General features: G+C 64.9%; 80 protein-coding genes and 4 pseudogenes. 56 read left to right on the top strand and 28 right to left on the bottom strand.

From position 1 onward, the window contains the following. Positions 1–341, bottom strand: a pseudogene (locus tag AC1DNE_RS29345) (hypothetical protein); the annotation flags it as partial. Positions 342–664: 323 nt separating this feature from the next. On the opposite strand from AC1DNE_RS29345, the gene AC1DNE_RS29340 reads away from it, so the two are divergent. From AC1DNE_RS29340 to AC1DNE_RS29320, 5 genes and pseudogenes are all read left to right on the top strand, one after another. Further along, positions 665–853 (top strand): hypothetical protein, encoded by a 189-nt coding sequence (locus AC1DNE_RS29340; RefSeq protein ID WP_441473902.1) that lies wholly within the window; start codon positions 665–667, stop codon positions 851–853. A gap of 342 nt (positions 854–1,195) precedes the next feature. Further along, entirely contained in the window at positions 1,196–1,411 is a 216-nt protein-coding gene (locus AC1DNE_RS29335; protein WP_476841349.1) for a GNAT family N-acetyltransferase, read from the top strand. Further along, the gene (locus tag AC1DNE_RS29330) at positions 1,408–1,785 is read left to right on the top strand and encodes a VOC family protein (protein ID WP_441473903.1); all 378 of its coding nucleotides are present in this window, start codon (positions 1,408–1,410) and stop codon (positions 1,783–1,785) included. Before AC1DNE_RS29335 ends, AC1DNE_RS29330 begins: the two co-directional genes overlap by 4 nt. 11 nt (positions 1,786–1,796) lie before the next feature. Then, positions 1,797–1,985 carry a DUF3008 family protein gene (locus AC1DNE_RS29325; protein WP_113584337.1) on the top strand — a complete coding sequence of 63 codons (189 nt, stop codon included), beginning with the start codon at positions 1,797–1,799 and terminating at the stop codon, positions 1,983–1,985. Positions 1,986–2,034: 49 nt separating this feature from the next. Continuing rightward, positions 2,035–2,892 (top strand): annotated as a pseudogene (locus tag AC1DNE_RS29320) (SDR family oxidoreductase). An 11-nt stretch (positions 2,893–2,903) separates the two neighbouring features. Here AC1DNE_RS29320 and AC1DNE_RS29315 read toward each other — a convergent pair. The 3 genes from AC1DNE_RS29315 to AC1DNE_RS29305 all read right to left on the bottom strand — a co-directional run bounded on the left by AC1DNE_RS29315 (position 2,904) and on the right by AC1DNE_RS29305 (position 4,044). Further along, the gene (locus tag AC1DNE_RS29315; RefSeq protein WP_441473905.1) at positions 2,904–3,191 is read right to left on the bottom strand and encodes a hypothetical protein; all 288 of its coding nucleotides are present in this window, start codon (positions 3,189–3,191) and stop codon (positions 2,904–2,906) included. Positions 3,192–3,249: 58 nt separating this feature from the next. Beyond that, a complete protein-coding gene (locus AC1DNE_RS29310) occupies positions 3,250–3,429 on the bottom strand; it encodes a hypothetical protein (RefSeq protein ID WP_441473906.1) in 180 nt (59 codons plus the stop codon). Between the two features lie 153 nt (positions 3,430–3,582). Beyond that, the gene (locus tag AC1DNE_RS29305) at positions 3,583–4,044 is read right to left on the bottom strand and encodes a low affinity iron permease family protein (protein ID WP_441473907.1); all 462 of its coding nucleotides are present in this window, start codon (positions 4,042–4,044) and stop codon (positions 3,583–3,585) included. Between the two features lie 140 nt (positions 4,045–4,184). Here AC1DNE_RS29305 and AC1DNE_RS29300 point away from each other — a divergent pair, with 140 nt between their 5' ends. Both AC1DNE_RS29300 and AC1DNE_RS29295 read left to right on the top strand, forming a co-directional pair. Continuing rightward, positions 4,185–4,739, top strand: coding sequence for a phosphatase PAP2 family protein (locus AC1DNE_RS29300; RefSeq protein WP_441473908.1), 555 nt, complete (start codon positions 4,185–4,187; stop codon positions 4,737–4,739). 9 nt (positions 4,740–4,748) lie between these two features. Then, positions 4,749–5,645, top strand: a complete 897-nt coding sequence (locus tag AC1DNE_RS29295; protein ID WP_441473909.1) for a DUF6328 family protein — start codon at positions 4,749–4,751, stop codon at positions 5,643–5,645. Positions 5,646–5,719: 74 nt separating this feature from the next. Here the strand turns inward: AC1DNE_RS29295 and AC1DNE_RS29290 are convergent, their stop codons facing one another. The 5 genes from AC1DNE_RS29290 to AC1DNE_RS29270 all read right to left on the bottom strand — a co-directional run bounded on the left by AC1DNE_RS29290 (position 5,720) and on the right by AC1DNE_RS29270 (position 11,820). Further along, positions 5,720–7,039, bottom strand: a complete 1,320-nt coding sequence (locus AC1DNE_RS29290; protein WP_441473929.1) for an NRAMP family divalent metal transporter — start codon at positions 7,037–7,039, stop codon at positions 5,720–5,722. A 127-nt stretch (positions 7,040–7,166) separates the two neighbouring features. Further along, on the bottom strand, positions 7,167–8,288 hold the full coding sequence (locus tag AC1DNE_RS29285) for an amylo-alpha-1,6-glucosidase (protein ID WP_441473910.1): 1,122 nt from the start codon (positions 8,286–8,288) through the stop codon (positions 7,167–7,169). Positions 8,289–8,350: 62 nt separating this feature from the next. Next, a complete protein-coding gene (locus tag AC1DNE_RS29280) occupies positions 8,351–9,301 on the bottom strand; it encodes a glycogen debranching N-terminal domain-containing protein (protein ID WP_441473911.1) in 951 nt (316 codons plus the stop codon). Between the two features lie 176 nt (positions 9,302–9,477). After that, positions 9,478–10,530, bottom strand: a complete 1,053-nt coding sequence (locus AC1DNE_RS29275) for a glycosyltransferase family 4 protein (RefSeq protein WP_441473912.1) — start codon at positions 10,528–10,530, stop codon at positions 9,478–9,480. 75 nt (positions 10,531–10,605) lie between these two features. After that, entirely contained in the window at positions 10,606–11,820 is a 1,215-nt protein-coding gene (locus AC1DNE_RS29270; RefSeq protein WP_441473913.1) for an MFS transporter, read from the bottom strand. A gap of 356 nt (positions 11,821–12,176) precedes the next feature. Here AC1DNE_RS29270 and AC1DNE_RS29265 point away from each other — a divergent pair, with 356 nt between their 5' ends. The 3 genes from AC1DNE_RS29265 to AC1DNE_RS29255 all read left to right on the top strand — a co-directional run bounded on the left by AC1DNE_RS29265 (position 12,177) and on the right by AC1DNE_RS29255 (position 13,696). Then, complete coding sequence (locus tag AC1DNE_RS29265) at positions 12,177–12,671, top strand: YciE/YciF ferroxidase family protein (protein WP_476841348.1); 495 nt, start codon at positions 12,177–12,179, stop codon at positions 12,669–12,671. Positions 12,672–12,760: 89 nt separating this feature from the next. Next, positions 12,761–13,057 (top strand): hypothetical protein, encoded by a 297-nt coding sequence (locus tag AC1DNE_RS29260; RefSeq protein ID WP_441473915.1) that lies wholly within the window; start codon positions 12,761–12,763, stop codon positions 13,055–13,057. 30 nt (positions 13,058–13,087) lie between these two features. Further along, positions 13,088–13,696 (top strand): cysteine hydrolase family protein, encoded by a 609-nt coding sequence (locus tag AC1DNE_RS29255; RefSeq protein WP_476841347.1) that lies wholly within the window; start codon positions 13,088–13,090, stop codon positions 13,694–13,696. A gap of 269 nt (positions 13,697–13,965) precedes the next feature. Here the strand turns inward: AC1DNE_RS29255 and AC1DNE_RS29250 are convergent, their stop codons facing one another. The 3 genes from AC1DNE_RS29250 to AC1DNE_RS29240 form a co-directional block, all read right to left on the bottom strand. Continuing rightward, entirely contained in the window at positions 13,966–14,205 is a 240-nt protein-coding gene (locus AC1DNE_RS29250; protein ID WP_441473917.1) for a hypothetical protein, read from the bottom strand. A gap of 72 nt (positions 14,206–14,277) precedes the next feature. Then, the gene (locus AC1DNE_RS29245; protein WP_441473918.1) at positions 14,278–14,814 is read right to left on the bottom strand and encodes a hypothetical protein; all 537 of its coding nucleotides are present in this window, start codon (positions 14,812–14,814) and stop codon (positions 14,278–14,280) included. A gap of 14 nt (positions 14,815–14,828) precedes the next feature. Next, complete coding sequence (locus AC1DNE_RS29240; RefSeq protein ID WP_441473919.1) at positions 14,829–15,128, bottom strand: PepSY domain-containing protein; 300 nt, start codon at positions 15,126–15,128, stop codon at positions 14,829–14,831. Between the two features lie 157 nt (positions 15,129–15,285). Between AC1DNE_RS29240 and AC1DNE_RS29235 the strand changes: the two genes are divergently transcribed. From AC1DNE_RS29235 to AC1DNE_RS29215, 5 genes are all read left to right on the top strand, one after another. Continuing rightward, a complete protein-coding gene (locus AC1DNE_RS29235) occupies positions 15,286–15,507 on the top strand; it encodes a hypothetical protein (protein WP_441473920.1) in 222 nt (73 codons plus the stop codon). Positions 15,508–15,627: 120 nt separating this feature from the next. Continuing rightward, positions 15,628–16,641, top strand: a complete 1,014-nt coding sequence (locus AC1DNE_RS29230) for a L,D-transpeptidase (RefSeq protein ID WP_441473921.1) — start codon at positions 15,628–15,630, stop codon at positions 16,639–16,641. A gap of 76 nt (positions 16,642–16,717) precedes the next feature. Continuing rightward, entirely contained in the window at positions 16,718–17,623 is a 906-nt protein-coding gene (locus tag AC1DNE_RS29225) for a hypothetical protein (RefSeq protein ID WP_441473922.1), read from the top strand. Between the two features lie 93 nt (positions 17,624–17,716). Continuing rightward, positions 17,717–17,950, top strand: a complete 234-nt coding sequence (locus AC1DNE_RS29220) for a hypothetical protein (RefSeq protein WP_441473923.1) — start codon at positions 17,717–17,719, stop codon at positions 17,948–17,950. Positions 17,951–18,330: 380 nt separating this feature from the next. Beyond that, on the top strand, positions 18,331–20,403 hold the full coding sequence (locus AC1DNE_RS29215; protein ID WP_441473924.1) for an ATP-dependent helicase: 2,073 nt from the start codon (positions 18,331–18,333) through the stop codon (positions 20,401–20,403). Positions 20,404–20,487: 84 nt separating this feature from the next. On the opposite strand, the gene AC1DNE_RS29210 is transcribed toward AC1DNE_RS29215, so the two are convergent. Next, positions 20,488–20,739: a PilZ domain-containing protein gene (locus AC1DNE_RS29210; protein ID WP_476767100.1), complete on the bottom strand. Its 252-nt coding sequence runs from the start codon at positions 20,737–20,739 to the stop codon at positions 20,488–20,490. A 107-nt stretch (positions 20,740–20,846) separates the two neighbouring features. Beyond that, positions 20,847–21,224, bottom strand: coding sequence for a response regulator (locus tag AC1DNE_RS29205; RefSeq protein ID WP_441473925.1), 378 nt, complete (start codon positions 21,222–21,224; stop codon positions 20,847–20,849). Between the two features lie 350 nt (positions 21,225–21,574). Between AC1DNE_RS29205 and AC1DNE_RS29200 the strand changes: the two genes are divergently transcribed. Beyond that, the gene (locus AC1DNE_RS29200) at positions 21,575–23,086 is read left to right on the top strand and encodes a PAS domain S-box protein (protein ID WP_441473926.1); all 1,512 of its coding nucleotides are present in this window, start codon (positions 21,575–21,577) and stop codon (positions 23,084–23,086) included. A 261-nt stretch (positions 23,087–23,347) separates the two neighbouring features. Here the strand turns inward: AC1DNE_RS29200 and AC1DNE_RS29195 are convergent, their stop codons facing one another. Further along, positions 23,348–24,646: a DUF1254 domain-containing protein gene (locus AC1DNE_RS29195; protein ID WP_476767103.1), complete on the bottom strand. Its 1,299-nt coding sequence runs from the start codon at positions 24,644–24,646 to the stop codon at positions 23,348–23,350. Positions 24,647–24,731: 85 nt separating this feature from the next. After that, positions 24,732–29,336 (bottom strand): autotransporter-associated beta strand repeat-containing protein, encoded by a 4,605-nt coding sequence (locus tag AC1DNE_RS29190; RefSeq protein ID WP_441470799.1) that lies wholly within the window; start codon positions 29,334–29,336, stop codon positions 24,732–24,734. Positions 29,337–29,894: 558 nt separating this feature from the next. On the opposite strand from AC1DNE_RS29190, the gene AC1DNE_RS29185 reads away from it, so the two are divergent. From AC1DNE_RS29185 to AC1DNE_RS29170, 4 genes and pseudogenes are all read left to right on the top strand, one after another. Further along, positions 29,895–30,365 (top strand): hypothetical protein, encoded by a 471-nt coding sequence (locus AC1DNE_RS29185; protein WP_441470798.1) that lies wholly within the window; start codon positions 29,895–29,897, stop codon positions 30,363–30,365. Between the two features lie 264 nt (positions 30,366–30,629). Beyond that, positions 30,630–30,880: pseudogene (locus AC1DNE_RS29180) on the top strand (IS21 family transposase); the annotation flags it as partial. Positions 30,881–30,888: 8 nt separating this feature from the next. After that, positions 30,889–31,323: a VOC family protein gene (locus AC1DNE_RS29175; RefSeq protein ID WP_441470797.1), complete on the top strand. Its 435-nt coding sequence runs from the start codon at positions 30,889–30,891 to the stop codon at positions 31,321–31,323. Positions 31,324–31,987: 664 nt separating this feature from the next. After that, positions 31,988–32,134, top strand: coding sequence for a hypothetical protein (locus tag AC1DNE_RS29170; protein WP_441470796.1), 147 nt, complete (start codon positions 31,988–31,990; stop codon positions 32,132–32,134). Between the two features lie 320 nt (positions 32,135–32,454). Here the strand turns inward: AC1DNE_RS29170 and AC1DNE_RS29165 are convergent, their stop codons facing one another. After that, positions 32,455–32,844 (bottom strand): DUF5615 family PIN-like protein, encoded by a 390-nt coding sequence (locus tag AC1DNE_RS29165; RefSeq protein WP_441470795.1) that lies wholly within the window; start codon positions 32,842–32,844, stop codon positions 32,455–32,457. Further along, positions 32,826–33,407: a DUF433 domain-containing protein gene (locus tag AC1DNE_RS29160; protein ID WP_441470794.1), complete on the bottom strand. Its 582-nt coding sequence runs from the start codon at positions 33,405–33,407 to the stop codon at positions 32,826–32,828. The genes AC1DNE_RS29165 and AC1DNE_RS29160 overlap by 19 nt, the downstream gene beginning before the upstream one ends. Before the next feature lie 167 nt (positions 33,408–33,574). Here AC1DNE_RS29160 and AC1DNE_RS29155 point away from each other — a divergent pair, with 167 nt between their 5' ends. Both AC1DNE_RS29155 and AC1DNE_RS29150 read left to right on the top strand, forming a co-directional pair. Continuing rightward, positions 33,575–33,787, top strand: a complete 213-nt coding sequence (locus tag AC1DNE_RS29155) for an alpha/beta hydrolase family protein (protein WP_441470793.1) — start codon at positions 33,575–33,577, stop codon at positions 33,785–33,787. Continuing rightward, the gene (locus AC1DNE_RS29150) at positions 33,747–34,112 is read left to right on the top strand and encodes an alpha/beta hydrolase family protein (RefSeq protein ID WP_441470792.1); all 366 of its coding nucleotides are present in this window, start codon (positions 33,747–33,749) and stop codon (positions 34,110–34,112) included. The genes AC1DNE_RS29155 and AC1DNE_RS29150 overlap by 41 nt, the downstream gene beginning before the upstream one ends. A gap of 97 nt (positions 34,113–34,209) precedes the next feature. On the opposite strand, the gene AC1DNE_RS29145 is transcribed toward AC1DNE_RS29150, so the two are convergent. After that, on the bottom strand, positions 34,210–35,115 hold the full coding sequence (locus tag AC1DNE_RS29145) for a MarR family transcriptional regulator (protein WP_476767098.1): 906 nt from the start codon (positions 35,113–35,115) through the stop codon (positions 34,210–34,212). 156 nt (positions 35,116–35,271) lie between these two features. Here AC1DNE_RS29145 and AC1DNE_RS29140 point away from each other — a divergent pair, with 156 nt between their 5' ends. Then, positions 35,272–35,985, top strand: a complete 714-nt coding sequence (locus AC1DNE_RS29140; protein WP_441470790.1) for a carbonic anhydrase — start codon at positions 35,272–35,274, stop codon at positions 35,983–35,985. A gap of 899 nt (positions 35,986–36,884) precedes the next feature. Here AC1DNE_RS29140 and AC1DNE_RS29135 read toward each other — a convergent pair. Together AC1DNE_RS29135 and AC1DNE_RS29130 are read right to left on the bottom strand one after the other, a co-directional pair. Continuing rightward, positions 36,885–37,064 (bottom strand): hypothetical protein, encoded by a 180-nt coding sequence (locus tag AC1DNE_RS29135; RefSeq protein ID WP_133565138.1) that lies wholly within the window; start codon positions 37,062–37,064, stop codon positions 36,885–36,887. Positions 37,065–37,232: 168 nt separating this feature from the next. Then, a pseudogene (locus AC1DNE_RS29130) lies at positions 37,233–37,646 on the bottom strand (LysR substrate-binding domain-containing protein); the annotation flags it as partial. A gap of 54 nt (positions 37,647–37,700) precedes the next feature. Here AC1DNE_RS29130 and AC1DNE_RS29125 point away from each other — a divergent pair. After that, the gene (locus AC1DNE_RS29125) at positions 37,701–38,450 is read left to right on the top strand and encodes an ABC transporter substrate-binding protein (RefSeq protein WP_441470789.1); all 750 of its coding nucleotides are present in this window, start codon (positions 37,701–37,703) and stop codon (positions 38,448–38,450) included. A 58-nt stretch (positions 38,451–38,508) separates the two neighbouring features. On the opposite strand, the gene AC1DNE_RS29120 is transcribed toward AC1DNE_RS29125, so the two are convergent. From AC1DNE_RS29120 to AC1DNE_RS29105, 4 genes are all read right to left on the bottom strand, one after another. Further along, positions 38,509–39,738 (bottom strand): ABC transporter substrate-binding protein, encoded by a 1,230-nt coding sequence (locus AC1DNE_RS29120; RefSeq protein ID WP_441470788.1) that lies wholly within the window; start codon positions 39,736–39,738, stop codon positions 38,509–38,511. A 138-nt stretch (positions 39,739–39,876) separates the two neighbouring features. Then, complete coding sequence (locus AC1DNE_RS29115; protein ID WP_441470787.1) at positions 39,877–40,632, bottom strand: enoyl-CoA hydratase/isomerase family protein; 756 nt, start codon at positions 40,630–40,632, stop codon at positions 39,877–39,879. Between the two features lies 1 nt (position 40,633). Further along, the gene (locus AC1DNE_RS29110) at positions 40,634–41,842 is read right to left on the bottom strand and encodes a CaiB/BaiF CoA transferase family protein (RefSeq protein ID WP_441470786.1); all 1,209 of its coding nucleotides are present in this window, start codon (positions 41,840–41,842) and stop codon (positions 40,634–40,636) included. Positions 41,843–41,897: 55 nt separating this feature from the next. Next, a complete protein-coding gene (locus AC1DNE_RS29105; protein ID WP_441470785.1) occupies positions 41,898–42,797 on the bottom strand; it encodes a hydroxymethylglutaryl-CoA lyase in 900 nt (299 codons plus the stop codon). Between the two features lie 168 nt (positions 42,798–42,965). On the opposite strand from AC1DNE_RS29105, the gene AC1DNE_RS29100 reads away from it, so the two are divergent. The 3 genes from AC1DNE_RS29100 (at position 42,966) to AC1DNE_RS29090 (ending at position 47,211) form a co-directional block, all read left to right on the top strand. Beyond that, entirely contained in the window at positions 42,966–44,912 is a 1,947-nt protein-coding gene (locus AC1DNE_RS29100; RefSeq protein WP_441470784.1) for a helix-turn-helix domain-containing protein, read from the top strand. Positions 44,913–45,027: 115 nt separating this feature from the next. Further along, positions 45,028–46,302 (top strand): hydroxymethylglutaryl-CoA reductase, degradative, encoded by a 1,275-nt coding sequence (locus AC1DNE_RS29095; protein ID WP_441470783.1) that lies wholly within the window; start codon positions 45,028–45,030, stop codon positions 46,300–46,302. Between the two features lie 66 nt (positions 46,303–46,368). Further along, entirely contained in the window at positions 46,369–47,211 is an 843-nt protein-coding gene (locus tag AC1DNE_RS29090) for an AraC family transcriptional regulator (protein WP_476767097.1), read from the top strand. Between the two features lie 15 nt (positions 47,212–47,226). On the opposite strand, the gene AC1DNE_RS29085 is transcribed toward AC1DNE_RS29090, so the two are convergent. Beyond that, entirely contained in the window at positions 47,227–49,200 is a 1,974-nt protein-coding gene (locus AC1DNE_RS29085; protein WP_476767096.1) for a pyridoxamine 5'-phosphate oxidase family protein, read from the bottom strand. Between the two features lie 194 nt (positions 49,201–49,394). Between AC1DNE_RS29085 and AC1DNE_RS29080 the strand changes: the two genes are divergently transcribed. The 19 genes from AC1DNE_RS29080 (at position 49,395) to AC1DNE_RS28990 (ending at position 71,306) form a co-directional block, all read left to right on the top strand. Further along, positions 49,395–50,990 carry an ABC transporter substrate-binding protein gene (locus AC1DNE_RS29080; protein WP_476767095.1) on the top strand — a complete coding sequence of 532 codons (1,596 nt, stop codon included), beginning with the start codon at positions 49,395–49,397 and terminating at the stop codon, positions 50,988–50,990. Position 50,991: 1 nt separating this feature from the next. Continuing rightward, entirely contained in the window at positions 50,992–51,966 is a 975-nt protein-coding gene (locus tag AC1DNE_RS29075; RefSeq protein WP_476767094.1) for an ABC transporter permease, read from the top strand. A 4-nt stretch (positions 51,967–51,970) separates the two neighbouring features. Continuing rightward, entirely contained in the window at positions 51,971–52,801 is an 831-nt protein-coding gene (locus AC1DNE_RS29070; protein ID WP_441470778.1) for an ABC transporter permease, read from the top strand. Then, complete coding sequence (locus AC1DNE_RS29065) at positions 52,798–54,426, top strand: ABC transporter ATP-binding protein (RefSeq protein WP_441470777.1); 1,629 nt, start codon at positions 52,798–52,800, stop codon at positions 54,424–54,426. Before AC1DNE_RS29070 ends, AC1DNE_RS29065 begins: the two co-directional genes overlap by 4 nt. A gap of 55 nt (positions 54,427–54,481) precedes the next feature. Next, complete coding sequence (locus AC1DNE_RS29060) at positions 54,482–55,897, top strand: amidase (protein WP_441470776.1); 1,416 nt, start codon at positions 54,482–54,484, stop codon at positions 55,895–55,897. Between the two features lie 195 nt (positions 55,898–56,092). Continuing rightward, complete coding sequence (locus tag AC1DNE_RS29055; RefSeq protein WP_476841346.1) at positions 56,093–57,187, top strand: LacI family DNA-binding transcriptional regulator; 1,095 nt, start codon at positions 56,093–56,095, stop codon at positions 57,185–57,187. A gap of 79 nt (positions 57,188–57,266) precedes the next feature. Continuing rightward, positions 57,267–58,142 (top strand): carbohydrate ABC transporter permease, encoded by an 876-nt coding sequence (locus AC1DNE_RS29050; RefSeq protein WP_441470774.1) that lies wholly within the window; start codon positions 57,267–57,269, stop codon positions 58,140–58,142. Then, positions 58,132–58,965 carry a carbohydrate ABC transporter permease gene (locus AC1DNE_RS29045; protein ID WP_441470773.1) on the top strand — a complete coding sequence of 278 codons (834 nt, stop codon included), beginning with the start codon at positions 58,132–58,134 and terminating at the stop codon, positions 58,963–58,965. Before AC1DNE_RS29050 ends, AC1DNE_RS29045 begins: the two co-directional genes overlap by 11 nt. A 24-nt stretch (positions 58,966–58,989) precedes the next feature. Continuing rightward, positions 58,990–60,285, top strand: coding sequence for an ABC transporter substrate-binding protein (locus AC1DNE_RS29040; RefSeq protein ID WP_441470772.1), 1,296 nt, complete (start codon positions 58,990–58,992; stop codon positions 60,283–60,285). 74 nt (positions 60,286–60,359) lie between these two features. Continuing rightward, positions 60,360–61,799 carry an FAD-dependent oxidoreductase gene (locus AC1DNE_RS29035; RefSeq protein ID WP_441470771.1) on the top strand — a complete coding sequence of 480 codons (1,440 nt, stop codon included), beginning with the start codon at positions 60,360–60,362 and terminating at the stop codon, positions 61,797–61,799. Between the two features lies 1 nt (position 61,800). Further along, a complete protein-coding gene (locus tag AC1DNE_RS29030; protein WP_441470770.1) occupies positions 61,801–63,456 on the top strand; it encodes an FGGY-family carbohydrate kinase in 1,656 nt (551 codons plus the stop codon). Next, complete coding sequence (locus tag AC1DNE_RS29025; RefSeq protein ID WP_441470769.1) at positions 63,453–64,181, top strand: SDR family oxidoreductase; 729 nt, start codon at positions 63,453–63,455, stop codon at positions 64,179–64,181. The genes AC1DNE_RS29030 and AC1DNE_RS29025 overlap by 4 nt, the downstream gene beginning before the upstream one ends. 156 nt (positions 64,182–64,337) lie before the next feature. Further along, complete coding sequence (locus AC1DNE_RS29020) at positions 64,338–65,159, top strand: metallophosphoesterase family protein (protein WP_441470768.1); 822 nt, start codon at positions 64,338–64,340, stop codon at positions 65,157–65,159. Positions 65,160–65,238: 79 nt separating this feature from the next. Further along, positions 65,239–66,432, top strand: a complete 1,194-nt coding sequence (locus tag AC1DNE_RS29015) for an ABC transporter ATP-binding protein (protein WP_441470767.1) — start codon at positions 65,239–65,241, stop codon at positions 66,430–66,432. Further along, positions 66,429–67,352, top strand: coding sequence for a carbohydrate ABC transporter permease (locus AC1DNE_RS29010; RefSeq protein ID WP_441470766.1), 924 nt, complete (start codon positions 66,429–66,431; stop codon positions 67,350–67,352). Before AC1DNE_RS29015 ends, AC1DNE_RS29010 begins: the two co-directional genes overlap by 4 nt. A 68-nt stretch (positions 67,353–67,420) precedes the next feature. Then, positions 67,421–68,227 carry a carbohydrate ABC transporter permease gene (locus tag AC1DNE_RS29005; RefSeq protein ID WP_441471079.1) on the top strand — a complete coding sequence of 269 codons (807 nt, stop codon included), beginning with the start codon at positions 67,421–67,423 and terminating at the stop codon, positions 68,225–68,227. A 91-nt stretch (positions 68,228–68,318) separates the two neighbouring features. After that, the gene (locus tag AC1DNE_RS29000) at positions 68,319–69,587 is read left to right on the top strand and encodes an ABC transporter substrate-binding protein (RefSeq protein ID WP_441470765.1); all 1,269 of its coding nucleotides are present in this window, start codon (positions 68,319–68,321) and stop codon (positions 69,585–69,587) included. Positions 69,588–69,675: 88 nt separating this feature from the next. After that, the gene (locus tag AC1DNE_RS28995) at positions 69,676–70,518 is read left to right on the top strand and encodes a phosphodiesterase (protein WP_441470764.1); all 843 of its coding nucleotides are present in this window, start codon (positions 69,676–69,678) and stop codon (positions 70,516–70,518) included. Continuing rightward, positions 70,515–71,306 carry an inositol monophosphatase family protein gene (locus AC1DNE_RS28990; protein ID WP_441470763.1) on the top strand — a complete coding sequence of 264 codons (792 nt, stop codon included), beginning with the start codon at positions 70,515–70,517 and terminating at the stop codon, positions 71,304–71,306. Before AC1DNE_RS28995 ends, AC1DNE_RS28990 begins: the two co-directional genes overlap by 4 nt. 12 nt (positions 71,307–71,318) lie before the next feature. On the opposite strand, the gene AC1DNE_RS28985 is transcribed toward AC1DNE_RS28990, so the two are convergent. Then, the gene (locus tag AC1DNE_RS28985) at positions 71,319–72,269 is read right to left on the bottom strand and encodes a sugar-binding transcriptional regulator (protein WP_476841345.1); all 951 of its coding nucleotides are present in this window, start codon (positions 72,267–72,269) and stop codon (positions 71,319–71,321) included. Between the two features lie 185 nt (positions 72,270–72,454). Between AC1DNE_RS28985 and AC1DNE_RS28980 the strand changes: the two genes are divergently transcribed. From AC1DNE_RS28980 to AC1DNE_RS28935, 10 genes are all read left to right on the top strand, one after another. Then, on the top strand, positions 72,455–73,495 hold the full coding sequence (locus AC1DNE_RS28980) for a zinc-dependent alcohol dehydrogenase (RefSeq protein ID WP_441470761.1): 1,041 nt from the start codon (positions 72,455–72,457) through the stop codon (positions 73,493–73,495). Positions 73,496–73,532: 37 nt separating this feature from the next. Beyond that, the gene (gene xylB / locus AC1DNE_RS28975) at positions 73,533–74,993 is read left to right on the top strand and encodes a xylulokinase (protein WP_441470760.1); all 1,461 of its coding nucleotides are present in this window, start codon (positions 73,533–73,535) and stop codon (positions 74,991–74,993) included. A gap of 73 nt (positions 74,994–75,066) precedes the next feature. After that, positions 75,067–75,744 (top strand): HAD family hydrolase, encoded by a 678-nt coding sequence (locus AC1DNE_RS28970; RefSeq protein WP_441470759.1) that lies wholly within the window; start codon positions 75,067–75,069, stop codon positions 75,742–75,744. A 7-nt stretch (positions 75,745–75,751) separates the two neighbouring features. Then, positions 75,752–76,699 carry a sugar-binding transcriptional regulator gene (locus AC1DNE_RS28965; RefSeq protein ID WP_441470758.1) on the top strand — a complete coding sequence of 316 codons (948 nt, stop codon included), beginning with the start codon at positions 75,752–75,754 and terminating at the stop codon, positions 76,697–76,699. Between the two features lie 157 nt (positions 76,700–76,856). After that, positions 76,857–78,170 carry an extracellular solute-binding protein gene (locus AC1DNE_RS28960; protein ID WP_377845256.1) on the top strand — a complete coding sequence of 438 codons (1,314 nt, stop codon included), beginning with the start codon at positions 76,857–76,859 and terminating at the stop codon, positions 78,168–78,170. Beyond that, positions 78,154–79,161, top strand: coding sequence for an ABC transporter permease subunit (locus AC1DNE_RS28955; RefSeq protein ID WP_476767091.1), 1,008 nt, complete (start codon positions 78,154–78,156; stop codon positions 79,159–79,161). Before AC1DNE_RS28960 ends, AC1DNE_RS28955 begins: the two co-directional genes overlap by 17 nt. 7 nt (positions 79,162–79,168) lie before the next feature. Beyond that, positions 79,169–80,059, top strand: coding sequence for a sn-glycerol-3-phosphate ABC transporter permease UgpE (gene ugpE, locus AC1DNE_RS28950; protein ID WP_441470756.1), 891 nt, complete (start codon positions 79,169–79,171; stop codon positions 80,057–80,059). Positions 80,060–80,089: 30 nt separating this feature from the next. Next, entirely contained in the window at positions 80,090–80,830 is a 741-nt protein-coding gene (locus tag AC1DNE_RS28945) for a glycerophosphodiester phosphodiesterase family protein (protein WP_441470755.1), read from the top strand. A 3-nt stretch (positions 80,831–80,833) separates the two neighbouring features. Beyond that, positions 80,834–82,333 carry a mannitol dehydrogenase family protein gene (locus AC1DNE_RS28940; protein ID WP_441470754.1) on the top strand — a complete coding sequence of 500 codons (1,500 nt, stop codon included), beginning with the start codon at positions 80,834–80,836 and terminating at the stop codon, positions 82,331–82,333. Positions 82,334–82,491: 158 nt separating this feature from the next. Next, positions 82,492–82,701, top strand: a complete 210-nt coding sequence (locus tag AC1DNE_RS28935; protein WP_441470753.1) for a cold-shock protein — start codon at positions 82,492–82,494, stop codon at positions 82,699–82,701. Positions 82,702–82,715: 14 nt separating this feature from the next. Here AC1DNE_RS28935 and scpB read toward each other — a convergent pair. Beyond that, on the bottom strand, positions 82,716–83,212 hold a 497-nt coding region (gene scpB / locus AC1DNE_RS28930; RefSeq protein WP_476841344.1), incomplete at its 5' end, for an SMC-Scp complex subunit ScpB.

Raw genomic sequence — 83,212 nt, 5'->3', positions numbered from 1 at the left:
AGCGCGTTGACGAAAATCCGCGAGGCTTCGTCGCGTTCCTGGGCCGTCGGCGGCTGGCCGTTAGCGCGCATCACGTTGTCGAGTGCCATCGCGAGCGGATCGACATTCTGAGAAATCAGCGACGCCACGCCCGAGCTAGCGCTTCCGACACCGCTCGCCGCTGTCTTGGCGGCACCGAAAAGCGACGAGGTCGCGACGACGGTGATCAGGAGCGCCCCGGTCGCCCAGACGAGGAGACCATGGGTCGCATCGCGCACCTTGCGCTCCTCGCCATTGGCATCAAAGCTCGGCTGCCGCATGCGGCCTGCGAGATAGCCGCCGGCCATCGTGGCGGAGGCCATGACCCAGAGCGCCCAGAGCGCTCCGGCAACCGCCAGAGCGTGCGACGACGACGTCCGTTCCAGACATGGACATGGCGATCTCCTATCGAAGACCGAGGAACGACAGGATGGCCATGATGACCACCACGAGACCGACGAGGTAGATAATACTGTCCATGAGCCCCTCCTGCTGATGAGCGAAAGTGACACGCAAACAGCCGTGAGAGCGGATTGGTTCCTGACCGCGGCAGGCGCAAAAGGCCCGCGCCGAGTAGCGGGCGACACCGGAACCGCTGGGAAGGAGGCCAGTTCTCCTCTGGGGGCATTCCAGATAGGAGGCACCCATGCGAGACGGCCAGGGCAACAAGCTCAGTCCGGAAGAGCAGCAGCGCGTGAGATCGATCCAGGGCGATCCGGACAAGGATGCCACCACAAAGGTCTCGATCAATCCCGACCCCCAAAAGGATACAGGAGACTCTGACAAGCCGAAGGTGAAGCCCGGCGATAAGCCCGCAGCCGGCGTCGGCGAATAGGCGCCGAAGTGGGGCACCTGGTTCCGGCTGCTTTGCCGATGACCGCGAGCGCCAAGCCGAAACTGGCCGCGAGGGCGGCAAGCAAAGTTTTCCGCCATTGCGCGGATTGGTGGCGAGTCCTTTGGGCTCGCCCTTCTTCTGCCGGGACGTCAGTCGGCATGAGCGTCAAGGAACGGTCATCTCCAGGGAACTTGCGGCTTGTCGATGTGTTCGTCTCGGTATCCGCTCCATCAGGTGGGAAAGCCATGCAGGTACCTGATCAAACTAAATGGGTGATCGCCGACCATCCGACCGAGAATCGCTTCGTCATGAGCTCTCCGGGCGGCGAGGCGTTCGCCGTGTATCGCAGGCTCGACGAATATCTCGTTCTCCCACACCGAAGTGCCTGCCGCCTTTCGCGGACGCGGCATCGGCGAGCGCCTTGTCGAAGGGATCTTTCGTCTGGCCCGAGAACGCGGCCAGCGCATTGTGCCCGCCTGCGGCTTCGTGGCCGATTGGGCGCATCGTCATCCCGGGTATCACGATGTGCTGGCGGCACCCGAGGGAGCGCGGCGATGATCGACCATATCTCCGTCGGGACGAACAACATCGCCCGCGCCCGCGAACTCTATGACAGTGTCCTTGGCTGCCTCGGCCTGCGGTTGCTCCAAAGCAGCGAGCACTCGGCCGATTACGGCGTGGCCAGCATCCTGTTCAGCGTCGAAACACCGCTCGACGGTCACCCGGCGACGCGCGGAAACGGCATGCACGTCGCATTCGCGGTTGGTCGGCGCGAACTTGTCGAGACATTCCACCGGATAGCCCTTGCCCATGGCGGCCGCGATGCCGGAGCGCCGGGGCTACGCCCCGAATACGACGCGCATTACTTCGGAGCGTTCGTGTTCGATCCCGACGGCAACAAGATCGAAGCCGTCACCCGTTCTTTTCAGTGAAGGAGATCACGATGCCTGCGAAATCGGCTGCACAGCAGAAAGCCGCCGGAGCTGCTTTGGCAGCCAAGCGCGGCGACATGAAGAAGAGCGAGCTCAAGGGCGCCTCGAAATCGATGGAGAAATCGATGAGCGAGACCGAACTGGAGAAGATGGCTTCGACCAAGCGCAAGGGAAAGCCGGAGCACGCTTCCAAGCACTGACCCGTCGAGCGTGGAGGCCGTGCGGCTTCCGCCTAGCAGGAGAGTCGCGATGACCGCGCGTTTCGAGCCCCCCTTCCCTGAACAGAAGCAACCGATGCCGGGAAAGACCGCCGCGATGACGCCGCGGCCGGATCATGGCGAGACGAGCTATGTCGGCTCGGGCCGCCTCAAGGGCAAGCGCGCCATCATCACCGGCGGTGACAGCGGCATCGGCAGAGCTGTTGCCATCGCTTTCGCGCGGGAAGGCGCTGACCTCCTGATTTCCTATCTCAGCGAAGATGAGGATGCAGCCGAGACCGCCGAATGGATCGCGAAGGCCGGGCAGAAGGCAGTGCTGATGCCCGGCGACATCCAGCACCCCGCCCATTGCCGGGCCATCGTCAAGCGGGCCCTGGAGGAGTTCGGCGGCATCGATATCCTCGTCAACAACGCCGCGCATCAGGCGAGCTTCGACACCATCGACGAGATCTCGGACGAGGAATGGCAACTGACCTTCGCGGTGAACATTCACGCGATGTTCTACCTGACCAAGGCCGCTGTTCCTCACATGAAGCCGGGCTCCTGCATCATCAACACGGCTTCCGTGAATGCTGACAAGCCGAACCCCACCCTGCTCGCCTATGCGGCGACGAAGGGCGCGATCCAGAATTTCACCGGTGGGCTCGCGCAACTGCTCGCCGACAAGGACATCCGTGCCAATGCGGTGGCGCCCGGGCCGATCTGGACGCCGCTCATTCCTTCAACCCTGCCCGCGGAGAGCGTGAGCCAATTCGGTAAGTAAGTGCCGATGCAGCGCCCCGGCCAGCCAGCGGAGCTCGCGACGGCCTATGTGATGCTGGCGGATCCGCTCTCGAGCTACGTCTCAGGAGCTACCATCGCCGTCACCGGCGGGCATCCGATCCTGTAGTCGCACGCGGCTTAATTGTCTTTGAGCTTCCCGAGATTGCCCGGCAGTCCCGAGAAGGGAAGATCATCCGGCTTGAGCAAACTGTCGGACGATTCCGGGCCTTGGCTGTTCTCGCCCTTGTGCGCCTCATCCCAGCCCCGGATCTCGTCTGCAAGCTGTTGAAACTCGGTCGCCTGCGGAGACCCTTCGGGCGCGTCGCTCAGCGCTGCGGCGCGCTGGATTCTCCGTCTGGTGCAAATCCCCCAGTCCGTAAAACCCGAACGAGTCGTCCCGAGGGTTGTTCCCGCGAAATGAGCCACCGCCTGGTCCCGGGGCGTACGTGCCGATCCAAGCTCCATAATGAGCGGCGCCCTATCCTCAATGCGAGGAGGGCGATCCTCCGTCCGGGTTTCCCGCAAAGTCCTCGGCCGATCTCTTCTCCTCAACCCAGTGGCTCTGAACTCTCGCCTCTGTCAGCGCCATATCGAGAAAATAGGACACGCTGCCGAGTTCCAGGATGGAGGCCAAGTGTCGCACTTCCATGATCTGCGCGATCACGTCGTCGATTTGCCCCGACGTCAGACTCCGATGCTTCACTACGGTTCTGCCCCTTGTCGTAAGGGCAGGTTATGCGGTTACCCGGCATGGTTGCAAGGCAGGCAGCCCGCGCTCCCAAAGCGAGTCGCTGAGCCGACTCGGGACGGTATCCAATTACTGGATGCGCGGGTCCGAGGAAGAGTCGGATGCGGTCGATGATGCTTCATCGGTTGCGACACCCCGCTTGTGCGCCCGGCGGGCGCGGCGGCAAAAGTCCTTTTGCATCTCTTCCAGTCGAGCCCGATCGAGTTCCTCCAGATCGAGCATTTCTTCGCGGGCGCCCTCCAGCTTCACGATCAATTCGTCCAGCTTGATCTGCATCGCGGCGGTATCGCGGTTCTGACTGTTCTGGATCACGAAGACCATCAGGAAGGTCACGATCGTCGTCGAGGTGTTGATGACCAACTGCCAAGTGTCGCTGTAGCCGAAAAAGGGCCCCGATAGCGCCCAGAGAACGACCAGCGCCAACGCAATGAATAACGTCTCCGGTCTGCCCGTCCATGCCGCGGCCTTGTGGGCGAACCTGGTGAAGATCGAGGTCTTCCTGGAGGAAGAGCCGTTATCGTAACGGGGCATGTCGAGCCTCCATGAAGAGCATCACAGAAATGAATTCTCCATCCGATGTTCCGGCAGACGGTCAGGGTTCCAGCCCTGCACGGACACCGGCGAACAATCTCCGCTCAGCGTCGTTCCTGCTGCGTGGATGAGGTGGCGTCATGAAACGTTTGCGTCTTTCGGCTTTTGCCCTCGATCGGCCCATCGCCAAAGTCATTGCCAGGGGCAGTTCCCCGGGGCTCGAGCGATCGCTAAAGTTGCTGACCCGAATCGCGGATGAGCACTTTCTGCTTCCGGCAATCTCGCTTTACTGGCTTGCTTCGCGCGGGGGGCAGCCATCCCGTCGCCGTACCGCGAACCATCTACTCCTGACGATGGCCACGACGACGGTGCTGCCTCATCTTCTCAAGAAGGTCATTGCCCAGGAAAGGCCGGATCGACTGGAAATCCATGGCGATCGCCATGGCGTGCCCCGCTCCGGGAAAGCCTTCGACGCATTTCCCTCAGGACATGCCGTTCACATGGGAGCGCTCGCTGCCGCGCTATCGAGGATGGTTCCCTCTCATCGCATGCTCCTCTGGAGCGTCGCTTCGTTCCTCGCGCTGACTCGCGTGGGATTGCTGGCGCACTGGCTCAGCGATGTCCTGGCCGGAGAGGCCTTGGGCGTCGTGACCGAGAGCCTGGTGCACGCTGTCGATCGGAACCCGAAGACTTGAAGTGCGCAAATGGCTCTCGCCGACCGAACCAAGACCGCCCTGGATGAATCCCGGATGATGATGCTGGGTGCCCAAATCCTTTTGGGCTTTCAACTCCAGGCGCCGTTCCAGGACGGGTTCTCGAAGGTATCGAGCAATGAGAAGGCGGTCGAGCTCGTCGTCCTGGGCTTGATCATCGTCGTCGTCGGGTTGCTGATAACCCCGAGCGCCCATCATCGGATCACGGAGGACGGCGAGGCTAGTTCCGGCTTCATCGAGTTTCTAACACGAATATCGGCGGCAACCCTGCCCGCCTTCGCGATCGCGATCGGCCTTGATCTCGGGCTTGCCGGAACGCGGATCGCCGGTCTCAGTGCGGGGATTGCTGGCGCCGTGCTGGGCGCAGCGCTGCCGCTGGCGATCTGGTTCGGGCCATTACTCTTTCATCATCCGAGCGAGGACGAGACGATGCCGACCTCCGATAAGAAAACCCCTCTCGACGCCAAGATCGACTACGTGCTGACCGAGGCGCGTGTCGTTCTCCCAGGAGCTCAGGCCCTGCTCGGGTTCCAGCTTGCCATCGTACTGACCAATAGCTTCGAGCAGCTATCGCCCAGCCTGAAGGTGATCCATGGCCTCGCCTTGGGGTTGATCGCGCTCGCGACCGCGCTCCTGATCGCCCCGGCAGCTTACCATCGCCTCGTCTACGCTGGCCGGAACGAACCCGAATTCCATCGCTTGGCGAGCCGTCTCCTGCTCCTCGCTACCGTGTTCCTTGCCCTGGGGCTTGCGACCGATACCTATGTCGTGGTTTCGAAGATCATCCACGACGCTTGGATGGCAGCCTCAAGCGCAATCACTGTCGCCGTCGTGCTCCTTGGGCTCTGGCACATATGGCCTTGGTGGCGTCGATCAGCCGTAGAGTAAGAAGCCCGTGAGGTCCTGCGAGGTAGCCGAGACCCTTTGGCGGTTTCGAAACGTCCGGCCCCGCGGGCTCTCCCTCAAATCGCGGTAATCGCCATGCCGACGACGGCCGCGGCCATTGCCGCAGTGGCAAGCCAGCCGAGCACCTTCAGCGCGTGCCCGATGACGAACTGCTTCATGATCTTCGGATCCGATGCCAGGAGCATCAGGATCACCATGATTGGCACGGCGACAACGCCGTTGATGATGGCGCTCCAGACCAACGCCTTGATCGGGTCGACCGACGTGAAGTTCAGGACGACGCCTATAGCCGTCGCTATCGAGACGGCAAGGTAAAAGGCCTTCGCCTCGCGCGGCTCCCGGGAAAGCCCCACCGGCCATTTGGCCGCCTCTCCGATCGCATAGGCTGCCGATCCGGCCAGTACCGGAACTGCAAGGATTCCCGTCCCGAGGATGCCGAGCGCGAAGATCACCTTCGCGAAGGAGCCGGCGATCGGCTCCAGAGCCTTGGCGGCATCGACCGAACTCTGGATATCGGTCAATCCTGCCGGGTTCAGAGTCGAGGCCGTCGTCGTCACGATCGCGAGCGCGATCACATTGGAAATCGCCATGCCGATCACGGTGTCGAGCTGAATTCGTTCGCGCGCGGGTTCCGCCTGTTCGGGATGGTCGACGAGGGGCTCTTCCCTCGGCTTCTCCTTGAGGTCCTCCGCCTCTTGCGAAGCCTGCCAGAAAAACAAGTACGGGCTGATGGTGGTTCCGAAGATCGCGACGATGATCGACAAGTAGTCGGCACTGAAGGAAAGTCTGGGAAGCACGATGCTGGTCGCAACTGCCAGCCAGTCGACCTTTACGACGAACAATGTCGCGACATAGGCCAAGAGGACCAGCGATAGCCATTTCAGCACCGCGACGTAGCGTTTGTATTCGAGCAGAACCTGCAAGCCGATGCAGATCGCACCGAAGACGACGACGTAGATATGGGCGGGGCCTCCGACCAACATCTTCAGGGCATCGCCCATCGCGCCGAGATCGGCCCCGATATTGATCACGTTGGCGACGAGCAGCGGAACGGTCACGGCAAAGGCCACCCATCTCGGATAGCTGCGCGCGATGTTCCCCGCGATACCGTGGCCCGTTGTCCGGCCGACTCGGGCGCTGATGATCTGGATCGCCACCATCAAGGGGTAGGTCAGGACAAGCGACCAGCTCGCGGCATGGCCGAACTGGGCTCCAGCCTGGGAATATGTAGCGATGCCGCTGGGATCGTCATCGGACGCGCCCGTAACCAAGCCCGGCCCCAACAGCTTCAGCAGCCGCGGCTTGCTGGGTTCGACGACCGGATCGCGCGCGGACCCGGGCCCGGATCGAGAGGAGGACTCGGCAGCCAAGCTCAGCGTTCCCCACGGCAGCTCCCGCCAGGCGAAGGTTGCTCCGCATTTGAACGGACTATGCCCTGGCAACCTGATCAACGAGGTTGCCGAGCTGCGGGTTCCTCCGAGCGGTTTGTGCCGCTGACTGCGTCTATCTCGTCTTGATCATCGTGACCCGTGCGTTGCTTTCGTCCCAGCGCTTCAGGACGTTGAGCGTGACGTCGCTTTGGTGGCGGTGCACGCGCAGGTCGAATTGAGAACCGCCCAGGGTCAGCTCGTGAATGATCACGTCGTCGAGGAAAGACGGCAGGACAGGGTCGACCAGCTTGACCGCGTTTGCCGCCGCAGGAAGCTCCAGACCAAGGCAAGCCGAGAGCATCGCGAAGGGAGCTGCCGCGGCCCAGGCCTGTGGTGAGCACGCCACGGGATAGGCCGTCGGCCCACGGCGGGCCTTTCGAAGAAACCCGCAGAACAGCTCCGGCAGGCGCTGTTGGTCCTGGTGGGTCGCAACGTTGAAGATGGCTTCGAACAGGCGCGAGGCCTCGAACTTGAAGCCATAGGCGCCGAAGCCGATGGCGATCAAGGCATTGTCGTGCGGCCAGACCGAGCCATTGTGATAGGACATCGGATTGTAGCGGACTTCTCCGGCATTCAACGTTCGGATGCCCCAGCCGCTGAAGCTGCCTTCGCTCATGAGGGATCGAACAATCCGCTCGGCGCGCTCCGGATAGGCGATGCCTCCGAAAAGGGCATGTCCCGCATTCGAGGAACGAACTCGGCAGGGACGCTTGTCGCCATCGAGCGCCAGTACGTAGGAGCCGATTTCCTCGCACCAAAAGGCCTGGTCGAAGCGCTCCCGCAACACCGATGCCTGCTGCGTCAGCTCGTCGGCGCGCAAGTCCAAGCCTTGGGCCCGGGCCATAACGGCGGCCGCCCGTTTGGCGGCATAGACATAGGCCTGGACCTCGACAAGCGCGATCGGGCCGCTGGCCAGCGATCCATCCGTGTGGGAAATCGAATCGTGGCTGTCCTTCCAGCCCTGGTTGGCGAGCCCGTTTTCGGTCTCACGGAAGTATTCAACGAAGCCGTCTCGGTCGCGATCTCCATATGTATCGCACGACAAGAGCGCGGCTTCGATGTTCTCCCAGAGCTGCTGGATCGTCGCCAGATCGCCGGTACGGTTGAAATACTGGCCTGCCAGCATGACGAAGAGCGGCGTGGCGTCTACGGAGCCGTAGTAGAATCCAAACGGCACCTCCCCCAGGGTGGCCATCTCCCCGCTTCGCCGTTCATGGAGAATTTTGCCGGGCTGCGCATCGGCGACTGGGTCGCTGGTTACGGCCTGTGCTCGCGCCAAATGAAGCAGGACCCGCGCGCCACGGACGGATCGGCCCATAGCAACATCATCGCCGTGATGATCCCGTCCCGGCCGAACATGGTCGAGAACCATGGAATTCCGGCATAGAGGTAGAGCCCGTCAGCCCCGCGGGTCATGAGTGTGTAAAGATCCGAGGTCGATCGACTCATCAGGTCGGTGAAGAGGGCGTTCGACGATCTAACCTTGGACATGTTGGCCGTCAGCGCGCGAAGGCCCCGGCGGCCATTCTGGTAGGCCTTGGCAAAATCCAGCGGCGGCACGCCGGGCGCGGTGCCGACGGGCCGGAGATCCCCTCTCGAAGCATCGACCAGATCACAGGCGACGGTCAGAAGAAGCGAGGTCCGTTCGCCGGGTTCGAGGCGGAAGCGGAACGAAGCCAGGCCGTTCGTCAACCGGCACGGCTCCGGCTTGAAGCGCAGGACCGTTCTTCTGACCCTGTCGTCGAGGCCGCGATAGGCGAAGCGGGCCGTCCCCGAAGCGATCTGCGTCTCCGTCTCGCCGTGCCGGGCGCGCTTCATTCCGCGGACTTCGAAGAGATCCCGAAAATCCGCACCGAAAGACAAGGACAGCGTGAACTCATGCGGGATCCGGTCGAAGTTGCGCAGATCCACCCGCTCGTAACAGAGCGCGTTCCAAAGGAACTTCGTCCGCTCAATCGCGATCGCGTCGCGCGGGATGATGGTCGACCCGTCTCCCCGGGTGATCTCCGGATTGGCGAGATCCACCGTCAATGCGGTGTTGTCGTCCTGGATCACCGAGCCGAGGAGCAAGGGGCGCTTGTCCTCGAAGAACAATTCCAACCGCGAAAGATGCCTGGTGTCGTTGCAGAAGAGTCCCTCGGAGGTGTCAGGCGTGATGCCGATGTCGCCATGACTGTCGAGAACGGCGAAGGCGTCGCCGGATTTCAAGGTTCGAAGCGGACGCTCGACGAGCGAGGGATGCGCATCAAGGGCGTGATCGGACGAAGGCTCAGATCGTCCGGCAATTTCCGGCTGCCTTGAGGCAACGTTCTGCTCATGCATTCGAAGCTCCTCCTCGTCGGAGGCCAGGTGGTTTGCTCCGCCGATTGGCTCTGTCTCTGCGTCTATTCTGCGGCCCTGGCGCAATCCTGTGACGAGGCCAGCAGTCGGTCGAACGCCGCGAGATAATCGCGGGCCATCCGCTCGGCGGTGAAATGCCGCTCGAAATGGGCCCGCACCTTTGATCGATCCATGGCGGTGCTGCGCACGCAGGCTGAAACGGCCTCGGCGATCGAGTCGACGATGATCCCAGACACTCCGTCTCCGACGATCTCCGGGACGGAGCCGTTGCGCCACGCAATCACGGGAGTTCCCGCCGACATCGCTTCAATCATGACGAGGCCGAACGGCTCCGGCCAGTCGATCGGAAACAGGAGTGCCCGGGCGCCTCCGAGAAACCCGGCCTTCTGCGCCTCGTCGATTTCTCCGATGAAGTCGATCAAGGGATGATGCAGAAGCGGTGCGATTTGGTTTCGGAAATATTCCTCGTCGACGGGGTCGACCTTCGCCGCGATCCTCAGGCGCATCCCGGCACGCTTGGCGATCTCGATGGCGCGTTCAGGTCGCTTCTCGGGCGTGATCCGTCCCAGGAAGGCGAGGTAATCCCCTCCCCGCGCATCGAACGGACATAGGCCCGGTCCCAGGCCGTGGTGGACGGTCGCCAGCCAGTTTGCGGTGGCAGGCATCGGCTTTCGCTGCCCCTCGGAGATCGAGATCAGCGGCATCCGCGGGAAGGCCTGATAGACCGGCAGGAAATCGGGCAGGTCAAGGCGCCCGTGCAAGGTCGTTACGCATTTGTGGGTCAGGTCCGAGAACATCGCGTGTTGGAGCAGATCGAGGTGGAAATGGATGACGTCGAATGACTCCTGCCGTTCCCGGACCTTCGCGAGCATGGCGAGGTGGCTGGCCGTGTGATCTCGGATGCCTGCCAGCCGCAAACCCTGCGGTGCGCAGGCGACCAACTCGGCCGAGGTCTGGGAATCGCCGGAGGCGAACAAGGTGACCCGATGTCCTTGCCGCACGAGTTCCTCGGTAAGCCACGACGCTACCCGTTCCGTGCCGCCATACAGTCGCGGAGGAACCGACTCCGCCAGCGGCGCAACTTGCGCGATCCGCATCCCCTTGCTCTCCGGCCAATCCAACCCGCGAACGCGGGCGAGTTTTCAACGCCGGTCCGGGACGAAAGTTCGGGATCAAAGCTCTTCGATGCGGGCTTCCGTCCGGATCCGCGAGACGGTCTCCGGCATGGCCATCAGAATGAGAAGGAGAGCGATCACGCCCACCCCAGCGAGCACGGCAAAGGCGACGCTGTATCCGCCCCAAACGACCAGGCTGCCAGCGAATGCATAGCTCGACGCTCCTCCAATTCCTTGAATGGTACCGAGCATTCCCCGCGCCATGTTGTAGCGCCCGCTGCCCAGCACCGCGCCGTACAGAACGAGCGGCAGGAGCACATCGAACAGCCCGGCCCCAACTCCGTCGAGAAGTTGGAAGGCGATCATCCAGTAGGGGTCGTCGACCGTGGCGAACAGGATGCCGCGCAGCGGCAGGGCCGCGAACGCCAGGATGAGCAGCGGCTCGCCGCCGATCCGGTTGGCGCGCATCACGAGGAACGCCATCGGGATAGTCGCGAGCTGGGCGACGATGATCGCCGCCGACGTCACGGCGGACTCGAAGCCTTTTGCTTCCAGCGCCAGCTTTTGGCTGGCGAGGGCCAGCATCGGCGCATTGGCGAAATGGAACAGCGCCGTGCCGATCGCCAGCACGGCAAAGGGGCGTTCGGCGAACAACTGCCGCCACGGATACGGCCGACCGTCCTCGGGGATGACGTCATCGAGGCCGCGAGCGCGCCGATGATCGATGGCGCCGGCCGGAATTGAAAGAACAGCGATCATCGACAGCCCGGCGAACAGCGGAAGCATGTAGAAGACGCCGCGTTGCCCGAAATGCGTGCCGACTACCGCCGCCAAGGCGGCAATGAACAGGTTGCCGAGCCGGTCGAACGCGGCGTTGCGCCCGAGCTGCGCAGCAGCGTCGCGCGCGCCGTAAAGCCCAAGCGTGATCGCCGCGATCGTGGGCGCAAAGACGGCCCCCAAGAGCGCCATGCTGACATCCGCGACGAACACGACCGGTATCGTCGGATAAGTCGCAATGCCTGCGCCCAGAACCGCGAGGAGCCAGGCCCCACCGATCATGAGACCGCGCTTGGGGCGCGTGGCGTCGATCAAGGCGCCGATCGGCGCGTGAAAGGCAATGCCGATGAGACCGCTGGCGGTGAGCAAGGCACCAATTTTCGACTGGTCCCAGCCGACCTCCGTGAGCAGGAAGACATTGACGTAAGGACCCATCCCGCCGCGCAGGTCCGCCAGCAGGAAGTTCAGCCAATCGAGGCTTGCCCGATGCGGCATTTGCTCCTCGCTTCACCGATTTTCACCGATCCAGGGCAACCGATCAGCATGACCCGAGCGAGATAGAGGCGCTCCGCTGAATCCTTTTCCTTGGCCACCGCAGCCAGTTAATCGTTGTCAACCGGTCGCTGTTCCGCGCGCCGGAGCTTTGATCCGCTGCCCCCAATCGACATTCGCCAATCGCAATCGTCCGGGACTGGTCGTGCCTCGGGAAGTTGTTCGCCAGCACGGCGAGAGAGCCCATGACGCAGCACTCCGATCTCCATCTTTCGGCCGCGAAAGGCGCGCCGCCGACGACCGGAACCGAAGTCGACCGGTGCGGTTAAGGGGTTTTCACATCCAGCCAGGAGGCTCCCATGGCGACTGAACCCAAGAAGCTCGACGACCTCTTTCTCGATACGCTCAAGGACATCTACTATGCCGAGAAGCAGATCCTGAAGGCCTTGCCCAAGATGGCGCGCGCGGCCAGCTCGCCGGAGGTCAGGAAGGCCTTCGAAACCCATCGAGACGAAACCGAAACCCATGTCGAGCGGCTCGCGGAGGTCTTCGAGCTTCTCGGCAAGGCGCCTCGCGGCAAGACCTGCGACGCCATCCTCGGCATCATCGACGAGGGCAAGAGCATCATCGAGGAATTCGAGGGCAGCCCGGCGATCGATACGGGTCTGGTCGCCGCCGCGCAGGCCGTCGAGCATTACGAAATTGCCCGCTACGGCACTCTCAAGACCTGGGCCAAGGAGTTGGGCCTGAAGCAGGCCGTAGCCCTCCTCGACCAGACGTTGAGCGAGGAAACCAAGACCGACCAGCTTCTCTCCAAGATCGGGATCTCGTCGGCGAATAAGAAGGCGGCTTGATGCCGTTTTGAAGCATCGCCACTGAAGGCGCCCGCTCCCGGAGCAGACGAGCCTCAGCGATCTCGCAATCTCCGGGAGCCTGGGAACTGATGACGAAATCATTCGAAATCCGCCGCTCCGGCAACGATTGGACCCTGACGTGCGGGGCGGCAGTGACCCACCTTCTCGAACCGGCGCGCGGGGTGGTCGAAGACGCCGTCACCAAGTGGCAGAGTGCGGAAGGAAACCCGAGGTCTCTCAACCCGACGGGACCGCACCCCCCGTTCGAACGGGGCAATACCGAGGGTCTCACGGAGAAGCATGAAGCGGGCGGATTAGAATCCGGCAGCGATGGCGTGGCGGCCGAGAGACCCAGCAAAACGATCAGACTGATCGACGGCACCTGATCGCCGGAGATCGTGTTGAAGGGATGAGCAATGGCTGCCCACGGGCTGGTGCATGGTGAGCTCGGGCGCAACTGCGTCCACCTTTGCGTCGACATGCAGCGTCTTTTCGGTCCGGGCTACCCTTGGTCGTTCCCATGGCTTCAGAAGGTCCTGCCGGGGGTCGAGGAGCTTTGCGGATCCAATCCAGAACGGACTCTATTCACCCGATTCATACCTGCCGACCGGCAGGGTGAAGGGCGTGGCACATGGCAGCGCTATTATCGAAGATGGCCCGAGGTAACCCTGGAAAAGGTCGGTGTTGAAGCCGTCCGCCTCTTGCCTTCTCTCGAACGATTTGTCCCGGCCGCCCATGTGCTCGACAAGAGGGTTTACTCACCCTGGACCGAAGGCCGCCTGGATCACTTCGTCGGGGAACGCCAGATCGACACGGTCATCATCACCGGCGGCGAGACCGATGTCTGCGTACTCGCGACGGTGCTTGGAGCCGTCGATCGAGGCCTGCGGGTCGTGCTGGTCACGGACGCCCTGTGCAGTTCATCCGACGCAACGCACGACGCGCTGATGGAGCTGTACCTCTCTCGCTTCAGCCAGCAAATCGAGGCCGCCACCACGGACGAGGTTCTGGCACAGTGGCGATAGCGGACGGTCAGCCCGCGAGCGGATCGGCGATCGGCCCGCCGCTCGACCGATACTCGGACCACGTCGCCAACGATCTGGAGCACCCGCTACAGCAGACCTCGCTGTCGGGCGTCAGATTCAGCGGAATCCGCACGCTTGCCGATCCGCAGGCATCACATTGGAAACCGTCCTGGCGCATCTTCCCGCTTCCAGAATCCTGACCCGCTACTCCCGGAAAGAGCATCCGCGCACGTCCGCGAAAGCGACCAGACGTGCGGCGGAACATCGGCTCAATTTCGCGCGGCCATCACGCCGAGAATGAAACCCGCGGCAGCAGCCCATCCCAAAGCCCGAAGCAGACGTTGCCGGATTTCGTCCTCGAGCAATTCCTGGAATTCGCTCACGCGGTTCTGGACTGCGTCAGCCATTTCGTCGGTGGGGATACCAATGCTCTCGAGATCGGATGCGACGGAGAACCCACTTTCGGAGTCGCGTCCTTCCGGCGCGGGCGACCGTGTTTTCCTGGCCATGGTAAGCCCCTCCATTCGTGGATAACCTCCAGCAGAGGAGTCGCGCGGCTGCGCGCCACTCCTCCGACGTCGTCAGATCACCGGCGGGCGATACGGTGCGGCCGTTTCATCGAAACGACTCCAGCCCCCCGCACGATACTCAGCCAGCCGCGCATCGCGATCGATCGGGGTGGCGCCTTTCAGGATCGCCTCGACCGCCGGAACTTGCTCGTCGGCCACCTGAACCGAAACCACCGAGCCGCCGCGGCGTACCGTTTCAGCATAGTAGTTCGCGTCTTCCTCGCTGTGCCCGGCGCTCGTCAGGGCACCAACGATGCCGCCGGCGACACCACCTGCGGCCGCCCCTGCCGCCGTCGATGCGAGCCAGCCTGCGGCGACGACGGGGCCGACCCCGGGGATGGCGATCAGCCCGATACCGGCAAGCAATCCTGCGGCTCCGCCGAGAGCCGCACCGATTCCGGCGCCTTCGCCCGCGTTGCTGTCCTCAGCCTTCGCGTGACGGCCAATCAGGCTGATGTCAGCGGAGGAGATGCCTTCCGCTTCGAGCGCTTCGACGACCGAGCGCGCGGATTCGTAGCTGTCATAGGAACGGGTGAGGGTCTGAGTCATCTGCTGTCTCCCGACTACTGGCGGGTGATGTTGCCGCGATAGTCGACCGTGACGTTCACCTTCGCTCCGCCATGCGTCGCGCTGCCCTTCCAGACGCCATTCGCGTCCTTGGTCAGCGGGCCGACCTGCGAATAGCCGTTGGCCTCAAGACGGCTTTTGACCTGTCCCTCGGTGAAGCTGTTGGCTCCCGGCAACGGAGCGTTCTTGTCGGCGTCGCCCTTCGGTGCAGGCATGGGCGAAGTCGTCGATGTCTGCGCCTGCGCAGGGAATGCGGTCGCCATCGCGACGAAAGAAAGTGCAATGAGCTTTCTCATGGGGAATGGTCCTCGATGAGGCGGCAAGCGCCGCGAAGTACCATTCGAACGATACAAGGACGGATTCTGTTCCCAGGCGACCGGCGACTGAACCAGTCTGCACGCTGGCTTCGTTGACCTAAGTTTTCCTCGCCAAGTTCATTTTCGGGAGAGAAACATGCCGTTCTCGTCCTTGAGTGATCCCGCAGATCTCGCTCGGGCGCATGCAGCTTTGGAAGCCGTTTGGAACGAGGTGAGGGACACAATTCCTGAAGCGGAAATCGAGAAGGAGCGAACCCGAATTGCCTATCTGGTGACGGCCTCTGTGCCGATGGCGCTCGACGAGGACGACCTAACTCAGAACGTCCTGCTCCAATATCGTCAATCGGCTTCCGCCTAAACACGGCTGGATGCATCGAGGTCGAGCGACAGCCCTCGTTGATCGGCCAGTGTTCACCTCGGCAACGCCGTCGCGGAACCAGGGGATGAAACATCGCGTTGGCCGTGCGTGGGACCAGCGATGGTGATTTCCGTGCCAAGACCTGTTGTCGCGCTGCTGAAGAAGTTCCAGGCAGCCCTGGTGTGCGGGTGCGTCTTGCTGGCTCCGGCTGCCGCCAGAGCTCTTACCCCGGATGAGGTGAATCGAGCAGGCCCTCCTGCTGTCACGAAGACCAAGGTGACGCGGCCCAGCGCATCGATCATCAAGGCTCAGGTCCTATTGGCGCGTCAGGGGGTCTCTCCCGGGGAGATCGACGGGCTGGACGGCGACAATTACCGGAAGGCCATCGACCAGTTCCGCCGCCGCGAAAATCTCGAAACCGGCGAGATCATCGACGCCGCGACCTGGCAGGCGCTCAAAGGGGACGTCAACGCGGACATCGTCGCGGATTACGTCGTGACGAAGGAGGACGTCAAAACCCGGTTCGTCAGGCGCATTCCTCACGATTACGCCCGTCAGGCCCGAATGAAGCGGCTCGGCTACAGGAACGCTCACGAGATGTTCGCCGAACGCTTTCACATGAGCGAGGGTCTTCTCAGGGTATTCAACCCGCAAAAGCAGTATCGGACGCGCGAGGAAGCACTGCACGTCGTCTCGGTCGGACGAGCCCTCCCTCCCGACGAGGCCCGGACGGTGGAGGCCGACAAGGCGAACGGCATCGTTCGCGCGCTGGATGCGACCGGAAAGGTGATCGCGATTTATCCGGCCACTATCGGTAGCGAGGACACTCCCTCACCTGAGGGCGAATACCAAGTGGTGCGGGTCGTGAAGAACCCGACGTACCACTACGACCCGGTCAAGAATTTCCAGCAGGGCAAGAACAAACGTCGCCTGGTGCTCCCTCGTGGCCCCAACAATCCCGTCGGCACGGTCTGGATCGAGCTGTCGAAGCCGACCTTCGGCATCCATGGTACGCCGGAGCCTTCGAAGATCAGCAAGGCATCATCGCATGGCTGTGTCCGGCTTACGAATTGGGATGCCGAGGAACTGGCCCAGCTCGTCAGGCCGGGCACGACGGTACGCTTCGTCGACTAGCGGATATCACCCGGGCTGCCGGGCTGAAGCACTTCCCAAGCCGGGTCATCGCTTTGGACCGCAGGATCGTAGGACGATGGCCGGGCGCAAAAGCAACGACTTTGAAATCCGCGCTGATGAAGAAAGCTCGGGTGCAATCGTCTCCTTCCCGTTCGACGCGGCACTCGCAGTGCGCTTTCGGGAAGCTTTTCCGAGAGCGCGCTGGAACGACGACTTGGCTGCTTGGCGGATACCGGGCACGACGGCGATGCTTCGCGCGGCGCGATGGCTCGATCGTGAGTTGCCGAGAGCGTTCACCCTCGCGGATGAGCGCGGTCGCGATTCCTTCTCGTTCGAACCGATCGTCAGCCCTTACCTGGAGGTCGCCGATGAGATCGTCGTGCGCACCCCGTATTCTCGATCCATCGTCGAGGAATTGCGTGCGGTGCCCTGGGCGTGGTGGAACGGCGAAGACAAAGCCTGGCACGTTCCGTTCCGATCGATCGATGAACTTCGCAGAAGGTGGCCAACCATCGAAGCCGCCGCGCAGCGCAGTGAGCCGGAAGCTCGAAGGCAGCGGCGCGAGGCGGCGAAATCCGCGCCGGAGTACGAAGGCGCGAAAGCAACGGCGGCCGAGCGCCGACGTCGACGCTATCCCGTGCCTGCAAGCGAATTGCCGCCGACCGACCGGGTGCTGATGTCACATGAGGGGCCGCTCGTCGTCCTTGAGGTAACCGGCGAGATCGTGCCCATGGAAACCGCCGCCCGGCATTATCCTTGGAGCTCTGGACAGTCAGACGATCTGGTCTGGGCTTTGTGGCGGCGTGCGACCCATGAGGAACTGGTCAAGACCTGGCCTGCGCGACGCCCGACCACGCCGGACGCCTTCCTTCGCGGATGGTGGCAGCCCACGCTCCAGGAACTGCGTGCCGCCCGGCGAGCCGCGAGGTCCTTGGACCGTGCGCAGGAAACGCGCCGAACGAGCCGCTCTGCCCAGGAATGATTTCGCACAACGAAGGAGACGCTGTCGGCGAGGCATGCTTGACTCGCCATTCCGTTTGTTCTCTTTATGTTCCCTCAATTGAGGACATGACCGATGGCAGCAGTCGAGGCTTCCCGCCCGCCTGAACCAGACCCGTTTGCCGTTTCCGATGAGGAGGTCGATGCGGTCATGGAGGAAGCCAACGGAGATTCCCGGGAGGCGATCCGGATGGTCCTCCGAGACCTTGCCGTCATGGCAGCCGACGCCGATGCCGCTTCGTCGCGCGGCTTCTTGCGCGGTCGCTTTTCGGAAGGAAGACGCCGCCCTCGCCTCGTCGATGAACCATGAGACGCAAGGGCGAGCTGTCGCCCGCGGAGGTCGACCGTCGCTGGCCTCACCAAGTCGCAGTCGAGATCCCACCGGGGCATGGACTCGGCATCGTGCCAGCGACCGGACCGCTCTCGTCGCTTGCTCCTCGAGGCCATGAGGTTGCCTACGACGGAAAGCGCTTCCGAGTTTTCTGCTTCTCCGATCCGGATCAGGCCGCGCGCTTCAGGGACATAATGGGCGGGTTCGAATTCGATCCCCGAGATCGCGGCCGCGGAGCCTATTGGGGAACATGGTACCGAGGTCCTGGAGCCGCGCGCGATGCCAAGCGTCGGCAATCCTGACGCACCCCTATCATCCGACATGGTAGGGTCGAGCGAATCACTTTTCAGCAGACTCTTATGAACGCCGTTGCCCCGATCAACTATCTCGACACGCTCAACCCGGCCCAGCGGCGAGCCGTCGTCCACGGCGTCGGCTCGGAGGCCGCGTCTCCCCTGCTCGTGATCGCGGGCGCCGGATCGGGCAAAACCAACACCTTGGCGCATCGTGTCGCGCACCTTCTGGTCACCGGCGCCGATCCACGGCGGATCCTGCTGATGACATTCTCCCGCCGCGCGGCCTCGGAGATGTCGAAGCGCGTCGAGCGGATCGCCCGCAAGGTGCTGGGCGATGGCGCGGGGGTCCTGAGCGATGCCCTGACCTGGGCAGGGACGTTTCACGGCATCGGCGCCCGGCTCCTGCGCGATTGCGCCGACCAACTCGGCCTCGACCCGGCCTTCACCATCCATGATCGCGAGGATTCCGCCGATCAGATGAACCTCGTCCGGCACGAGCTCGGTTTCTCGAAGACGGAAGCGCGCTTCCCGACGAAGGGCACTTGCCTGGCGATCTATTCGCGCTGCGTGAATTCGGAGTTGCCGATCGAGGACGTGCTCGGCCGGTCTCATCCGTGGTGCGTTGCCTGGGCAGCCGAGCTCAAGGACCTGTTCGCCGCCTATGTCGAGGCCAAGCAGCAGCAGAACGTCCTCGATTACGACGACCTGCTGCTCTACTGGGCGCAGGCGATGACTGACCCGGACATCGCGGCGGCTGTTGGCTCGCGCTTCGACCATGTCATGGTCGACGAGTACCAGGACACCAACCGCCTCCAGTCCTCGATTCTCCTCGCCCTCAAGCCCGACGGCCGAGGACTGACGGTCGTTGGCGACGACGCGCAGTCGATCTATTCGTTCCGCGCCGCGACGGTGCGCAACATCCTCGACTTTCCCGCCGCGTTCTCGCCTCCCGCGGAGGTCGTCACGCTCGACCAGAACTATCGTTCCACCGAGGCCATCCTCTCGGCCGCCAATGCGGTCATCGATCTGGCCACGGAACGTTTCACCAAGAACCTCTGGACGGCCCGCTCCAATGGGTCCCCGCCGCAGCTAGTCCATGTCCACGACGAGGCCGATCAGGCGCGCTTCGTCGCCGACAAGGTCCTCGAGAACCGCGAGGGCGGCTCGACTCTGAAGCAGCAGGCGGTCCTGTTTCGGGCTTCGCACCATAGCGGTCCGCTGGAAATCGAACTCACGCGCCGCAACATCCCCTTCGTGAAGTTCGGCGGGCTCAAATTCCTCGACAGCTCCCATATCAAGGATCTGCTGGCGCTGTTGCGGTTCGTCGAGAACCCGCGGGACAAGGTCGCCGGGTTCCGCGTGCTGCAACTTCTCCCGGGAGTGGGACCGACGTCAGCGCAACGCGTCCTGGAGCATATCGGCCAGGCGACCGCTCCGGTCGAGGCTCTCGCCGACGCTCCCGCTCCGCCGCGTGCCGGAGCAGATTGGGACGAATTCTGCACCGCGGTCCGCGAAATTCGATACCGTGGCGCTGGCTGGCCCGGTGAGATTGAGCGGGCGCGGCGCTGGTACGAGCCGCATCTCGAACGGATCCACGAGGATGCATCCACCCGGCAGGCTGACCTCGTCCAGTTGGAGCAGATCGCCAGCGGGTATCCCTCCCGGGAGCGCTTCCTGACCGAGCTGACGCTCGATCCCCCCGATGCGACGAGCGACCAGGCCGGGGTACCCCACCTCGACGAAGACTACCTGATCCTGTCGACGATCCATTCGGCCAAGGGCCAGGAATGGAAATCGGTCTTCGTCCTGAACACCGTCGACGGCTGCCTTCCGATCGACCTCGGGACCGGAACCAGAGACGAGATCGAAGAGGAACGACGCCTGCTCTATGTCGCGATGACGCGAGCGAAGGACGACCTTCACCTGATCGTGCCGCAGCGCTTTTTCACGTCCGGCCAATCCGGAACCGGTGACCGCCACGTCTACGCCAACCGCACGAGGTTCATCCCGAACGCCTTGCTAGGTCATTTCGAGCGGGTCGCCTGGCCGCACGCTCCCGCGATGGAACCCGGCCGAACGCCGAGCGGTGCCCCAAAGGTCGATGTCCGAGCCAAGATGCGCGGGATGTGGCGATGATTGGTCAGGACGCTATCGTCCTCAGCGGGGGGACATGCAGGTCCATCGACTTCGGTAGGCTGGAAAGCGTGTCCACCCTCGGAATTACTCGAACGCTACGCCTATCGATGTAGCATTCCGCCAGACAACGCGGGCCGACCGGTCGGTGCCGATCGTCGCGGCGGTGATGAGAACCTTCCCCTCGGGTTCAAAACCAAGGGGGAGCCGCATTCGAGCGCCATTGGATGAAATATCGCGGATCATGCAGGTCCATGCCTCCCCTCTGCCCGGAAGGCGCAACTTCGCCGCCTGAACCAAGCGGGACCTTTCCTCACGACGTGGCTGCGGATCTTCCATGACAACTGCCATATAGCCCGTGCCGGGTTGAGGAACGACCTGTTCCACAGCTCAAAGTTTATGGATTGTCCGCCGATCAGCTCCATGAGCGATCACGTGATCGTTCCTCAGGACACGAAACTTCGCATTGCCGCGGTGATGGCATGACGGCTGTAGGGCTTGGAGAAGAACAGGCCGCGATCCGGCATCTCCTCGGCGGCCACGGTACGATGACCAGAGACGATGATGATCTCGATCGGAGGCCAGCGGTCGCGGACGAAGTGGGCGAGCTTCACGCCGTCCATGGAGCCCGGCATATCGACATCGGTGAGCACGATGCGGATGTCGGACCGGGAGGTCAGTATTTCGATTGCCCGGTCAGCATCGGATGCCTCCACGGCTTCGAACCCCGCCTCCTCGACCATATCTACCGCATCCATCAGCAGAAGCGGTTCGTCTTCGACGATCAGGATGGTAGGCCGGACGTGCAGGCTCTCGTTGACCATTCCAGCCTCGACACTTCGGAGTGCAGCCGCTGCGGCGGCAGACCCCAGAACCCACCCCGTTTGGTCGAAACGGAGTTTGGTCTCACCAGTTCCCGCAACGAGGTAAAGGAGGCGCGAACGTTATCGCCGATCGAGAGCTAGGTCGGGCGGCTTGCTGCCAGCCCGAACGCGCAGTCTTGGTCTCAGTTGAAAGCGGTGCATTCAATGACAGGGCGACCGGGCAAATGATATGTTATTGCGCGAAATGACATGGCATTTTTCGATGCGCCAAGGTCTGGTTCGGCGGGGGATAACAATTGAACGCGGATCATGCCCGGAGAACCGGTGCTCGTTCCAATGAGATCGAGCGCATGCGGATGTTCAGCCGCATCGCCCGCGCCGTTGCGGGTGAATTCGATCTTGCCGAGCTTGTAAGCCTCGTGACAGACGCGGCCACCGAATGGTCGGGAGGAAAGTTCGGCGCCTTCTTCTACAATCAAGTCGACGAGAAGGGGGGAATCTACGGCCTCTACACCCTGTCCGGTGTTCCCAGATCGGCCTTCGAGAACTTCGAGATGCCGCGCAAGACAGCGGTTTTCGCACCCACCTTCGATGGCACCGGAGTGGTTCGGTCGGACGATATCCGTAAGGATCCCAGATACGGATTGAGCGCTCCGCATTTTGGCATGCCGCCAGGCCATCTGCCGGTCGTGAGTTATCTGGCGGTTCCGGTCATCTCGCGCACGGGCAGCGTCCACGGCGGCATTTTCATTGCTCACGATGAGCCGGGACAGTTCGACGAAGAAGCGGAGTCGATCGTCATGGCGATCGCCGCCCACGCCGCCATCGCCATCGACAATGCCAAACTTCTCGTCGAGGCCCGACAGGAGGCAGAGGCACGGCGGATCGCGCATGAGGCTAGCGCGAAGCTCGCCGCGATCGTGGCCTATTCCGACGATGCGATCGTAAGCAAATCGCTCGACGGCACGATCACGAGCTGGAATGCCAGCGCAGAGCGCTTGTTCGGTTACACCGCGGAGGAAGCGATCGGGCGGCCGATCACGATGCTCATCCCCGAGGAACGTCTGCATGAAGAGGACATGATCATCGGCGGGGTTCGCGAGGGACGTCGAACCGACCATTTCGAAACTCTGCGGCGGCGCAAGGATGGCACGCTCATTCATGTGGCGCTGACCGTCTCACCGATCCGCGACGAGAGCGGCGTGATCGTCGGCGCCTCCAAAATCGCGCGCGATATCAGCGAACGTGTCCAGGCACGCGAGCGTCAAGAGCTGCTGATGCGCGAGATGAACCACCGCATCAAGAATCTCTTCGCCCTGACAGGCGGGTTGATTTCGCTGAGTGCCCGATCGGCCACCTCGGTCGAAGAGCTGACCAAGAAGCTTCGCGAACGACTAACGGCATTGGCTCGCGCCCACGATTTGACAATCTCAGGCGAAGCCGAAGGCAATCGCGCCTCCACCGACCTCCTCAGCCTGGTGCGTGCACTCTTATCGCCTTACGAGGCGGAGCATCGGGAGGCGCTGGAGATTTCTGGGCCAGAGGTTTCCGTTGGAGGGTCTGCTTTGACGGCCCTTGCCCTGGTGCTGCACGAGCTTGCGACAAACGCGGCGAAGTATGGCGCTCTCTCCTGTCCGCAAGGTCGGCTCAACGTCAAGCTCGTGCGCGAAGGCGAGACGGTGAAACTCCACTGGACGGAGCGCGGCGGCCCAACGATTGCGGGATCTCCCGCGCAGGCGGGCTTCGGCAGCAAGCTCGAAAAGGCGACGCTGAGTGGGCTCGGCGCGACAATCGAGCGGAAATGGGATCCAGAAGGTCTGTCGCTTTCGCTCGATCTCCGGATGGATCGACTGAACAGCTAGGCCGACGATGTCTGTGTGAAGGCGCCTATCGCTTTGCAGGTTTTAGGGCGCGAGATGCCGGGCGCCGGCGGACTGCGCCAGCGCAGTGGTCGAAGCCGGAGCCCTTGAGCTGGAACGGCAAACTGATTGTGTCGACTGCTGGGTCTGAGCCTCTTGGCGCGCTCGCTGCATCATCTGCCCGCGCTACGTGCGGACAGCACGAGAACCGGCCGCGTTTCTTCAACGAGTTTGCGATGGAGAGGCGTGCGAAGTTTTTGTCTTCTATGAGACCCGCTTTACCCCGGGTGGCCGCCATGTACCTTCACCCGCCGGCAGGATCGACGGCGCTTCCGTCTTCGGCCAGTAGAGCCGCATGACCAGGTAGATCGGCCCGTTCGGAGCAGGCAGCCAGTTCGCTTCCTTGTCGGCGCCCGGCGATTTGGCCTGGATGTAGAGCGTCAGCGACCCATCCGCGTTGGTCTTCATCGCCGGCAGCATCGGCGAGTTGATAAGGTAGCGGTTGATCGGGTTTTCGATCAGAAGTTGGCTCTTGCCGTCATACATCGTGAGTGACCAGAAGGAATTCACCGGTGGCAGTTGCCCCGCCGGGAAGGTCAGCGTGTAATTGTGCTTGCTGCCGTCGAGCGCCTGGCCGTCGCTGTCGACGCGCGTGAACGGATAGGTCGCTTCCTCCGGGTCGTTCCCATAGATGCCGGCCTGAGCGGCGACGGCACGCTTCATCCAGTCGCCATTATAGTGGGCGCTATCGCCGGGAAGACCGCTAAGCCGCCAGCCGTTGATCGCCTTGCCGACACTGGCGACGGCCTCGTCGACCTTCCGCTGGCCTTCCTTCATGCCAAGGCCGATCTCCAGCTTATGCTCCAGAGAGAGGTCCTTGAAGTTGAAGGTCTTGCCAGGGCCGATGCCGATGCGTGCCAGCTTGGCGCGCATCTCCTTCTCGTTCTCCTGCGCCGGCGCGAATTGCAAAGCGAAGTCGAGATACTCGAAGAAGTTGGTCTTCACGAGTTCCTTGTCGATCTTGGGGAAATCGACGGTTGGCACGGCCGGCGGCGGCGTCCGCTTCAGATGGGCCGAGAGCATCTGCACCTTGTAGCCAGCCTGCACCTTCTTGACGTTGTCGAGATCATCCGCGCCGAAAAGCTGGGTGCGATAGCCCGCTAGGGCAAACTGTGTGCTCGAACGAAACACCTGCTTGATGCCCGCCGGGGTGTCGCCTTTCCAGTCGGGCCCGACGACCATGTAGTCGCCGGCCTCGCTTCCTGTGGCACGGGTTCCGATATAGCCGAAATTGTAGGTATTGCCGTCGCAGAGCATGACCGAGTAGTAGCGCTTCGGGTCGATCGCCGGCACCGAGAGCACCACCGGCTCCGCCCGCAAATCCATCCACACGAAGGAATAGGGCGTGTCGCTGTTTGGCGTGACGATTGCCGTATCCTTGTAGGTGAAGACGTTCGGTTCGTTCTTGATCTGATTGAACGGAGCCTTGAACTGGCCAGAATTGCGATCGATCGCATATTCATGCATGACGGCATAGTTCATTACGATAGGCAGTCCGTAGATGCGTGCGCGGCGAAGCGATCATCTGGAAAACATCGCGCGGCCGCGTCTCGGCCGCTCGATCGGCGCTGGCGCCGTCGCGGGTTTCTTAGAAATTCACCCTGAGCTGCGCAGTGCCGCCGACACGTTGCGTGTTCCCGGACAGCTCCGAGTCGACGCGCATGCCGAGGCTGACGGTTTGGCTAAGCTTGATATCGGCTCCTGCCGCGAGCAGCGCCGCATTGCGGTCGGGCCTGGCACCGCTCACAGCGAAGCTCGCGCCGGGCAGGCCGTTGAGCGCGGCGGTGAGGTCGACGTCGCGCTGGTAGTAATGCGCCCATGCGGCGCGGACGAAGCCGGTGACGGGCGATGCGCCCGCGATCAGGTTGGCATCGAGCTGCAGGCCGAGCTCGCTGCGGCTGGTGATGCCGGTGCGCCGCGGCAGCGTCAGCATGCCGACGGTCGCGCCCATCGCGTCGCGCTCGACCGCAGCCGGGCTGTTCGCCCGCACCGCCTGGAAGGCGGCGAGCGGGGAGAGCGTCAGGCCACCCCAGCCTGCCACTGGTAGGCTCGCCTCGATTCGACCGGACCAGGCCTGCGTCGCATAGGAGGCGGCCACGCCGGTGCGGCCCAGCGCCGGGATGGCGCGGCTGGTGTCGGTGTCGAGCCGGGCATAGCCGAGCGCGCCGGCGAGGTTGACCGAGCCAAGCGTGGTGCGGCCATAGAGACCAGCCTGGAAGACATCGGCCTCCGCCTTGCCGAGCCCGCCCGAGAGCGAGTCTCGCGCCTGGCCACCCGCGACTGCGGCGCCGATGACGGTGCTGGAGCCCAACCGGATGTCGGCGCCGAACGCGACATGCGCATCGGAGAGGTTTCGGTTGGCCGAACCCACGACGCGGTCGCCGTCGGTTCGTCCGGTCGAGCCGAAAGTCGCGCCCCAGAGCGCGAAGCGCGCCGGATCGAAGGTCGGGCGTCCCGACCCATCCTGCCTCGATGGCAGGTCGGCTGTGAAGCCGGCCACGCCGGCAGGGCCGCCGGGCGCTCCTGAGAGCCGGCCGCTACCCGAGCCGTCCAGCATCGTGCGCAGGAATTGGTCTGAAGCGACATGCGCCATCGCGGGCGCCGCCGTATGGACCTCGCCCGAGAGCGAGTTCACAGCCGCTGGGATCGCCGCCGCCGGCAGGTTGTAGATCCCAAATAGGGCGGACGGGTCGACGCGATTGGCCACCGCACTGTCGATGGCCGAAGCGACCGAGGCGGCGTTGCGCGGCGCTGTGACGCCGAGCGTCGGTGTCACGATTGGCGCCAGCGGCTTCGGTGTCAACCTCAGCAGCACGTCGTTGACGGTGTAGCTCACCGCAGTGGTGACACCGTCGCCGAAGGAGCCGGTCGTGTCGACCGGGCCGAAGCGCGTGCCGCCGAGCCCGCCCGCTGCCGACAGCAGCGTGTAGGGGGCGGAGAAGCTGTAGGCGCCGCCGAGCGGCACGATCCGCAGCGTACCCGCCAGCGAGGCCGTGCCGGTGACGTTGACCCGGTCCGCGACAGTGCCTTGGACCTCGGCGATATAGGTCGATGCGACGCCCATCACGAGGCTGCCGTTGACGGTCAGCGTCCCCGGTGAATTGCCCGGCGAAAGCGTGCCGCCGATCGTGGTCGCGCCGACCGAGCCGGAGCCAGCCAGCGTCGCACCCGCATGTACGATCACCGGCGTCGCGACCGAGCCGTCGACGACGAGCCTGCCACCAAACACCTGGGTCACGCTCGTGTAGGTGTTCGTTCCGTTCAGCGTCAGCGTGCCGGTACCGGTCTTGAGCAGCGAGCCCGCGCCCGAGATCGTGCCGGAGAAGGTCGTGCTGCTGTTGTTAACTCCGGCATTCAGCGTCGTGCCGCCCAGGAGCACGTCGCCCGAGCCGGACAGCGAGCCGACCGTCTGGGCGATGCCGTTGAGATCGAAGACCGCCCCGGCCGAAATCTGAACCGCCGTCTGGTTCGGCAGGACGCCCAACCCGCCCATCCGTAGCGTGCCTTGCTGGATCCAGGTGGCGCCTGAGTAGGTGTTGATCCCCGACAGCGTCAGGACCCCGGCGCCCGTCTTGGAGAGCGTGCCCCCGCCGCTGATGACGCCGGCCAGGCCAAAATCCAACGAACCGGTATCGACGAAGGCGGTGCCGCTCGACAACGCCACAGCGTTGGCCAGCGTGAGAGAAGGGGCGTTGGCACGAAGCGTCGTCCCACTCGCCATCTGCAGCGTGCCTGTGCCGAGCGCGCTCGCCGATCCGACGGCGAGGGTGCCTGCGTTGAGCAGCGTGCCGCCGGAATAGCTATTGGCGCCGGACAGCGCCAGCGTGCCGGCGCCGACCTTGGTCAGGCTGGTCCCGACGCCATCGATGATGGCCGAGCCGATTGAAGCGGCGACGCCGGCTGCCGTGTTGATAATGCCGCCCCCGGCGACGCCGAGGCCGAGAGCGCCTCCGGTCAGCAGAAAGCCGTCGCTGGTGAACTGCAGCGTGTCGAAGTTTTGCGTGCCGGACACCGTCACCGTGCCGGCTATGCCCTGGAACACGCCGACAGAGCTCAGCCACGGGGCATTGAAGCCCGCCTCGCCCGGCGCCACCGCCCAGTTGGTGTTGCCGCCATTCCAGGTGCCCGTGCCGCCATCGACGGCACCGTTCCCGGTCTGGTCAGCGCCGTCCCAGAACTGCAGGATCTGGCCGGCCCCGAGCACGGCAAGATTGACCTGCGGCGGCAGGCCGGCAGGCATGCTGTAGACCGTCCCGGTCGCGCCTGCGACGCTGGGCGCGGACAGTGCAAGCGACGAGAAGCTGCCGCTGATCGTGCCGCCGCCGGTGACGTCGAACAGGCGATAATAGCCGGCCGAAGCGACATTGGCCGCGAGCGTGCCGCCGAGCGTCAGGTTTCCGGTCGCCCCGCTGCCGTTGATGATGATGTGGTCGTTGGTCGCGCCGCCCGCGACTCCAGGGGTGCCGAGTTCGAACACGGTGTTCGAGCCGGCATTGATCGCCAGCGATCCTACCGTGAGCGTGCCCGGGCTGTTACCGGCCGACAGCGTTCCGCCGGAGGCGACCGTCACCGCTCCCGCGATCGAACCCGAGCCGGCAAGCGTCGTGCCGCTGCCGACGCTCACGCTGGACGAAGCCAGCGAGCCGTTCACGATCAGCGTGCCGCCGTTGATGGTGGTTGCGCCAGTATAGGTGTTGGCGCCCGTGAGCGTCCAGGTGCCTGTGTTTATCTTCGTCAGCCCGCCTGTCCCCGTGGCGATCACCCCGGATACGGTCCCTGTCCCGGGGCCGGCTAGGGTCAGATTTTGGCCAGAGCCGGTAATGCCGCCGGTGACGGTCAAGGTACTTGGAAAGGTCAAAAGGCCGGCGTTGATCTGGCTGTCCGCGGCGAGAGTGATGTCTCCGCCATAGGTGCTCGTGCCGCCGCCCGCTTGCAGGGCGCCGAATCCACCTGTGCCGCTGCCCGAGAGCGTGAGCGCCTCCCCGACAATGTTGACGCTGCCGCCGAGTACAAGGGACGCGCCCGATGCCACCACCGTTCCGTTCGCTGTCGAGCCGAGACCGAGACTGTTTGTCACAAACAGGGGGCCCGAATTTACGATGGTGAGGCCGGAATAGGTATTGGCGCCTGCCAGGGTCCATTGGCTGCCGGACTTCGTGATTGAGCCGGAGCCCGTGGCAATCACCCCACTGATGGTGCCGCCGTTGTTGCTGGAGCCGCCAAGCGTCAGATCCGTGTTGGATCCAGTGATGCCGCCCGAAAGATACAGCGAGCTCGTGTTATTAACATTGATACTACTGGCTGCCGCCAGAGTGATCGCGCCCTGGAAGGTGTTCACGCCGGAATTCAAACTGGTGAGAGCGCCGCCCCCTGACACGCCAGTCCCCGAAAGCGTCAGAGCTTCGGCGCCGACGTTGATACCGCCCGTCAAGGCGAGCGTCGCACCCGAGGCGACCGTCGTGCCGCTGGAAACCGCACCGAGGCCACTGGCGTTGGAGACCGTGAGGGTGCCGGCCGAAACCGTCGTCAAACCCGAATAGATGTTCGCTCCGGACAGGGTCAGGCCGCCGGTACCGACCTTGGTGAGGGCGACCATATCCTGAATTGTACCAGCATAGGTGGTGCTTGAATTCAGTCCGCCAACCGACAGAGTTTGTCCCGCCCCAAGGGCTCTTATGATGCCGGTGCCTTCGATCGAACCGATCGACAGCGTATCACCGGCGCCCATAATTAAATTCAGTAATCCGCCCTGGCCGATAAATCGCGAGCCCGCCGCCGAACTCCCGGCACCGAATTGCATCACGCCGGAGGCTGGTCCCGCAATAAGCGCCATCGGGCCGGTAACCGTGCCAGAGATAATGAACCCGCCCGCCGCTCCAGCAAACAGTGTCTGCTCGAAGGTCGAATTATTGGTGATGTTGGTGATAGCCAGAGCCGAGCTGGGGGCAGTCGACAACGTGTAGGCGAGCGCGTTGTTGTTGTATTCGAGCAGCGTGAGCGAACCGCCGGACGCGGTGACATTTCGCTCCGCCGTGGGGCTGTTCGTGAAGGTCGCCGTTGTCGGCACCGCTCCGCCAGCCCAGTTCGAACCGAGGTTGAAATCCCCGGTGGCGCCCAGCCAGTCCGCCGCATGCGCCGTGCCGGAGGCCATCACAGCCGTGGCAGCGACGGCGAGTGCCAGACCGCTCACCATCGTTTTGTCCACCAGCGCACCCCGCAAACGCGATAGCGTATTGGCGGCGACGTCACGGCTCCTCGAAGGCATCATTTATGCAACAGCCCCGCGGCGATGACGCCGGTTGCGGGCACGGATTGGGCGGTGAAGGATGTCGTCTCGCGCAGGGCGCGGCGTCGGCAGGAGATCATAGGCTCTCACGGTAGGCATAGTCCGTCGCCATTAGCCCGCGACGCAATTTGCGCAGTTTAGCGATTTTAGATCGTGATGCACCTGCTTTCCGATATTGCGGCATTGTCGCGGCACGATCGGCAGCTGCGTCTTCCGCTCACTTGTCACAGCTCAGGCCGCATAGGTCGTAGGCGCAGACGGCGTTCCGTTGGCGGTAGACCCAGGCGCTGAAGGCGAAGGTTCTGACCCTTTTGAGCATGGGGTTGCGGCTCGCCGAACCGCGAATGTTATTTTGCGCTGGATCAAACACCTTGGCTGGTTCTCGTGATTTGATCGTGACTTCGAATGGGAGCCCTGACGGTTCGCTTACACGCGGGTCCGATCAGCTTGCCGACGGAGGGACTCATGAGGGCAACTGCCTTGAGCGCAGCACTCATTCTCGTCTCAACGGCGATGGCATTGAGTGACGATGTTCCTTTCGCTGCACTGCCACCGAAAGGAGAGCAAGAAATCTCGAATCTGGTCAGTCTGGGCGACATCATGAGCGTAACTCAGTTGCGTCATATCAAGCTCTGGTATGCGGGCAACTCCAAGAACTGGGATCTAGTTAACTATCAACTTGATCGCATTAGCGAGAGTCTGAGACGAGCCGCAGTTCTGTACGTCAATATTCCGGTCGACGAGGTCAACGCTGCAGCTGAGCATGTGACCGCCCTGCGCCAGGCCGCCGCTGCCAAGGATAGCGGCAAATTCGTGCGCGCTTATTCCGCGCTGACAATGGCCTGCAATAGCTGCCATTCGCACGGCGGGGTCGGCTTCATCAAAATCCAGACCCCCACCTCATCGCCGTTTTCTGATGAGAATTATGGTAAGTGAGGTCGATCCGGGTTGGACTGGGTGCTGCAAGCAGCGGTTATCTGAGTTCCTCAGCGCGCCGGGTCGGACTGCGTTTTTGACCGTGAGCCGGGCGTGTTTGTCAGTAGGCGTTGAGTTCTCCCTGACGGTGGGCGCCGAAAATTCCCTGCCTAGCGTCCTTGCCTGAAGCAGCCGGGTCCACCCGCTGCTTCAGGCGTTCCACCCGTCGCCGATGATGCCCGCCAAGGGGGCGGCGGCGGTGGTCCGGCTTAGGTTGGAGAACGGATGATGATCCCGGATCTTCACCGCCAAAGGCCGTCCGCGACGGCGATCACGCGTCGCACGGGGCGTTATCGCAAGGCGATCCGCAAAAATATCGAGCGGGGCCTGGAGCTGCCGGCCTATGGGCCGCGCCAGGTTGGCCGGCCGAATAAGATCACGCGCTACTCGATTATGTGCGTGAGCGAGTTGTGGCCTTTCCTGAACTGACGGCGACGCGCCGGACGCGGGAGTTGCGCGAGCACGGCATAGAAGGAATCCAACCATGACCAATGCGTCCGACTGGCTGGTCGATCACACGGGCATCGGCGTATCGGACATCGCCCGCTCCGCGCACTTCTACGAGATGGCCCTGAAGCCTCTCGGAGCGCATGTCGTCTCCTGCATCTCGGGCACCATGAAGCCCGCGGATCGAAACGACGTGGATCTCGCTGGTGTCGCGTTCGGCATCGACTACCCGGTGTTCTGGATCGATACGTTCCATCCGAGCGGGGTGCGACAGCATACGGCATTCCGGGCGAGCAGCCGCGAGCAGGCGGACGCCTTCCATCGCGCGGCCGTGGCCGCCGGAGGCACCGACAACGGAGTACCAGGCATCCGCTCGGGCGGATATCCTCCAGGGTACTATGCCGCTTTCGTCCATGACCCCGATGGGAACAACATCGAGGCCGTCTTCCGAGGCGATATGCGCTCAGATTGAGGAAAATGAGGGATTCCCGGCTGCCTTTTCGGCGCGAGAGGTCGTTGAGCTTCACCAGTTCGAGGACTTCGATCCGATTCCCGAACGGATCGTCGACATAGGGTCGTTTGATGCCCGGCAGATCCATACAGAGCCAAATTCGAGGCCGCGGGATTGAAGCGGACCCATTGCACGTTCTGAACGTCCGGGCTTGCTTTGCAGGGGCAAACGGCGTCTCCTCGCCGAGATGAGGCTGGATGCTTCCGCTCTCAAACCACATTCCGCCACGTGAGCGCTGTTCTTCGGGCTTGTCGACCTCGCTGAGGCCGAGAACGTTTCCGGTAGAATTCCCGTGCGTCCCGTTCACAGCCTGCGGGCATCGCCAGTTGAATGTGGTGCAATAGCGAGGCGGGACGTGTGCGTGCCTATCCATATCGTCGCCCATCAGCTGCATGATCTCTCGGCCGAGTTGGCCAGCGTTGGATCACGCGATGCCAGCTTCCCGCTTCCCCACGGACGCGGCGACGAATTCCATCATGGATCGCCGACGGCAGATCGGCGTGCAATGCCAAAGGGGAGGAATCTCGTCGATCCTTACGGGCATATCGATGAGATTAGGGTCAAGACGCGGGATTTCAGGTAAGATTGGGATTCTTCGATCGTCGTGAGACCTAACGGGGTCGTCATGGAAATTGCCGATGCTCAAGACTTCGAGCTAGCTTGGGATAAGGTCCAGGATCTCACGGGCGCGATCGAAGACAGCCCGGAAGAGAAGGAATTGGTGGAGCTCATCAACGCCATGGAAGAGTATGAGCGGGAGCACGCTTTCTGAGCCGGATGCTCAAGCTCCAGCCCCGAAACCAAGGCGATTATGCAGGCCAGGTAGGGGCGAGTTGGCGAATTATCCACTGGCGACCGAAAGCGTCGCCCTCGTCGAAAATGGACCACGTTGAGCAGTTCACGGACATCTGTCCCAGGCCGGGTTTCGGTGGCAGCTGCTGGCCGCCTTCAATCTGGGTGTCTGGCATCATGCAACTCCCTGGGCGCCCCAAATGCCGAAAGTCATGTTCCCTTTATGTTCCTTTGCCGTGACAAGTGCAACCCTGCGGGCCTCAAACCCGAGGTCGCAGATTATCGCGCGCGGGAAGCTCGTCAGGGCAGCGGAGAAAGCGTTAAGCCTCCATCCTTTCCGATTTCCAGAACGTGATTGACGATCACGTCCGATGGCTCGCCTAGCGAAGCTAGATGGGCAATTCCTTCAACCAAGAAGCGGAACGACTGATCGCGGTTGACGCTTGGTAGGATAACCAATCCGGGATGTAGATCCTGGCGCGCGACCAGCTTGCGAAAGTCGACCGCATTCTCCGTTACAATCGCTCTATCTTCGTCCAGGCAACGCGCGAGCACGACATGGTCCGGCTCGCCCAGTCGGCCCATGTCGCGCGGATGGATTGCATTATGTGCACCGTCTTCATTGAGCCGGCGAGCTAGCTGCGGCGACAAGCACTCGTCGATGAATAGCCTCACGCGGCTTTCGCCCACGGACGGCCACCTGGTCTGCCGACGATAGGATGCGTGCGGGCATAGAGCGCGGCGGTTTCTACCGCTTCCCGCGTCAGATCCGGGTTATCTTCGAGTACGTCGTCAACACTGTCTCCGCCCTCAAGACGTCCGAGCACCGAGTAAACGGTGATCCGTGTCCCACGCAGAACGGGCGTTCCGCCCATGATGTCGGGGTTGATTTCGACGAAATCCTCCCGCGCCTTACCGTAGCGCTCGGCGCGCTCGGCTAGGTCAGAGCCGACCAATGCAGACACATCGACGGTGACGGCAGGGGCGATCTCCAGCGGCTCCGTTGTCATTCGCGCCGACGAACGATTACCCAGTGCGCGCGCGAGATAGCGCTTGGTCTCGAGTGAGAGCGTCAATGGCAACCGCGCGACGATCGCTGCATATGGTACGGCATGAAGCGGCAGCATTCGACGGCGGCCGCGGGCACCAGCACGGATACCGGCAAGCACATTTTCCTCAATGGCCTTGTCCACGGCGCGGATCGGAACATTGGCCAGTTCGGCCACTTCGCGAGCAGAAAACTCGTTGGGCATGATAATTACTCCCTTGGAAGGGAATATATAGCCAGGGAACCCCCATAACAAGTCAGAACGCCGATGGCCTAGGTGGTCGTCACGTCACGGATCCTCATGATCGTCTGCCGGTTGACATCGAAGCGCTTGGCCAACGGAGCGATCTTCTGGCCGTCCTCCAGCACAGCTTGAATTTCCGCTCGCTGCGAGAAGGTTATGCGACCCTCGTCGGCCTGACCCGCAATCCCGACACCTATGCCTGCGGAATCGATATCGTCGGTCCCTCCAACCTCGAAACGCTACTGCGCACCGTGCCGCCCTATTGGGAAGCCATTCGCGTCCGATACCATCAGGCGATCGGTGACCTCGACACGGAGGAGGGGACTACGGCTCGCTCATGAGCGCTCGCCGCTCTTCCAGGCCGACAGGATCTCCAAGCCGCTGCTCATCGGGCACGGCGCCAACGACCCACGGGTGAAGCAGGCTGAATCCGATCAAATGGTCGCGGCGCTCAAGGCGAAGGGCATCCCCGTCGGCTATCTTCTCTACCCTGATGAAGGCCATGGCTTCCTGCGGCCCGAGAACAAGACCGCCTTCTACGCCGTGGCCGAGGCTTTCCTCGCACATCATCTCGGCGGCCGATCCGAGCCGATTCATCCAGGGGAACTGGAGAGCAGCTCGATGCAGATCAAGCAGGGCCTGGAGGGGCTGTCCCTGCCTACGTGAAAGTTGCGCCAACTCCGGACCTTCGGCAACCGCCAATAAGCGGACGTTAAGCGAGGCGAGCCGGCTTTGCGAGCCGCGCACTCTTCATGTCGTGGAATCACAAAACCTGCTCCTCGGCGAGCAGGCGATAATGCGCCATCTGACCTGCCGCCCAGGTCTCGAATTCTCGCGCGAAGGCGGGCGAGATGGAGATGTCCCGACCACCATGGCTGACCGTGAAGCAGCCGTGCCGCTCAGCCTCGACGAAGATATTTCCGATATGCTGGCGCGAGACACGAAAGCGCTCGGCCAGCGCGCCATAGGATAGCCGGATTGGTGGTGTCCTGCCGAGCAACGCCGCATAATGAGCTGCGAATGCCGCTGACAGCACCGGATAGCCGCAATCATGCTCCGTGAATCGGACGATGCCCGGGAAGGGGGCGAAGAGGATATCTTCGGCATGGAACCGGTCGTGCGAGCGGCCAAGCCAGTCGGAGAGAGGGTCGGCCTCGGCACGCAAGCGATCGGCGAGCGGGCGCGACGGTGGCGCCAGCCGTTCCGAGGCCTCGAGAAAGGCGAGCGGCGAACGGGCGATCTCCTGGAGCAGCCCCATCGAGGGGCGCAAATGCAGCGCCCGCCGATCGCCGCTACCCCGGGTGGCGATCACATAGCCGCCATGGCGCAATGCGCTGATGAAGCCGGCGATCTGCCTGGCGCTCGCCGGCGCGGCGCGCTGCAGGGCCGCGAGTGTTGGCGCCTCTCCGCGGCTGTGGCGCCAGCGCGCATCATTCCCAATCAATACGAAGGCCACGAGGTAACGCAGCTTCTGTGCGAACACCTTATCGGTCGGCCAGGCCACTTCTGGCGGCTGGACCATGGCGCCGCAGTAGGTTTCGAGCGCATGGGCAAAATCTGGCGACCGCATCAAGGTTGCGGCAAAGGTCCAGGTTTTCCGCTCGGCAAAGCCTTGAACGGAAGAGTGGAGGACTGTCGCAACCGGCTCGGACTCAAGCACATCGCTCATGGGGAATCCCTGCAAAGTTTGGACTTCGCAGCCTCCATTGCCTGTAGCAGTAATGCGGTGCCTGCTGTGAGGGTGAGTGCGGCGACAAGGTTGATAAAGCGTCGCATTAGCAGCTCGGATCGCTCGCAGCGCAGGCTGATCTGGGAGGCTTAAGCTATGTGTGACCTATGCGCCCGGCCCATATCCGGAATGTCCCGCCGCGGCCTTTTTGCCGGCATGGCAGCCTTCAGCGCCACCGCTGCGCTCTCCCCGCGGGCCTTCGCCCAGGCTGCGCCACAGAATGCGATCACGCCGGACGAGGCGCTGAAGCGGCTGATGGATGGCAATGCGCGCTACGCGGCCAATACGTCGGGCAATCTGGATTATTCGGCCGGCCGGGCCGCGCGGGTCACGGTCCAGCACCCGATCGCTGCGATTCTAAGTTGCGCGGATTCGCGCGTTGCACCAGAGCTCGCCTTTGATCAGGGACCCGGCGATCTGTTCGTGGTTCGCCTCGCCGGCAATTTCGTCAATGACGACGGGCTGGCGAGCCTCGAATATGCGGTGAAGTTCCTCAACACACCGCTCGTCATGGTCCTTGGCCATTCGCGCTGCGGGGCCATCGATGCCGCGATCAAGGTCGCGCGGGACGGGGCGAGCCTGCCGGGCCACCTCCAGGAGATGGTTCGCGAAATCAGGCCCGCCGTCAAAGCAGCCAAGGCCGACAAGCCGGACGATGTGCTCGCTGCGGCGGTTGCAGAGAATATCCGTCGGGGCGTGCGGCGCCTCGAAACGGCCAAGCCGATCCTCGCGGATTTCGTGAGGAGCGGAAAGGTCAAGGTGGTCGGTGCCCATTACGAATTGGCGAACGGGAAAATCACTCTGCTCTGACCGCTCCGCGGGAAATTATTCCGCTCGCCCAGGCCGATCAGCCTTTACCCACGCGTCTTGTCACGAGGCGGCTCAGCCTGTCGGCAAAGGCGCTCGCATCAGCCGGGCGCCCACCGTCCAGGACGCGGGCGGCGTCGAGGAGAAGATGGGCGACCTCACCACGCAATGTCCCATCTTCCACTCCGGTCAGAGCCATGACCCTCGCATGCCGCGAGTTGACTTCGAGGATCGGTTTCGCGGCGCTGTCGATACGACCGGCGGCGCCGAGCAGGTGCTCAGCCTAATGGTTCCGGCGAGCACGACGTCGGCCACACGAAGCCGGACGAGATCGCAGCCACGTAGCTTGTTGTCGATTGCGAGATCCGTTGGCCGAAGTGTGTGAGTAAGCACCGAAGTCTGACCCCTCAGAAACCTCCCTTAACTCACTGACTTAAATGACATATCTTCATTTCGCGAGGGGTCACGATCGGCGCCGATCGTGACCCCTCGCGAAATGAAGATATGTCATTTAAGTCAGTGAGTTAAGGGAGGTTTCTGAGGGGTCAGACTTCGGTGCTTACTCACACACTTCGGCCAACGGAGCCCGTATATCGACGTGAAGTCACGAACTATCGCCCTCGCGTTCGTACTGGGCTAGCTCGGCGTTAGGCTCTTCGAAGAGTTCATCCGAAATGCTCGGTGTCCGCGAAACCGGCAGCAGGCCAATCGCGCGGATCTGCAAGGGGAGAAGGATGAGGGCCCACGTGCTGTTGGATTGCGGCCAGATTGTTTCAGATGTTTCGGACTTGGGGCGGCTTCAGAGCTGGGCATCACCGTCACTGCACATGTCCAACAGCAGCCATCGTGCCGTTGGCAGAAAACGATAGCTATGAACGCTGAGGTCGTGCCTCGAGCCTGGCCTAACGCAGCTTCGCGATCTTGATCCCATCGAGTTTCGCGCGGTCTTTGATGGATTCCTCGCTGCGCGTCATGGCTTTTGAGATTGCTTTGAGCGCCATGCCCTTCCCAGCAAGTAGCTTGAGCTTCTGGAGCTCCTCTGATGTCCAGGGTTGGCGGTGCCGTTCGAAACGCTCGGTCACGATATGCTCCTATTTTGACGAGACATCGGCGGCATTCCGCACTCGTAGCAGAAGTGGGCGGAGCTTGGTCAAACATTCGCGCCACGCAACCCGTTGTTTGCGCCATGAGCAGACTCTCGGCACTTGCCCACAAGCGGACTTTCATCGCGACGCGATCCGGCAGGTGCGTCACCTCCGATCGGCATACAAAGCCGAGGTGAACTCGCGGGCGAGGTTGATAAATGCCTTGAACGCGGCGGACGGGTTCTTCCGTCCAGGGTAGTAGAGGCACAGCGGTGCCACCGGCTTCATCCAGTCCTCAAGGACGCGGATCAGGCGGCCGGCCGCGATGTCCTCACGGACGTCCGATTCCATGAACAGACCCAAACCGATCCCGCGCAGGACGGCTGTCCGCGACAGGCTTGCCTCGTCGAGGGTGATAGGCCCCTTGACGTCGATTTGAACCGGCTGCCCATCTTTCTCGAAGTGCCATTTGTAGATGCCGCCATTGGGAAGCCGGATGCGGATGCAGGTGTGATTGAGCAGATCGAGCGGCGCCTGTGGTCTGCCGTTCGCTTCGAGATACGTCGGTGAAGCCACAACGACGTAGGATCGTGCCTGGCCTTCATCGTCTGCGGCGCCGGCTCGTCGGGATCGGTGGCTGCGCACCGCCTAGCCAAGAACCCGGCTTGTACCGTCTATGTCGATTTCCGTCACGCACCGCTTCGCAACACGGAGCCGTCCTTACGCTCGCTGGGGCGCCTGTTCGGAAACGAGCTGGTCGCGGACGCGTTGATCGCCTTCCGCAAGGATCAGATCGCACGTGTGACCGGCCCGATAGCAGGGCACCCGGACCTCAAGCGGCCGCTCGTCATGCTGGATCGCATCCCGGGATTTTCGGACGCCTGCTGCGTGACTTTCGGGAACGAAAATTTCGGCCTGATGGTCGAGATGGCCGGCGGTCGTAATCTCGGATCCGAACTCCTTCCGGGAACGTTCGGCACGATCAACCCCGAGACGATCATCACCCGGGAACCGGACGTCGTCATCGCGACGGGCGGAAACTGGGACATGCTGGCTCCCGGCGGCGGCTGGGTCGGTCTCGGTCCGGGAGCCGACCTGTCGGCAGCACGCAGCAGGCTTGAGGCGCTGGCGAAGCGCCCGGCCTTCGCGCATGGCAAAGCCGTCGCCGAGCGCCGCGTCTTTGCGATCTGGCACCAGTTCTACAACAGCCCTACCAGTTCGTGGCACTGCAGCGCATCGCAAGCTGGCTTCATCCGGAGCTTTTCGGCGACATCGACGCAGAGGCGACGCTGCGGGAGCTGCACGAGCGCTTTCTGCCGATCCCGTATCGGCCTGGGTCGGACCGGTCGGCGGGCGCAGCCTCCGCTAGCCGCGAAAGCTTGACCGCGAACACCTGCGCTCGATCTTGCCACGTGGCCTTGAGGCGCGGCCGGGCGCCCGGCTACCGCTTCACCAATGAGCAGGTCGAGGCCGCGAGCGGCTGGAAGGCTTGCTCGCCAGGAATTGTCGCGAGCAGCTTGTAGTAGTCCCATGGCGCCTTCGACTCCGAAGGCTTCTTGACCTCGTAGAGGTTCATGTCGTGGACCATGCGGCCATCCGGCCGGATCTTGCCGTTCTTGTAGAAGAGGTCGTTGACCGGCATCTCGCGCATCGCCTTCATCACCGCCGCCGTCTCGTCGGTCTTGGCCACCTCGACCGCCTTCAGGTAATGCACGACAGAGGAGTAGGTGCCGGTCTGCAGCATGTTCGGCATCGACTTGACCTTGTCGAAGAACTTCTTCGACCAGGCGCGCGTCTCGTCGTTGGTGCCCCAATAGGACGCTTCGGTGATCGTCAGCCCCTGGGCCTCCTGGAGGCCGAGGCCATGCACATCATGGATGAAGCCGCCCAACGTCGCCAGCTTCTGGCCGGACTGCGTCAGCCCGAACTGCGCCGCCTGCTTGATGGAGTTGATGGTATCGCTGCCGGCATTCGCGAGAGCGACGACCTTGGCGCGCGAGGATTGAGCGGTCAGCAGCGGCGAGGCGAAATCGGTGGTCCCGACCGGGACCTTGACGCTGCCCAGGACCCTGCCCTTGTTCTCGGTGACGATGCGGGTCGCCTGCTCCTGCAGGCCATGGCCGAAGGCGTAATCGGCGGTGACGAAATACCAGGTGTCGAAGCCCTGCTTGGCCAGCGCCTGGCCCGTGCTCTGCGCGATGGCGTAGGTGTCATAGGCCCAGTGCACGACATAGGGGCCGCAATTCTCGTTGGTGATGCGGGTCGAGCCTGGCGAGGACAGGGTGATGATCTTGCCCTTGTCCTTGGCGATCTCGATCACCGCCAGCGCCGGAGACGAGGAGGCGACGTCGAGGATCGCATCCACCTTGCCCTCGTCGAACCATTTGCGTGCGATCGAGGCGGCGATGTCGGGCTTGTTCTGATGGTCGGCATAGACCAGCTCGACCGACCTTCCGAGCACCTTGCCGCCGACCTCGTCGATCGCCATCTGGGCGGCGGTCACCGCGCCGATGCCGGTAATATCGGCATAAACACCGGACATGTCCTCGATCACGCCGATGCGGATCACATCGTCCGAGATGGCTGGCGCCTGCGCGGAGGCCGCCGTCGAGACGGCCGTCAGCGCGGTTGCGGCAAGCAAGCCGAGCGTGCGGTTGTTGAAGCCCTTCATCGTTCCTCCGGATATTTTTATTGGTTGATCGCGTTCGATCCCGGCGGTCATTCTCCGGCCGGGCGCGCGCCGCACTCAACGTCCGTCGCCGACATTCCGGAGCTGCAGATATGTGGCTTTCTGACAGCCGGCAGCGCCTCAGCGCTTGGCGCGCGTGGCGAAGGCGGCCAGTCCGCGTCGCGCATCCTCGCTGATGAAGGTGCGCTGGCCGAGTTTCGCCTCTGCCGCGAAAGCCTCCCGATAAGGCAGGTCCTGCAGCGTGAGCGCAGCCTGCTTGATCGTCTGGACCGCGCTCGGGCTGAGCGCAGCCATGCGCTCGGCCAGTTCCCTGGCGGCAGGCTCCACCTCGGCTGCCGGCAGAACGCGATTGACCACGCCCTTCGCCAGCATCTCGGAACTGGAGAAGCGCTGCGCCGTGAGCAGGATCTCCATGGCATGGGCATGCCCGATCTGGCGGATGAGGCGCACCAGCGTTCCACCCGCCGGCACGAAGCCGTGGACGGCCTCCGGGAGCTGGAAGACGGCATCCTCGGCCGCGATGCGGATATCCGTCGCCAGCATGATCTCGAAGCCGCCACCGATGCACAGGCCGCGAATGGCGCAGACGATCGGCTTGTAGAGCGGCACATTCTTGAGATGGGCGGGGTCCCATTCGCTGATGTCGAACCGATCGCTCGCGAGCGCGGGAATGGATTCAGTCAGATCCGCGCCGACGCAGAAGGCGCGCTCCCCCTCCCCGGCGAGCACGATGGAGCGGATGGCATCGTCCGCGGCGGCTTCGATGAATGCCTTGCCGAGATCCTGATACATCGCCAGCGAAAGGGCGTTCAGCTTTTCGGGACGGGCGATGCGGATGGTCGCGACCGCGCCGTCGCGCCTGAAATCGATGGCCATTCTAGATCGCTCCACCGTCGACGAGCCGCTGGATCGCGGGGTCGTCGAGCCCGAGCAGCTCCGCCAGGAGCGAGCGCGTATGCTCGCCCGGCGCGGGCGCCTTGCCGAGCGGAATCTCGCCGGTCGCGGAGAGCTTGATCGGCGAACCGAACATGCGGACGCTCTCGCCGGCGACCGGTATCTCGACGATCATCTTGCGGGCCGCGATATGCGGGTCTTCGACGACCTCCGGAACGGTCCGGATCGCGCTGAGCGGCACCCTGTCTCCAGCCATCGCCTCCAGCTCGGCCTTGCCATAGGCACTGAACCAGCCCTCCAGCAGGGGGCGCACGACACGCTCGGCGATCTCGGGATCGAAGCGCTTCTCCATGGTGTCGATCGCAGGATCGTCAGCGCGTTCGGGCTCGCCGAACATCTCGCAGGTCAGGCGCCAGAACTTGTCGGTGTAGCCGCCGAAGAAGACATAGCCGTCCTTGCAGGCGAACTGGCCATAGGGCCGCACGAAGGGGTGCTCGTTGCCCAGCGGCGAGGCGACCTCGCCCTTGGTGGTGTAGCGCACGACGGCGTTCTCGGTCAGCGTCAGGATCGAATCCTGCTGCGAGACGTCGACGACCTGCCCTTCACCGGTGCGCTCGGCGGAGCGCAGGGCGGCCAGCGTCCCGATCGTCGCATAGAGCGAGGCTGCGAGATCGCCGATGATGGTGCCGACGCGCACGGGCGGGCGGTCCGGATAGCCGTTCATCGACCACAATCCGCCGACCGCCTGCCCCGTATTGTCGAAGGCAGGGCGGGAGGAGTTCGGGCCGGTGCGGCCGAAGCCGCTGATCGCGGTGTAGACCAGCCGGGGATTGTGGCGCTTCAATTCGTCATAGCCCAGGCCGAGCTTCTCCATCGTGCCCGGCCGGAAATTCTCGACCAGAACATCGGCCTTGCCGACGAGCTGCTTCAGCAGCGCCTTGCCTTCGGCCGTCTTGAGGTTGATCGAGATACCGCGCTTGTTGCGATTGAACTGGGAGAAGAAGGCGCTTTCTACCCCATCGCCCTCGCACCCAACGAAGGGCGGGAAGCCCCGCGCATAGTCGGGATCATCGGGATGCTCGACCTTGATGACGTTCGCACCGAGATCAGCGAGCAGCATCGCGCAGAATGGGCCGGCAACGACACGCGTGATGTCCAGCACGGTGACGCCCGCCAGCGGCCTTGCAGCCATGCCCGAATCGTCTCCTCGCGATGCCCCGCCCGCCATCTCGTTTCCTTTTCCGTTTTCAGGCGGCAGCTTGAGCTGCCTGCGCCCGCGCGACCCGCGATCCCGTGCGTCGGCCGAGATGCTGGGACACAAATTCGCCGGCAGCGATCAGTGCCGCAAGATCGATGCCCGTCGACAGACCCATGCCGTGAAGCATGTAGACGACATCCTCGGTCGCGACATTGCCCGTGGCGCCGGCAGCGAAGGGGCAGCCGCCCAGCCCGGAGACGGAGGCATCGAAACTGGTGATGCCCGCTTCCAGCCCGGCATAGATGTTCGCCAGCGCCTGGCCGCGCGTATCGTGGAAATGCAGGGCGACACGGCCGGCGCCGATCTCGGACGCGACAGCGGCGGCGACGGCGCGGGCCTGGCGCGGGGTCGCTACGCCGATCGTGTCGGCGACGGAGACTTCATAGCAGCCCATCTCCGCCAGCTGGGCCGAGAGCCGCGTCACCGCCGACACCGGAACCGCCCCTTCATAGGGGCAGCCGAAGGCGCAGGAGACGTAGCCACGCACCGGAAGCGTTCCATCCAGACGCTCGAAGATCGGCCGGAAGCGCTCCAGACTCTCCGCGACCGAGCAGTTGATATTCCGCCGGGAGAAGGCCTCGCTCGCCGACGCAAAGACGGCGACTTCATCGGCACCGGCCGCGAGTGCTGCTTCAAGCCCCTGCAGGTTCGGCACGAGCGCGATGAAACGTCCGCCTCCGGGGCGCCGCGCACCCGCCATGACGGCCGCCGTATCCGCCATCTGCGGCACATGGCGCGGCGACACGAAGCTGCCGACCTCGATCGAGACGAGGCCCGCTGCGGCGAGCCGGTCGACCAGTTCGGCACGAACGGAAGCCGGCAGTATCCGGGCCTCGGCCTGCAAGCCGTCGCGCGGCCCAACCTCGACGATCCGAATATCCGCTGTCATGCCGTTCCACCGTGGCTTCTCGTCACTCTTGCCTCAGCGCCAGGAAACGCGAAATGGATACTTCATACGATCTGATGCGCAGATTATGTATCATTACGACATAACGACTGCGCGCTGCCTGCGATAACTGCTGGGCGTGGCGCGATCGCGTTCAACAGGAGTCCGCGCATGATTCAGGAGGCGGAAGGACTGACGCAACCGCTATCCGAGGCGGAGACCATCGCCGGTTTCTACGCCCGCATGCTCGCACTGCTCGACCAGAGCGCAAACCCCTCGGCTTTCGAGCAGCTCGTCCTTGAAGCGCGCGCCCTCGAGCCGGGCCTGCGCGGCCGGGTCGAGGCCGACATGGCTCTGGCCATCCGGTTGCGCGAGAATGTCGAGCACAAGCTCAAGCGCGAGCACGAGCTCATCGCGCTCAACGAAACGGCGCGCGATCTCTCGGCGATGCGCGACACCGACCAGGTGCTGCAGGCGATCATCCGCCGCGCGCGCCAGCTTGTCGGCAGCGACCTCGCCTATCTCTCGGCCGCGCCCGATGACCGCAGCCCCCTGCATGTCAGGGCCACCGAAGGCGTGACCTCCGAAGCTTTCGCAAAGATCGTCGTGCCACGCGATGTCGGCATCTGCGGCAGTGTCGTCCGCACGCGCAAACCCTGCCAATCGAGCCAGTACCGGGCTGATCGGCAGTTCCACCACGATCCGGTCATCGACTCCGCCATCCATGCCGAGGGCGTCGTCTCCATACTCGGCATCCCGCTCGAACTCGAGACGCATATCATCGGCGTTCTGTTCGTGGCCGATCGCTACGAGCGCTCTTACAACCCGCAGGAGATTTCGATCCTGCAGTCGCTCGGCACCTTCGCCGCTCTCGCCATCGAGAACGCCCGCCTGCTCGAAGAGGGGCAGCGCGCCCTGAGCATGGCCCGCGACGCCAACGTGGCCCTGCGGACCAAGGCCGACGACATCGAAAGCGCCGCCGTCGCGCATGAACGCCTCACCGAACTTATCGCCCGCGGCGGCTCGCTCGACGACTTGCGCCAGCGCGTCGCATCCCTGCTGGGTGGCGAGGCGACGATTCTCGATGAGCGCCAGATCGCCATCGCCGGCACGCTGCCGGACGACCTGCGCGAGAACGGCATCGCCTCGGCCATCCGCGAGAGCGTCCGCCTCGGCCGATCCGTGCAGTTCGAAGTCGCGCCGGCCAGGGTCGTGACAGTCGCCGCGGTCACGAGCGGCGCCGTCCGTCTCGGCGCCGTCGTCCTGATCCGCACCAGGCCGATGTCCTCCCCCGAGATCCGCACGCTGGAGCGGGCCGCACTGGTCACGGCGATCGTGCTGCTGTCGATGGAACGCGTCACCGAGACGGCCTATCGCAACGTCGCCGACATCATCTCCGCGCTGCTGCGGGGCACATCGGACCCGTTTGGTTCGGAGGCCTCGCAGGCCCTGCCTGCTGGCGTGACGCTGTCCTGGCCGGTGACGATGCTGCTCATCTCCTGCAAGGAGGGTTTCGCCGCCCATCTCCCACAGGCCCTGCGCGCGACCGTCTCGGGCCGCCAGACGATCGGTGCCGCCTTCAACGGCGACCTCGCCGTGGCGACAGCCGCCCAGGACTGGACGGAGCTGGCCCGCCGGATCGCCACCGCCCTCCAGGATGCCGGCCGCCACGACTTCAACATCGTCGCCTCCCAGCCGGTTTCGGACATCGCGACGGCAACGGCGGAATATCAGCGCCTGCGCCGCAGCCTCGCCCTGCTGCGGAGCCTCGGGCAGAGCGGCCGGATCGTCCCCGAAAAGGCGCTGTCCCTCTATGGCCTGCTTTTCGACGGCCAGGGCGAGGACGCCGCGCGCCAGTTCATCCATCACACCGTCGGCCCATTGCTGGAACACGACAGGCGCCGCAAGGCCCAGCTGGTGCCGACGCTGCTGACCTTCTTCGAATCCGGCCGCAGCCTGCAACGGGCAGCCGACATGCTGGAGATCCACGTCAACACCATGCGCCAGCGCCTGGACGCGATCAGCGGGATCTGCCCCGATTGGTCCGAGCCAAGCCGCAGCCTTGAGCTGCACATGGCGCTGCGCCTGCACAGGCTCAGCGAAACCCTGCCCGCCTGAGACAATGGAGGAGACATACCGTCGCTGGCCTCCTCGGTATGGATCGCAACCATTGTCGCCCGCCAAAGGGGCTCGTTAAACGCTGGTACTCGTACAAGAACGGAGCCTAGCGCCGATGCCCGTCAACAGCCGCCTCCCCGGCTTCTACAAGCTGTCTCCGCGTGACCGCCTGGCGGAGGTGACGCGCGCCTCCGGCCTCACCGAGGCTGACCTCGCCTGCCTCGTCCCCTCCGATCCGGACATGCTCGCGACCGCGGACCGCATGATCGAGAACGTGGTGGGAACGCTGTCCATCCCGGTCGGCATCGCCGCGAACTTCACCATCGGCGGGCGCGACTACCTGATCCCCATGGCGACGGAGGAGCCCTCGGTCGTCGCCGCGGCCAGCAACATGGCCTCGGTCGCACGCCTGCATGGCGGCTTCCACGTCTCGACCGACCTGCCGATCATGGTCTCGCAGGTGCAGGTCGTCGGCGTCCCCGACCCGCGCGGCGCCCGCATGCGCCTCTATGAGGCGGAGGCCGAAATTCTCGCCTTGGCCAATGAGCAGGACCCGCTGCTGGTCAAGCTCGGCGGCGGCGCGCGCGGCATCGAGGTTCGCATCGTCGAGGCCGACGGCGCGACCTATGTGGTCCTGCATCTCCAGGTCGACGTGCGCGACGCGATGGGCGCTAACGCCGTCAACACCATGGCCGAGGCGCTGGCACCGCGCATCGCGGAGATCGCGGGCGGACGCGTGCGGCTGCGCATCCTCACGAACAAGGCCGACCGGCGCCTTGCGCGGGTACGCGCCGTCTTCGACCGCGACGCCCTCGGCGGCGCCGATGTCGTCGCCGGCATCGTCGACGCCTATCGCTTCGCCGCCGCCGACCCCTATCGCGCCGCGACCCACAACAAGGGCATCATGAACGGCATCACCGCCGTGGTGCTGGCGACGGGCAACGACACCCGCGCGGTCGAGGCGGGCGCGCATTGCCATGCTGCCGCCAGCGGCCGCTACAGCTCGCTCTCCCATTACGAGGTCAATGCGGACGGCCACCTCGTCGGCACGCTCGAAGTGCCCATGGCGGTGGGTCTCATCGGCGGCGCGACCAAGACCCATCCGGCGGCTCGGGCCGGCGTCAAGCTGCTCGGCGTCACCTCGGCGCAAGAACTGGCGCAGGTCATCGTCGCGGTCGGACTGGCGCAGAATGTCGGCGCCCTGCGCGCACTGGCCGCCGAGGGCATCCAGAAAGGCCACATGTCGCTGCATGCCCGTAACGTCGCGGCGGCAGCCGGCGCCATCGGCGACGAGATCGAGGCGGTCGTCGCCCGGCTCAAGACCGGCGGGCATGTCCGCCTCGACCGCGCGGAGATCATCCTGGCCGAGTTGAGGGCGGCAACCCCGTAAGCGCCCGGCGCGCTGACCAGCGTGCCGGCACCGTCATGTGATGCTTCCGGAGAGGAGACGAAAAGGATGCTGTCGACGAGCGCGCAAATCCGGCAGGTCTCCGCGTCTTGCACCATCGGCCGTGCGCGGCCGTGCAGCTTCGACGATTGGCACGGCTCGCAGGACCCGGTCGTTGCGCATGAGGCCCATTACCCGGCGAGCGCGCAGGGCAAGCTGCACAGCCACGCCCGCGCGCAACTGGTCTGCGCGACGACATCCGCCCTGGACGTCATAGCCGGAGATTGCCGCTGGACGGTTCCCCCAGGACGCGCGGCCTGGCTGCCCGGCGGCGTCGTCCACAGCGTCGCCGGCCCGCCGGAGAACACCATCTTTCGTTCGCTCTACGTCCGGCCCGATCTCGCGGCCAGGCTGGATGGCAAGGCGGCAGTCGTCAGCGCATCCCCGTTTCTGCAGGATCTGCTGCAGCGCCTTTTCGACATCCATGCCGGTCATCGCGATCCGGCGCTTTACCCGCATCTCGCCGCGCTCGCGCTCGACGAGATCGCGCGCGCGGAGCGTCACGGCGAGATCGCCTCGCCCCGCCTGTCTTCGCCGCGAGACCGCCGCGCAAAGCTGATCTGCGAGGCGCTGCTGGACCAGCCGGCCGATCGACGAACATTGGAGGAATGGGGCAAGATCGCAGGCGCCAGCGCGCGCACGCTGGAGCGACTGTTCCGCGACGAAACCGGCATGAGCTTCAACGACTGGAGACAGACCTGCCGCATCGCCGCCGCCATCCCGAAGCTCAGGCAGGGGTGTCCGGTCAAGCAGGTCGCCTGGTCCGTGGGCTATGACAGCCCCAGCGCTTTCGCTGCGACCTTCCGGCGCGTCGTCGGCACCAACCCGGCGGGCACGCATCGCGGGCATTAGACGCGCGCGCTTCGCTCAGCAGGCGATCACCATGTCGCTGTCCGGCACGGCCTGGCAGAGCAGAACCTGCCCTTCCGCAAGCACCGGCGCCTCGCCTGCCGGATAGTCCGCCGAACCGCTGACGAGCTTCTGCACGCAGGACTGGCAGTCCCCGACGCGGCAGGAGTAATCGACCTTGATCTGATGGCTGAGCGCGAGATCGAGCAGGGAGCCGCATGCAGGCCGCCAGACCAACTCCTTGCCCGACTTCGCGAAGGTGATCCTGCGCTCGGCCCGGCCGGCCAGCTTCTCTGCCAGGCCTTCGCCGGTCGGGCCGAAGGCTTCGAAGCGTACGCGCTCGGGATCCGCGCCGCGCGCGATCAGTCCGTCGCGCAAACCGCTCATGAACGTGTCGGGCCCGCAGATGTAGAAATCCGCCTCGGCAGCCGGAACGAGCCGATCGAGCACCCCKGCATCCAGACGTCCGCGATGGTCGCAAGGCTCGCCCTCACCGGCCTGCGAGTAGGCGTAGAACAACCGCACCCGCCCGCCCGAACGCTCCGCCAGATCCCGTACCTCGTCGACGAACAGGGCATGGCTTGCGTCGCGGGCCGCATGGACAAACCAGATGTCGCAGTCGATGCAGTCCGTCGCGAGCGTCGCCAGCATCGGCAGCAGCGGCGTGATGCCGACGCCGGCACTGACGAGAACGACGGGCCGCAGCGATGCCCCATCGAGCACGAAGCGCCCCGAGGGTACGCCGACATGGACCTCGTCGCCCTCGGCAAGGCCATGCAGCAGGCCCGACAGCCCGTCCTCGCTGACCTTGCGCACGGAAATCCGGATCGCCCTGTGGCCCGGTCGGCCCGAGACCGAGTAGTTCCTGCGCCGCTGGGGCTGGTTTTCATCCTTCGGCGAAGCGACAGTGACATATTGCCCGGCCCGGATATCGCCGATCGCGGCCGCGTCGAGCGGCTCCAGCACGAAGGACCGGATCTGGGGATTCTCCTGCCGCAGCGATGTGATCGCGAAGCGACGCAGGCCTGTCCAGGGCGCCACTTTCGGCTCGGCCCAGATCTGAGACCGCGTCAACGCCGCAGAGCAGTGGAAGAAGATCTCGTCAGGTGCGATGTCGACCGCCAGTCGCGCGCCCGCCTCGCCATCGCCGGAGCGGAACGGGCCGTTCATCCTCAGTGCCTCGCAGCGCCCCGGAACGGCCGCCAGCAACGCGCATTCGCCCGAACCGCCGAGGCCTGCACGCTCGGCCGCCATGCGCAGCCGAAAACGTTGACGGTTGGCGGTGATGTCGAGCGCCAACGCGCCATCGCCGTGGAGATCCAGATCGATGCCGCCATCAGGCCTATCGGTGGCGAGCACGATGAAACTCGCCTCATCGATGAAGGCGAGTCCGCCCGATCCGATCGAATCATAGACCTTGGTCCGCACCACTTCGCTCGGCGTGCCGTAGATCTCGCGCATGCCGGCGGCGGCGAGCCGCGCCTCCTCCACCCCCGGCCGCTGGATCGACTCGCGGCCGGATTCGCGGTGCATCGCCTTGTCGGAATGGTAGTAGCCCATCATGTCCAGCGGCGCCTTGCGCTGGCTGGGATCGAGCCAGAATCCCGAGCGGTCGGAGGCCCGGCTCTCGACGAAATCCATCGCGTGCGGCGTCAGCGCGATCACGGTCATCGGCCGGTTCTGGTCGGCGGGAAAGCGGGCGATATCTTCGGGCCTCGTGGAAACCTCCGCATGCGCCTGGATCTTCAGGAAGCGGCTGGAGCCTCGACTGAGCAGGGCGACGACGACGTCCGGATTGCCGAGCAGATTGGCGATCGTGTCGAGGCGGCGATTGCCCATGTAGTCGGGCAGGAGCAGGCGGCCCTCACCGTCCGGCCAAAGCACGGAAGGCTGCCCGCCTCGCGGCGAGACGTCGAGAGCGCCTTCCGGGCTGCGCGACGCGATGAAGAGCAACGTGGCGCTCTCGATGAAATCCCGGACGGCGGCATCCATGGACCGGCTTCGGCCTCCTTGCTTGCGGTGCGCATCCTAGTCCGCCGCTGGAAGCGGTCAGGCACTTTGTCGAGCGGGAACCCGACAGAGGCCGCCGCGAACCCGACACGCGCCTTCCAAATCGCCGCCCCCTCGCTAAGCCATTCCGAAAGCCCGCAAGCTGCCGGCGACGTCAAAAACGGGGAAGGCACACCATGAAGCGACGCGAGTTCAACAAGATGCTGCTCGGCGCTGGCGCGGGTCTCGGCCTGTCCAGCTCGGGCCTGTTCCGGGACGGCGTCGCCTACGCCCAGGGCAAGTCCGGCGGGCTGACCGCGATCATCAATCCCGAGCCGCCGGTGCTGACCCTACCGCTCAACCAGCAGATCCCGGTCGGGACGATCGGCGGCAAGATCTATGAGAGCCTGCTCGACTACGATTTCGAACTGAAGCCGCGCCCGCAACTGGCCGAGCGCTGGGAGATCTCCGAGGACGGCCTGACATACACCTTCCATCTGGCAAAGAACGCCAAATGGCATGACGGCAAGCCCTTCACCTCCGCGGACGTGGTGTTCTCCTGCAACGTCATGCTGAAGGAGGTACACCCCCGTGCGCGCGGCGTCTTCGAGCGTTGCGAGAGCATCACCGCGCCCGACGACCATACGGTCGTGTTCAAGTTGAAGGCACCTTTCGGCCCCTTCCTGCTCGCCTTCGAGACCAGCTCGGCCCCGATCGCGCCGAAGCACATCTACGAGGGCACGGACTACCGCAAGAACCCCGCCAACGACACGCCGATCGGCACCGGCCCCTTCAAGCTCAAGGAGTGGCGCCGCGGCAGCCATATCCACCTGGTCGCCAACCCGGATTACTATCGCAAGGGCGAGCCCGTCCTGACGGAGATCTTCTACCGCGTGATCCCGGACGGCGCCTCCCGCTCCGTCGCCATGGAAAGCGGCCAGGCCCAGCTCTCGCAATTCGCCGATATCGAGCCCTTCGACGTGCCGCGCCTCGCCGCGATGCCGCAGTTGAAGCTCACCACCAAGGGCTATGAATTCTTCAGCCCCGTGCTCTGGTACGAACTGAACCTGCGCCGCAAGCCCTTCGACGACCTGCGCTTCCGCAAGGCGGTGCGCCATCTGCTCGATCCGAACTTCATCGTGCAGCGGATCAATTTCGGGCTCGGCCGCCCCGCCACGGGGCCCATCGCCTCGACCACGAAGTTCTATGATCCCAACGTCACGAGCTACAAGACCGATGTGGCGGCGGCGACGAAGCTGCTCGACGAGATGGGCCTCAAGCCGGATGCCAACGGCGTGCGCGCCCGCATCCGCTTCCTCGTCGTGCCCTTCGGCGAGTTCTGGACAAGGCTTGGCGAGTACTTCCGTCAGGCGATGAAGGCAGGCGGGATCGAGGTCACGCTCGACACCACCGATGCGGGCGGCTTCGCCGAGAAGGTCTCGAACTGGGACTACGAGACCACCTCGAACATGCTCTACCAGAACGGCGATCCCGCGCTGGGCGTCGCCCGCAGCTATATCAGCTCGAACATCCGCAAGGGCGTGATGTTCACCAACACCCAGGGTTACTCGAACAAGGAGGTCGACGACCTGTTCGACCGCGCCGCGGTGCTGACCTCGGATAAGGAGCGTGCCGAGCTCTACAGCAAGGTGCAGAAGATCCTGGCCGACGATCTGCCGGTGCTGTGGATGACCGAACAGCAGTTCCCGACCATCCATGACGCGCGGCTGCAGAACCTGATCGACAGCGCGATCGGCGTGAACGGAACCTTCGGGCGGGCGCGCTGGGCTTGAGATGAGCTTGCGCAGCGTCCTCTCCCGACTGGCCGGGATCATCGTCACGATCTTCGTCATCGCGACGATCAACTTCGTTCTCGTGCGGGCGGCGCCGGGTGATCCGGCGGCCGTGATCGCCGGCCAGTCGGGCGCCACCGACGAAGTCTTCCTGCGCCAGGTGCGGGCCGAATACGGGTTGGACAAGCCCTACATCGCCCAGCTCGGCGCCTATCTCGGCAAAGTGGCGTCGCTGGATCTAGGCTATTCGTATCGCCTGCGGCGGCCGGTGCAGGAGCTTATCGGCGAAAGGCTGGGGCCGACGCTGCTGCTGACGCTTTCTGCCTTCCTGCTCTCGCTCGGCGGCGGCGTCATCCTCGGCGCGCTCGCCGGCATCCGGCACGGCAAATGGTCCGACCTCGCCATCTCGCTGCTGGCGCTCGTGCTCTACGCCACGCCGGTGTTCTGGCTCGGGTTGATGCTGGTGCTGCTGTTCTCGATCCAGCTCGAATGGCTGCCGGCCTTCGGCTATGTCGACATGCGCGCGGGGGAGCTGAGCCGGGTGGGCAATGCGCTCGACGTGGCGAAGCATCTGCTGCTGCCGGCCATTACGCTCGGCGCCATCTACATGGCGATCTATGCCCGGCTGATGCGCGCCTCCGTCATCGAGGTCGCCGCCGAGGACTATATCAAGACCGCCCGCGCCAAGGGGCTGAAGGAAGGCGCGGTCCTACGCGGCCACATGCTGCGCAACGCCTCGCTGCCGGTCATCACCTTCGCCGGTATCCAGGTCGGCGCCATGATCGGCGGCGCCGTGGTGGTGGAGACCGTGTTCTCCTGGCCCGGGCTCGGGCGGCTGACCTTCGACGCCGTCACCAGCCGCGACTACCCGGTCCTGCTCGGCCTGTTCCTGGTGATGTCAGTGCTGGTGATCTTCGTGAACCTGCTGACCGACCTGATCCATCGGCTGGTCGACCCCCGCCTCGCAGTCAGATGAGACGATGAACGACAGCCTCAAGACCTTTCTGCGCCATCCCGCCGGCCTGCTCGGGCTGGCTATTCTCGCCATCGTCATTCTGGCAGCGGCGCTAGCGCCGCTCGTCTATCCGGCATCGCCATGGGACATGGCGGGCGCGCCGCTGCGCCCGCCGGGAACCGACGGCGCCGTGCTTGGTACGGATACGATGGGGCGCGACATCGCGGCGGGCATCATGCACGGCGCCCGCGTCTCGCTGATGATCGGCATCGTCTCGACGCTCGCCGCATTGCTGCTCGGCGTAACGCTCGGCGCCATCGCCGGCGTCGCCGGCGAGACCGTCGACCATCTGATCGTGCGCTTCATCGAGATCTTCCAGACCATCCCCAATTTCGTGCTGGCGATCCTGCTGGTCGCCATTCTCACCCCGTCGATCGGCACCATCATCCTTGCCATCGGGCTGGTGAGCTGGCCGCCGCTGGCCCGCCTCACCCGCATCCAGGTGAAGAGCATCGCGGCGCGCGAGTTCGTCCAGGCGGCGCGTTGCCAGGGCCAGAGCGCCGTTTCCGTGCTGCTTCGCCACATCATCCCCAACGCCATCTCGCCGATCATCGTCACCGGCTCAATGGCGGTGGCGTCGGCGATCCTGATCGAGGCGGCATTGAGCTTCATGGGGCTGGGCGACCCCAACTACATGTCCTGGGGCTACATGATCGGCGCCGGCCGCACCGTCATCCGCCAGGCGTGGTGGGCAAGCCTGTTTCCGGGCCTGGCGATCCTGCTGACCGCCGTCGCCATCAACCTGATCGGAGAAGCCCTGAACGACGCCCTCAACCCGCGGATCGCGCGCTCATGACGCTGCTCTCGGTCGAGAACCTCTCCATCGCCCTGCCGGCCGGAGGCGATCGCACCCATGCGGTCTCGAACGTCTCCTTCGACATATCCGGAAACGAGATCGTCTGCCTGGTCGGCGAATCCGGCTCCGGCAAGTCGATGATCGCCCATGCCATCCTGGGCCTGCTGCCGCCGGGCATCGGGATCGACGGCGGCGCGCTGATGTTCGAGGGCAGCGACCTCGCCGGGTTGCCGCCTACGCAGAAGCGCGCGGTGCGTGGCGACCGCATCGCGATGATCTTCCAGGAGCCGCTGACGGCGCTCAACCCGCTGAAGCGCGTCGGCGAGCAGGTCGCCGAAGCCATCCGCACCCACCGACCCTCCCTCGCGGAGGCAGCGGTGACCGCCAAGGTCGAGGAGCTGTTTGCTCAGGTGGGCCTGCCCGATCCGCCGCGCCTGATGAAGGCCTATCCCTTCCAGCTCTCGGGCGGGCAGCGCCAGCGCGTGATGATCGCCATGGCGCTCTCCAACAACCCGAAGCTCCTGATCGCGGACGAACCCACCACTGCGCTCGACGTCACGACGCAGCGCCAGATCCTCGACCTGATCAAGGATCTGCAGAAGACCCACGACATGGGCGTGCTGTTCATCACCCATGATATCGGCGTCGTCGCGGATATCGCCGACAAGGTCGTCGTGCTCCAGCACGGCAAGATCGTCGAGGCCGGCAGCGCCGATGCCGTGCTGCTCAATCCGACGCAGGACTATACGCGGATGCTGCGCGACGCGGTCCCCGGCCGCGGGGCCTTCCGCAAGGCGGCCGAACCGGCACCGCCCATCCTCGAGATCCGCGATCTCCAGAAGCGCTTCGTCACACGGCAGGGGCTGTTCGCGAAACCGCGCGAGGTGGTCGCGGCACGCGACGTCAATTGCCGCCTGGCGGCGGGAGACACGCTTGCGGTCGTGGGCGAAAGCGGCTCCGGCAAATCCACCCTGGCGCGCATCCTGCTCAGGCTGATCGAGGCGGATTCCGGCGAGATCCTCTGGCACGGGACCTCCGTCCGCGCCATGAACGGCGCCGCGCTGCGAAATTTCCGGCGCAAGGCCCAGATCATCTTCCAGGACCCCTATTCCTCGCTCGATCCCCGCCTCAAGATCGGCGAGAGCATCTGTCGCGGTCCCATGGCCTTCGGCGCCAGCCGTACCGAGGCAGAGCGGCTGGCCGGAGAGTGGCTGGACCGCGTGGGCCTCAGCCGCAAGGCATTGGACCGCTTCCCGCATGAGTTCTCCGGCGGGCAGCGCCAGCGCATCTGCATCGCACGGGCGCTCGCCCTCCAGCCCGAGATCCTGATCGCCGACGAGGCGGTCTCGGCGCTCGATGTCTCGATCCAGGCGCAGGTCCTCGACCTGTTGAACGGGCTGAAGGCCGAGATGAAGCTGGCGATGGTCTTCATCACCCACGACCTGCGCGTCGCCCGCGAGATCGCCGACCGGGTCCTGGTGATGCGGCAGGGCCAGGTCGAGGAGGACCGCCCGACGGAGGAGCTCTTCGAGCACCCGCATAGCGACTATACGAAGCGGCTCCTCGAAGCCGTGCCGGGACGGGCCTTCTTCGCCGCCCGCGCCGCGCAGGAGGCGCTGGCGTGATCCTCGCGAGAGGCCCACAGAGATTCGTCGGATACGAGCGACAAGGTGAGAGACCGTGAGCAGCGAACTTTGGCAATGGACGGCCGCCGAGCTGGCGGCGGCGATTTCGGCGGGGCGGATCAGCTCGGTCGAGGCGACGCAGAGCGCCCTGGCGCGGCTCGAACAGGCTAACCCCGCGATCAATGCCGTCGTCGACGCCTTGCCGGAGGCTGCGCTTGCCGAAGCACGGGCCGCCGACGAGGCGCTGCGTCGCGATGGTCCGGCCGGCCCGCTCCATGGCGTGCCCGTCACGATCAAGGTCAATGTCGATTACAAGGGCCGCGCCACGACCAACGGCGTCGTCGCCAACAAGGACCACAAGGCGGAACAGGATTCCTCCACGGTTTCCGCGCTGCGGGCCGGCGCCACGCCGATCATCGGCCGCACCAACACGCCGTGCTATTCGATGCGCGCCTTCACCAGCAACGACCTGCATGGCGCGACGCTCAACCCACATGACCGTGCGGTGACCTGCGGCGGGTCGTCGGGCGGCGCCGGGGCCGCTGCGGCCGCCGGCATCGGCGCGATCGCCCATGGCAACGATATCGGCGGCTCCGTCCGGCATCCCGCCTATTGCTGCGGCGTCTACGGTCTGCGACCGACGGCGGGGCTCATTCCCGGCACCAGCCTGTCCATGCCCGAGCGCAAGATCGTCTCGCAGTTGATGGCGGTGCAGGGCGCGCTCGCCCGCTCGATCGAGGATATCCGGCTGGCCATGCAGGTGCTCAGCCGGCGCGACCCCAACGACATCTGGCAGATCCCGGCCGGCGACATCTTCGGCCCGCTCACCCACAGGCCCCGCAAGGTCGCAGTCGTCGCGGAGACGCAGGAGAGCCCGGTCGATCCCGAGGTGACGGCCGCCATCCGCCAGGCGGCCGCCATTCTGGCCGATGCAGGTTACGAGGTGGCCGAGGTCGAGGCGCCTTCCTTCCGCGAGCTGGTGGAGCATTGGCGCCTCATCCTGGGCAACGAGATGCGCGGGGGGCTCGGTCAGCTCATGGAAGCCCATGGCGACTGGAAGATGAAGAGGATGCTGGAGATCCAGCTCGAAGGCGTGCCGGTCGTCGATACGCGCGACGGCCTGCTGGAGGGGCTGGCGCAGCGCGCCCGGCTCGCCCGCAAATGGCAGCTCTTCATGGAGGACTGGCCGCTGGTCCTCACCGCCGTGAGCTGGGTGAAGCCGATGGAGGACGATCTCGACGTCTCCGGCAAGATGGACACCGACTGGTTCTACGCCGTCACCGCGCCCTATATGGGCACGCCGACGATCGGTTTGCCTGGACTATCCGTGCCGGTCGGCACCGTGCCGGGCAAGCCCATGGGCGTGCAACTGCTCGCTCCACGCTTCGGCGATCAGCTTCTGTTGGAGGCTGGCGCTGTGCTGGAGCGCGGTATTGGGCGGATCGCGCCGATCGATCCGGCAAGGGATTGAGCGATACCCTTGACCGGCCTCGGCCAGCAGACGGGATCGAAAGTTGATCTGCTCCGAGGCGGACGTCTCAAGGGGCCGCTTAGGGCCAGTAACGGGCTCTAGCCGCCGCCATAGCGACATTGACTCGAAGCGCGCTTGTCTTGCGCGCTCACCCCTGTTAAACGTTTTTCTGTAAAACGTTTAACAGGCTTTCCGATGGACAATGGCCGCGTCACGATCCGGGATGTCGCCGCCCGCGCAGGCGTCTCGATCGCGACCGTCTCGAACGTCTTCAGCGGCAACAAGCCGGTGAATGCCGACTTGCGCGCGCGCGTGCTCAAGGCCGCCGACGAGCTGGCCTATCAGGTCGACCGCGCCGCATCGCAACTGCGCTCGGGCCAGGCCCACGTCGTCGGCGTCCTCGTGCCCGATCTCGACGACGTCTTCTTCACCTCCCTGGTCTCGCAGCTCGAAGTGCTCGCGCAGAAGGACGGCTACGATATCCTCGTCGCCAGTTCCCGCGACGATCTCGGGCTGGAGCAGTCGCGGCTGCGCACCTTGCTGGCCTGGCGCCCGTCCGGGCTGATCGCCGTGCCCTGTTCCGATGCGGTTCCGGACGCCTTGCGCAACAAGATCGGGCGGTTGCCGATCGTGTTCGCCGACCGCGTGCCGCCCGAGGGCTCGCTCGTCGATACCGTCGCGATCGACAACCGCGAGGCCGGCGAGATCGCTGCCCGGCACCTCCTCGCCAAGGGTCATCGCGACATCCTCGTCGCGGCCTCCAGCCTCGCCATCTCGCCGATCCGCGAGCGCGTCCGCGGCGCCTGCGAATTGATCCGCAGCACACTCGGCCGCGAGCCGACCGTGATCGAACTCGGCTCCAATGCCGATCGCGGCGCCGCAGCCTTTCTGCACTGGCTCGAACGCCACCCGCAGCCGAGCGCGGTGATCGCGCTCACCAACGTCACGACGCTGAGTACGCTTTCGGCGCTGGCCCGAATGCGCATGGACATTCCTGACCCGGTCTCGGTCGTCGGCTTCGACGATTATCCCTGGATGAGCGCCCGCAAGACTGGTGTCACCGCGATCCGTCAGCCGATTGCCGAAATCGCGGAAGCCGCCTGGAACCGCTTGCGCGCCCGCATGGCCGGCGACATGGCGCCGCCGACGCATTCCGTGCTGCAGACCAGCCTGCAGGCCCGCGATTCCGTGAGGGATCTGGCCGCCACCGCTGAACGCGGCGGCAGCCGCGATCCCGATCCGCTTCCAAATCCGGAGAGGCCGAGCGGCACCGCCAAGGCGGTGCACTGACGAAGACCGACGACGGGCGCCCTGCGTCCGAGCCACCGGGCCGATAGAGCCTGGAGCAAAGAATTCTTGGAGGAAACGCGTGCAGCTTCAACGAACGGCACGACTATTGCCGCTGCTTGCGCCGGTGCATCTGCTCATCCTGAGCGTGATCGTACTGCCGTCGCTCTATGTCGTCTGGCTGAGCCTGAACACGTCGAGCTTCGGCCAGGCGCCGCGCTTCGTCGGCCTGCAGAACTACTGGCGTGTCCTCACCGATCCCGCCTTCCACAGCGCGCTCTGGAACACCGTCGTCCTCGTCGTCGTCGCCGTCCATCTGGAACTCGCCGTCGGCCTTGGCATGGCCCTGCTCTTTGCCAGCGGCCTGCCCTTCCGCCGTTTCCTGCTCGTCGCCGTGCTCGCGCCCTATGCGGTCAGCGAGGTCACCGCCGTGGTGATGTGGCGCTTCCTGTTCGATCCCGATGCCGGGCCGATCACGCTCGCCCTGCACGCACTCGGCCTGCCCTCACTCGACTGGTCCTTCGAGCCCTCGCACGCGATGGTCCTGATCGGCCTTTTGACGATCTGGCTGCACCTGCCCTTTACCTTCGTGATCGTCTACGCGGCACGCCTCGCCATTCCAGCTGAGCTCTACGAAGCCTCACGGATCGACGGCGCATCGCGCTGGCAGGCGTTCCGACAGGTCACACTGCCGCTGCTAGCCCCGGCGATGCTGATCGCCCTGCTCTTCCGCTACATCTTCGCTTTTCGCCTGTTCTCGGAGGCCTGGCTTCTGACCAAGGGCGGCCCGGCCCGCTCGACCGAGGTCGTGGCGATCTATCTCTATCAGGAGGCCTTCAGCTTCAACGCCTTCGGCCCGGCCGCAGCAACCGCCTGGATCATGGTGCTGGCCTCGCTGCTGCTCGCCGGCGCCTATGTCTTCCTGCTCAAGCGCGGAGGCGTCGCCCATGCGCACTGAGCGACTTCTCATTGGCGCCGGAAAGGCACTCGCCGTCGCCGCGATCCTGTTCTGGTCGCTGTTCCCGATCCTGTTCATCGCGATGTCCTCGCTGAAGCCCGGCCAGGACATCTTCGCGGTGCCGCCGAAATGGCTGTTCACCCCGACGTTCAAGCACTATGCCGAGCTCTGGCGCTCGTGGGGCGTATTCTTCGAAGGGCTGCTCAACAGCCTGCTGATCACGGTCGGCGCGACGCTGCTCGCCATCGTCGCCAGCGCCTGTGCCGGCTATGTCTATTCGCGCAATTCCGGGCGCTGGCTCGGCGCGAGCCTGCTCGGGCTCATCATCGTCCGGCTGATCCCGCCGATCGTGGTGACGCTGCCGCTCTTCCCGATCGTCAACTGGCTCGGGCTCAGCGACACCCATCTCGTGCTGATCCTGCTCTACGCGACATTCTTCGTCTCGCTGGGCACGGTGCTGATGCGCACCTTCATGGACCAAATCCCGCGCGAGCTGGACGAGGCCGCCGCGATGGACGGCGCCAGCCGCATGACCATCCTGCGGAAGGTCATCGCGCCGCTGGCGATGCCCGGCGTGCTCGCCGTCGCGGTCTTCGTGATCGTGTTCTCGTGGAACGAGTTTCTCTTCGCCTTCATCTTCACCGCGACCAAGGCCAAGACCGCCCCGCTCGTGATCTCCGAGATGATCGGCTCCATCGACGGCGTCGACTGGGGGATCCTCTTCGCCGCCGCGACGGTGCAGCTCGTGCCCGTCCTCATCTTCGTCGTCTTCATGAACCGCTACCTCGTGGCCGGCCTCACCGCCGGTTCGACGAAGGGGTAGCCAACTAGAAAGAGGGAGGAAGCCATGTCGAATAAGCCGGAAACCAAGCTCACCCGCCGCGCTTTCGTCGCCGGAGCCACAGGCGCAGCCGCCGCGCTCGCGGTCGGACCAGCGCTCGCCGCGGGCAAGACGCTGAACGTGCTCAGCCACAAGGTCCACCAGACCGTGCTCGGAAGCGGCGACGGCGACCTGATGGCCGCCTGGCGCAAGGCCAACGATGCCGAGAGCGCCTTCACCACCTTCGACTCGAACCCGCTGCAGGATCGGCTCTTCCGCGAGGCCAGCCTGAAGGAGACCGAGTACGGTGTCGGCTATCTCATCGACAACCGGCCGACATCGCAGATCGCCGCGCTGTTCGAACCGCTCGGCCCCTATCAGGACAAGGACGCGATCGAGGATTTCGGCGACATCGCGTCAGGCCTCGTGCAGGGCATGACGGTCGACGGCAAGCTGATCGGCATCCCGGTCCGCCATGCGACGCAAGGCCTGTTCTACAACGAAGCGCTGTTGGAGGAGGCCGGCATCTCCGCCCCGCCGACGACTCTGGAAGAGCTGATCGAGCAGGCGAAGAAGACGACCTTCACCTCCAAGGCCGGCACGCCGGTCACCGGCATGGTGCTGGCCAGCGATCTCGCCGTCTTTCCCGTGATGTTCGCCCGCGCCTATGGCGGCGATTTCATCAGCCCCGATCTCAAGCTGGTGCCGAACCGCGAGGCGCTGGAGCAGGGGCTGGGCGCTCTGCGCGCTATGTTCGAAAGCGGCAGCCTGCCGCGCAGCTACGCCACGACCAAGAATGACGACCAGGTCACCTGGCTGCAGCAGGGCCGCGCCGCCTTCACCGTGCTGCCCTTCGCGCGGGGCGCGCAGCTCAACAATGCCGAGCAGAGCAAGTTTCCCGGCAAGATCAAGGCGGTCCCCTTCCCCGGCTCAAAGGCGATCCAGGGCAAGATGCCGATGGCCTCGGTCGTCGAGGCCTGGGCGATGTCGATCCCGAAGAACGCGAAGGACAAGGCTCTGGCCTGGAGCTTCATCAAAGAGGTCTCCAGCAAGCGCGTGACCTTGGGCATGGCGCTGAACGGCAACGGCCCGGTGCGCGTCTCGACCTATGCCGACGAGAAGCTGAAGGCCGGCAATGCGCTGGCTGCCGTCGAGGCCAAGGTTCTGGCGACGGCGCGCGGCGCCTTCCCGCCCTTCCCGGAAGCCGCCCGCGCCCAGGCGACCTTCCTCGAGGAGGTCCAACTCGCCGTGCTCGGCCGCAAGCCGGTCAAGGATGCCGTCTCCGCGATCATCGAGCGCGTCAAGCCGATGATGCCGGCCTGATCACCCTTTCGACCTGCGGGGCTTCCGCCCCGCAGGCGCTCGCTTCATTCGTTGCACCCTGAAGGAACCTAGCCATGTCGACCGCCGCGACCCGCTTCATCGAAGAGCCGGCCCGCCCCATCCCCGTCTCCGCCGAATATGACGTGCTCGTCGTCGGCGGCGGCCCATCGGGCCTCACCGCTGCGCTCGCGGCAGCCGAGGACGGCCTGCAGGTCGGGCTGATCGAGAGCCGCAGCTTCGTCGGCGGCAACATGACGATCGGCCTGCCGGTGCTCGGTTTCCTCGGCCAGAAGGGCAACCAGATCATCGACGGCCTGCCGCAGAAATTCATCGAGCGGCTACGCCGGGAACGCCAGGGCGCGAGCGAGCACCGGCCCTGCCCGCTCCATATGGGCATTACGCTGGTCGAGCCCGAGGCGGTGAAGACGGTGGCGCTGGAGATGCTGACGGAGGCCGGCGTCGACGTGCTGTTCTACACCTTCTTCGCCGGCGCCCTGGTCGAGAACGACACGATCCGCGGCGTTATCACCGAGAGCAAGAGCGGCCGCACCGCCATCCTCGCCAAGGTCGTGATCGATTGCAGCGGCGATGCCGACGTCGCCTACAGCGCCGGCGTGCCGACCGAGAAGGGCAATGCCGAGGGCGGCATGCAGCCGCCGACGCTGATGTTCTGCCTCGCCGGTGTCGATACCGATGCCTTGAGACTTTCCATCGCCAATGCCCCGCCGGCCGCGCGAACCTATCTCACCGATTTCATCCCGGCCGAGTATTTCGGCCAGAACCACCAATTCATCGTCGTCGGCATGCGCGAATTGATGGCGAAGGCCAAGGCCGAGCGCAATCTGCAGATCCCGAACGAGCGCACGATCATCATCACAGGGCTGAAGAAGGGCGAGGTCTGGATCAACATGACCCGCGTCAAGGGCACGGATGGCACGGACGCCCGCAGCCTGACCAAGGGCGAGATCGAGGGCCGCGCCCAGATCGACGACATCGTCGCCTATCTCATCGGCTATGTGCCGGGTTTCGAGAAGGCCTATTTCACCAAGACCGCCCCCTTCCTCGGCATCCGCGAGACGCGCCGCATCCGCGGCCAATATGTGATGACGCAGGAGGACGTGCTCGCCTGCACGCATTTCGACGACGCGATCGCGGTCGCGAGCTATCCGATCGACATCCACCGCCCGTCGGACGATGGCTGCACCCTGATCTGGTGCGGCGACTGTTACGACATCCCCTATCGCTCGCTGGTGCCGCAGAAGATCGGCAACCTGCTGGTGGCCGGCCGCAGCATCTCAGCGACGCACGAAGCGATGGGCGCGATCCGCGTCATGGCAACCTGCATGGCGATGGGAGAAGCTGCCGGCCGCGCCGCCAAGATCTCCGTGCGCGGCAACCGCCCGCCGGCCGATATCGATGTCGGAGAACTGCGCCGCCAGCAGCTTGAGCGTGGCGTCTATCTGCGCAATCCCGACGGCACGCGCGCCGGGCCGCCGAACCGCGCCGCCGCCTGATATGCCCGGGCATTTCATCGGCATCGATGTCGGCACCGGCAGCGCCCGGGCCGGCATCTTCGACGAGCAAGGGCGCATGCTCGCGACAGCGAAGCGCGACATCGCGCTCTATCGTGACGGGCCCGATATCGCCGAGCAGTCAAGCGCGGATATCTGGCAGGCAGTCTGCGCCAGTGTGCGCGAAGCGATGGCGGAAGCCGGGCTCGCGCCGGACGACATCACCGGCATCGGCTTCGACGCGACCTGTTCGCTGGTCGTGCTCGGGCCGGGCGGGAAGCCCCTCCCGGTTGGCCCGCATGGCGACGCGAACCGCGATGTCATCGTTTGGATGGATCACCGCGCCATCGAGCAGGCCGAACGCATCAACGCGACGCGCCATCCGGTCCTCGCCTATGTCGGCGGCACGATCTCGCCGGAGATGGAAACGCCCAAGCTGCTCTGGCTGCGCGAGAATCTTCCGACGACCTACGACGCCGCCTGGCAATTCTTCGACCTGCCGGATTTCCTGACATGGCGCGCGACCGGCTCGCTGGCGCGCTCGATCTGCACGGTCACCTGCAAATGGACCTATCTCGCTCATGAAGGGCGCTGGGATGCGAGCTATTTCCGGCAGATCGGCCTCGGCGATCTCGCCGATGACGGCTTCTCACGGATCGGCACCGAGATCGTTCCGGGCGGCAGCGCTCTCGCACAAGGGTTGACCGAACAGGCCGCCAACGAACTCGGCCTGAACACCGGCACCGCCGTCGCCGCCGGGCTGATCGACGCCCATGCCGGCGGGGTCGGCTCGGTCGGCGTGCGCTCGCCACACGGCACGGCGCTGACCCGCATGGCCTATGTCTTCGGCACCTCGGCCTGCACCATGGCGAGCAGCGCAGAGCCGATCTTCATCCCCGGCATCTGGGGACCCTATTTCTCGGCGATGGCGCCGGGCCTCTGGCTCAGCGAAGGCGGACAATCCGGCGCCGGCGCCGCAATCGAGCAGCTCATCGGCTTTCATCCCGCGGCGCCGGAGGCGCAGCGCCTTGCCGAAGCCGAGGGCCTTTCGCTACCGGACTGGCTCGCGGCACAGGCGGCTCGGCATGCCGCCTCGCCTTCGGAGGCAGCCCGCCTCGCCGCCGAGATCATCGTCGTGCCCGACTTCCTCGGCAATCGCTCGCCCCATGCCGATCCGCAGGCACGGGCCGTGATCGTTGGGCTCGGCATGGAGCGCGACCTCGACAATCTCGTCGCGCTCTATGTCGCCGGCCTCACCGGCATCGGCTATGGCCTGCGCCAGATCATCGAGGCCAGCCGGGCCAAGGGCGCGATGATCGAGGCGATCGTGCTGAGCGGCGGCGCGGGACGCCAGCCCCTGATCCGGCAATTGCTAGCGGATTGCGCCGGGCTGCCGCTGTTGGCGCCGGATGATGTCGACCCCGTCCTGCTGGGCTCCGCCATGCTCGCGGCTACAGCCGCGAAGGCATTTCCCGGCCTTGGCGAGGCCATGACCGGGATGGCGTCGGGCGCCGCCATCTTCACACCGGCAGCAGGCGACATCGCCGACCTGCACGCAGGCCGCCTCGCCGCTTTCGAAACATTGCAGACGGCGGCCCATACGGCCCGCGACCTCATGCGGCCCGTGCGTCATCAAGCTCGACCGGAGACCTCAACGTGACCCAGGACCTGACCGGAAAGACCGCCGCGATCACCGGAGCGGCCTCGGGAATCGGCCTCGCCTGCGCGAAACGGCTGCTTGCCGCCGGATTGCGCGTCGTCCTCATCGACCGTGACAGTAAGGCCCTCGCGAAGGTCTGCGCGCCTCTCGGCCCCCATGCCATTCCGCTCGTCGTCGACCTGACCGATCCCGCTTCCGTCGCCGGCATGCTGCCTGAGATTCTCGACAAGGCCGGGCCGCTCGACATCTTCCATGCCAATGCCGGCGCCTATGTCGGGGGGCCGGTCAGCGAAGGTGATCCAGATGCCTGGGACCGCATGCTCAATCTCAACGTCAACGCCGTCTTCCGCAGTATCCACGCCGTGCTGCCGCATATGATCGCCCGCAAGACCGGCGACATCCTCGTGACCAGCTCGGTCGCCGGCGTCGTCCCGGTGGTCTGGGAGCCGATCTACACCGCCTCGAAACATGCGGTGCAGGCCTTCGTCCACACGCTGCGCCGCCAGGTCATTCCGCACGGCCTGCGTGTCGGCGCCGTCCTGCCCGGCCCGGTGGTGACAGCGCTGATCGCCGACTGGCCAAAGGAAAAGCTCGATGCCGAACGCGCCCGCGGCGGCCTGATCGAGGCCGAAGAGGTGGCTGAGGCCGTGCATTTCATGCTGACCCGCCCGCGCAACGTCACGATCCGCGACCTCGTGATCCTGCCGCAGAGCACGGATCTCTAGCCGGCAACGGTCTTCGGCCGCAGCGAGGTGAATGAACCTTTAAAATACAATTGTGTCATCAAACATTCATTTGTATGATCCAAGGCAAAGCCGCTGCCCGGCGCTCGCACCGGGATGAGACGGTCGCCCGATGAAGTGGCGAATTCCGGAGGGAACATGCAGCGTATCGTGCAGATTTCCGACACGCATCTGAGTCCGACCAAGCGGCATTTCGCCGATAATTGGGCTCCGCTGACGGACTGGCTCGCCGCACAGGCGCCGGACCTCGTCATCCATACCGGCGACGTCACGGTCGATGGCGCGGATATCGACGAGGACATGCGTCATTGCCGCGCCCTGCTCGATACGCTGGGCGTGCCGGTGCTCAGCATCCCCGGTAATCACGACGTCGGCGAGGCCTATCATCCGCATCAGCCGGTGAACGACGCCCGCCTCGGGCGCTGGCGCCAGCATCTCGGCGAAGACTTCTGGGTCCGCGATCTCGAAGACTGGCGACTGATCGGCCTCAACTCGATGCTGTTCGGCAGCGACGAGGCCGAGGAAAAGCGCCAACTCGACTGGCTCGACCGTCAGATCGCAGGGGCGCAAGGACGCCGGCTCGGCTGGTTCCTGCACCGCCCGCTTTTCGTCCAGGCGCCCGACGAGGGCGACATGGGCTACTGGAGTGTTCCGCCGCGGCCACGCGCGCATCTGCTCGATCTCATCAGTCGCCACGAGGTCGCCTTCGTCGCCAGCGGCCACCTGCACCGCGCGCATGACTTCACGATCGCCAGCACGCGCTACATCTGGGGGCCCTCATCCGGCTTCGTCGTGGGTCCCGAATTGCAGCCGGGCATGGCCGGTACGACGACGCTCGGTGCCGTCTCCTATGTCTTCGACGGACGGGACTTCTCCGCCGAGATCCACGAAATATCCGCGCTGAAGACGCTCTGGATCGACGACGTGATCCACGAGGTCTACCCGCCGCGCGCTGCCTGAAACGCCTCCCGGCCGCCAGCGGGCGCCGGGCCGAAACACGCCCAACGATGAGCCCGCAGGGCCGCAGAAAGGCGAAGCCATGGCCAAGGTCACACTCTCCTCGATCGCCAAATCGTTCGGACCGACGAAGGTCCTGGGCGGCGTCGATCTCGATATCGCCGATGGCGAGTTCCTGACGCTGGTCGGCCCGTCCGGCTGCGGGAAATCGACGCTGATCCGGATCATCGCCGGACTGGAGCATCAGGACGGCGGCAGCGTCGCGATCGGCGGCAATGGCGTCGACCATCTGCGCCCGCATGAGCGCCGCGTCGCCATGGTCTTCCAGTCCTATGCGCTCTATCCGCATATGAGCGTCGGCGCGAACATCGCCCTGCCCCTGACGATGTCGCGGCTCAAGCTCTGGCAGCGCCTGCCGCTACTGCGGCAGATCTCAGCCCAGCGCAGGACCGTGATGCGCGGCATCGAGGCCGATGTCGCGGCAGTGGCGACACAGCTCCAGCTCGACCATCTGCTCGCCCGCAAACCGGCCCAGCTTTCCGGCGGGCAGCGCCAGCGCGTCGCGCTCGGTCGCGCGATGGTGCGCAACCCCGACGTCTTCCTGATGGACGAGCCGCTCTCGAATCTCGACGCCAAGCTGCGCGTCCATATGCGCACGGAGCTGGCCGAGCTGCACAAGCGCCTCGGCGCGACCTTCATCTATGTCACGCACGACCAGGTCGAGGCGATGACGATGTCCGACCGCGTCGCGATGATGGATTCAGGCTCCGTGCTGCAGCTGGGCACGCCCTCCCAGCTCTACGAGAAGCCGGCGTCGCTCAAGGTCGCGCAATTCATCGGTAGCCCCACGATCAACCTGCTGCCGGCGACGGTCGCGCAGGGTGGGCGCCTCGAACTCTTCGGCCGGCCGCTGGCGCTCGCGGTTCCGCTCGCCGCGGGACAGGCGGTGACGCTCGGCATCCGTTCCGAGGCGCTCACCCTCGTCTCGGGCGAGCCCGGCGGCCAGGGCCGGGCCTGGTTCTCGGCCCGCCTGCGGCGGAAAGAGAATCTCGGCTCCGAGTACATCCTGCATTTCGATCTCGCCGGGCGCGACGCGGCCGGCGTGACGATGCGCGCGACGCCGACCGTAGCCGCCGGTGTCAACGAGGCTGCCGAGGTCACGCTCTGCTTCGACGAGGCCGCAGCCCATGTTTTCGCCGCCGATGGCGAGCGCATCGAGCCACGCAGCCCCGGTGCTGCGACCGGTTCCGTCGTGCCGCTGAGGGCCGGCGCATGACGCTCGCCCTCGCCTCGCCCGCCGGCTTTGCCTCCGCCGCGCGCCGCAGGCTCTGGATCGAGCGCGTCACCGGACTCGGCTTCGCGCTGCCCGCCTTCATCCTGCTCCTGCTGACGATCCTGCTGCCGCTCGCCGTCCTGCTATGGCTCAGCCTGACGAACTACGAGTTCGGCGGCACCGACATGGACTGGGTCGGCCTCGCGAATTTCCAGAAGGCGCTGGCCGATCCGATCATCCGGCGCTCGCTCGTCAACACGCTGCTCTATGTCGCCATCGTCGTGCCCGGCGGTGTGTTCGGCGCCTTGCTGATCGCCGTGCTGGTGCATCGGCGCAAGCGCACCCGCTCCTTCTACGAGGTCGTCTATTTCCTGCCGGTGACCTCGACGCTGATCGCCATGGCGACGGTTTGGCAATTCCTGCTCCATCCCTCGCTCGGCCCGGTCAACGGCCTGCTGAAATGGCTCGGTTTCGCGCCAATCGCCTTCCTCAGCGAGCCCTCGACCGCGCTGGCGACGCTCGCCGTGATCGGCATCTGGCAGCTGATCGGCTTCAACATGATCCTGTTCCTGGCCGGGCTGACCGCGATCCCGCGCGATCTCTACGAGGCCGCCGATATCGACGGCTGTTCCAGCGGCATCGACCGTTTCCTGACCATCACCTGGCCGCTGCTCGGGCCGACGACGATGTTCGTCCTGGTCACCACGATGATCACCGCCTTCAAGATCTTCGACACGGTGGCGGTGATGACGCGCGGCGGCCCGGTCGGGTCGACCGAGGTGCTGCTCCACAACATCTATCTCGAAGGCTTTCAGTACTTCCACACCGGCTATGCCGCAGCGCTGACCTTCATCTTCCTCGCCTTCATCCTCGTCTTCTCGGCCGTGCAGACCTTCGCCCTCGACAAGAAGGTGCACTACTGATGGCCGATCTCGCGCTCCCTGCCGCTCCGGTCACGCCCACTCATTCGGTGCTGCGCCGTTTCGTGACCATGGCTCTGGTTCATGGCGTGCTGATCGCCGGCGCCATCTTCATGCTGGCGCCGTTCATCTGGATGCTGGTGACCTCGATCAAGCCGCCGGCCGAGATCTTCAACGCCGAGATCTCGCTCTGGCCGAAGCGGTTCTACGGCCTCGAGAACTACGGCTTCGCGATGGAGAAGGCTCCCCTGCTGCGCTTCGCGCTGAACGGCGTCATCCTCTGTGGGGGAATCCTGATCGTGCAGCTTCTCGTCGCCATCCCCTGCGCTTATGCGCTGGCGAAGCTCGATTTTCCCGGCCGCAACGCGCTCTTCGTGCTGGTCCTGCTCGGGCTGTGCATCCCGGTGCAGGTGCCGGCGATGCCGCTCTATATCGCGCTCGCCCAGCTTGGGCTGCTCAACACCTATTTCTCGATGATGGTGCCGTTTTTCCTCTCGGTCTTCGCCATCTTCCTGTTCCGCCAGTTCTTCCGCAGCTTTCCCGACGACATCATCAACGCCGCCCGGCTCGACGGCATGAGCGAGTTCGAGATCGTCTGGCGCATCGTCACGCCGAGCGCCTGGCCGGCCATCGCCGCCTTCTCGGTGTTCTCGGCGGTAGCGCATTGGAACGATCTTTACTGGCCGCTGATCGTCATCTCCGACGCCAAGCTCGCGCCACCGCCGCTCGGAATGATGTTCTTCGCCGATGCCGAAACCGGATCGAATTACGGCGCGCTGACCGCCGCCGCGACGATCCTGACCGCACCGCTCGTCATCGCCTTCCTCGTCGCGAGGCGCCGCTTCATCGACGGCATCACCATGACCGGGGTGAAGTAGCCGGCAGCACTGCCGCACCCCCGCCCAAAGTTCAGGCCTGAAGCAACTGAAACCCGGCAGCCCTCCGCTGTCCATGCCAAGGAGATCACGCATGAAACCTCTCGGCAAAGCCCTTGCCGCGGCGGCATTGACCCTTCTCGCCTCGACGGCGGCGAAGGCCCAGGTCACGCTCGACGTGCTCTACGCCTTCCCGGCCTTCGCCAAGTTCCACGAGCCGATCGCCGCGGAATTCATGAAGAAGCACCCGGATATCAAGATCAATTTCCGGGCGCCGGCCGCGAGCTATGACGAAGGCCATCAGGCGATGCTGCGGTCTTCGGTGACCAACCAGCTGCCGGATGTCTATTATTCCGGCTTCCACCTGCTCACCGAACTCGTCGAGACCCTCGACAAGCGCAAGCAGGTCGTCGATCTCGGTCCGCTGCTGAAGGCCGAGCCGGAAGCCTGGCGCAAGGCCAATTACTCCGATGCTCTGCTCTCGCTCGGCCAGGTCGCCGGCAAGCAGGCGGGCCTCGCCTTCAACGCCTCGACGCCGCTGATGTATTTCAATGCCGAACTGGTGAAAAAGGCCGGCGGCGACCCCGACAAGATGCCCGATAACTGGGCCGACACGGTCGCGCTCGCCAAGAAGATCCGCAGCGGCGACACCGCCGGCGTGGCCTACAACATCCATGACTGGCCGGACGACTGGCTCTGGCGCGGCATGATCCTGCAAGGCGGCCATTCCATGCTCGCTCCCGATGGCAAGAAGGTCGCCTTCGGCGGCGAGGTTGGCGAAAAGACGCTCGCGACGCTGCGCAGCCTCGTCACTGAAGGCGGCATGCCGCTGATCGACTGGGATCAGTCGCGCCAGCAGTTCATCGCCGGCAAGATCGGCATCTTCTTCGACACCCCGGCCCGCCTGCGCCAGGTCACCGACCTGATCGGCGACCGCTTCACACTGAAGACTGCCCTCTTCCCGGTTGACGACAAGGCCAAGGGCAAGCTGCCGACCGGCGGCAACGCCGCGCTGATTACCGCCAAGGACACCGCCAAGCAGAAGGCCGCCTGGGAGTTCATCAAGTTCGTGACCGGCCCGGAAGCCCAGAAGATCGTCGTCGAGACCGCCGGCTACATGCCGACCAATCTGCGCGCCGGCGAAGATGCCTTCCTCGGCCCGTTCTACAAGGAGAACGCCAATTTCCGCACGATCAACGGCCAGGTCTCCCGCGCCGCGCCGTGGGAAGGCTACCCGGGCGGCAACTCGGTGCGCATCTGGCGCCAGCAGCGCGAGGTCGTCTCCGGCGTGATGCGCGGCGAGATCCAGCCCAAGGCCGGCATCGAGCGCATCGTCTCCGAGACCGAAGCCCTGATGAAGTAAGCGGCGGCGCTTCGTCGCCCGCTCAATGCCGCCCGGTCCTCACCCGGCCGGGCGGCTCTCCTGTTCCCGATTGCCGGACACGTTCCCAATGATCATCGCCCAGCTCAGCGACTTCCATGCCCGCCCGCACGGCAACCCAGCCTATGGCATCGTCGAGACCAATCCGGCGATCGAGCGGGCCGTCGACGAGATCCTGAAGCTGGAACCGCGGCCGGACTGCGTTCTGGTTACGGGGGATCTCTCTGATTGCGGCCTTCCGGAGGAATACGGCATCGTTCGCGCGGCGCTGCAGCGCCTGCCGATGCCGGTCTATGTCATTCCCGGCAATCACGACCGCCGCGACACCTTCGCAGCGGAACTAGGCCCGGCCCATCCTTACCTGCCGCAAACCGGCTTCCTGCACTACGTCGTCGACGATTTCCCGGTCCGGCTGATCGGGCTCGATACCGTCGTCGCGGGCGAGGATGGCGGCGAGATCTGCGCCGCGCGCGAGGCCTGGCTGGCTGAGCAGCTCGCACAAGGACAGGGCAAGCCCACCCTTGTCTTCATGCACCATCCGCCCTTCCCTGTCGGCGTGGACGGCATGGACATCATGCCCTGCAAGGTCTCGCCGGGCTTTGCCAAACTGATCGCTCGCCATCCCGAGATCGAGCGTGTGCTCTGCGGCCATTACCACCGGCCTATCCAGCTGCGCTTCGCCGGCACCATCGGCTATGTCGTGCCGGGAACGGCTCATCAGGTCGCCCTCGATCTCAGGCCCGGCACCGAGAACCGCTTCGTGATGGAGCCGCCGGCGCTCGCGCTCCATGTCTGGAAGCCCGGCCTCGGCATGATCAGCCATCTCCAGCCGATCGGCGACTATGGACCGCGCCGGGATTTCGTGCTCGATCCCGCCTATCCCGGAAAGCCGCAAATGGTGCCTGCTCGATGACCGAACCACGCCTTCTCGCCCTGCTCGACCAGGCCGATGCCCTCGCCCGCCGCGCTGGCGACGTGCTCGTGCAGATGCAGGGCGCCGAGCTTGGCGTCACCCGCAAGGAGCTGAACGACGTGGTCACGGCGGCCGACCTCGCCTCCGAGCGCCTCGTGATCGACGGCCTGCGCGTGCTGACACCGGAAGCCGCGATCCTCTCGGAAGAGGCCGGCTTCTCCGGCTCAGAGCAGGCGCCGTGCTGGATCATCGACCCGCTCGACGGCACGGTGAACTACGCCTCTGGCCTGCCCTGGTTCTCCGTCACGCTGGCCTATCAAGAGCAGGGCCGCACCGTGCTCGGCCTCACCCATGCCCCGCTCCTCGGGCTTTCCGCTCGCTTCGCCGAAGGCGGTATCGCGACCGTCGATGGCCGACCGGCGCGCGTCTCGGCCACGACACGCCTCAGCGACGCCGTCGTCTCGATCTGCCTGACCTCGCATTACAGCACCGAGGACGCGAACCGGACGAGCGATGTTATCCGCCGTCTCGCCGGCCTGTGCCGCGGCGTGCGGGTCATCGTCTCCGGCGGGCTGGAAATGTCGCTGGTCGCGGCGGGGCGGCTCGACGCCTTCATCGGCCTCAAGGCCGATATCGTCTCGCATGCAGCAGCAATGCCGCTGGTAAGGGCAGCCGGTGGCAAGGTGACGACGGTCGACGGCCGGGATTCGCTCGACGAGGACCTGGAGAAGGTCGTGACGAACGGCCTGATCCACGACGAGCTGTTACAGGCGATCCGCAGCGCCTGACGCGGCGGCCCGTCAGGCCGGCGCCGGGCTCTCCAGCACGGCCGCCGCCGCATCCTCGTCCGTGATCAGCACCGAGGCGAGCTTCCCGCGCAAGGTGGCCGCGATGACCTCCGCCTTGTTCATCCCGCCGGAGGCGAGGATCACGGTCGGGATCCGGCGCAGGGCGTCGAGCGGGAGCGCGATGGCGCGGCGATTGATCGGATGCGCGATGGCCTGCCCGTGGCGGTCGATGAACTGGCCGAGCATATCGCCAACCGCGCCTGCTTCCGTGAGCTCGGCGACACGGACATCGCCCGGCAAGCCATAACGCACCAGCAGCGAGCGCTCGCTCAGGTCGCCGGCGCTGAGGATCGCGACATCGGTCGCCCTGATCCGGGCGAAGGCTGCCTCGAACACGTCCTGCGCCAGAATGGTGTCGCGCGATTGCGGCGCCCCGGCATAGATGGGCGCCGCCAGGTAATGGCATTGCGCCTGCCAGAGCCGGGCGAAATGGCTGGCGATCTCGAATGTGTTGATCTCGATGCCATAGGTCAGCCCGCCCATCATCGAGGTGACCGCGAGGTCGCGATACTGCCCGGGGCGGATATGGCGAATGGTTTCTCGCAGCGTCCCGCCCCAGCCGACACCAAAGACGCCGGTGGGGTTCTCCTCGATGACCCGCGAGACGAACACGCCGGCCGCCTTGCCGATCTGCGCTGCGATCTGATCGGGATCGGCGGGGCTGGGCACGACGATCGCGTCTTTCAGGCCGAACTGCGCCATCAGCGCGCGCTCCAGCCGGACGCAGCTCTCCAGCCGGGAATTGATGGTGATGTTGACGAGCCCGCTGCTGCGAGCCTCGACCAGAAGCCGGTTGACGCGCAGGCGGGTCATCTTCAGCCGGTCCGCAATCTCCGCCTGGGTCAAACCTTCCATGTAATAGAGCCAGGCGGCTCGAACTTGCGTCTGCGGTTCCTCCGGCATGGCGGTATCCTGATGCGATGGGCTCCGCCTGCGAGGCGGTCGGCATGGTCTTCGAAGCTGGCTTACATCGCTTTCAGGCCACCCCACAACGCGCAGAGCCGCGGCGGTTTCGCGCTTGACGCAAACCAATGTAAATCAGAAAATACATTTGTCGAAGGCCTTCCGCGAAACGAGCGCAGACTTCCATGTCCAATGCCATCTTCCTCCACGCCGCAGGCGATGCCCGCGTCGCCCCGTTCAACCTTCGCGAGGGAGCGGCGGGGGAAACCCTGCTCGATGTCGCCGCCGTCGGCCTCTGTGGCAGCGACCTGCATTATTACAAGGATGGCGGCATCGGCTCGGCGGTGATCGCGACGCCCTTCGTGCCCGGCCACGAGTTCAGCGGCTGGCTGACCGAGGACCTGCCGGAGCTCGGCTTGACGCGCGGCGCCCTCGTCGCCGTCGATCCCAACCAGGCCTGCGGCCGTTGCGAGCATTGCCGAAATGGCCATCCCAATCTCTGTCCCGACGTCGTCTTCATCGGGGCTCCCCCGCATGACGGGGCGATGACGGAGCGGATCTGGGTGCCGAAATCGCAGATCGTGCCGGTGCCCGAGACCTTCTCGCCGAGCGAGGCGGTGATGCTCGAACCTCTCGGCGTCGCGATCCATGCCGTTGATCTCGCCAAGCCGCGCCTGCTCGAACGCGTGGCGCTGATCGGCTGCGGCCCGATCGGCCTGCTGATCCTGCAGGTGCTGCGCACGGCCGGCGTCGGCGAGATCCTGGCCTGCGATCCGCAGCCGCATCGCCGCGAGCTGGCGCTGAAGCTCGGCGCGAACAAGGCCGGCGCCAGCGTCGCCGACATCGCCGAATGGACGAAGGGCGAAGGAATGCCCCTCGTCATCGAGGCGACCAACGCCCCCGAAGGTTTCCGCGACGCCATTCGCGCCGCCCGCATCGGCGGCCGCGTCGTGCTTGTCGGCATCCCTGACGGCGACAGCTATGTGATCCCGGCCGCGGAAGCCCGTAGGCGCGGGCTCAACATCAAGTTCTCGCGCCGGATGGGCCATGTCTATCCGCGCGCGATCGAACTGGTGGCGCTCGGCAAGGTCGATGTCGAGGCCGTGGTCAGCCATCGTTTCCCTCTTGCAGAAGGGCCGGCCGCCTTCCGCCGTCATGCGTCGAATGAAGACGGTATGGTCAAGAGCATGATCTATCCGGGCGACTTGCCAGCGGACCATCGCTGAAGCCCGACTCCGCTGAACCCGCGCCACAGGCCCTGATGTGACCTATATCGGCATCGATCTCGGGACGTCGTCGGTCAAGGCCGTGCTTGTCGATGACCGGCAGCATGTGCTCGGCTCAGTGGCGCGAGAGCTGGCCATCGCCCGCCCCTTCCCGCTCTGGTCCGAGCAGGCCCCCGCCGACTGGATCGCCGCGACGCTGGATGTCTTGCACGGCCTCAAGAGCGCAGCCCCCGAGGCTTTTCGCCGTTGCGCTGGCATCGGCCTCTCCGGGCAGATGCATGGCGCGGTTCTGCTGGACGAATGCGATCAACCGCTACGCCCGTGCATGCTCTGGAACGACGGCCGCGCCGCCGCCGAATGCGCCGGGATCGAAGCGAGCGAGCCGGATTCCCGTGCGATCACCGGCAACATCGCCATGCCCGGCTTCACGGCGCCCAAGCTGCTCTGGGTTCGCCGGCACGAACAGGACATCTTCCGGCGCACCCGCAAGGTGTTGCTGCCGAAGGCCTATCTGAGGCTGGCATTGACCGGCGAGGCGATCGAGGAGATGTCCGACGCCTCCGGCACGCTTTGGCTCGATACCGGCCGTCGCGTCTGGTCTGACCGGATGCTGGCTGCGACCGGGCTCGATCGCAGCCACATGCCCGCCCTCGTCGAGGGCTCGCAACCTGCCGGCCGCATGCGCCCCGAACTCAGCCACGAACTCGGCTTCGACGCCCCGCCTCTCTTTGCCGGCGGCGCAGGCGACAATGCCGCAGGAGCGGTCGGGCTGGGCGCCGTCGCGCCGGATAGCTGCTTCCTGTCGCTCGGCACATCCGGCGTGCTCTGGCGCACCACCGCCGGCTTCGAACCGCGCGCCGGCAGCGCCGTCCATGCCTTCTGCCATGCCCTGCCCGATCGCTGGCACCAGATGTCGGTCCATCTCTCGGCTGCCGCGAGCCTGAACTGGTGGGCCGCGGTCTGCGGACAGTCCGAAGCCGTGTTGCTGAGCGAGCTTCGTGCGCAGGTCGAGCAACCGTCACCGGTGCTGTTCACGCCCTATCTGTCGGGTGAACGCACCCCTCACAACGATCCGCAGATACGCGGCCTCTTTGCCGGCCTCGGCCACGAGACCGATCGCAAAGCCATGACCCAGGCCGTTCTGGAGGGCGTCGCCTTCGCTTTTCGGGATGGCAAGGAAGCGCTTGAAGCCGAGGCATCGTCGATCAGCGAGGCCATGGCCATCGGTGGCGGGGCACGTTCGGATAGGTGGCTAGCGATCCTTGCCGACGTCTTGAACCTACCGCTGAGGCGCTACCGGCAAACCGAAGCCGGCGCGGCTTTCGGGGCGGCGCGTCTCGCGCGTCTCGCTTGCACCGACGAAAGTCCGGAGGCGGTCTGCACGCCGCCATCCGGCGAGGCCGATATCTTCACGCCGCACCCCGACAGGGTAGCGGCCTATGCCGAGCGCCACGCCCTCTGGCGTCGTGCCGCGGAGGTCTGTCGCACGCTGCGCTGACCGAGATGAAGTTTGACAGATTGTCGGGCGAATGCTCTTCATGTGAGCATCCGTTCAAATCAACTGTTGTCCGATGCCCTCACCGCACCCGCCCTTCGACCTCGTCATCCTCGATTGCGACGGCGTGCTCGTCGACAGCGAAACCATCAGCTGCCGGACCCTGGTCGATCTTCTCTCGCCTTTCGACGAGAGCTATGATCTCGAGGCGGTCATGCGCCGCTATCTCGGCCGGCCGGCCAGCGCAGTCATCGAGGATTACGAGAGAATGACCGGGCGCCCGGCCTCGGCTGATTTCACGCAGGACTGGAGGGCGCAGCTCTTCGCGGCGTTCAGACGCGACCTCCAGCCGGTCGATGGCGTCCGCGATGCCGTCGAAGGCCTGAGCAGTGACTATTGCGTGGCTTCGTCCAGCGACGAGGAGCGCATCGAGCTTTGCCTGCGCAAGACCGAACTCTGGGACCTGTTCGCCGGACGGATCTTCAGCACGACGCGCGTGAAGCGCGGCAAGCCCGCGCCCGACCTCTTCCTGCTGGCGGCAAGCGAGCGCGGCGTCGCGCCCGAGCGCTGCCTGGTGATCGAGGACAGCGTCAGCGGCGTGACCGCGGCGAAGGCGGCGGGCATGACGGCCTATGGCCTCGCCGCCGGCAGCCATTTCGCCGTGCTCGACCAGCGCCAGGCCTTGCTGGCAGCCGGAGCCGACCGCCTCTTCGAATCCTGGCGGGAGCTTGCCCTCGCACCGGCACCCCACTGAGACCGCGATGGCCGACAACGACAGCACCCGCCTCGAAGACGCCGCCCGCGCCGGCTGGCTCTACTACATCGCCGGGCGCACGCAGGACGACATCGCGCAGATCCTGAACATCTCGCGCCCGGCAGCGCAACGCCTCGTCTCGCTCTGCCGCAGCGAGGGCCTGATCAGCTTCCGGATGAACCATCCGATCAGCACCTGCATGGACCTCGCGGCCAGACTGCGCGACCGCTTCGAGCTGCTGCATTGCGATGTTGCCCCCTCCGACGGCTCGCCGGAAACGGGCGCAGCTGGCATCGCCGCGCTGGGCGGCGTGCTGATCGAACGCTGGCTGCGCTCGCGCAAATCCCTGGTCATGGCGCTCGGCACCGGCCGCTCGATGCGCGCCAGCATTGAGCGCGTGCCCTCGATGTCCTGCCCGCTGCACCGGCTGGTTTCGCTGGTCGGAACGATCTCGCCGGACGGATCGGCCAGCCCGTTCGACACGCTGGTCAAGCTCGCCGAGATCACCAAGGCACAGCATTTCCCGATGCCGCTGCCACTTTATGTGTCGAGCCCCGAGGAGCGCGCCCAGCTGGTCGAGATCGAGTCGATCCGCCGCATCCGCGCCATCGCCGGCGAGGCCGATCTCTGGGTCATGGGCATCAGCCAGATCGGCGAGGACGCCGTGCTCTATCGCGACGGGTTCATGAATCGCAGCGAATTGCTCGACATGGTCCGCCACGGCGCCGTCGGCGAAGTCACCGGCTGGGTCTTCGACGCGGAAGGCCGCTTCCTCGACCGCGGCACCAACCTGCGCGTCACCAGCGTCCCGCCGGAACCGGGCAGCAGCCGCCTGCGCATCTGCATCGGCCAGGGCCCGGCCAAGGCCCTGCCGCTGCGCGCCGCCCTGACCGGCAAGATCATCAACGGCCTCGTCACCGACGAGGACACCGCCCGCGCCCTGCTCGCGGACTGACCCCCACCCATCACCTCATTCATCCGCCCCGCGCGCGAGCGATTGCACGCGGCTGTCATCCGCCCGTCACCAACGGTTGACATAACAGGCCAGTGTGCGAGCATATGCTTCAACAAAGAGCATATGCTCGCAGAAGACGAATGAGGGAGGCTTTGACATGCGACCTTTCTATGGTGCTTTGGCGGGCGCAGGCGCCCTGCTGCTGACGGGGATATCCGCCGTGCAGGCGGCAACCGAAATCGAACTCTGGCACGCGATGAGCGGCGCGCTCGGCGAGCGCGTCGACGAGGTCGTGAAAAAGTTCAACGACTCGCAGAAGGACTACGTCGTCAAATCGATCGCCAAGGGCACCTATGACGAGGTCCTGAACGGCACGATCGCGGCCTATCGCGCCAAGCGCCAGCCCGAGATCGTGCAGTCGAACGAGCGCTCCTTCCTGACCATGGTCAATTCCGGCGCCATCGTTCCGACGAACGAATTGATGGCCGAGCAGGGCATGCCGCTCGACACCTCGAAATTCATCGCTCCGGTGGTCAGCTACTTCGCCATCAACGGCAAGCTGCAGGCGATGCCCTTCAACTCCTCGACGCCGATCCTGTTCTACAACCGCGACCATTTCAAAGCCGCCGGCTTCGACAAGCCCGGCGCGACCTGGCAGGAGCTGGAGCCGCAGCTCGACGCGATCAAGGCCAAGGGCGTCTCGAAATGCGCGATGGTGCTCCCCGGCGACTACGAGTGGAGCTTCCTCGAGAACTACAGCGCCGTGAACGACATCCCGTATGCGACCAAGCGCAACGGCATGGACGGGCTCGACACCAATTTCGTCTTCAACAAGGGCAAGCTCGTCGGCCAGGTCGAGCGGATGAAGCGCCTCGTCTCGTCGGGCGTGATGCAGCTCGCCGGCCAGGGCATCATCCCGATCCAGCTCTTCACCTCCGGCGAGTGCTCGACGATCATCGCCTCCACCGCTTCGCACGCCGCCGTCGTTGCGGCCGCCAAGTTCGACTGGAGCGCGAGGGAAATCCCCTATGAGCAGGGCGTCACGCCGCGCAATAGCGTCATCGGCGGCGCCGCGCTCTGGACCCTGAAGGGCCATACGCCGGAGAAGTACAAGGCCGTCGCCGCCTTCTACGACTTCCTCGCCAAGACCGACACCCAGGTCTGGTGGCACCAGGCGACGGGCTATGTCCCGGTCACGACCGCCGCCTATGATGCCGCCAAGGCGCAGGGCTATTACGAGAAGAACCCGACCCGCGAGATCGCGGTGCTCCAGCTGATGCGCGGCACGCCCAGCGACAATTCGCTCGGCTTCCGCATCGGCAACAGCAACCAGATCAATGTCGCGATCATGGAAGAGGTCTCGGCCGCCTTCCTCGGCAAGAAGCCGGTGCAGCAGGCGCTCGACGATGCCGTGTCGCGCGGCAACGAGGCGCTGCGTCGCTACGAGCAGCTCAATGCTGGCAAGAAATAAGTCGGCTGGCCTTCCCGCGGCGGCTGGTGGAGGCGGTCCACGCCTCCGCTCGCCGCTGCGGCGCCTTTTCCTGAAGGGTGCCGAGGATGGTCAGGCGGAAAGCGGGCTCAAGCGCGCGCATTTCAAGGAATGGCGTCTGCCCTTCTGGCTGCTCGCACCGCAGCTCTTCATCCTGCTGCTGTTCTTCTTCATCCCCTCGATCAGGGCGCTGATCCAGGCTTTCCAGTTGACCGACCCGTTCGGCGCCACGACCCAATGGGTCGGCTTCCAGAATTTCGAACGGCTCTTTCGCAGCAACGTCTACTGGTCCTCGGCGCAGGTCACGCTGATCTTCACGATCGCGCAGAACGTGCTGACCCTGTCGCTGGCGCTGCTGCTGGCCTTCGCCTCGAACCACATCCTGCGCGGCCGCGGTGCCTATCGCACCGTGCTGCTGCTGCCCTATGCCATCGCGCCCGCGATCGCCGGCATCATGCTCGCCTTCCTGTTCAATCCCCGCGTCGGCCCCGTCGCCCATATGCTGCAGGGGATGGGGCTGGACTGGGACCCTAACCGCAATTCCTGGCATGCGCTCGCGCTGGTCGTGATGGCCGCCTCGTGGAAGCACATCTGCTACAACTACATCTTCCTCGTCGCGGCCCTGATGTCGGTGCCCCAGTCGATCCTCGAATCCGCCTATCTCGATGGCGCGGGGCCGATCCAGCGCTTCCTGCGCATCTCGCTGCCGATGATCGCGCCGACGCTGTTCTTCCTGATCGTCATCAACTTCGTCTACGGGCTGTTCGAGACCTTCGCCATCGTCGACGCGACCACGCGCGGCGGCCCGGCCGGCGCCACCTCGATCCTCGTCTACAAGGTCTATCAGGACGGCTTCGTCACACTCGATCTCGGCTCCTCGGCCGCGCAATCCGTCGTGCTGATGGCACTCGCGCTGCTCCTGACCTTTGCGCAGTTCCGCTTCGTGGAGCGCCGCGTGAACTACAGCGTCTAGGCCCGCGATGAACGAGCGCACCCCCGTCATCGACGCTCTCTGTCACCTCATCCTGCTGGTGGGCGCGGCACTCGTCTGCCTGCCGATCTATTTCGTCTTCGTCACCGGATCGCTGACGCAGCAGGAGATCATGCGTGTGCCGATGTCCTGGCTGCCCGGCAGCCAGTTCTTCGCGAATACGCAGACGGTGCTCAGCAGCGCCAATTTCGGCCGGCTCCTGCTCAACTCCTTCATTATCGCAACCGGCATCACCATCGGGAAGCTCGCGGTCTCGGTGATCGCGGCCTTCGCCGTCACCTATTTCCGCTTCCCCTTCCGGATGACGGCCTTCTGGCTGATCTTCATGTCGCTGATGCTGCCGATCGAGGTGCGCATCGTGCCGACCTATGAATCCGCCGCGAATGTCGCGCTGCCGCTCAACATCCTCGGTTCCTGGCTCGGCATCCAGGCGCTGGTCGATCTCGACTGGAACCTGGTCAACACCTATTCCGGCCTGATCCTGCCGCTGATCGCCTCGGCGACCGCGACCTTCCTGTTCCGCCAGTTCTTCCTCACCATCCCTGACGAGCTCTGCGAGGCCGCGCGCATCGACGGCGCCACGCCCTGGCAGTTCTTCCGCCTGATCCTGCTGCCGCTCTCGCGCTCGAACATCGTGGCGCTGGCGATCATTCTCTTCCTGATGGGCTGGAACCAGTATCTCTGGCCGCTCCTGCTCACGACCGAGCCGGCCATGGCCAATGCCGTGATCGGCCTGAAGAAGCTGATGCCGCAGAGCGACTCGCTGCCGACCTGGCATCTCCTGATGAACGCGGCCTTCCTGACAATGCTGCCGCCGACCATCGTCATCCTCATCCTCCAGCGCTGGTTCGTGAAGGGGCTGGTGGATAGCGGCAAATAACCGCTCACCCGGCAAGCAAGGCTCATCGACATGCGGATCATCGGTCATCGCGGCGCGCGCAACATCTGGGCGGAGAACAGCCTGAGCGGCTTCCGCAACGTCTGCGCCCTCGGCGTCGACGCCGTGGAGCTCGACGTGCATCTCTCCAGCGACGGCGAGATCATGGTGATTCACGATCCGCTGCTGGAACGCACCACCGATCACAAGGGGCCGGTCGCGCATCTGTCGCGCGCGGCGCTCGCCAAGGTCACGCTCGACGACACGCTGGGAGAGACGATCCCGACCTTGCCGGAGGTGCTCGACGTCTTCGGCCCGACCGGGATCGAGCTCGAAATCGAGATGAAGATGGATGCCTTCGGCAATCCCTATCCCGGCCTGCTCGACAAGGTCATCGCGCTGGTCGAAGCGCGCAAGATGGCCTCGCGCGTCGTGCTGACCTGCTTCGTCCCGGAGGTCATCGAGGAAATCCGGGCGAAGGCGCCGCATATGCGCCGGCTCGCCTCGGTCGACCGTCGCTCCTGCGAGGCCTTCGGGGGCGTCGATCGGACCTTGCAACGCTTCGTCGATCTCGGCTGCATCATCGCCGTCGAACAGTCGCTGCTGCGGCTCTGCGTCGACCGCGCCGTCGGCATCGTCGGGCGCGACAAGCTCGGCGCCTGGGTGCCCAATACGGTACGCGATCTCGATTTCTGGCTCAGCCAGCCGATCGCGCAGATCACCAGCGACCGCCCGGACCTCGCCTTGATGCTGCGCAAGGCTAGGCAGGCCTGAGCCATGGCAGTGCGCCTCTCCCGCGCGACGCTCGGACAGCTCGGCCCGGCGGTTAGCGTTCCCAGTTATCGCGCGGAAGAACTGAGCCCCGGCATCGTCCATATCGGCGTCGGCAATTTCCACCGCGCGCATCAGGCCGCTTATCTCGACGAATTATTCGAGCGCGGGCGCGATCATGACTGGGCGATCATCGGCACCGGCGTGCGCGAGAGCGACGCCGAAATGGGCCAGGATCTCGCCGCGCAGGATTTCCTGACGACGGTCGTGACGCAGGAGGCAGAGAGATCGCAGGCTCGCGTCACCGGCGCGATGATCGATTTCGTCGCTCCGGGCAATGGGGCCGCGATCCTCGAACGGCTCGCCGATCCCCGCACGCGGATCGTCTCGCTGACCGTCACCGAAGGCGGCTATTACATCGATCCGGCAACGCAGGCCTTCGATCCCGGCCATCCCGATATCGTGGCCGATGCCGCCGATCGCCTGGCATCTCCGAAGACCGCCTTCGGCCTGATCGCCGCCGGGCTTCTCAGGCGGCGCGCAGCCGGCCTGCGACCCTTCACGGTGATGTCCTGCGACAACCTGCCGGGCAACGGCCATGTCACGGCGGATGCGGTTGCGGGGCTCGTGGACCTGATCACCTCCGCGGACGCGCGCTGGATTCGCGAGTGCGTCGCCTTTCCCAACGGCATGGTCGATCGCATCACGCCGGCGACATCCGAGCGCGAGCGCCAGGCGCTGCGCGACGATTTCTGCATCGCGGACAGCCGCCCGGTCTTCTGCGAGGGTTTCCGGCAATGGGTGCTGGAGGATCATTTCCCTGCCGGCCGCCCGCGCCTCGAAGAGGTCGGTGTGCAGTTCGTCGCCGATGTCGCGCCGTTCGAGCTGATGAAGATCCGCATCCTCAATGGCGGCCACGCGGCGATCGCCTACCCCGCCGGTCTTCTCGACATCCACTTCGTCCATGAGGCGATGCAGGACACTCAGATCGCTCGCTTCCTCTCGGCCCTGCTCGACGACGAGGTCATCCCTGTCGTCCCGCCGGTGCCTGATACCGATCTGGCAGACTACAAGCGCACGATCGAGCGGCGCTTCGCCAATCCGAAGATCGGCGACACCATTCGCCGGCTCTGCCTCGACGGCTCGAACCGCCAGCCGAAATTCATCCTGCCGACTCTGCGGGATGCCTTGCAGGCCGGGCTGCCAGTCGACGGGCTCGCGCTCGTGAGTGCGCTCTGGTGCCGGTACTGCTACGGCGAGACGGAAAGCGGGCAGCCGATCGCGCCGAACGATCCGAGTTGGTCGCGGCTTACCGCGCAGGCGCAACAGGCCCGATCCGCGCCGGAGACTTGGCTGCAGATGCGGGACATCTATGGACATCTGGCGGATGATCCGCGCTTCCGGGAGGCGTTCTCTCAAGCGCTGCAGCGCATCTGGCGATCAGGGACCCGCGCCAGCATCGACACCTTTCTCGCATCACGCTCCGCTTCCGAGATGCGGCTCTAAGCATTTCTCCCCGAAAGCGGACGATTGTAGCGTCGGGATTGGGCCAGCTTTGCCCGTTGGTGGCTGCTGACAAGAGCTCGACGAAGCGCCCTTCCACGCTGCAGGTTGCCAACTCGACAGCCGGGGGAAATGATGCGCTGTTTTCAGGAGACGCGACTATGGCGATCGGTACCGTGAAGTGGTTCAACGCGACGAAGGGTTTTGGCTTCATCCAGCCTGACGATGGCGGCCAGGATGTCTTCGTCCATATCAGCGCCGTGGAACGGGCTGGTTTGCGCGAGCTGCGCGACGGTCAGAAGGTTTCCTACGAGCCTGCTCAAGACAAGCGCTCCGGTCGGACCTCAGCCGAGCAACTGCAAGCCCTGTAGAAACGGCTCGAAGGCTACGCATCGCCGTCGGGCTCATCCGGGGACTGCGGATCGTCCTTCTCACCGATGGCGGCGAGCGGAATCCCGCCAGCAAGCAACCTATCCTTGCTAAGCAGTCCGGCATCCTCGAGCCTCTCGAAATCCGGCAGATCGCGCAGGGTCTCGAAACCGAACTGCGACAGGAACGCTGGCGTCGTCACATAGGTATAGGGCGCGCCGGGCTGCGGGCTGCGCGGTCCTGCGGCGATGAAGCCGAGTTTGCGCAAATGGCCGATCGTGTCGCGGCTGACCTCCTTACCAAAAACCTGGCCAAGCTCGGCGCGGGTGATCGGCTGGAAATAGCCGATACACAACAGCACCAAGCTCTCGGACTGCGACAAGGCCTTGTCGCAGCGCTCGCCAAGCCCGGTCGCCGTCCGGATCGCGACCGCGAATCCCTTCTTCGTCCGGTGCTGCCAGCCGCCGGCGACAGAAACGAGCTCGTAGGGTCGGCCGGCCAACTCATCGCGGA

The sequence above is a fragment of the Allobosea sp. 05L423 genome (assembly GCF_056397745.1).
This window is presented reverse-complemented; position numbering and strand designations above follow the sequence as displayed.

Excerpts from the sequence above, each read along its gene's own strand:
- AC1DNE_RS29340 (WP_441473902.1), top strand. The coding sequence starts at position 665 with ATGCGAGACGGCCAGGGCAACAAGCTCAGTCCGGAAGAGCAGCAGCGC.
- AC1DNE_RS29330 (WP_441473903.1), top strand. The coding sequence starts at position 1,408 with ATGATCGACCATATCTCCGTCGGGACGAACAACATCGCCCGCGCCCGC.
- AC1DNE_RS29325 (WP_113584337.1), top strand. The coding sequence starts at position 1,797 with ATGCCTGCGAAATCGGCTGCACAGCAGAAAGCCGCCGGAGCTGCTTTG.
- AC1DNE_RS29305 (WP_441473907.1), bottom strand. The coding sequence starts at position 4,044 with ATGCCCCGTTACGATAACGGCTCTTCCTCCAGGAAGACCTCGATCTTC.
- AC1DNE_RS29300 (WP_441473908.1), top strand. The coding sequence starts at position 4,185 with ATGAAACGTTTGCGTCTTTCGGCTTTTGCCCTCGATCGGCCCATCGCC.
- AC1DNE_RS29295 (WP_441473909.1), top strand. The coding sequence starts at position 4,749 with ATGGCTCTCGCCGACCGAACCAAGACCGCCCTGGATGAATCCCGGATG.
- AC1DNE_RS29285 (WP_441473910.1), bottom strand. The coding sequence starts at position 8,288 with ATGGCCACCCTGGGGGAGGTGCCGTTTGGATTCTACTACGGCTCCGTA.
- AC1DNE_RS29275 (WP_441473912.1), bottom strand. The coding sequence starts at position 10,530 with ATGCGGATCGCGCAAGTTGCGCCGCTGGCGGAGTCGGTTCCTCCGCGA.
- AC1DNE_RS29270 (WP_441473913.1), bottom strand. The coding sequence starts at position 11,820 with ATGCCGCATCGGGCAAGCCTCGATTGGCTGAACTTCCTGCTGGCGGAC.
- AC1DNE_RS29265 (WP_476841348.1), top strand. The coding sequence starts at position 12,177 with ATGGCGACTGAACCCAAGAAGCTCGACGACCTCTTTCTCGATACGCTC.
- AC1DNE_RS29260 (WP_441473915.1), top strand. The coding sequence starts at position 12,761 with ATGACGAAATCATTCGAAATCCGCCGCTCCGGCAACGATTGGACCCTG.
- AC1DNE_RS29255 (WP_476841347.1), top strand. The coding sequence starts at position 13,088 with ATGGCTGCCCACGGGCTGGTGCATGGTGAGCTCGGGCGCAACTGCGTC.
- AC1DNE_RS29250 (WP_441473917.1), bottom strand. The coding sequence starts at position 14,205 with ATGGCCAGGAAAACACGGTCGCCCGCGCCGGAAGGACGCGACTCCGAA.
- AC1DNE_RS29245 (WP_441473918.1), bottom strand. The coding sequence starts at position 14,814 with ATGACTCAGACCCTCACCCGTTCCTATGACAGCTACGAATCCGCGCGC.
- AC1DNE_RS29240 (WP_441473919.1), bottom strand. The coding sequence starts at position 15,128 with ATGAGAAAGCTCATTGCACTTTCTTTCGTCGCGATGGCGACCGCATTC.
- AC1DNE_RS29235 (WP_441473920.1), top strand. The coding sequence starts at position 15,286 with ATGCCGTTCTCGTCCTTGAGTGATCCCGCAGATCTCGCTCGGGCGCAT.
- AC1DNE_RS29230 (WP_441473921.1), top strand. The coding sequence starts at position 15,628 with ATGGTGATTTCCGTGCCAAGACCTGTTGTCGCGCTGCTGAAGAAGTTC.
- AC1DNE_RS29225 (WP_441473922.1), top strand. The coding sequence starts at position 16,718 with ATGGCCGGGCGCAAAAGCAACGACTTTGAAATCCGCGCTGATGAAGAA.
- AC1DNE_RS29220 (WP_441473923.1), top strand. The coding sequence starts at position 17,717 with ATGGCAGCAGTCGAGGCTTCCCGCCCGCCTGAACCAGACCCGTTTGCC.
- AC1DNE_RS29215 (WP_441473924.1), top strand. The coding sequence starts at position 18,331 with ATGAACGCCGTTGCCCCGATCAACTATCTCGACACGCTCAACCCGGCC.
- AC1DNE_RS29210 (WP_476767100.1), bottom strand. The coding sequence starts at position 20,739 with ATGGAAGATCCGCAGCCACGTCGTGAGGAAAGGTCCCGCTTGGTTCAG.
- AC1DNE_RS29205 (WP_441473925.1), bottom strand. The coding sequence starts at position 21,224 with ATGGTCAACGAGAGCCTGCACGTCCGGCCTACCATCCTGATCGTCGAA.
- AC1DNE_RS29200 (WP_441473926.1), top strand. The coding sequence starts at position 21,575 with ATGCGGATGTTCAGCCGCATCGCCCGCGCCGTTGCGGGTGAATTCGAT.
- AC1DNE_RS29190 (WP_441470799.1), bottom strand. The coding sequence starts at position 29,336 with ATGGTGAGCGGTCTGGCACTCGCCGTCGCTGCCACGGCTGTGATGGCC.
- AC1DNE_RS29185 (WP_441470798.1), top strand. The coding sequence starts at position 29,895 with ATGAGGGCAACTGCCTTGAGCGCAGCACTCATTCTCGTCTCAACGGCG.
- AC1DNE_RS29175 (WP_441470797.1), top strand. The coding sequence starts at position 30,889 with ATGACCAATGCGTCCGACTGGCTGGTCGATCACACGGGCATCGGCGTA.
- AC1DNE_RS29170 (WP_441470796.1), top strand. The coding sequence starts at position 31,988 with ATGGAAATTGCCGATGCTCAAGACTTCGAGCTAGCTTGGGATAAGGTC.
- AC1DNE_RS29160 (WP_441470794.1), bottom strand. The coding sequence starts at position 33,407 with ATGCCCAACGAGTTTTCTGCTCGCGAAGTGGCCGAACTGGCCAATGTT.
- AC1DNE_RS29145 (WP_476767098.1), bottom strand. The coding sequence starts at position 35,115 with ATGAGCGATGTGCTTGAGTCCGAGCCGGTTGCGACAGTCCTCCACTCT.
- AC1DNE_RS29140 (WP_441470790.1), top strand. The coding sequence starts at position 35,272 with ATGTGTGACCTATGCGCCCGGCCCATATCCGGAATGTCCCGCCGCGGC.
- AC1DNE_RS29120 (WP_441470788.1), bottom strand. The coding sequence starts at position 39,738 with ATGAAGGGCTTCAACAACCGCACGCTCGGCTTGCTTGCCGCAACCGCG.
- AC1DNE_RS29115 (WP_441470787.1), bottom strand. The coding sequence starts at position 40,632 with ATGGCCATCGATTTCAGGCGCGACGGCGCGGTCGCGACCATCCGCATC.
- AC1DNE_RS29110 (WP_441470786.1), bottom strand. The coding sequence starts at position 41,842 with ATGGCTGCAAGGCCGCTGGCGGGCGTCACCGTGCTGGACATCACGCGT.
- AC1DNE_RS29105 (WP_441470785.1), bottom strand. The coding sequence starts at position 42,797 with ATGACAGCGGATATTCGGATCGTCGAGGTTGGGCCGCGCGACGGCTTG.
- AC1DNE_RS29100 (WP_441470784.1), top strand. The coding sequence starts at position 42,966 with ATGATTCAGGAGGCGGAAGGACTGACGCAACCGCTATCCGAGGCGGAG.
- AC1DNE_RS29095 (WP_441470783.1), top strand. The coding sequence starts at position 45,028 with ATGCCCGTCAACAGCCGCCTCCCCGGCTTCTACAAGCTGTCTCCGCGT.
- AC1DNE_RS29090 (WP_476767097.1), top strand. The coding sequence starts at position 46,369 with ATGCTGTCGACGAGCGCGCAAATCCGGCAGGTCTCCGCGTCTTGCACC.
- AC1DNE_RS29080 (WP_476767095.1), top strand. The coding sequence starts at position 49,395 with ATGAAGCGACGCGAGTTCAACAAGATGCTGCTCGGCGCTGGCGCGGGT.
- AC1DNE_RS29075 (WP_476767094.1), top strand. The coding sequence starts at position 50,992 with ATGAGCTTGCGCAGCGTCCTCTCCCGACTGGCCGGGATCATCGTCACG.
- AC1DNE_RS29070 (WP_441470778.1), top strand. The coding sequence starts at position 51,971 with ATGAACGACAGCCTCAAGACCTTTCTGCGCCATCCCGCCGGCCTGCTC.
- AC1DNE_RS29065 (WP_441470777.1), top strand. The coding sequence starts at position 52,798 with ATGACGCTGCTCTCGGTCGAGAACCTCTCCATCGCCCTGCCGGCCGGA.
- AC1DNE_RS29055 (WP_476841346.1), top strand. The coding sequence starts at position 56,093 with ATGGACAATGGCCGCGTCACGATCCGGGATGTCGCCGCCCGCGCAGGC.
- AC1DNE_RS29045 (WP_441470773.1), top strand. The coding sequence starts at position 58,132 with ATGCGCACTGAGCGACTTCTCATTGGCGCCGGAAAGGCACTCGCCGTC.
- AC1DNE_RS29040 (WP_441470772.1), top strand. The coding sequence starts at position 58,990 with ATGTCGAATAAGCCGGAAACCAAGCTCACCCGCCGCGCTTTCGTCGCC.
- AC1DNE_RS29035 (WP_441470771.1), top strand. The coding sequence starts at position 60,360 with ATGTCGACCGCCGCGACCCGCTTCATCGAAGAGCCGGCCCGCCCCATC.
- AC1DNE_RS29030 (WP_441470770.1), top strand. The coding sequence starts at position 61,801 with ATGCCCGGGCATTTCATCGGCATCGATGTCGGCACCGGCAGCGCCCGG.
- AC1DNE_RS29020 (WP_441470768.1), top strand. The coding sequence starts at position 64,338 with ATGCAGCGTATCGTGCAGATTTCCGACACGCATCTGAGTCCGACCAAG.
- AC1DNE_RS29015 (WP_441470767.1), top strand. The coding sequence starts at position 65,239 with ATGGCCAAGGTCACACTCTCCTCGATCGCCAAATCGTTCGGACCGACG.
- AC1DNE_RS29010 (WP_441470766.1), top strand. The coding sequence starts at position 66,429 with ATGACGCTCGCCCTCGCCTCGCCCGCCGGCTTTGCCTCCGCCGCGCGC.
- AC1DNE_RS29005 (WP_441471079.1), top strand. The coding sequence starts at position 67,421 with ATGGCTCTGGTTCATGGCGTGCTGATCGCCGGCGCCATCTTCATGCTG.
- AC1DNE_RS29000 (WP_441470765.1), top strand. The coding sequence starts at position 68,319 with ATGAAACCTCTCGGCAAAGCCCTTGCCGCGGCGGCATTGACCCTTCTC.
- AC1DNE_RS28995 (WP_441470764.1), top strand. The coding sequence starts at position 69,676 with ATGATCATCGCCCAGCTCAGCGACTTCCATGCCCGCCCGCACGGCAAC.
- AC1DNE_RS28990 (WP_441470763.1), top strand. The coding sequence starts at position 70,515 with ATGACCGAACCACGCCTTCTCGCCCTGCTCGACCAGGCCGATGCCCTC.
- AC1DNE_RS28985 (WP_476841345.1), bottom strand. The coding sequence starts at position 72,269 with ATGCCGGAGGAACCGCAGACGCAAGTTCGAGCCGCCTGGCTCTATTAC.
- AC1DNE_RS28980 (WP_441470761.1), top strand. The coding sequence starts at position 72,455 with ATGTCCAATGCCATCTTCCTCCACGCCGCAGGCGATGCCCGCGTCGCC.
- AC1DNE_RS28970 (WP_441470759.1), top strand. The coding sequence starts at position 75,067 with ATGCCCTCACCGCACCCGCCCTTCGACCTCGTCATCCTCGATTGCGAC.
- AC1DNE_RS28965 (WP_441470758.1), top strand. The coding sequence starts at position 75,752 with ATGGCCGACAACGACAGCACCCGCCTCGAAGACGCCGCCCGCGCCGGC.
- AC1DNE_RS28960 (WP_377845256.1), top strand. The coding sequence starts at position 76,857 with ATGCGACCTTTCTATGGTGCTTTGGCGGGCGCAGGCGCCCTGCTGCTG.
- AC1DNE_RS28955 (WP_476767091.1), top strand. The coding sequence starts at position 78,154 with ATGCTGGCAAGAAATAAGTCGGCTGGCCTTCCCGCGGCGGCTGGTGGA.
- ugpE (WP_441470756.1), top strand. The coding sequence starts at position 79,169 with ATGAACGAGCGCACCCCCGTCATCGACGCTCTCTGTCACCTCATCCTG.
- AC1DNE_RS28945 (WP_441470755.1), top strand. The coding sequence starts at position 80,090 with ATGCGGATCATCGGTCATCGCGGCGCGCGCAACATCTGGGCGGAGAAC.
- AC1DNE_RS28940 (WP_441470754.1), top strand. The coding sequence starts at position 80,834 with ATGGCAGTGCGCCTCTCCCGCGCGACGCTCGGACAGCTCGGCCCGGCG.
- AC1DNE_RS28935 (WP_441470753.1), top strand. The coding sequence starts at position 82,492 with ATGGCGATCGGTACCGTGAAGTGGTTCAACGCGACGAAGGGTTTTGGC.